The 114,164-nt window shown below is 61.7% G+C and carries 106 protein-coding genes (2 of these 106 only partly in view); 66 read left to right on the top strand and 40 right to left on the bottom strand.

The window, feature by feature from the left end; translation table 11 throughout:
- From AB4Z19_RS07695 to AB4Z19_RS07650, 10 genes are all read right to left on the bottom strand, one after another.
- On the bottom strand, nt 1-96 hold the start of the coding sequence (locus tag AB4Z19_RS07695) for a hypothetical protein (RefSeq protein WP_442030295.1). 168 nt of this gene lie to the left of the window's left edge; 96 of the gene's 264 nt are visible here — the first part of the coding sequence; its start codon is at nt 94-96; its stop codon lies off the left edge, out of view.
- A 1-nt stretch (nt 97) separates the two neighbouring features.
- Nucleotides 98-283, bottom strand: a complete 186-nt coding sequence (locus AB4Z19_RS07690) for a hypothetical protein (protein ID WP_442030297.1) — start codon at nt 281-283, stop codon at nt 98-100.
- Nucleotides 284-321: 38 nt separating this feature from the next.
- On the bottom strand, nt 322-597 hold the full coding sequence (locus AB4Z19_RS07685) for a hypothetical protein (RefSeq protein WP_442030299.1): 276 nt from the start codon (nt 595-597) through the stop codon (nt 322-324).
- A 234-nt stretch (nt 598-831) separates the two neighbouring features.
- Nucleotides 832-1,074, bottom strand: coding sequence for a hypothetical protein (locus AB4Z19_RS07680; protein WP_442034890.1), 243 nt, complete (start codon nt 1,072-1,074; stop codon nt 832-834).
- Nucleotides 1,075-1,134: 60 nt separating this feature from the next.
- Nucleotides 1,135-1,410, bottom strand: a complete 276-nt coding sequence (locus AB4Z19_RS07675) for a hypothetical protein (RefSeq protein ID WP_442034888.1) — start codon at nt 1,408-1,410, stop codon at nt 1,135-1,137.
- 34 nt (nt 1,411-1,444) lie between these two features.
- On the bottom strand, nt 1,445-1,723 hold the full coding sequence (locus tag AB4Z19_RS07670; RefSeq protein WP_442034886.1) for a hypothetical protein: 279 nt from the start codon (nt 1,721-1,723) through the stop codon (nt 1,445-1,447).
- Between the two features lie 176 nt (nt 1,724-1,899).
- A complete protein-coding gene (locus AB4Z19_RS07665) occupies nt 1,900-2,916 on the bottom strand; it encodes a porin (protein WP_442025620.1) in 1,017 nt (338 codons plus the stop codon).
- A 52-nt stretch (nt 2,917-2,968) separates the two neighbouring features.
- Nucleotides 2,969-4,309 carry a C4-dicarboxylate transporter DctA gene (dctA, locus tag AB4Z19_RS07660; RefSeq protein WP_442025621.1) on the bottom strand — a complete coding sequence of 447 codons (1,341 nt, stop codon included), beginning with the start codon at nt 4,307-4,309 and terminating at the stop codon, nt 2,969-2,971.
- Between the two features lie 50 nt (nt 4,310-4,359).
- Entirely contained in the window at nt 4,360-5,256 is an 897-nt protein-coding gene (locus AB4Z19_RS07655) for a hypothetical protein (RefSeq protein ID WP_442025622.1), read from the bottom strand.
- Nucleotides 5,253-6,110, bottom strand: coding sequence for an amidohydrolase family protein (locus AB4Z19_RS07650; protein WP_442025623.1), 858 nt, complete (start codon nt 6,108-6,110; stop codon nt 5,253-5,255). The genes AB4Z19_RS07655 and AB4Z19_RS07650 overlap by 4 nt, the downstream gene beginning before the upstream one ends.
- Nucleotides 6,111-6,238: 128 nt before the next feature.
- On the opposite strand from AB4Z19_RS07650, the gene AB4Z19_RS07645 reads away from it, so the two are divergent.
- Both AB4Z19_RS07645 and AB4Z19_RS07640 read left to right on the top strand, forming a co-directional pair.
- The gene (locus AB4Z19_RS07645) at nt 6,239-7,447 is read left to right on the top strand and encodes a LysR substrate-binding domain-containing protein (RefSeq protein ID WP_442025624.1); all 1,209 of its coding nucleotides are present in this window, start codon (nt 6,239-6,241) and stop codon (nt 7,445-7,447) included.
- Nucleotides 7,448-7,884: 437 nt separating this feature from the next.
- Nucleotides 7,885-9,420 carry a S8 family peptidase gene (locus AB4Z19_RS07640; protein ID WP_442034885.1) on the top strand — a complete coding sequence of 512 codons (1,536 nt, stop codon included), beginning with the start codon at nt 7,885-7,887 and terminating at the stop codon, nt 9,418-9,420.
- 67 nt (nt 9,421-9,487) lie between these two features.
- Here the strand turns inward: AB4Z19_RS07640 and AB4Z19_RS07635 are convergent, their stop codons facing one another.
- Nucleotides 9,488-14,962, bottom strand: a complete 5,475-nt coding sequence (locus AB4Z19_RS07635) for a beta strand repeat-containing protein (protein ID WP_442034883.1) — start codon at nt 14,960-14,962, stop codon at nt 9,488-9,490.
- Between the two features lie 296 nt (nt 14,963-15,258).
- On the opposite strand from AB4Z19_RS07635, the gene AB4Z19_RS07630 reads away from it, so the two are divergent.
- Nucleotides 15,259-15,777, top strand: coding sequence for a hypothetical protein (locus AB4Z19_RS07630; RefSeq protein WP_442034881.1), 519 nt, complete (start codon nt 15,259-15,261; stop codon nt 15,775-15,777).
- Nucleotides 15,777-16,238 (top strand): response regulator transcription factor, encoded by a 462-nt coding sequence (locus AB4Z19_RS07625; RefSeq protein ID WP_442034880.1) that lies wholly within the window; start codon nt 15,777-15,779, stop codon nt 16,236-16,238. Before AB4Z19_RS07630 ends, AB4Z19_RS07625 begins: the two co-directional genes overlap by 1 nt.
- Before the next feature lie 51 nt (nt 16,239-16,289).
- On the opposite strand, the gene AB4Z19_RS07620 is transcribed toward AB4Z19_RS07625, so the two are convergent.
- The 4 genes from AB4Z19_RS07620 to AB4Z19_RS07605 form a co-directional block, all read right to left on the bottom strand.
- Complete coding sequence (locus AB4Z19_RS07620; RefSeq protein WP_442034878.1) at nt 16,290-16,478, bottom strand: hypothetical protein; 189 nt, start codon at nt 16,476-16,478, stop codon at nt 16,290-16,292.
- Between the two features lie 125 nt (nt 16,479-16,603).
- Nucleotides 16,604-16,879, bottom strand: coding sequence for a hypothetical protein (locus AB4Z19_RS07615; RefSeq protein ID WP_442034876.1), 276 nt, complete (start codon nt 16,877-16,879; stop codon nt 16,604-16,606).
- Between the two features lie 42 nt (nt 16,880-16,921).
- Nucleotides 16,922-17,197, bottom strand: a complete 276-nt coding sequence (locus AB4Z19_RS07610; RefSeq protein ID WP_442034874.1) for a hypothetical protein — start codon at nt 17,195-17,197, stop codon at nt 16,922-16,924.
- A 35-nt stretch (nt 17,198-17,232) separates the two neighbouring features.
- Complete coding sequence (locus tag AB4Z19_RS07605; protein ID WP_442034873.1) at nt 17,233-17,511, bottom strand: hypothetical protein; 279 nt, start codon at nt 17,509-17,511, stop codon at nt 17,233-17,235.
- A gap of 317 nt (nt 17,512-17,828) precedes the next feature.
- Here AB4Z19_RS07605 and AB4Z19_RS07600 point away from each other — a divergent pair, with 317 nt between their 5' ends.
- On the top strand, nt 17,829-19,985 hold the full coding sequence (locus AB4Z19_RS07600; protein ID WP_442025726.1) for a protein kinase domain-containing protein: 2,157 nt from the start codon (nt 17,829-17,831) through the stop codon (nt 19,983-19,985).
- A 36-nt stretch (nt 19,986-20,021) separates the two neighbouring features.
- Here AB4Z19_RS07600 and AB4Z19_RS07595 read toward each other — a convergent pair whose 3' ends face one another.
- On the bottom strand, nt 20,022-21,083 hold the full coding sequence (locus tag AB4Z19_RS07595; RefSeq protein ID WP_442034871.1) for a formylglycine-generating enzyme family protein: 1,062 nt from the start codon (nt 21,081-21,083) through the stop codon (nt 20,022-20,024).
- Between the two features lie 258 nt (nt 21,084-21,341).
- On the opposite strand from AB4Z19_RS07595, the gene AB4Z19_RS07590 reads away from it, so the two are divergent.
- From AB4Z19_RS07590 to AB4Z19_RS07505, 18 genes are all read left to right on the top strand, one after another.
- Nucleotides 21,342-21,725: a DUF4399 domain-containing protein gene (locus tag AB4Z19_RS07590; protein ID WP_442025728.1), complete on the top strand. Its 384-nt coding sequence runs from the start codon at nt 21,342-21,344 to the stop codon at nt 21,723-21,725.
- A gap of 11 nt (nt 21,726-21,736) precedes the next feature.
- Complete coding sequence (locus AB4Z19_RS07585; RefSeq protein WP_442025724.1) at nt 21,737-22,156, top strand: DUF4399 domain-containing protein; 420 nt, start codon at nt 21,737-21,739, stop codon at nt 22,154-22,156.
- Nucleotides 22,157-22,177: 21 nt separating this feature from the next.
- On the top strand, nt 22,178-24,115 hold the full coding sequence (locus AB4Z19_RS07580) for an HD domain-containing phosphohydrolase (protein WP_442025723.1): 1,938 nt from the start codon (nt 22,178-22,180) through the stop codon (nt 24,113-24,115).
- Nucleotides 24,112-25,509, top strand: coding sequence for an efflux transporter outer membrane subunit (locus AB4Z19_RS07575; protein ID WP_442025722.1), 1,398 nt, complete (start codon nt 24,112-24,114; stop codon nt 25,507-25,509). Before AB4Z19_RS07580 ends, AB4Z19_RS07575 begins: the two co-directional genes overlap by 4 nt.
- A gap of 15 nt (nt 25,510-25,524) precedes the next feature.
- Nucleotides 25,525-27,096 (top strand): FHA domain-containing protein, encoded by a 1,572-nt coding sequence (locus tag AB4Z19_RS07570; RefSeq protein ID WP_442034869.1) that lies wholly within the window; start codon nt 25,525-25,527, stop codon nt 27,094-27,096.
- Nucleotides 27,077-28,447, top strand: a complete 1,371-nt coding sequence (locus AB4Z19_RS07565) for an HlyD family efflux transporter periplasmic adaptor subunit (RefSeq protein WP_442025727.1) — start codon at nt 27,077-27,079, stop codon at nt 28,445-28,447. Before AB4Z19_RS07570 ends, AB4Z19_RS07565 begins: the two co-directional genes overlap by 20 nt.
- Before the next feature lie 266 nt (nt 28,448-28,713).
- Nucleotides 28,714-29,364, top strand: a complete 651-nt coding sequence (locus AB4Z19_RS07560; RefSeq protein WP_442034867.1) for a cytochrome c3 family protein — start codon at nt 28,714-28,716, stop codon at nt 29,362-29,364.
- Nucleotides 29,352-32,174: a 4Fe-4S dicluster domain-containing protein gene (locus AB4Z19_RS07555; RefSeq protein ID WP_442034865.1), complete on the top strand. Its 2,823-nt coding sequence runs from the start codon at nt 29,352-29,354 to the stop codon at nt 32,172-32,174. Before AB4Z19_RS07560 ends, AB4Z19_RS07555 begins: the two co-directional genes overlap by 13 nt.
- Nucleotides 32,171-33,544 carry an NrfD/PsrC family molybdoenzyme membrane anchor subunit gene (nrfD, locus tag AB4Z19_RS07550; RefSeq protein ID WP_442025719.1) on the top strand — a complete coding sequence of 458 codons (1,374 nt, stop codon included), beginning with the start codon at nt 32,171-32,173 and terminating at the stop codon, nt 33,542-33,544. Before AB4Z19_RS07555 ends, nrfD begins: the two co-directional genes overlap by 4 nt.
- The gene (locus AB4Z19_RS07545; protein WP_442034863.1) at nt 33,541-34,062 is read left to right on the top strand and encodes a DUF3341 domain-containing protein; all 522 of its coding nucleotides are present in this window, start codon (nt 33,541-33,543) and stop codon (nt 34,060-34,062) included. The genes nrfD and AB4Z19_RS07545 overlap by 4 nt, the downstream gene beginning before the upstream one ends.
- Entirely contained in the window at nt 34,059-34,658 is a 600-nt protein-coding gene (locus AB4Z19_RS07540; RefSeq protein ID WP_442034861.1) for a c-type cytochrome, read from the top strand. Before AB4Z19_RS07545 ends, AB4Z19_RS07540 begins: the two co-directional genes overlap by 4 nt.
- A complete protein-coding gene (locus AB4Z19_RS07535; protein WP_442027077.1) occupies nt 34,655-35,683 on the top strand; it encodes a hypothetical protein in 1,029 nt (342 codons plus the stop codon). The genes AB4Z19_RS07540 and AB4Z19_RS07535 overlap by 4 nt, the downstream gene beginning before the upstream one ends.
- A complete protein-coding gene (locus tag AB4Z19_RS07530; RefSeq protein WP_442027076.1) occupies nt 35,676-36,017 on the top strand; it encodes a hypothetical protein in 342 nt (113 codons plus the stop codon). The genes AB4Z19_RS07535 and AB4Z19_RS07530 overlap by 8 nt, the downstream gene beginning before the upstream one ends.
- On the top strand, nt 36,014-36,778 hold the full coding sequence (locus AB4Z19_RS07525; RefSeq protein ID WP_442034859.1) for an SCO family protein: 765 nt from the start codon (nt 36,014-36,016) through the stop codon (nt 36,776-36,778). Before AB4Z19_RS07530 ends, AB4Z19_RS07525 begins: the two co-directional genes overlap by 4 nt.
- Nucleotides 36,775-37,704: a cytochrome c oxidase subunit II gene (gene coxB, locus AB4Z19_RS07520; protein ID WP_442027073.1), complete on the top strand. Its 930-nt coding sequence runs from the start codon at nt 36,775-36,777 to the stop codon at nt 37,702-37,704. The genes AB4Z19_RS07525 and coxB overlap by 4 nt, the downstream gene beginning before the upstream one ends.
- On the top strand, nt 37,701-39,305 hold the full coding sequence (ctaD, locus tag AB4Z19_RS07515; protein WP_442034857.1) for a cytochrome c oxidase subunit I: 1,605 nt from the start codon (nt 37,701-37,703) through the stop codon (nt 39,303-39,305). Before coxB ends, ctaD begins: the two co-directional genes overlap by 4 nt.
- A complete protein-coding gene (locus tag AB4Z19_RS07510; RefSeq protein ID WP_442027070.1) occupies nt 39,280-39,882 on the top strand; it encodes a cytochrome c oxidase subunit 3 in 603 nt (200 codons plus the stop codon). The genes ctaD and AB4Z19_RS07510 overlap by 26 nt, the downstream gene beginning before the upstream one ends.
- The gene (locus tag AB4Z19_RS07505; RefSeq protein ID WP_442027069.1) at nt 39,875-40,444 is read left to right on the top strand and encodes a cytochrome C oxidase subunit IV family protein; all 570 of its coding nucleotides are present in this window, start codon (nt 39,875-39,877) and stop codon (nt 40,442-40,444) included. The genes AB4Z19_RS07510 and AB4Z19_RS07505 overlap by 8 nt, the downstream gene beginning before the upstream one ends.
- On the opposite strand, the gene AB4Z19_RS07500 is transcribed toward AB4Z19_RS07505, so the two are convergent.
- The 4 genes from AB4Z19_RS07500 to AB4Z19_RS07485 form a co-directional block, all read right to left on the bottom strand.
- Nucleotides 40,336-42,132, bottom strand: a complete 1,797-nt coding sequence (locus AB4Z19_RS07500; RefSeq protein WP_442034855.1) for a thiamine pyrophosphate-requiring protein — start codon at nt 42,130-42,132, stop codon at nt 40,336-40,338. The genes AB4Z19_RS07505 and AB4Z19_RS07500 overlap by 109 nt on opposite strands.
- Before the next feature lie 12 nt (nt 42,133-42,144).
- Nucleotides 42,145-44,895 carry a GH39 family glycosyl hydrolase gene (locus AB4Z19_RS07495; protein ID WP_442034853.1) on the bottom strand — a complete coding sequence of 917 codons (2,751 nt, stop codon included), beginning with the start codon at nt 44,893-44,895 and terminating at the stop codon, nt 42,145-42,147.
- 295 nt (nt 44,896-45,190) lie between these two features.
- Nucleotides 45,191-45,445 (bottom strand): hypothetical protein, encoded by a 255-nt coding sequence (locus AB4Z19_RS07490; RefSeq protein WP_442034851.1) that lies wholly within the window; start codon nt 45,443-45,445, stop codon nt 45,191-45,193.
- Nucleotides 45,423-46,205 (bottom strand): DUF899 domain-containing protein, encoded by a 783-nt coding sequence (locus tag AB4Z19_RS07485; RefSeq protein ID WP_442034849.1) that lies wholly within the window; start codon nt 46,203-46,205, stop codon nt 45,423-45,425. The genes AB4Z19_RS07490 and AB4Z19_RS07485 overlap by 23 nt, the downstream gene beginning before the upstream one ends.
- A gap of 82 nt (nt 46,206-46,287) precedes the next feature.
- Here AB4Z19_RS07485 and AB4Z19_RS07480 point away from each other — a divergent pair, with 82 nt between their 5' ends.
- From AB4Z19_RS07480 to AB4Z19_RS07465, 4 genes are all read left to right on the top strand, one after another.
- Nucleotides 46,288-47,508, top strand: a complete 1,221-nt coding sequence (locus AB4Z19_RS07480; RefSeq protein WP_442034848.1) for a helix-turn-helix domain-containing protein — start codon at nt 46,288-46,290, stop codon at nt 47,506-47,508.
- 33 nt (nt 47,509-47,541) lie between these two features.
- A complete protein-coding gene (locus AB4Z19_RS07475; RefSeq protein ID WP_442034846.1) occupies nt 47,542-48,174 on the top strand; it encodes a Vgb family protein in 633 nt (210 codons plus the stop codon).
- Nucleotides 48,175-48,280: 106 nt separating this feature from the next.
- Nucleotides 48,281-49,375 (top strand): GGDEF domain-containing protein, encoded by a 1,095-nt coding sequence (locus tag AB4Z19_RS07470; protein ID WP_442034844.1) that lies wholly within the window; start codon nt 48,281-48,283, stop codon nt 49,373-49,375.
- A complete protein-coding gene (locus AB4Z19_RS07465) occupies nt 49,372-50,076 on the top strand; it encodes a potassium channel family protein (RefSeq protein WP_442028187.1) in 705 nt (234 codons plus the stop codon). Before AB4Z19_RS07470 ends, AB4Z19_RS07465 begins: the two co-directional genes overlap by 4 nt.
- On the opposite strand, the gene AB4Z19_RS07460 is transcribed toward AB4Z19_RS07465, so the two are convergent.
- Together AB4Z19_RS07460 and AB4Z19_RS07455 are read right to left on the bottom strand one after the other, a co-directional pair.
- Nucleotides 50,044-50,886, bottom strand: coding sequence for a universal stress protein (locus AB4Z19_RS07460; RefSeq protein ID WP_442028186.1), 843 nt, complete (start codon nt 50,884-50,886; stop codon nt 50,044-50,046). The genes AB4Z19_RS07465 and AB4Z19_RS07460 overlap by 33 nt on opposite strands.
- A gap of 20 nt (nt 50,887-50,906) precedes the next feature.
- Nucleotides 50,907-51,749, bottom strand: coding sequence for a universal stress protein (locus AB4Z19_RS07455; RefSeq protein WP_442028184.1), 843 nt, complete (start codon nt 51,747-51,749; stop codon nt 50,907-50,909).
- Nucleotides 51,750-51,919: 170 nt separating this feature from the next.
- Between AB4Z19_RS07455 and AB4Z19_RS07450 the strand changes: the two genes are divergently transcribed.
- From AB4Z19_RS07450 to AB4Z19_RS07435, 4 genes are read left to right on the top strand one after another with little or no spacing between them, the layout of a single operon-like run.
- Complete coding sequence (locus AB4Z19_RS07450) at nt 51,920-52,330, top strand: hypothetical protein (RefSeq protein WP_442028183.1); 411 nt, start codon at nt 51,920-51,922, stop codon at nt 52,328-52,330.
- Entirely contained in the window at nt 52,327-53,040 is a 714-nt protein-coding gene (locus tag AB4Z19_RS07445) for a hypothetical protein (protein WP_442034842.1), read from the top strand. The genes AB4Z19_RS07450 and AB4Z19_RS07445 overlap by 4 nt, the downstream gene beginning before the upstream one ends.
- Nucleotides 53,037-54,266 (top strand): DUF2252 domain-containing protein, encoded by a 1,230-nt coding sequence (locus AB4Z19_RS07440; RefSeq protein WP_442034840.1) that lies wholly within the window; start codon nt 53,037-53,039, stop codon nt 54,264-54,266. Before AB4Z19_RS07445 ends, AB4Z19_RS07440 begins: the two co-directional genes overlap by 4 nt.
- Before the next feature lie 6 nt (nt 54,267-54,272).
- Nucleotides 54,273-54,599: a hypothetical protein gene (locus AB4Z19_RS07435; RefSeq protein WP_442029380.1), complete on the top strand. Its 327-nt coding sequence runs from the start codon at nt 54,273-54,275 to the stop codon at nt 54,597-54,599.
- Between the two features lie 77 nt (nt 54,600-54,676).
- Here the strand turns inward: AB4Z19_RS07435 and AB4Z19_RS07430 are convergent, their stop codons facing one another.
- Entirely contained in the window at nt 54,677-55,033 is a 357-nt protein-coding gene (locus AB4Z19_RS07430) for a hypothetical protein (RefSeq protein WP_442029378.1), read from the bottom strand.
- Nucleotides 55,034-55,266: 233 nt separating this feature from the next.
- Here AB4Z19_RS07430 and AB4Z19_RS07425 point away from each other — a divergent pair, with 233 nt between their 5' ends.
- The 5 genes from AB4Z19_RS07425 (at nt 55,267) to AB4Z19_RS07405 (ending at nt 60,813) form a co-directional block, all read left to right on the top strand.
- Nucleotides 55,267-57,816, top strand: coding sequence for a bifunctional diguanylate cyclase/phosphodiesterase (locus AB4Z19_RS07425; protein WP_442034838.1), 2,550 nt, complete (start codon nt 55,267-55,269; stop codon nt 57,814-57,816).
- Between the two features lie 85 nt (nt 57,817-57,901).
- Nucleotides 57,902-59,128, top strand: coding sequence for a SpoIIE family protein phosphatase (locus tag AB4Z19_RS07420; RefSeq protein ID WP_442025240.1), 1,227 nt, complete (start codon nt 57,902-57,904; stop codon nt 59,126-59,128).
- A gap of 11 nt (nt 59,129-59,139) precedes the next feature.
- Nucleotides 59,140-59,697 (top strand): SiaB family protein kinase, encoded by a 558-nt coding sequence (locus tag AB4Z19_RS07415; RefSeq protein WP_442034836.1) that lies wholly within the window; start codon nt 59,140-59,142, stop codon nt 59,695-59,697.
- Between the two features lie 10 nt (nt 59,698-59,707).
- On the top strand, nt 59,708-60,088 hold the full coding sequence (locus AB4Z19_RS07410; RefSeq protein WP_442025242.1) for a DUF1987 domain-containing protein: 381 nt from the start codon (nt 59,708-59,710) through the stop codon (nt 60,086-60,088).
- Nucleotides 60,085-60,813 (top strand): diguanylate cyclase, encoded by a 729-nt coding sequence (locus AB4Z19_RS07405; protein WP_442025243.1) that lies wholly within the window; start codon nt 60,085-60,087, stop codon nt 60,811-60,813. The genes AB4Z19_RS07410 and AB4Z19_RS07405 overlap by 4 nt, the downstream gene beginning before the upstream one ends.
- Before the next feature lie 7 nt (nt 60,814-60,820).
- Here AB4Z19_RS07405 and AB4Z19_RS07400 read toward each other — a convergent pair whose 3' ends face one another.
- The 8 genes from AB4Z19_RS07400 to AB4Z19_RS07365 form a co-directional block, all read right to left on the bottom strand.
- Nucleotides 60,821-61,582 (bottom strand): hypothetical protein, encoded by a 762-nt coding sequence (locus AB4Z19_RS07400; protein ID WP_442025244.1) that lies wholly within the window; start codon nt 61,580-61,582, stop codon nt 60,821-60,823.
- Nucleotides 61,583-61,651: 69 nt separating this feature from the next.
- The gene (locus AB4Z19_RS07395; protein WP_442034834.1) at nt 61,652-63,100 is read right to left on the bottom strand and encodes a nitrilase-related carbon-nitrogen hydrolase; all 1,449 of its coding nucleotides are present in this window, start codon (nt 63,098-63,100) and stop codon (nt 61,652-61,654) included.
- The gene (locus AB4Z19_RS07390) at nt 63,084-63,665 is read right to left on the bottom strand and encodes a TetR/AcrR family transcriptional regulator (protein WP_442025246.1); all 582 of its coding nucleotides are present in this window, start codon (nt 63,663-63,665) and stop codon (nt 63,084-63,086) included. Before AB4Z19_RS07390 ends, AB4Z19_RS07395 begins: the two co-directional genes overlap by 17 nt.
- Nucleotides 63,666-63,722: 57 nt before the next feature.
- Nucleotides 63,723-64,157 (bottom strand): MarR family winged helix-turn-helix transcriptional regulator, encoded by a 435-nt coding sequence (locus tag AB4Z19_RS07385; RefSeq protein ID WP_442025247.1) that lies wholly within the window; start codon nt 64,155-64,157, stop codon nt 63,723-63,725.
- Between the two features lie 75 nt (nt 64,158-64,232).
- Nucleotides 64,233-65,678 carry an efflux transporter outer membrane subunit gene (locus AB4Z19_RS07380; protein WP_442025248.1) on the bottom strand — a complete coding sequence of 482 codons (1,446 nt, stop codon included), beginning with the start codon at nt 65,676-65,678 and terminating at the stop codon, nt 64,233-64,235.
- On the bottom strand, nt 65,678-68,854 hold the full coding sequence (locus AB4Z19_RS07375) for an efflux RND transporter permease subunit (protein WP_442034832.1): 3,177 nt from the start codon (nt 68,852-68,854) through the stop codon (nt 65,678-65,680). Before AB4Z19_RS07375 ends, AB4Z19_RS07380 begins: the two co-directional genes overlap by 1 nt.
- Before the next feature lie 3 nt (nt 68,855-68,857).
- The gene (locus AB4Z19_RS07370) at nt 68,858-70,084 is read right to left on the bottom strand and encodes an efflux RND transporter periplasmic adaptor subunit (RefSeq protein ID WP_442027976.1); all 1,227 of its coding nucleotides are present in this window, start codon (nt 70,082-70,084) and stop codon (nt 68,858-68,860) included.
- Nucleotides 70,085-70,216: 132 nt separating this feature from the next.
- The gene (locus AB4Z19_RS07365) at nt 70,217-71,095 is read right to left on the bottom strand and encodes a LysR family transcriptional regulator (protein ID WP_442027974.1); all 879 of its coding nucleotides are present in this window, start codon (nt 71,093-71,095) and stop codon (nt 70,217-70,219) included.
- 87 nt (nt 71,096-71,182) lie between these two features.
- Here AB4Z19_RS07365 and AB4Z19_RS07360 point away from each other — a divergent pair, with 87 nt between their 5' ends.
- On the top strand, nt 71,183-72,136 hold the full coding sequence (locus AB4Z19_RS07360) for an aldo/keto reductase (protein WP_442027972.1): 954 nt from the start codon (nt 71,183-71,185) through the stop codon (nt 72,134-72,136).
- Nucleotides 72,137-72,281: 145 nt separating this feature from the next.
- Complete coding sequence (locus AB4Z19_RS07355) at nt 72,282-73,205, top strand: GAF domain-containing protein (RefSeq protein WP_442034830.1); 924 nt, start codon at nt 72,282-72,284, stop codon at nt 73,203-73,205.
- Here AB4Z19_RS07355 and AB4Z19_RS07350 read toward each other — a convergent pair.
- From AB4Z19_RS07350 to AB4Z19_RS07335, 4 genes are all read right to left on the bottom strand, one after another.
- The gene (locus tag AB4Z19_RS07350) at nt 73,202-73,555 is read right to left on the bottom strand and encodes a CzcE family metal-binding protein (protein WP_442024893.1); all 354 of its coding nucleotides are present in this window, start codon (nt 73,553-73,555) and stop codon (nt 73,202-73,204) included. The two genes, AB4Z19_RS07355 and AB4Z19_RS07350, sit on opposite strands and share 4 nt — an antisense overlap.
- Nucleotides 73,556-73,644: 89 nt before the next feature.
- On the bottom strand, nt 73,645-75,039 hold the full coding sequence (locus tag AB4Z19_RS07345) for a heavy metal sensor histidine kinase (protein ID WP_442024891.1): 1,395 nt from the start codon (nt 75,037-75,039) through the stop codon (nt 73,645-73,647).
- Complete coding sequence (locus AB4Z19_RS07340) at nt 75,036-75,707, bottom strand: heavy metal response regulator transcription factor (RefSeq protein ID WP_442024889.1); 672 nt, start codon at nt 75,705-75,707, stop codon at nt 75,036-75,038. The genes AB4Z19_RS07345 and AB4Z19_RS07340 overlap by 4 nt, the downstream gene beginning before the upstream one ends.
- Before the next feature lie 44 nt (nt 75,708-75,751).
- Complete coding sequence (locus AB4Z19_RS07335; protein WP_442024887.1) at nt 75,752-76,495, bottom strand: alpha/beta hydrolase; 744 nt, start codon at nt 76,493-76,495, stop codon at nt 75,752-75,754.
- Nucleotides 76,496-76,618: 123 nt separating this feature from the next.
- On the opposite strand from AB4Z19_RS07335, the gene AB4Z19_RS07330 reads away from it, so the two are divergent.
- The 23 genes from AB4Z19_RS07330 (at nt 76,619) to AB4Z19_RS07220 (ending at nt 103,243) form a co-directional block, all read left to right on the top strand.
- Nucleotides 76,619-77,002 carry a hypothetical protein gene (locus AB4Z19_RS07330; RefSeq protein ID WP_442024885.1) on the top strand — a complete coding sequence of 128 codons (384 nt, stop codon included), beginning with the start codon at nt 76,619-76,621 and terminating at the stop codon, nt 77,000-77,002.
- 75 nt (nt 77,003-77,077) lie between these two features.
- Complete coding sequence (locus AB4Z19_RS07325) at nt 77,078-78,316, top strand: TolC family protein (RefSeq protein ID WP_442024883.1); 1,239 nt, start codon at nt 77,078-77,080, stop codon at nt 78,314-78,316.
- Nucleotides 78,313-79,542, top strand: coding sequence for an efflux RND transporter periplasmic adaptor subunit (locus AB4Z19_RS07320; RefSeq protein ID WP_442024881.1), 1,230 nt, complete (start codon nt 78,313-78,315; stop codon nt 79,540-79,542). Before AB4Z19_RS07325 ends, AB4Z19_RS07320 begins: the two co-directional genes overlap by 4 nt.
- Entirely contained in the window at nt 79,539-82,661 is a 3,123-nt protein-coding gene (locus tag AB4Z19_RS07315; protein ID WP_442034828.1) for an efflux RND transporter permease subunit, read from the top strand. The genes AB4Z19_RS07320 and AB4Z19_RS07315 overlap by 4 nt, the downstream gene beginning before the upstream one ends.
- A gap of 77 nt (nt 82,662-82,738) precedes the next feature.
- Entirely contained in the window at nt 82,739-83,482 is a 744-nt protein-coding gene (locus tag AB4Z19_RS07310; RefSeq protein ID WP_442024877.1) for a 3-oxoacyl-ACP reductase family protein, read from the top strand.
- A 12-nt stretch (nt 83,483-83,494) separates the two neighbouring features.
- Complete coding sequence (locus AB4Z19_RS07305) at nt 83,495-84,073, top strand: TetR/AcrR family transcriptional regulator (protein WP_442024875.1); 579 nt, start codon at nt 83,495-83,497, stop codon at nt 84,071-84,073.
- A 71-nt stretch (nt 84,074-84,144) separates the two neighbouring features.
- Nucleotides 84,145-84,711 (top strand): lysozyme, encoded by a 567-nt coding sequence (locus tag AB4Z19_RS07300; RefSeq protein WP_442034827.1) that lies wholly within the window; start codon nt 84,145-84,147, stop codon nt 84,709-84,711.
- A 185-nt stretch (nt 84,712-84,896) separates the two neighbouring features.
- Nucleotides 84,897-85,361 (top strand): hypothetical protein, encoded by a 465-nt coding sequence (locus AB4Z19_RS07295; RefSeq protein ID WP_442034826.1) that lies wholly within the window; start codon nt 84,897-84,899, stop codon nt 85,359-85,361.
- Nucleotides 85,362-85,409: 48 nt separating this feature from the next.
- Nucleotides 85,410-86,837, top strand: a complete 1,428-nt coding sequence (gene tssK, locus AB4Z19_RS07290) for a type VI secretion system baseplate subunit TssK (protein ID WP_442027725.1) — start codon at nt 85,410-85,412, stop codon at nt 86,835-86,837.
- Nucleotides 86,834-87,646: a DotU family type IV/VI secretion system protein gene (locus tag AB4Z19_RS07285; RefSeq protein ID WP_442027726.1), complete on the top strand. Its 813-nt coding sequence runs from the start codon at nt 86,834-86,836 to the stop codon at nt 87,644-87,646. Before tssK ends, AB4Z19_RS07285 begins: the two co-directional genes overlap by 4 nt.
- Complete coding sequence (locus AB4Z19_RS07280; RefSeq protein ID WP_442034824.1) at nt 87,643-91,599, top strand: type VI secretion system protein; 3,957 nt, start codon at nt 87,643-87,645, stop codon at nt 91,597-91,599. The genes AB4Z19_RS07285 and AB4Z19_RS07280 overlap by 4 nt, the downstream gene beginning before the upstream one ends.
- The gene (gene tssA / locus AB4Z19_RS07275; RefSeq protein ID WP_442025061.1) at nt 91,596-92,687 is read left to right on the top strand and encodes a type VI secretion system protein TssA; all 1,092 of its coding nucleotides are present in this window, start codon (nt 91,596-91,598) and stop codon (nt 92,685-92,687) included. The genes AB4Z19_RS07280 and tssA overlap by 4 nt, the downstream gene beginning before the upstream one ends.
- A complete protein-coding gene (locus AB4Z19_RS07270) occupies nt 92,677-93,132 on the top strand; it encodes a hypothetical protein (RefSeq protein ID WP_442025059.1) in 456 nt (151 codons plus the stop codon). Before tssA ends, AB4Z19_RS07270 begins: the two co-directional genes overlap by 11 nt.
- Nucleotides 93,133-93,210: 78 nt before the next feature.
- Nucleotides 93,211-93,735, top strand: coding sequence for a type VI secretion system contractile sheath small subunit (gene tssB, locus AB4Z19_RS07265; protein ID WP_442025057.1), 525 nt, complete (start codon nt 93,211-93,213; stop codon nt 93,733-93,735).
- 18 nt (nt 93,736-93,753) lie between these two features.
- The gene (tssC, locus tag AB4Z19_RS07260) at nt 93,754-95,313 is read left to right on the top strand and encodes a type VI secretion system contractile sheath large subunit (protein WP_442034822.1); all 1,560 of its coding nucleotides are present in this window, start codon (nt 93,754-93,756) and stop codon (nt 95,311-95,313) included.
- A gap of 27 nt (nt 95,314-95,340) precedes the next feature.
- Nucleotides 95,341-95,823, top strand: a complete 483-nt coding sequence (locus tag AB4Z19_RS07255) for an Hcp family type VI secretion system effector (protein WP_442034820.1) — start codon at nt 95,341-95,343, stop codon at nt 95,821-95,823.
- A 3-nt stretch (nt 95,824-95,826) separates the two neighbouring features.
- Complete coding sequence (gene tssE / locus AB4Z19_RS07250; protein WP_442025051.1) at nt 95,827-96,303, top strand: type VI secretion system baseplate subunit TssE; 477 nt, start codon at nt 95,827-95,829, stop codon at nt 96,301-96,303.
- A complete protein-coding gene (tssF, locus tag AB4Z19_RS07245) occupies nt 96,300-98,174 on the top strand; it encodes a type VI secretion system baseplate subunit TssF (protein WP_442025049.1) in 1,875 nt (624 codons plus the stop codon). Before tssE ends, tssF begins: the two co-directional genes overlap by 4 nt.
- The gene (gene tssG / locus AB4Z19_RS07240) at nt 98,147-99,253 is read left to right on the top strand and encodes a type VI secretion system baseplate subunit TssG (RefSeq protein WP_442034819.1); all 1,107 of its coding nucleotides are present in this window, start codon (nt 98,147-98,149) and stop codon (nt 99,251-99,253) included. The genes tssF and tssG overlap by 28 nt, the downstream gene beginning before the upstream one ends.
- Complete coding sequence (gene tssI, locus AB4Z19_RS07235) at nt 99,250-101,082, top strand: type VI secretion system tip protein TssI/VgrG (protein WP_442034818.1); 1,833 nt, start codon at nt 99,250-99,252, stop codon at nt 101,080-101,082. The genes tssG and tssI overlap by 4 nt, the downstream gene beginning before the upstream one ends.
- Before the next feature lies 1 nt (nt 101,083).
- A complete protein-coding gene (locus AB4Z19_RS07230; protein ID WP_442029451.1) occupies nt 101,084-101,593 on the top strand; it encodes a hypothetical protein in 510 nt (169 codons plus the stop codon).
- A 126-nt stretch (nt 101,594-101,719) separates the two neighbouring features.
- Nucleotides 101,720-102,697 carry an eCIS core domain-containing protein gene (locus tag AB4Z19_RS07225; protein WP_442029453.1) on the top strand — a complete coding sequence of 326 codons (978 nt, stop codon included), beginning with the start codon at nt 101,720-101,722 and terminating at the stop codon, nt 102,695-102,697.
- A gap of 84 nt (nt 102,698-102,781) precedes the next feature.
- Nucleotides 102,782-103,243 (top strand): hypothetical protein, encoded by a 462-nt coding sequence (locus AB4Z19_RS07220; protein ID WP_442029455.1) that lies wholly within the window; start codon nt 102,782-102,784, stop codon nt 103,241-103,243.
- Here AB4Z19_RS07220 and AB4Z19_RS07215 read toward each other — a convergent pair whose 3' ends face one another.
- Nucleotides 103,244-103,882 (bottom strand): hypothetical protein, encoded by a 639-nt coding sequence (locus AB4Z19_RS07215; RefSeq protein ID WP_442034816.1) that lies wholly within the window; start codon nt 103,880-103,882, stop codon nt 103,244-103,246.
- 274 nt (nt 103,883-104,156) lie between these two features.
- On the opposite strand from AB4Z19_RS07215, the gene AB4Z19_RS07210 reads away from it, so the two are divergent.
- Nucleotides 104,157-105,323 (top strand): pyridoxal phosphate-dependent aminotransferase, encoded by a 1,167-nt coding sequence (locus tag AB4Z19_RS07210; protein WP_442034814.1) that lies wholly within the window; start codon nt 104,157-104,159, stop codon nt 105,321-105,323.
- Here the strand turns inward: AB4Z19_RS07210 and AB4Z19_RS07205 are convergent, their stop codons facing one another.
- Nucleotides 105,324-106,424 (bottom strand): alkene reductase, encoded by a 1,101-nt coding sequence (locus AB4Z19_RS07205; RefSeq protein WP_442029031.1) that lies wholly within the window; start codon nt 106,422-106,424, stop codon nt 105,324-105,326.
- A 133-nt stretch (nt 106,425-106,557) separates the two neighbouring features.
- Here AB4Z19_RS07205 and AB4Z19_RS07200 point away from each other — a divergent pair, with 133 nt between their 5' ends.
- On the top strand, nt 106,558-107,442 hold the full coding sequence (locus tag AB4Z19_RS07200) for a LysR family transcriptional regulator (protein WP_442029032.1): 885 nt from the start codon (nt 106,558-106,560) through the stop codon (nt 107,440-107,442).
- On the opposite strand, the gene AB4Z19_RS07195 is transcribed toward AB4Z19_RS07200, so the two are convergent.
- From AB4Z19_RS07195 to AB4Z19_RS07185, 3 genes are all read right to left on the bottom strand, one after another.
- Nucleotides 107,443-108,531 (bottom strand): Gfo/Idh/MocA family protein, encoded by a 1,089-nt coding sequence (locus tag AB4Z19_RS07195; RefSeq protein ID WP_442034812.1) that lies wholly within the window; start codon nt 108,529-108,531, stop codon nt 107,443-107,445. It abuts the gene before it with no gap.
- Between the two features lie 2 nt (nt 108,532-108,533).
- On the bottom strand, nt 108,534-109,715 hold the full coding sequence (locus tag AB4Z19_RS07190) for an MFS transporter (RefSeq protein ID WP_442034810.1): 1,182 nt from the start codon (nt 109,713-109,715) through the stop codon (nt 108,534-108,536).
- A gap of 280 nt (nt 109,716-109,995) precedes the next feature.
- Entirely contained in the window at nt 109,996-110,889 is an 894-nt protein-coding gene (locus AB4Z19_RS07185; RefSeq protein WP_442034808.1) for a hypothetical protein, read from the bottom strand.
- A 155-nt stretch (nt 110,890-111,044) separates the two neighbouring features.
- Here AB4Z19_RS07185 and AB4Z19_RS07180 point away from each other — a divergent pair, with 155 nt between their 5' ends.
- The 3 genes in view from AB4Z19_RS07180 to AB4Z19_RS07170 are tightly spaced (at most 30 nt apart) and all read left to right on the top strand, a layout consistent with a single transcriptional unit that may run on beyond the window.
- Nucleotides 111,045-111,539: a winged helix-turn-helix transcriptional regulator gene (locus tag AB4Z19_RS07180; protein ID WP_442030222.1), complete on the top strand. Its 495-nt coding sequence runs from the start codon at nt 111,045-111,047 to the stop codon at nt 111,537-111,539.
- Entirely contained in the window at nt 111,536-113,218 is a 1,683-nt protein-coding gene (locus AB4Z19_RS07175; protein WP_442034806.1) for a long-chain-fatty-acid--CoA ligase, read from the top strand. The genes AB4Z19_RS07180 and AB4Z19_RS07175 overlap by 4 nt, the downstream gene beginning before the upstream one ends.
- A 30-nt stretch (nt 113,219-113,248) precedes the next feature.
- Nucleotides 113,249-114,164: the 5' portion of a diiron oxygenase gene (locus tag AB4Z19_RS07170; RefSeq protein WP_442027187.1), read on the top strand. Its footprint extends 20 nt past the window's final position; only the first 916 of its 936 coding nucleotides appear in the window; its start codon is at nt 113,249-113,251; its stop codon lies beyond the right edge, outside the window.

The following is a 114,164-nucleotide window of genomic DNA, read 5'->3' as shown; positions in this document are numbered from 1 at the left end:
GTCCGGCTTGAAGGCGAAGCCGCCGCGTACTGCATGCATGTCCTGCTGGCTCAGTTCGGCGCTGCGGGACAGATCGTTCACTTTGATGGTAGTCATGTTAGTTCTCCTGATGAATGGAAGGTTGTTGGGCGTCCTGGCCGGCTTCGGTAGGCGCTTCGTAGCGCACGAAAAAGGTGAGGCCGCCGATCTCAAGCACCTGGGTGCTCTGCGCAAGTTCTGCTTTGGTTGCAGCGCGATCGATTTCTGCGGCGCCGCACATCTCTGCAATGGTCTTGGTTTTCATCGAAGTCTCCCGAATGAAGCCGGCCAGGTATCGCGTTCTTAGCCGATGATGGTGTTGGCGCCGTTTTGCGACACGTTGTTGTGTACGCTGACGCCATCCAGGAAGGCGGAACCGTTGGCGGTGACCACCTCATTGCTCTGGCCTTGCACCAGGGTTTGCACCCCTTTGATCGAGGAGTCGTAGTGCGGTGCGTAGGTCACATCGCCAAAGGAGTAGTAAGGCGAGTTCATTTTCCAGCCGCCGCGCACGGTGCTCATTGCAGCGCGATCCAGTTGTTCGGTACGGGCCAGGTCTTTGATGGTCAGGGTTTTCATGGTCATGCTCCTTGGTGGGTTTAGGTTGGTGAGGCATTTCGTTTGCGCTCGCTATACATTGAGCAGAAAGCGTGCCAGCGGTTTTCCCTAGGGAGACGCCTGAATCTGGTGGGTGTTCAGCGACAAATACGGAAAATCTGTTCGGTGGCACGCAACAGGGGGCATTTGCGTACTCGTAGGACGAAAAAAAACCGTCCAGCTTGTGGCTGAACGGTTTCGAGGGGACAGATTTTTTCAGAAGCCGGCGTGGCTGGCATTCCAGAAAGCGGCCGCTTCATTGACGTCCGGGCCGAAGCCGGCGGCGCCGATGATGCCGTTGCCGTTCAGGACGTTGACGCCAATCTGTTGGAACTGGCCGAACTTCTGGTCCAGATTGACATTGACGTTGACGTTGGGACCGAAGCCGCCGCGTACGGTGGTCATGGCGCGTTGGTCGAGGGCGGCGCTGTGCGCCAGGTCGCTGATAGTGATAGACATGATGTTCTCCTTGAGCTGGCGCGTCGCGGGAGCCGGGTGTGGCCCCCGCGAGTCTGCCGTTTAGCCGACGATGGTGTTGAAGCCGTTTTGGGCGGTGTTGTCGTGCACGTGCACGCCATCCAGGAAGGCCGAACCGTTCGCGGTCGCGGTCAGCTTCTCCTGCTGCTGCAGCATGTTCTGGGTGCCCTTGATGGACGAGTCGTAGGTGCCGCCGATGGTCACGTCGCCGACTTTGTAGTAGGGCGAGTTCATGCTCCAGCCGCCTTGAATGAAGGTCATGGTGGCGCGGTCCAGGTCTTCAGCGCGGGCCAGGTCTTTGATGGTCAGGGTTTTCATGATAGGTCTCCTTGGGTGCGATGACGGGATGCGCTTACATGCGGACGATGGTGTTGGCGCCGTTCTGCGCGGTGTTGTCGTGCACGTGGATGCCGTCCAGGAAAGCGGAGCCGTTAGCGGTGGCGGTCAGCTTGTCCTGCTGCTGGAGCATGTTCTGAGTACCCTTGATGGAGGAGTCATAGCTTGGCGCGTAGGTGACATCGCCGAACGAGTAGTAAGGCGAGTTCATTTTCCAGCCGCCGCGCACGCCAGCCATGGCAGTTCGGTCCAGTTGTTCGGTACGGGCCAGGTCTTTGATGATCAGGGTTTTCATGGTGATGCTCCTTAGAGGTTTGGGTTAGTGAGGCAATTCATTTGCGCTCGCTATCCATTCAGCAGAAAGCGTGCCAGCTGCTTTCTCCTCTAAGGGCATACCGCGCGGCGTGGAAAGTGGCGGATGCCGGCCAACAAACGCCGAATTTCTGTTCGGCGCCGCGCAACAGGAGTGGTTCAGAAGCGGTGATTGATGCCGAAAGTGGCGCCGGTCTGGTTCGGCACCCCAACTGTGTTCAGCGTGCCGACCGCCGCCTTGCTGAAGCGTGTGTAGTCGAGTTCGGCGTACAGCACGGTGCGCTTGGACAGCGAATAATCGATCTCGGCAACCGTCATGCCGCGCCGGCGTGCAGGATCATCCGGCGCCGTGGTCACGTAATAGCCGACGGTGAACGAGGCCTGTGGCTTGAAGCGGTAGCTGACGCCGCCAAACATATTGCGTGTTTTGGAATCCACTCCGGTCTGGCTCTTCACCGTCTCCTGCATGTAGCCGCCGGAGATTTTCAGCTTGTCGACGTTATAGGCTGCACCGACCAGGTAGTAGATGTCGCCGTTGTAGAAAGCGCCGACAGGCACGCTGCGGTGGTTGTAGGAGGCGCCGAATGCCAAGGCGCCGTTGTTATAGATCAGGCCGACGCCGCGCGCTGCCTTGCGCGCCGTACTGCCGGCCTGCTCCCCCAGCGAATCCTCGACTTCAAGTTTGACGGGGCCGGCATCGACGACGTATTTGAGGTCATTGTCGAAGCGGGTGCCGCTGGACGCTTTGGTCAGCGGAATCAGCGGTGTGAAGCGGAAGCCGAAGGGATCGAAAACGTAAATGAAGTCGTGCGAGATGGTGTACTGGCGGCCCAGCGATAGTGCGCCGTAGGGCGTCTTCACACGGACGAAGGCCTGGCGCTGGAACAGGGTATTGGTCGTATTGTCGAGCTGGCCGGTGCCGAGGTTGAAGCCGCTTTCGAGCAGGAAATCCGCTTTGAAGCCGCCGCCGAGGTCATCCGATCCGGCGAAGTCCAGCTTGTTCGAATTGTAGTAGCCGTTCGAGCTCATCGATATCTTGCTGCCGCCGTCGGCGCTGGCGTTGGTCTGGTAGCGTACGCCGCCGTCCACATCACCGAAGATTGAGACTGATGGGTCGGCATGGACGAGTCCTGCCAACGGGGCGAGCGTGAGCAACCCCAGAGTAAATCGTTTCACGAGTTGTCTCCTGCTTGTTTTGTTTTAAATGATTGAACTGCTGTGATGCGGATCAGGATGCCGAGTACAGGCGCACCTTGGCGCTATTACGCTCCGGGTCGTCCGGCGGGCGGTAGCCGGCCTTCAGTTCGGCCACGAGTTTGCCGCGGTCGAGCGCGTTTTCCCAGCGTGCGACGAAGATGGTCGCGACGGCGTTGCCGATGATGTTGATAAACACAAAGGCTGAGGAAAGCAGACGGTGCACGCCGAGGATCAGGGCGATGGACGTCACCGGAATCGTATTGGTTGCCGCCAGCGTGGCAGCCAGCACGGCAATCGCTGAGCCGGCGATACCGGCCCCGCCTTTCGACGTCAGCAGCAGGACCACCAGCAGCGCCAGTTGCTGCTCCCAGCCGAGTGCGGTATTGGTCGCCTGGGCCAGGAACACGGCAACGGCGGCGAAGTAAAGACAGGTGCCGTCATGATTGAAGGCATAGCCGGTCGGGACCACGAGGCCTACCACCGACTTTTCGCAACCCAGCTGTTCAAGCTTTTGCAGCAGCTGCGGCAGCACGCTTTCGGATGAGCTGGTGCCGATCACCAGCAGCAATTCCGCCCGCAGATAGCGCATCAGCTTGAGCAGGCTGAAGCCGCTCCACATTGCCACCGGCTCCAGGATCAGCAACAGGAACAGGGCGCATGTCAGGTAGAACTCGCCGACCAGCTTGCCCAGCGAAAGCAGCGAGCCGAAACCGAATTTGCTGACCGTGAAGGCAATCGCACCGAAAGCGGCAATCGGCGACACCCGCATTGCCAGCTTGATGATCCAGAAGACACCCTGCGAGAAGCTGTCGATCACGCTCAGCATTGGCTTGGCGCGTTCGCCTGCCGCCGCCATGCCAAAGGCGAACAGCACGGAGAAGAACAGAATCTGCAGGATGTCGCCATTGGCAAAGCCGGCAACCAAGGTCTTCGGAATCACATTCAGCAGGAACTGGCTGGTGGTGGTGAAATGGCGCGCGGTGGTGATGTAGGCATCGGCGCTGCTGGAGTCCAGCGAGGCGGGGTCGATATTCATGCCGACGCCGGGCTGTAGCAGGTTGATGGTGACCAGTCCGAGCACCAGGGCCAGCGAAGTGATCACCTCAAAGTAGATCAGCGCCTTGATGGCAAGCCGGCCGACTTTGCGCATGCTGCCGACGCCGGTAATGCCGGTGACGACGGTGCAGAAGATGATGGGGCCGACCACCATCTGAATCAGGCGGATGAAGGCTTCGCCCAGCGGCTGCACGGCGGCGCCTCCTGCCGGCCAGAAGTGTCCCAGCGCGACACCAAGCGCGATGCCGAAGAACACCTGGAACGACAGGTCGTGGTAGAAGCGGCGCCGGGTAGGCGGGTGATTTGTTGCGTCCATGCTCAAGGTCTCCAATATATTGCTTATATTCTTTATATTTTTTATATTGTTCAGGCGTCGACAAATTCGAGGCTGTCGTTCAGGATTTCATCGACAGTCAGCGGGCGCGGTAGCAGCTGCTGTTGCAGGCAGAAATCCAGTACCAGTTCGAGCCGATCGCGCAACCTTTCGATCCCGCCAGGCAGGCGGTCTGCCGGTGTCGGCGGCGCCAGTGCCTTGCCGCGTTCCAGCAGGTCATACACGGCCTGTGCGGCGTCGCGGTGACGCTCGGCGACGGCGCGGTGCATCACGACCACGTGGTTGATCGGCACCTGATGATGCATGGCGCGCCAGGCCTGGTCTGCCGCGGCATGGTCCGGGATCACGGGACGGATGTTTTCGTCCTTGGGCAGATCGTTGCCGAATATGGCCGCATCGATTTCGCCGTCCTGCAGCATGCCCAGCATCGTCTTGCCGCCTGGCGCACGCGTGGCGATGGCCGGGTCGGCGTATTCGGCCAGATGCGCGTCTTCGTAGGTGACCCAAGCGATTTTGCTGGTGTCCACGTCGTAGGTATTGGCCAGAATGCCGCGCACCCACATGCCAGTCGTCTGAGAGTAGGCGCGCACGCCGATGCGGGCGCCGGTCAGACTGTCCAGCGAGCGGGTGCCATGCCTGGCATCGTACACCAGGCAACCTTGCTGCATGCGCGCCGCTACCACGGTCGGCAGCAGCACCAGCGGCTTGCCGTATGCCTTGGCTTGGAGATACGTGACGATGGCCATCTCGCTGACGTCGTAGGCCTGCTGGCGCGCCATCGGTGCGAAGGCGCGGTAAATCGGATCGACATCGACGCAATCGAGGCGCACGCGCGGGTCGGTCAGCTCGCCGGACTTGATCGCAGCCGTATGCGGATAGGTCTTGAGTGCGGTGCGCAGCACCGGAATGTCCTTGTCCATGTTCTTCATGCCTTCTGGTTCAGGCCAGGGTAGATCGAGCGGGCAGTATCGCCGAAAATCCAGGCGCGATCGGCTTCGGTAACCCCTGCCAGCGCGCTGAGCGCTTCATCCAGCAGCGTGGCCAGCGCGCCCTCGGCGGCCGGGAAATTGGAACCCCACGCGATGCGGCTGGCGCCAAAGGCTTCGATCACGCGCGGGAAGAAGGCGGCCGGTGTGGAGGCGCCGCGTGCGGATTCGTGAATCGTGCGGTTGGTCAGCTTCAAATTCACGCCGGGGTATTTGGCAAGGCTGAACAAGGGCGCCGCTGATGCGTATGGCGGGCCTTCCGCCAGATCCGGACGGGCCAGATGGTCCAGCAGCACGCGGCTGCGCGGGAACTGCTCCAGCATGCGGATCAGGGCGGGAATGCCCGCAGCTGTCATTTGCAGGCAGATCGACACGCCGTGCTGCTGAGCGTAATCCCAGACCGGGAAGGAGCGTTTGTCGTCCAGCCAGTCCGCCTGGCCGGGCATGGTGCTGCCGGTGGTGAACAGGCGCAGGCCATCCAGGCCAGCATCCAGCCAGCGCTGCAGCTGCGATACGGCATCTGCGGCCAGCACGTCGATCGAGAAAACGCCGCGGAAGCGATCGGGATGGGCGCGCACGGCATCGACCACATAACTGTTGTCATTGCCGTACACCGTGGAGGCTTGCACCACCATGGCACGGGCGATGCCGGCCTTGTCCATCTGCGCCAGCAGGCCGGCGTAATCCACTGGACGCTTGGCCGACCAGTCGGACTGGTGGCCGCCTACCGGCGCCAGCGGGTAGCGCGTTGTGTCGGTCGAAATGGCATGGGTATGCGTATCGACGATTTCAAACATGTGAACCCCATAAGTTGTGATCTGAAAGGATGAACCAAGTATAGGGTTGGGTTTTGCGTCGACGCTAATTAGTAGTGCGTCGCAAGACATAAATTTAGGTTAAGCTGGATTTAGGTTAAGCTGGATATATGAGTGAAGACACGACACGCCTGCGGCGCCTGATGTTGTTCGATGCGGTATGCCGGGCCGGCGGCATCAGCCAGGCCGCCGACATGGTGGGCATGACGCAGCCAGCCGTCAGCCAGGCCATCAAGAAACTGGAAGCTGCTTATGGCGCTCAACTATTCGAACGAGGCTTCAACGGTAGCGAGCTGACCGGGGAGGGCGCTCTGTTGCAGCGCCGCGTCAAGCGCATGCTGGATCAGATCGGGATGGCGGTTGCCGAGCTCATCGGCACGCGGCCAGCGCCGCAGATCCCGGCCATTTGCCGCCGTCTGACCGATGCGCAACTGCGTTGCCATATCGCTATCGCGCAGCATGGCTCAGCGGTCGAGGCCGCGCGCCGCCTGGGCATTTCCGAACCCGCCGTGCATCGGGCCGGACGGCAGCTGGAAGAAACAGTCGGCACTTCGCTGTACCGGCGCCGGGTGCACAGCGTCACCGCCAACGCCGCCGGGCTGGAGTTTGCGCGCCGCCTGAGCGTGGCGCTGCATGAAATCGACCAGGCCGCCATCGATCTGGCAACGGCACGGGGACAAGCAGGTGGCCAGGTCGTCATCGGCGTGCTGCCGCTGCTGCCGCAATTGCTGCTGGCCAGGACCATTGCGCGCTTGCGCGAGGCCTATCCGAATGCCGCCATTGCAATCCACGAAGGCACGCACGCGCAGCTGTTCGGCGCGCTGGCTTTCGGCACCATCGACATCATCGTTGGCGCATTGCGCAGCCCGCGGCTGGAAGGCGCCGCCGTCGAAACGGAGCTGTTCGCCGATCCCTATGTGGTTGTTGTTCGGCGCAGCCACGCGCTGGCGTCGCGCGAGCCGGTCACGCCCGGTGATCTGGCGGATTACGATTGGGTGGTGCCGCAGCCCGGCATGCCGCGCCGGCATGCAGTGGAAGCGCTGTTTGCCACATTGCCCAGGCCGCCGCGCGTAGCCGTCGAAACCAGCTCCCTATCCATGATGATGACCATGCTGGCGGAGAGCGATTGCGTATCCTTGCTGTCGCGCTCACACCTGCTGTTCGGCAGCTACCGCGACGACGTGGTCGCCTTGAATTTGCCTACCCCCGATAAGCACCGCACTGTGGGCTACACAATCCGCAGTGATTGGCTGGCAACCCCGGTTCAGCTGGAATTTATTAATTGCCTGCGTGCCGAATGCCGTGCGGTATATGGTTAATAATGCCCGTCCTTATTTAAATAATTCCTCAGCGTATTTAATAAATCAAACGTGCAGTTTGATTTATGTGTAATATTGCGCGTCAGTCAAACTGTGGCTGCAAGCCATTTTATTAACTCTGCTGATTTAAATTCAATTCGATTGAAGCTGGGGAAATATTTATTTCTTCAAGCCGTTGCGTGCGCGCGATATTGGAATAATTCTTTCAGAAAATAATTGCGTGATGCCGAAAATCATGGGAAACTTCGTTTCAGTAACTATTTTCTTGAAAGTAATAAATTCCTTCCGTAATTTTATTATTTCAAAGAGAAACTGGTTTTAAAGCATGTTTTCAATTTATTTAAGGAGTAGATGTTGACTCGCTTCCGTCCATTGCCCCAGTCCATTTCCGTATTTCCGGCCGCCTGAGCCCCATCTTCTTCTTATTTCGCATCCAAATGATCTCTAAAGCTTTCTGCCGCATCGTCGCGGCTGTCGCGCAAGCGGCTCTGGTTCTGTGCGCCCCTTCCGCTTATGCGCAAGGTAATGGTACCGCTGCCACCCATCCATTCGGGCAGTCCCGTCCGATTCCTGGCCGTTACGTGATCGTGTTCCGCGACAGCGTGGTCAACCCGGCTGCTGAAGCGGAAAACATGATGAAGGGCCGCGGCGGCAAGGTACTGCATACCTACAGCAAAGTGATGAAGGGTTTCTCCGCCAGTCTGCCGGACGCCGCAGTGCAAGGCCTGCGCAATAACCCAAACGTGCGTTTCATCGAGCAGGACCAGACCGTCACGCTGACGGCCACCGCGACGGAAAACAACGCGACCTGGGGACTGGACCGTATCGATCAGGCCGATCGTCCGCTTGACCTGCTGTACCACTATTCCGGTACCGGCGCTGGCGTGACGGCGTTCATTGTCGACACCGGCATTCGCGCCGATCACACCGAATTTACCGGCCGTGTGCAAGCCGGCATCGATTTCGTCGGCGACGGCAATGGCACCAACGATTGCAATGGCCACGGCACGCACGTGGCAGGCACCGTGGGCGGCACCACCTGGGGCGTTGCCAAGGGCGTGAGCCTGGTTCCCGTGCGCGTGCTGGATTGCGCCGGCTCCGCGGCATGGAGTACCGTGATCGCCGGCATCGACTGGGTTGCGAACACCACCCAGCGTCCGGCAGTGGCGAATCTGTCGCTGGGCGGCGGCGCTTCCGCTGCGGTTGACGCCGCAGTTGCGGGTGCTGTGGCGAAAGGCGTGACGGTTGTGGTCGCAGCCGGCAACAGCAATGCCGATGCCTGCACCGTTTCGCCTGCCCGCGAACCGACCGCGATCACGGTGGGTGCCACCACCAGCATCGATGCGCGCGCTTCTTACTCGAACACCGGCACCTGCGTGGACATTTTTGCGCCGGGCAGCAGCATTACCTCGGCCTGGAATACCGACGCCAGCGCAACGAACACGATCAGCGGCACGTCGATGGCGTCGCCTCATGTAGCGGGCGTTGCCGCACTGGTACTCGCAAGTAATCCGACCGCTTCGCCGGCCGCAGTCGCTTCCTGGATTGTGTCGAACGGCACGCCAAACCGCCTGTCGGCCGCCGCCATGGGCGCGGGGTCGCCCAACCTGCTGCTGTTCACGGGCAGCCTGGCGCCGGTGCAGCAGCCAGCAACCAAGGTCGTTGCAGTGCAATCGATGGTCGGCAGCGCTACCAAATCCGGCGGTAACTGGAAGGCGAACGCCGTCGTGAAGGTGCGTGACATTGCCACCGGCGCAGCCGTTGTCAATGCTGTCGTGGATGGCAGCTTCTCCGCAGGCGGCAACTCCAGCTGCACCACGAATACCACCGGCACCTGCACCTTGAGCAGCGCTACGCTGAAGACGAGTAGCACGGCTTCGGTTACTCTCAGCGCTACCCGGATTACGGGCACGCTGATGTCTTACGACAGCACCCAGAATTCGGTGTCGCAAATCGTTATCGCCAAGCCTTAAGGCGGCTCGATACTTGATCCCTGAGCCGGGCGGTGATAGCACACCGTCCGGCTCAGTGCGTTTACGGTCAGGTTATCGTCGCGATGTCCGCTGCGGCGATATGCACGCCGACAACGGTCACGAAGGTATGCTGCCCTCCTGTCTCCGCAATATCGACCTTGGTATCGGCCGTCGTGGTGTCAAGCGTGTAGCTGTTCGCACCAAGCAGCACCAGCTTGTCGGCGCCCAATTCGAAGCCGTTGACCTGGTACTTTGTGAGGTTCGAGGCCAGGTCGACGTCAAAGGCGTCAGCCTTGCCTGAAGTCCCGGTGAGTACGTAGTCGAAGGCCGCTCCGAGTTTGTTTGCCGACAGATTCGCCCCAAACGTGCTGCTGGCTGTATCGCCATCGCCATCGGTGATGGTCGAGGTGAAGTCGAGTTTGATGCCGTTGGCCAGATTGTTGATCTGCGTGATGAACTGGATCTCAGGAATCTTCACCACGCCGGTGGCCATCGTCAGCTGAAGCGCGTCAATCAGCTTGCCTCCACCGTCAACAGTGAAGGGCACTGGCACGTGGCCTGTGGTTGCTACATTCGTGTTGACCAGTACCTGGCCCGAGTCGGTGCCGTCGGCAAAGATGAGGCGATAGTACAGGCGCTCGCCGCCTGTGAAGTTGTATCCGGTGACCGCATTATCGATGAACACCTTCGCGCTAGTGAACTGCGTTCCTGGATTGGCGACGAAGCTTTCATCGCCAGCCGTAATGGCAGCATCACTGTCCCCTTGAAGGTTGTTGTTCTTGTTGCCGATGCCGGAAGAACTGACGTTCAGCGCCTTGGTGCCGTCGATGTAGTCCGGCAGCGGGTTCGTTTGCAGCTGTGCTTCGGTTGGGTCAGGGGCGCCAAGCCCGACACCGGACAGCAACTGCGCAGACGTCGCCAACGGTTTGGCAGCAAAGAACACCACGCTGTCGGTGCCGATGGTCAGGGTGCGTACGGGGTCCGGTCCGCCCGAATCAAGCGTGCCGTTACTGGTACTTTCGGTCGTAGTGGATTGGAAGCCTTCGACCAGGTCGAGGGCGTAGGTGCCGTTGGCAAACGCAGTCAAGGTGAAATGCTCGACGGTGTTTGCGGTGGCCGGGTTGTTGTCAAAGTCCCCCGTCAATGTGCCCGAGAAGAGGTAGTTGCCGCTTGCATCCGGCGAACCGGCCAGCTCGCTGAAGGTCGATCCCGCACCCGCCAGCGTGGAGCCGTCCGGCCGCACCAGCGAGAAGGAATTGAGCGTGATGTCGAGCCCTGTGGCGCCAAGCTTGTCGACGCCAGTGGCGCTGGTCCAGTAACCGTATTGCGGATCGATGACTCCGGTCCCAACCAGATTGCCGAAGGCCAGCGACGGACCATCGTCCTGTATCGATACGCGTGCACCAATGCCCACTGAGGCCGCGCTGGTGTCGCCGTCGCCATCAGTGACTGTTGCAACTGCCAGCAGCGCATTGCTGGCAATGGACACTGACTCGTCAGGGCTGGCAGCGCCGCCAGTCGGATGCTTGATGGCGTTGTACTGCGCCATGCTGAGCACACCTGTGGACGAATTGATCGCAATCGCGAATGCCGCCTTGCCATTGTCGGCACCGGCGGAAGAGATGCGTCCGATAACCAGGCTGCCTTCCTTGTACAGCAAGATGCTGTCGCCAGCCACGGTATCGAGGCCTGAGTCGACACCCGCCGCCGATACGTCGAGCGAATAGGCGGTGCTGGCCAAGCCGTCGACACCACCGCTGCTGCCGCTCGAATCGATCACGGAGGCCGAGCCTTGGGCATAACCTGCCGCCATCTGGGTGCTGGTCGTTGTCACGCCCGAGAATAAGGAGATCACGCCCGCGGCAGTTGTATCGTCGGCGTCAGCCTGGTTACCCACTGTCTCATCATGCCGCACCTGGCCTGCGCCAAGCGCTGCTGCCGCGCTTGGGCCATCGTCCTGGATGGACACGCGCGCGCCGATTGCCACCGATGCGGCACTGGTATCGCCATCGCCATCCGTTACTGTGGCCACGGCCAGCAAGGCGGCGTTAGCGACAGACAGCGACTCGTCCGGGCTGGAAGCACCGCCAGTCGGGTGCTTGATGGCGTTGTACTGCGCCATACTGAGCACACCGGTGGAGGAATTGATCGCAACCGCGAACGCCGCCTTGCCATTGTCGGCACCTGCGGACGAGATCCGTCCGATCACCAGATTGCCTTCCTTGAACAGGAAGATGCTGTCGCCGGCAACGGTATCGAGGCCCGAATCAACGCCGGCAGCCGATACGGCAAGCGAATAGACGGTACCGGCAATGCCGTCGACACCGCCGCTGCTGCCGCTTGAATCGATCACGGAGGCTGTGCCTTGTGCATAACCTGCCGCCATCTGGGTGCTTGTGGTTGTCACGCCGGAGAAGAGGGAGATCACGCCGGCAGCCGTAGTGTCGTCTGCGTCGGCTTGATTGCCTACGGTTTCGTCATGCCGTACCTGGCCTGTGCCAAGCGCTGCTGCAGCGCTCGGACCATCGTCCTGGATGGAGACGCGGGCACCGACTGCCACCGATGCGGTACTGGCATCGCCGTCGCCATCGGTGACGGTCGCGATGGCAAGCAGCGCCGCATTGGCAACCGAGAGTGATTCATCGGGGCTGGCAGCGCCGCCAGTTGGATGTTTGATGGCGTTGTACTGCGCCATGCTGAGCACACCGGTGGACGAATTGATCGCAATCGCAAATGCCGCCTTGCCGTTGTCGGCGCCCGCGGAAGAGATGCGTCCAATAACCAGGCTGCCTTCCTTGTACAGCAAGATGCTGTCACCAGCCACGGTATCGAGGCCCGAATCAACGCCCGCTGCCGATACATCGAGCGAGTACACCGTGCTGGCGATGCCGTCAACGCCACCGCTGCTGCCGCTCGAATCGATCACGGAGGCCGAGCCTTGCGCATAGCCTGCCGCCATCTGGGTGCTGGTCGTTGTCACGCCGGAGAACAAGGAGATCACGCCCGCGGCAGTTGTATCGTCGGCGTCGGCTTGATTCCCCACTGTCTCGTCATGCCGCACCTGGCCTGCACCAAGGGCTGCCGCCGCGCTTGGGCCATCGTCCTGGATCGACACGCGCGCGCCGATTGCCACCGATGCCGCACTGGTATCGCCATCGCCATCGGTCACGGTTGCAACCGCAAGCAGGGCGGCGTTGTTAATGGACAGCGACTCGTCAGGGCTGGAAGTTCCGCCAGTCGGATGCTTGATGGCGTTGTACTGCGCCATGCTGAGCACACCGGTGGAGGAATTGATCGCAATTGCGAACGCCGCCTTGCCATTGTCGGCGCCCGCGGAAGAGATGCGACCTATAACAAGGCTGCCTTCCTTGTACAGCAAGATGCTGTCGCCAGCCACGGTATCGAGGCCGGAGTCGACGCCTGCCGCCGATACGTCGAGCGAGTAGGCCGTGCTGGCCAGTCCATCGACGCCGCCGCTGCTGCCGCTTGAGTCGATCACGGAGGCCGAGCCTTGCGCGTAACCGGCCGCCATCTGAGTGCCGGTTGTTGTCACGCCGGAGAAGAGGGAGATCACACCCGCAGCTGTGCTGTCGTCTGCGTCGCCTTGATTACCAACGGTTTCGTCATGCCGCACCTGGCCCGTGCCAAGAGCCGCTGCGGCGCTCGGGCCATCGTCCTGGATCGAGACGCGCGCACCGATTGCCACCGAAGCGGAGCTAGGGTCCCCATCGCCGTCCGTGACGGTGACGACGGCCAGCAGCGCGGTATTGGCGACCGAGAGTGATTCATCGGGACTGGAAGTGCCGCCAGTGGGATGCTTGATGGCGTTGTACTGCGCCATACTGAGCACACCGGTGGACGAGTTGATCGCTACCGCGAATGCCGCCTTACCGTTGTCGGCGCCCGCAGAAGTGATCCGGCCAACGACCAGGTCGCCTTCCTTGAACAGGAAGATGCTGTCACCGGCCACGGTATCAAGTCCGGAGTCGACGCCAGCAGCCGATACGGCAAGCGAGTAGACGGTGCTGGCCAGTCCATCCGCGCCGCCCACACTGGCGCTTGAATCGATCACCGACGCGGATCCTTGTGCGTAGCCTGCTGCCATCTGGCTGCTGGTGGTAGTGACGCCACTGAACAAGGAAACTACGGCTGCCGCGGTGGTGTCGTTCGCATCGGCCTGGTTGCCGACAGTCTCGTCATGCGCCACGGCGCCGGCCCCCAAGGACGCGGCGGCGGTTGGTGCATCGTCGGCAAACCCCAGGTCGGCCAGCGGCTGCACATTGTCGCTGCCGGTCTGAAGTTTGAAATTGCCGATGTCGAACTTGGCATTGTCTGTGGCGCCTGAGCCCACGTTGTCGATTTCCACCCGATTGTGCGAGGCGGTCGTCGTGTATTCGATGGTGTAGTCGGCTTTTGCGCCGGTGATGGTGGCAATGCCATTGACAATCGAGATACTCAGGTTGGCGGTATTCACCGATCCATCCGACTTCTCGAGAATGGTGCCGCTGGGGTCCCGCACCGTGACCGAGGTCACGTCGATGTGAGAGTCGTTGTGCAGTCCCGGTACATAGGCGGTGCCGGTTTCCAGCGCCGTATTGAAGGCGCTGACTTTAACCGTGGTGGTTTGCTGGTTCGGCTGGGTTTGTGACACGACAAACGATGCCATGGTCGCTGCAGCCAGCCCCTCAAACTGAATATCGGCAGCGGTGGTCGCTTCCGCGTGCGTAAGATTTGGCACCGTAAAGTCGGGATTCGCATTGGTCACGAAAGTGAAGATCAGGCCGTGATTGGCATCGATCATCTGGTTGTTCGTGCCAATCGTTGCATCAGTACCGCCCTGGCTGGAGTTCACTGTGCCGCCGGCCTGGGCGTCGGCCGCCGTCACGACCAGGGCGACATCGTCACCGGCCGTTGCCGGGTCCTTGGCGTGACCGAACATCAGGAATAGATTCTGCCCGGAGGGCGCTTTCTCAAGACTGAAGCTCTGTAGCGTATTGACCTGGTAATTCAGAACGTTGGAAAGGAATACAAGGTCATTGGGGTTGGTAGCGTCGGGCTGGAGCAGCGAGTCATACTGCGCCAGCCAGACCTTGGCGCCGGTGGCGCCGGCGTCGCCGGGTGCCACGGTCCCCGTATCGAGGTAGATGGCGAAGGCCAGCCTTCCGCTCGGGTCTGCAATGCCGCCGGCAGTTCCTTCCCGTGCCAGCACAACGTTATTGTCGCCTGGATAGACATATAAGAATATTTTCGTGCCGTTTGTCGTCATGAGGCCGCTGTAGGTGCCGGCTGCGACCACAAATGCCACGTCATTTACATTGGGTCCGAATGAAAGTGCATTGGCACCCAAGGGATTTGCACTGGTGGCGCCGCTGACTGCGGCCCCGGTCGCACTCTGCCCGGTGCCGGTGCCAGCCGCTGTCACTGCGGCGAGAATGGCATCGAACTCGGGAGGAAAATTGCCAATTGATGTGTCATTGGTGCTGAGGGTGCCCTGAACGTTTTGGACCCCGCTTGTTTCGTCGATCTGAAGAACGCTGCTCATGATTGCTTACCTCGTATTGAACTAGCGGTGGGGAATCGATTCTTTTCTTAAAAAATGATTGGACGCGTTTCTCATCAATTCGCGCCAATACACCCAGTTTTGTTGCAAACGCAACCATAAAAGGGTAACCCTTCCACTAGCAGGCGGTAATACGTCAATTGCGCTATGCAAGGCCAGATACCGGCTGAGCTAATATTTCAAAACTTTCAAATTTTAATCTTCAGCTGAACCGTCTAATATGACTATCAAATAGAAAGTGCTAAGTGACGCATCATTAGGGGAATGCGGAGGTTCACATGCACACATTTTCACGGGCCTTGCTCGGGATTTATCGCGAGTCAACAAAGGGATCGCTGCATGAGTTTCAGGCGGCAGCAGTCCAGGTGTTGCATGATTGTCTTGACTTTGACGCGGTGGTGTTAGGCGGCAGCCAGTTTTATTCAAATCCTGATCTCTATATAATGAGCGCGCATATTGATGGGCTGCCGCGCACATTCATGGATGACTATATTCCGCTGTTGTCGCGTGACCCCATCATGAAGTCTTTGCTGACCGGCCTTGGCCGGCCGCTGAAGCTGGACCTTCAATATTTCTACGAAAATTGCGGTCTCTCTGGGCTGGCTGATTTCGCACGCTTATATAAGCTGCGTCAAATGATGATATTTGGTGATATCCCATGTCCGGGTATCCCAACGAGATGGATCATGCTATTCAAGGACGGCGCCGTGGCATTTCCGGAAGCCGGGGAGCGGCGCCTGGTGCATCTGTGGCCTCATCTCTCCCAGGCAACTTCGATGTGCGATGAACGGGGTTGATGCTGCGCAATCTGGTGCCGCCACGCTTTGCTTCAGCGCTGCTCAATGACTGCGGAGAGATACGGTATGCCGACCTGCGCTTTCTGGAGTTGCTGCGGCTGGAATGGCCGGAGTGCGATGTGTCAGGCGTTGCGAAGCTGGTACAGGAACAGCTGCTTCAGGCGCATGCGTTCAGAGGCAAATTCATCGAGATCAGCATGGTGCCGGAGTCGGAATCCGTCTGCCAGGCGCGGCCCACTGCCGCCTTCACAATCATGACGCCGCGCGAAACCCTGGTGGCCAGGCGCTTTGCGGCGGGATTGAGCCACAAGGAAGTGGCGCGTGAACTTGGCATTTCCCCCAATACCGTGCGCACCCAGCTGACAAATGTCTATGCAAAGCTCAAGCTGCATGACAAGGGTGCGCTTGCCAATTACCTGATGTTGCAAAGCGCGGCCGCTTCCTCCTGCCGGCCAAATTAGCGCGAGACTTCGGGCCCCGCAGGCGCCCGCCTGCGGGAATTTTTTTCCGGTTTATGTCGCGCGAGATGGCTTGGCGAATGGTGTGGCTTTGCGCGAAAGGTCAAACAGCTGGATGCGCCGCACTGGCTGGCGGATCGCAGCGCCCGCAGCGCGGAAGCGCGAGCCGCCCGTGATGGCGCGCATGGCTTCCCGGTCCAGTTCCGAGCTTTCCGGTAGATCCTTGATGACGATGACTGCCATAATGCCTCCTTCGGTTGTTGCAATGTTTACGCGGTCGATCCCAGCCATCTGATCATGGCTGGGATCGACCGGCAACCGGGTCGCTTGACTCGCGGGAACCGTTGACGGCTCCCGCGACACCAGCTTCAGCCGATGATGGTGTTGGCGCCATTCTGAACGGTGTTGCTGTGCACATGCACGCCGTCCAGGAAGGCCGAACCATTGGCGGTTGCCACCACATCGTTCTGCATCTGGGCCAGATTCTGGGTGCCTTTGATGGAGGAATCGTAGGTCGGAGCGTAAGTCACGTCGCCCACTTTGAAGTATGGCGAGTTCATGCTCCAGCCGCCGCGCACTTCTGCCATTGCAGCGCTATCCAGTTGTTCGGTACGGGCCAGGTCTTTGATGATCAGGGTTTTCATGATAATTCTCCTAAAAAGTATAGTCAGTTTCAATGTGGCTGATTAGCCGACGATGGTGTTGGCGCCGTTTTGGGCGGTGTTGCTGTGCACGTGGATGCCGTCCAGGAAGGCAGAGCCGTTGGCGGTTGCCACCAGGTCTTGTTGTTGCTGGCCCAGGTTCTGCACGCCTTTGATGGAAGAATCGTAGGTGCCGCCGATGTTCACGTCGCCGAATTTGTAGTAGGGCGAGTTCATGCTCCAGCCACCGCGCACGTCTGCCATGGCAGCGCTGTTGAGTTCTTCGGTACGGGCCAGGTCTTTGATGATCAGGGTTTTCATGATGTTCTCCTTGAGGGGGAATAGTGAGGATGCAATTACTGGCGGATGATGGTGTTGGCACCGTTTTGCGACACGTTGTTGTGTACGCTGACGCCGTCCACGAAAGCCGAGCCATTGGCGGTGAGTACCTCATTGCTCTGGCTTTGCATCAGGGTCTGGACGCCTTTGATCGAGGAGTCATAGCTTGGGGCGTAGGTCACGTCGCCGAACGAGTAGTAGGGCGAGTTCATTTTCCAGCCGCCGCGCACAGTGCTCATTGCTGCGCTATCCAGTTGTTCGGTACGGGCCAGGTCTTTGATGGTCAGGGTTTTCATGGTGTTGCTCCTTAGTGAGTTGGTTTGGTTTGAGGCATTTGGTTTGCGCTCGATGGACATTGAGCAGAATGCGTGCCAGGTCTTCCCGGCGCGCGATGAAAATGGCTAAGTGATTGAATCTGCGGGCGTTTCGCGATGCGGCGGCAGAGTGTGTGGCGTAATCGTCAACGCGATGCATGCGGGAGGTGTGGGGCGGCGAGCAACAGCTGGCGTTGCGCTGTATGGCCGCTTACAACAACTGGGGCTACCAACACTTGATCCTCGATTTATTCATGCTAGGCTCCAATCAATAGGTTGGGCTTTACCCGAACAAAGCCATGGCTAGCCTCGCGACTGCGATACATCAATTACAAAACGGCGCCTTGCAGCGTCCGGAGTTTTTCGCCCAGCTTGATCAAGTCCTCGAAAGCGCTCCCGAAAGTGGCGGCCGCTTGCTGGAAGTGCTGAGCGAGGAACACGCACGCGCACCGCTTCAAGGCGACGTTTATTCGGAAGTGCAGCGGCGCATTCAGCGCCTGATCGCTGCGCGCCAGCGCATGGGCGGCGACGACACCTTTGTGCAGACCAAGCCGAGCGCGGTACCACCTCCGCCGCCGACTTCTCCATCGTCGCGTCCGCCTCCTTTATCGATGCCGCCGCCCGAGAGCGCCGACATGGAACGCATGAAGGGCGTGGGCGACACGCTCAACGGCCGCTTCGTGCTGGAGGAGTGCATCGGCTTTGGCGGCATGGGCACGGTCTACAAGGCGCTCGACTTGCGCAAGCTGGAGGCGTCCGACCGCAAGCCGTACATTGCGATCAAGGTGCTGAACGTTCAGTTCCGCGGCCATCCCAAATCGCTGATCGCCTTGCAGCGCGAGGCGCGCAAGGCGCAGGCGCTGGCGCATCCGAATATCGTATCGGTCTACGACTTCGACCGCGACGGTGCGATGGTTTACCTGACCATGGAACTGCTGAGCGGCAAACCACTGAGCCAGGTGCTGCGTGCACCCGGCTTTACGGGGCTGCCATGCGCGGATGTGAAGCGCATTGTCAACGGCATGGGCAACGCCTTGTCGTACGCGCACGGACGGGGCTTCGTACACTGCGATTTCAAGCCGGGCAATGTGTTTCTGATGGATTCCGGTGACGTGAAGGTGATCGACTTCGGCATCGCCCGCGTGTTTCAGAAGACGGAAGAGGACGTCGATGTGACGGTGTTCGATCCCGGTAGCCTTGGCGCTCTGACACCGGCCTATGCCAGCCCGGAGATGCTGGAGCAGCGCGAGCCTGATCCGCGCGATGATATTTATGCGCTCGCATGCATCACGTATGAGCTGCTGACGGGGCATCATCCGTTTAATCGGATGTCGGCGCTGCAGGCGCGCGGGGCGGGCATGAAGCCGCAACGCCCAGCGGGCTTGGGACGCGCGGAGTGGCATGCTCTCAAGGCGGGACTGGCATTGGAGCGCAATGACCGGACGCCAACGGCGGCGCGGTTCATGAGCGAGTTTGCAGGAGAGAGTTCGATGGCGCGCCATGCGCCGACAGCGCTGGCGGGCGCTGCGGCCGTTGTGCTGATTGGCGTCGCTGGCGTGTCCGCATGGCGGTTTATGCAGCCATCCGATGGCGCCGCTCCGCCTGTTGCACCCACGCAGCCGTCGTCGGAAAGTGGGTCTGACGTGCCGGCCACGGCGCCGGTGCTGGCAGGTGCATCTTCGCCGGCGGCCGCAGCGAGGGAGGCGTCCGCGCCTGCCGCTGCACCGGCACCAACACCGCCACCGGCACCAGCACCAGCACCAGCACCGGCCGCTCCACCTACCGTTGCGTCGCTGGCTTCAGTGCTGGCCAAAGTTCCCTGTTCCGCCCTGCTGCCTTCGGTGAACGGCCGGGCCGTCGACGTGCAAGGATATGCGCCGAAGACGGCCGGTCTCAAGGAGTTGCTTGGTGCGGTGCCTGGTGTGGCTTCGGTTAGCCTAAACGTGCAGTCCGTCGATCCGGACAAATGCGCCGTCATCAATACTTACGGCCCGTACTGGACTGCCCACCGCCGCGCGGGTGGCGGCGCCGCGATCCGGCTCGCTACAGCCGGAGCGAACGGCCACACCATCCTCACGGAAGGCGACTCGTTGATGGTCGACGTCACCACCGCCGCCACGGAATCCTTTATCAGCGTCGATTACTACTCGCTGGACGGCAATGTCGTGCACTTGCTGCCGAATGCCCGTTCGCGCGACAACCGCGCACCGCCGCACTACAGCGCCACCATCGGCAGCATGGGAGAGTGGGGCATCGGCAAACCGTTCGGCAGCGAACTGGTGGTGTTGCTGACCACGCCAACACCGCTGTTCGATTCGATCCGGACCGTGTCCGAGCCCGGCGGACGCTATCTGGCCGACGTGGCCTCTCGCCTGGAGCAGATCCGCGCCCGCGGCGCCGGGGACAAGATCGCAGTCGACTTCTTGCAGATCAACACGCAAGCACGCAAGCGCTGAAGCCGCCCAAGTTGCAATCAGCGCAATCGCTTGCGGCTACTTGGCCACGCGCACCACGCGGAAGCCATTCTGCGAGTGCCGTACGCTCGCGTCGTACTTGAAGCGGGTGGAAGCAACCATATAGGCCGCACCTTCGCGCCACGAGCCGCCGCGAATCACGCGCACGGTGCACGCCGACTGATCCCAGGCACGGCTATCCGATGGCGCATCCTTGAAGCTGTTGTGCCAGCAATCGGCGACCCATTCCCACACACTGCCGCTGGTGTCGTACAAGCCGTAGCCATTCGCCGCAAAGCTTCCCGCGTTGGCCGGTGCGTCGGCAGACCACGGCTGTCCGCAATCCTTGCAGTTGGCCTTGCCATTGGCCATTTGTTCGCCCCACCAATATCGTGTGGCGCTTCCGCCACGCGCGGCATATTCCCATTCCGCCTCGGTCGGCAGACGATAAGCCTGTCCGGTGGTGCTACTGAGCCACTTGAGGTACTGCTGAGCATCATCCCAGCTCACATCGCGGACCGGAGCGGCGCCATTGGTGCCCGCCGCCGCGCTGGCTTTCGCACATGCGCCCGCATCGGCGCAGGCATTCCACTGTTGTACGGTGACCTCAAATTTGCCGATCGCAAACGGCGTCTTGATCGTGACCGAGTGCGCCGGCTTCTCGCTCGGATCGCTGCTATTGCTGCCCATGGTGAACGTGCCGGCCGACAGCGGAATCATGGCCGGGCAGGCCGGGCAATCCTTGAACTCCGCACCGGCAGCGCGGCTCGCCGGGGTGGACGGCGCGGCAGCAGTTGCTGCTGCCGCTGCCGCCGCTGCTGGCGCGGCGGCAGGTTCTCTTTCCTTGGCCGGGGCAGGGCGCGTGGGTTCGTGGACGACCTTCGGCGGCGCCGCCGGCGCGGGCGACGGTGCGGCGGGCGTGGCGGACTTGGCCGGCGCCTGGCCTGCGCGCAAACGGGCAATGCGCGCCTCTGCCAGGGCGGCGAAGCGGCCCTTTGGATAGGCCTTCAGATAAGCTTCGTAATCGCTGATATGGTCACTGTCCTTGATCGATTCCCAGAAAGCGAGCTCGAACTGCTCAGCGCTGTTCTTGGGAACCACACCAGCAAGCTTTATGTCTGAATTGTTGTTTTGCGCTTGCGCTGTGGGCGCGAGAGCTGGCATCGCCAATACGCAAACGACCAGAAGTTTATGCCACATGCGCGGCCCCTCTTTCTTGCTGCGTTGGATGGGAATTGACCTTGCGATCCGGGTAATAGTGTGCCAGATTTAGATAGTGAAGTCTCCCCCCCATCAGTATAGTCTCGGCTGGAGGATTCGATCATGCGTATTGCTGTGATTCTTTGCCTGCTGCTGAGTATGCAGGCTGCTCCCGTCCTCGCCGATCCCACTGCGGCGCCCGAAAATGCGCAGGTGTATTTCATCTGGCCTCATGACGGCACCGTCATCGATGGCGGCAAATTCTGGGTCCGTATGGGTTTGCGCAACATGGGCGTTGCGCCCAAGGGTACTGCGGTAGCCAATACCGGCCACCACCACCTGCTGATCGACACCGATCTGCCGCCACTGACTGAAGCGATCCCCAACGACCGCAACCATCTGCATTTCGGTGCGGGAGAGACGGAGGCGCGCGTTGAACTACCGCCCGGCAAGCACACACTACAGTTGCTGCTGGGGGACAAGGACCATATCCCGCATAACCCGCCCGTGCAATCGAAGAAGATCACAATCACGGTGCGCTGAAGGAGACGATCATGCGCAATCTGTTCGCTGCGGCGGCCTTTTCCGCTGCCATCTTCGGCGGGGCGGCCAGTGCGGCGGACGCTCCCGCGAATGCCTACTGCTACATCGGCTGGCCGTCCGACGGCGCGGTGATCCAGGGTGGCAAGCCGTTCCGCGTCTGGTTCGGCCTGCGCTATATGGGCGTGGCGCCGAAAGGTGTGGCCTTCAACAACACCGGCCACCACCACCTGCTGATCGACACCGACCTGCCGCCGCCGGGGAAAGAGATTCCATCCGACCGCAACCACCTGCACTTCGGCGCGGGCGAAACGGAAACCATGCTGGAACTTCCGCCCGGCAAGCACACCTTGCAGCTGCTGATGGGCGATGAAAACCATGTGCCGCACACGCCGCCGGTGAAGTCGCCGAAAATCACAATCACCGTCAAGTGATGGGATGGTGCGGATGGGCCTATGGAACCGAATGCCTCATTTCCAGAACCGGGCGGCCCGGTCAGGGCCTATCTTGAATGGCTGGGGACGGCATCGACCAAGCCCGCGGTGTTTCCTCTGCACGATGAAGTAGTCATTGGCCGCGACCGCCAGGATGCGCTGGGCGCGGATCAATACCTGTGCATTCCCGAGCAAACCATCAGCCGCCGCCACGCGCGCATTCAGCGCCGCGGCGCGCGCTATGTGGTTGAAGACCTGCATTCCCGAAATGGCACTTTCGTGCTGGGCGAGCGCCTGGCGCCGGGTGAATGGCACGCCCTGCACGACGGCGACGAACTGTCGCTGGCATCGGCACAGCTGGTCTTTCATTCCTTGCTGCTGCCGGAACGTGGCGAAACACCCACACTGATCACGCGCTCGGTCGATGCCACCCAATTCACGCCGCAACTGGACCCGGTCAGCGCCGACCGCAGCGATCTGGAAAAGAGCGTACAGCGGCTGCACGCCATGGCGCAGGCAAGTATCGCATTGGGTGCGGTGACCGACCAGGCCACGCTGATCGAAAAGATCATGAACTTCATTTTCGATCTGTTCCCGCTGGCCGAGCGCGCCTTCATCATGTTGCGCAACAAGGAAAGCGATCCGCCCGTGCCGGTGGCGGCGCGGCGGCGTGACGGGACGGTGTTAGATCCGGCGCAGGTGCGCATTTCCTACACCATCGTGGACGAAGTCCTGCACCGGAAACGTGCCATTCTATCGGTCGATACGCTGGCGGACGCTCATTTCTCCGCGCATGCCTCGATCGTCGCGCAATCAATCCGCAGCGTCATGTGTGTGCCGCTGATTCTCTGCGAAGATGTTCTTGGCCTGGTGCAGGTGGATACGTCGTCGGACCCGCATGCATTCCAGGAAGCGGACCTCGAAATCCTCACCGGGGTGTGCGCGGAAACAGCCGTCGCGCTGAAAAACTTCCAGCTGTATTCCGAAATACGCGGCCTGCTGGACGGCTTTGTCTGCGCCTCGGTGCAAGCAATCGAGGAACGCGACCCGGTCACGGCAGGCCATTCGTTCCGCGTGGCGCGTTACGCCGAAAACCTGGCCATCGCCTTGCCCAATGCGGACGATCCCGCTTTGCGCCGTGCTGCGCTCGGCCCGGCTCAGGTCCGTGAGCTGCGCTACGCGGCGCTACTGCACGATTTCGGCAAGGTTGGCGTACGCGAACACGTGCTGCGCAAGGAAAAGAAGCTGCACCACGCCGATATGCGCCTGCTGGAACAGCGCTTCCGCTACGCGCGCGCCTGTTTCGAACGGCACGCCTGGCGCGATTTGACAGAGCGCCATTTGCAGGGCGAACTGACGATGGCAGCGTTGCGCGCTGAGCGTGAACGCATCATCGCGCAGCTGGATGACGAGGGCCGGCGGCTGGAAGACTTCATGGACATCATCCGCCGTGCCAACGAGCCGTCCATTTCGCACAGCGAGCCGTTGAGCGAACTGGAGGCAATCCGTTGCCACGCCTGCGTTGGGATGGACGAATCCGGCTTCCGCCTGCTGAGCGATGATGAATTCACCGCACTGTCGATCTCCAAGGGCTGCCTGACGCCCGACGAACGGCGCCAGATCGAGGCGCACGTGGCCGACACCTATGCCTTCCTGATCCTGATTCCCTGGACCCGCGAGTTGTCCGGCGTGCCCGCCATCGCGCACGGCCACCACGAAAAGCTGGATGGCTCCGGCTATCCGATGGGCCTGCATGGTGGCCAAATCAGCCTGCAAACGCGCATACTGACCATCAGCGACATTTACGATGCCCTGACGGCGCGCGACCGCCCGTACAAGCAGGCCATTACGTCCGAGCGCGCCCTGGATCTGATCGCGGAAGAATGTCGCGCCGGTCACCTGGATGCCGGTCTGTTCAAGGTATTTGTCGATTCAAAGGGTTGGGAGACGCGCGTATGAAGCCGATTATTCGATCCCTTGCTGTCGCGGCGCTGCTGTCCGCCTGCGCCGATGTCAGCATGAAGCCGTACCAGACGCCGGATATGCCATCCAAAGACGCGTGGTCCAGCCAGCAAAATCTGCCCGTGAAGCCAGCCGTGATCATCGAGCAGGACTGGTGGAAGCAGTTCCGTGATCCCTATCTGGATGGACTGGTAAGCCGCGCGCTGGCCGGGAACTACGATCTCAAGATCCTGGCAGCACGGACCAAGGTAGCGCAAGCGGGCATTGAGGAAGCCCGCGCCGGCGCTTTGCCGACGCTCGATGCCGGTGCAGGCGCCAGCTTCGAGAAAAGCACGGGCCAGCCGTTCAGCAAACAGTTCAACCTCGCCACGCAGGTGAACTGGGACATTGATATCTGGGGCAAAACGGCGAAAGGAGTGGAAGCCCAGACAGCGGAATTCAAGGCGTCCGAAGCGGATTGGAGGGCCGGCTATCTGACCATGGTGTCGGATGTATCGACCACTTATTTCCAGATCCTGCAATTCGACGAGCAGATCAGGCAGCAAAAGCAGGCGCTGGAGAAAAACAAGCAGATCCTGGCCACGTATGAAGCCATGCTGCAGAATGGACTGGTGCCGCAAACGCGGGTGCTGCAGCAGCGCGCGGAGCTGAATCGCCTGAGCAGGGACCTGATCGAACTGGATCGTCTGCGCGCCGTGTCCGGCAACGCACTGGCGACCTTGCTTGGCACGCCAGCCGGCGAATTCAAGGTGCCGCAGGGTTCGTTGACGCAGCGCGTGGCTTTGCCGGTCGTGCCGGAAGGCCTGCCGTCGCAGCTGCTCAAGCGACGCCCCGATGTGGTGGCGGCCGAATACCGCGTGCTGGAAGCCTACAATCTGGTCGGTCAGGCCAAATTGGCGCAGCTGCCGTCCATCAGCATGACGGGACATGGCGGCACCGCGAGCTTTGCCCTCAGTTCGCTGATGAAGTCTTTCACTTTCGGCCTTATGCCGAGCATTAACTTCCCGATCTTCGATCCCGGGGTGAAGGCGCGCATCAAAACCAGCCAGGCGCAGAGCGAGGTCGCCGAGCAGACGTACCGGCGCACTGTCATCGGAGCCTTCGAGGAGGTGGAAAATGCCCTGGTCAATCTGGATGCCCACCGGCGTCAGCGCATGGAGCTGCAAGAACAGTCCGACCGTCTGACTATTGTCGCCGCACAGGTTGAAGCCCAGCTCAAGGAAGGCCTGGTGACGCAGCTGGAAGTGTTCGAGGCCGAACGCACACTGTTGGCCGCGCAACTGGCCTTGCTGGCCATCCACCAGCAAATCCTGGCCGACACCGTTACGCTGTACAAGGCGCTGGGTGGTGGCTGGCCGCCGGTGGACGTGCGCGCCGAGGCGCGAAGCTAAGGAGGCCGGCTCACCATGGCGCCCGATGCAGCCATCGCCACAGCCCGGCCACCGCCGGGACGGCAGCTGATGATCGTGCTGGAACCGGTTGCGCATCCCGAACTGGAAACCATCCATATCCACGACCCGCTGTTTGCCGTGGGCCGCACGGAAGCGCCATTTGCATCCTACCCGCCGGAACTGGCGGGGAGCCTGTCGCGCCGCCATGCCCGCATATTTTGCGAGGGCGGAGCGGTTTATCTGGCGGACCTGGGCAGCAAGAATGGCACAACCGTCAACGGGGTCCCGGTGCAGCATTCCATCAGCCGGCTGAAGAGCGGCGATGTGCTGGCCTTTGGCAAATCGCTGTCCTATCGCGTGCAGCTGGAGGCCGGTGCGGTACAGCCGCCACGCGCCCGCCTGGCCAGCCTGATGCTGACGCCGGAGCATGAGCCCACCGACCTGCAGTCAATCGTGGTCACGGAATTCCCCTTCATGATCAGCAAGGCCGACGCCACCTTTGCCCGCTACCGCGACACCAATCCGGCCCAGGTGCATTATCTGTCGCGGCGCCATGCGCATATCTTCCTTAAAGGCGGGCAGCCCTTTGTTGAAGACCTGGGCAGCACCAACGGCTCATTCGTCAACGGCACGCGGCTGGAGGAACAAGCCGTGGCGCTGCATGAAGGCGACGTGCTGGCATTCGGCGGCCATCACTTCGTCTATCGGCTGGGCATGGAATGGGAGTCGCCGCCACCCGATCCGACCCTGACCCAGATCGCCGCGCTGACCACGGCCAGCAGCCGGGCCGCTGCCGATGCGGACAAAACCACGTTTGTCGCCGCCGCCGACTCCTTCCTCAACATTTTCTGCGCAGACCCGCTGCCGGCCAAGGCGGAGCCTTCCGATGCCGCCAGCGCGCCCACCGACGAAGCGCCGGCGCCGCAGGGCAAAGTGGCAGTGCTGGTGTCCGGCCTGTACACGGCGCTTGGCGGCAAGGGACAGCCCGACATGACCCACGCCCGCCGCTACGCCTTTATCGCACTGGCGGTCGTGATCGTGCTGGCGTGGGGCCTGTCGCGCATTGGCGGGGCTGAGCGCGAGGTCACGGGCCTGCTGGCGGACAGTCATTACGCCCAGGCCGCCGCCGTCGCCAACGAAGCGCTGGCCAGCGATCAAGGCAACAACAAGCTGCGCGCCCTGGCCCTGGAAGCGCAGCTGAAAGCCGGCCTGCCAGGCTGGATCGCTGCGCTCAAGGCCCGCCAGTTCCAGCAGGCCACTGCCCAGGTCGCGGCCATGCGCCAGTCGGGCCGCAACAACCCGGAGCTGGCGCCGCTGGTGGCGGAACTGGACTGGATCGTCCAGCTGGAGTCCTTCGTTGCGGCGCGCGGCGGAGCTCAGGCGCCCGTGCGCGACGCTGCCGACGCTGCGAAGATCAAACAGTACACCAGCCAGCTGGAAAGCCAGAACGAAGTTTACCAGAGCGCATTCGTCACCATGTCGTCCCACGTGCCTGCATTCCGCGACGCTTACGCCGATGCGCTCAGCGATGCGCGCAAGCTTGCTCTCGTTGGAGGTCAATACGGCCATGAGTCAGCAAACCCTTAAACCGCTCAATGAAGCGCTGGATGAGCACAGCGCAGAAGGCATCGCCATTCTGACGGCCGACCCCTGGCGCTACACGCAGGCGACCGTGTACACGATGGTGGCGCTGGTGTTTGCCGGCCTGGTCTGGTCATTTTTCGGCCATGCCGACGTGCTGGTGACGGCGGGCGGCACGCTGGTGCCGGCCTCCGACGTGCGTCGGTTGTATGCGCCCATCGACGGTGAACTGGCCAATATCTTCATTGCAGAAGGCCAGCCGGTCAACAAAGGCGATGTCGTGGCGCGGCTGTACGCGCGCGGCGCCATTGAAGCCGCCCGGAATGCGCTGGAGGCCCGCCTGAAGCTGGAGGACGCCGAACGCGACTGGAAGGAGTTCCCCGACAAGAAAGCCATGATGGAGCGCCGCGCCGCAGCGCTGCGCGAAGCTACCGAAGTCGAAGAACGCCAGCACGAACGCCGCATGGCGGAGGGCACCAGCAAGCTGTCCCAGGGGCAGGCCGCCCAGCAGCAGGAAGCGCGCACCAATCTGGATGACGCGCGGCGCGCCCGTGACGCCGCCAAGGACGAAGCCGACAAATACACGCGCCTGTTTGCCATGGCGGGTGGCGGTGGCGTGTCGCAACTGCAGGTCGAAGGCAAGAAGAATGCGCTGCTGGCGGCCGAGAATGCGGTGCGCGTGGCACAGTCGCGGCTGTCTGAACTGTCCGCCCGGCAAAGCCTGGAATCCACGCAGGCCAAATCGCAGCTGGAAACCAGCGGACAGGAATTGAGCAAGCTGCGCCTGCAATCGGAAGCAGCCGACCGGGAAGTAGCCAACGCCGAAGACAAGCTGCGCCTGCAAGTCCAGACAGCGCGTCTGGTGGCCGAGGCGGCGGCGCGCATCAAGTTCGAGAACATCGACAAAGACAATTTCCTGCTGATCGTGGCACCCGTGGATGGCGTCATTACCGACGTGACCTCGACCCAGGCCGGCGACAAGATCCAGGCCAACGCGCCGCTGGGCGGCATCGCTCCCAAGGACGCCAAACCTATCCTCAAGATTGAAATCGCCGAACACGACCGCGCTTTCCTGCGCGAAGGCCTGACTGTGCAGCTGAAGTTCAACGCCTTTCCCTATCAGCGCTATGGCCTGATCCGCGGCACGCTGCAATTCATTTCGCCGGCCACCAAGCCGTCCGCGCAGACCAAGCAGCCGGTGTATGAAGGCCGCGTCACGCTGGATCAGGACCGCTACCAGGTGGGCGATATCGCCTATCCGCTGCGCTACGGCATGACTGCCACGGCCGAAATTGTGGTACGTGAACGTCGCCTGATCGACCTGGCGCTCGATCCCTTCCGCAATATTGGCGGCTGAACGAGCGCCGAGGCGGCGACTATCCCGTTGGCAATCGCCTCCATGGGGCTGCTGGGCATGACCTGGCCGATCGGAGAAATGAAGCGCCACATGCTGCGGCTGAGTTCGGCGTGCCGTTTTGCCTGTCGACCATCAACGAAAGCCTGATCTCGGCGTACGCGGACCGGTCTGGCTGTGGCTTAATACTGCCGGGCAAGCTAGCGCCGGGGCAAGGGGATTGCTGCCAGAATCGACTGTGTCGCCGCTATGCCGCCCACAGGTATCCCATGCCGCAAGCGTTTCGTCCCCACACTGTTTTGCTGCTTAAGGCTGGCGCCTTGCTGGCCGTTGGCCTGCTGATTGGCGTGACGATTCTGCTGCGCTGGGCCATTACCCCGGCTTCCGCGCTGAATGAGCCGGTGCCGCAGCCCATTCCCTTCAGCCACAAGCACCACGTCGGCGACGATGGCATTGATTGCCGCTTCTGCCACAACAGTGTGGAGCGTTCTTCCTTTGCCGGACTGCCTTCCAGCCAGACCTGCCTGACTTGCCATTCTCAGCTATTCCGCAATGAACCGGTGTTCGCGCCGCTGCACGCCAGCGCGGCGTCGGGCAAGCCGCTGCGCTGGACGCGCGTGCACGACCTGCCGGACTTCGTGTACTTCGACCATCGCATCCACATTGCGAAGGGCGTGGCGTGCCTGAGCTGCCACGGCCGTGTCGATCAGATGCCGCTCATGAAGCGCGAGGCCACGCTGGATATGCAGTGGTGCTTGGCCTGCCATCGCAGCGATACGCATCATATCGGCCCGCTCAACCGCGTGTTTGCCATGGAGCCCGGCGCGCCGTTGACGGCCGAAGAGCAGCAGCGCCTGCAGCGTCTTCTGCACATCAACAGCCAGCGCCGGCTGACCGATTGTTCGACATGCCATCGCTGATCATGGCCGCCTACCGACGCATTCCCATTCACGCTGAAGCGGACTTCGAGGGCCGCCGGCGGGTGCTCAAGCTGATGGCGGCGTCAGCAGCGCTGGCCGGCGCCGGATGCAGCGGGCCGCCGGCGGAACCGATTCTGCCTTATGTGCGCGCTCCGGAGCAGTCCGTGCCGGGGCAGCCTGTGTATTATGCGACCAGCGTGGTACGCAACGGCTACGGCGCCGGGGTGCTGGTCAAGAACGAAATGGGGCGGCCGATCAAGGTCGAAGGCAATCCCCATCATCCTGCCAGCTTTGGCGCCACGGATGCGCAGACGCAGGCGATGATCCTGCAACTGTGGGACCCGGAACGCTCGCAGCTGGTCATGCGTGCCGGCGAGGTATCCGACTGGACGATGCTGGAGCAGGCGCTGGCGCCACGCCGCGCGGCATGGCAGGAGAATGGTGGCGCTGGGCTGCGCATTCTGACCGGCACAGTCACCTCGCCAACGCTGGCCGCGCAACTGGAGCAGTTGCTGGTCCGGTATCCGGCCGCACGCTGGCACCAGCACGATCCGCTGCACGATGACGCTGGACTGGCCGCCGCGCGGCTGGCGTTTGGCCGTCCGGTCGACTTCGTGCTGAAGCCCGCGCAAGCTGAAGTGATCGTGAGTTTTGATGCCGACTTCCTTGGCCATGGAAGCGCCAGCGTGGCATGTGTGCGCGAGTTTGTGCGGGGCCGCAGCGCCATCGATCCGAAATTTGCGCGCCGCCTGTATGCGGTCGAAGCCTGTCCATCGCTGACGGGCATCGCTGCCGATCATCGACTGGCGCTGGCCCCGTGCCGGATCGAGGCCATGGTAGCCCGTATCGGCGCCCATTTTGAGGTCTGCGGCGCACCGGCCAGCACGGCTGACGGCGCAGTGTCGCGTTGGGAGCATGCCCTGATCGGCGCACTGGAGCGCCATCGCGGCACAAGTCTGGTCGTGGGCGGCGGTGCACTTGGACCGGAAGCGCGGGCCATTATCCTGGCCTTGAACGCAAAGCTTGGGAATATGGGCCGCACCCTACAGCCCATTGCGCCAGTCGAAGCACGTCCGGAATCGCATGCCGCATCGATGGCTTCTCTGGTGGCGGACATCCAGACGGGCGCAGTCGAAACCCTGCTGATGGCGGAAGTGAATCCTGTCTACGACGCTCCGGGTGCGCTTAAATTTGCGCAGGCGCTGCGCCGCGTTCCCTGTTCCGTTCACCTCGGCCTGTACCGCGACGAGACAGCGCGCGTCAGCACATGGCATATTCCCGCCGCGCACAACTTTGAGCACTGGAGCGATGTGCGTGTCCCCGATGGCACGGCGGGCATCGTACAGCCGGTGATCGACCCGCTGTATGGTGGCCGTTCGGTGCATTCGGTGCTGGCATGGTTCAACGGAGAAGCGGGGCTGCCGGGGCAGGCGCTGGTTCAGCGCACATGGCGGCGCTTGCGCGGCGATGGGGGTTTCGATGCGTTCTGGGCTGGCGCGCTGCAGCAAGGCGTGATCGATGGCAGTGCCGCCAGTGCGATGTCGCTGCCGGCGCTGTCGGTCTTGCCGTTGCCGCCTGACCCTCCTCTGGCGCGGCATGCGCTGCCTGCCGTGTTCTGCTCGGGGGCGGCGATTGGTGCCGGTGAATTGGCGAACAATGGCTGGCTGCAGGAACTGCCATCACCGATCACCGGCATCACCTGGGACAACGCCGTTCTGATTGGCCCAGCGACAGCGCGGGGTCTGGGCCTGGCGAGCGGCGACATCGTGCGCCTCGGCGGGGATGAGCGCGCGGTGGAAGGGCCGGTATGGGTCCATCATGGCCACGCCGAAGGATGCCTGACCGTGCCGCTGGGTTATGGCCGACGCGCGGCCGGTGCTGTAGGCAATGGCGTCGGTTTCGATGCTTATCCGCTGCGTCCGCGTTCCGGCGGCCCCGCGTGGCTGACCGTGACGCCGACAGGCCGCCATCACAATTTCGCCGTTCCGCAAAAGGTCACGGAAATGGAAGGCCGCGAACTGGCGCGCAGCGGGACGGTGGCGGAATTCCGGCGCAATCCGCACTTCGCCGCCGACAAGGAGAAGTCCGGAACGCTGTATCCGCAATTCGCCTACGAATCGTACAAATGGGGCATGGCAATCGATCTGAACGCCTGCATCGGTTGCGGCGCTTGTTCGGTGGCATGCCAGGCCGAGAACAATATTCCGGTGGTCGGCAAAGAGGAAGTGCGGCGCGGCCGCATCATGCACTGGATACGCGTGGACCGCTATACCGATGGCGGCGGCATCTTCCAGCCCGTGCCGTGCATGCACTGCGAAGACGCGCCATGCGAAGCCGTATGCCCGGTTGGCGCCACCCAGCACGATTCGGAGGGCATCAATGTACAGGTGTATAACCGCTGCGTCGGCACGCGCTTTTGTTCGAACAACTGCCCGTACAAGGTGCGGCGCTTCAATTTTCTTCAGTACGCAAGCAATGGAGCGGCCGACGCGGCGCGCCAGAATCCCGAGGTGACCGTGCGGCGCCGCGGCGTGATGGAGAAGTGCAATTACTGCCTTCAGCGGATCACCAGTGCGCGACTGGACGCCGAGCAGCTAGGCCGGCCGTTACGCGATGGTGAGGTGGTGACGGCGTGCCAGGCGGTCTGTCCGGCTAACGCGATCGTGTTCGGCGACCTGAATGATCCAGCGAGTGCCGTGAACCGCGCCAAAGCCTCGCCGCTGAATTACGCCTTGCTGGGCGAGCTGAATACACGTCCACGCACTAGCTATGCGGCACGGGTGCGCAATGTCGACGGGGGGCTCGCATGAACACGCCGTCCTCCCCACCGCAATCGCCCGGCTCCGAGTTGCTGGGTCCCGGCTGGAGCTATGCCAGCATTTCGGACAAGATCGCGGACGAGGTCCTGGCGCGGCAGGCGGGCTGGCGTTGGTGGAGCGGTTTTCTGTTCACGTTTGCAGGCATGCTGATGTTCTTCGGAGCGATCTGCTGGCTGTTCTGGAAAGGCATTGGCATCTGGGGCGTGGATATTCCGGTGGCATGGGGATTCGCGATCGGGAATTTCGTATGGTGGATCGGCATTGGTCACGCGGGCACCTTCATTTCGGCCGTGCTGCTCTTGCTGCGCCAGCGCTGGCGCACCTCGATCAACCGGTTTGCCGAGGCGATGACCCTGTTCGCGGCCTCGATAGCGGGGGTGTTTCCGATACTGCATCTGGGACGGCCGTGGTTCTTCTACTGGCTGGTCCCGTACCCGGACATCATGAATCTGTGGCCGCAATGGCGCAGCCCTTTGGTGTGGGATCTGTTCGCCATCAGCACTTATCTGCTGGTATCGCTGCTGTTCTGGTATGTCGGGCTGATTCCGGATCTTGCCACCCTGCGCGACAGGGCCGGCGCCGCTCCCGTGCGGCGCGCCCGGCAGCTGATATACGGCTTCTTCGCCCTGGGCTGGCGCGGCGAAGCGCGGCATTGGGCGCGCTACGAAAGCGCGTATCTGCTGCTGGCCGGACTGGCGACTCCGCTGGTGGTGTCGGTGCATACCGTAGTGTCGCTCGATTTCGCAGTCGGCAACACGCCGGGCTATCACTCGACGGTCTTTCCGCCTTATTTCGTCGCGGGTGCGCTGTATTCGGGTTTCGCCATGACGCTGACACTGGCAATTCCCTTGCGCCGGGCCTTCGCGCTGGAAGATTTCATCACCGAAAAACATCTTGCCAACGCGGCCAAAGTGCTGCTGGCAACCAGCTGGCTGGTTGCTTACGGCTACGCCAGCGAGATCTTTACCGCATTCTACAGCGGCGATAGATTCGAAGCCGCGATGACCATCAATCGCTGGACCGGCCCCTATGCGCCGGTGTACTGGTCGATGATGGCCCTGAACCTGCTCACGCCGCAGCTGTTCTGGTGGCGTAAAGCGCGGCACCATGTTTTGCTGCTGTTCGCGGCCAGCATTCTGGTCAATGTGGGAATGTGGATGGAACGCTTCCTGATCGTGGTGTCCAGCCTGCACCGCGATTTTATGCCGTCGGCCTGGGGCATGTTCTATCCCACGATCTGGGACTGGATTACCTTGTTTGGGTCCATTGCGATGTTCGCCTGGCTGTTCCTGGTGTTCGTGCGCGTGCTGCCCGCGATTTCGATGAGCGAGATGCGTCATCTGATCAAGGAGGAAGCGTGAGCGCGCCGCTGTACGGCCTGCTGGCCGAGTATCCGACGGCCGAGGGCTTGCTGGCGGCCGTGAAGCAGGTGAGGGCGGCCGGGTGGGTAAGTGTTGATGCCTATGCGCCCTTTACGGTCGATGGCCTGGCTGAAGCGCTGGGCGCGCCTCCCGATCATGTGGCGCCGTGGACGCTGGCGGGTGGCGTGATCGGCGGCCTTGGCGCCTACTTCATGCAATGGTACTCGGCGGTGGTGTCGTATCCGCTGAATATCGGCGGGCGCCCTTTGGACAGCTGGCCAGCCTTTCTGCCGATTACCTTCGAGTTGACGATTCTCGGTGCTGCCATTGGCACGGTGCTGGCGATGCTGGTCCAGAATGGGCTGCCGCGTCTGGTGCATCCGCTTTTTTCGGTCCCCGCCTTTGATTTAGCGACGCGCAACCGTTTTTACCTGGTGCTGCGCGGTCCTGAGCTCGCGGATGGCCGCAAGCTGCTGGAAGACACGAACGCCATGCTGGTCTGCGAGGTGCCGCAATGAAGCGCGCCGTCTATTTGCTGCTGCTTCTGGCCGGGTGCGAAAAGGCGCGGCAGGATATGTACGACCAGCCGAAATACAAGCCAATGGCGGCAAGTACGCTGTTCTCTGACGGTGGCTCGGCGCGGGTTCCTCCTGCCGGGATCATGGCTTCGGCGCGTGGTCCGTTCGCGGGCAGTAGCAGCGGGCGGCTGGGTGAGGATTTAACGCGGTCCGAACGTGATGCCGCCATGGCGCGCACGCTGCCGTATGTGGTTGATGCGGCCTTGTTGGCGCGTGGCCAGGAGCGTTATGACATTTACTGCCTGCCGTGTCATGGCGCGGTCGGCAACGGCGATGGGCGCGTGGTGCAGCGTGGCTTCCCGGCGCCGCAGCCGATTTCAGCAGCGACTCTGCGCAGTGCGAGCGACCGGCATTTGTATGAGGTGATCAGCGATGGCTACGGGATCATGTATCCGTTCGCGGACAAGATCGAGCCTTCAGACCGCTGGGCCGTCGTGGCCTTCCTGCGTGCGCTGCAACTGAGCCAGCATGCCGAAGCAGCAGGCTTGCCGGACCGGGTGCGTGCGCAGCTGCCGAGGCAGGAGGCGCCGCAATGAACTTCAATCTGATGCGCCTCGCGCCGCTCATTGCCGTTCCGGCCGCGCTCCTCGGTTGGTGGCTCGATCCGCGCGCCTTCCTGGCCTGCTATCTGGTCGCCTGGTGGTGCTGGATGAGCCTTTGTCTCGGCTTGCTTGCGAATGTCTGGCTGCACACGCTGAGCGGCGGCGCCTGGGGCGGCCCGCTGCGCGCGCCTGCACATGCGCTGGCGGCGTCGGTGCCGCTGGCGGCTTTGCTATTCCTACCGGTGTTGGGTGGGCTGCATTTCCTGTATCCGTGGGCGACGGCAGGCAACTGGGATGCGGGCGTCGCTCTGCCGACATTCAAACGCATCTGGCTTAGCCCTGCCTTCTTCATCGGCCGCGCGGCCGGCTATCTGCTGCTATGGTCTGCGCTGGCCTGGCTGACTCGCCAGCCAGCCGTGTCAAGGCGCCAGGGTTTCGCGGCGGCGGCACTCATTGCATATGGGCTCAGTGTGAGCATGGCCGCCTCGGACTGGATCATGTCGCTCATGCCGCAATGGTATTCGAGCATTTTCGGACTGGTGTGCGGCGTAGTGCAAATGCTGGGCGGGATGGCGCTGGCGATCCTGATTGTGACGCCCGGCGTTCCGCAGCTGCTGGCCGATTGGGGGAATCTGCTGCTGATGTATGTGTTCACCTGGGCCTATCTGGAATACGTTCAGTTTCTGATCATCTGGTCGGCCAATCTGCCGCACGAGATTATCTGGTATCTGTCGCGCTCACAGGAGCCGTGGCTGGCGGTGAACTGGCTGCTGGCCTTGGGCATGTTCGGGTTGCCGCTGATGCTGCTCCTGCTGCGCAAGGTGAAGCGCAATATCGCTGCCATGCGCAGGCTGGCGGTCTGGCTGCTTGTCATGGTCCTCGTCCACACCTGCTGGCTGGTGCTGCCGTCGCTGCATGGGCCGGCCACGCACTGGCTGTTCGCGCTTCCTTTGGCTGTGCTGACGGTATGTGCGCTGGCCTGCATGCCTTATGTCTGGAAGAGGGTGAGGCATGTCTGAAGTCACCGATCCGGGCGTACGGCCAAAGAGCGTGCTACTCATGGCGCTGTGCTTGCTGGGCGCACTGCTGGCCGCAGTTGCATTGGCCTGGCTGGGCTGGAGCCACTGGCGCCCCAACGGGCCGAATGCACCGCCGGCGATTGCCGTGCACGGACCAGTGCTGGAGACTTCACCGCAGCCGAATGAGCTGGCATTCAAAGGACGCCAGAAACACGCGCGCGAGCAGTGGGGCTGGGTTCCGGGTGAGCCGGGTGTCGCACGGATTCCGTTGGAGCAGGCCAAGATGCTACTGATCGCGCGGGACGCCGCAGCCCGAGAGAAGGAGCGAAAATGAGTTTGCCGTCGCAAGCCGTGGCGTCCCTTTGCCTCGCGTTGACCATGTTCGCGCTCCCCGCTGCGGGGCAGGCGGCAGAAGCGCCGGAGTTTGCACAGCGGTTGGGCGCTCAGCTGCCGTTGCAGACCGTTCTGCGCGACGTGCAGGGACGGGCGGTGCGGTTGGGCGACTATTTTGGCGGTGCGCCGGTGCTGCTTGTACTGGGCTACTACCGCTGCCGGAATCTGTGCAGCCTGGTTTATGACGATGCGCTGCAATCTGCATTGCAAAGCGGTGCGAGTAAATATCGGCTGGTTGGCGTGAGCATCGACCCGACAGAGGGGCCGCGCGAAGTGGTGCCGCGCCAGCGTGCGCTTCGCAACGCAATGGGCGTGGACGGTGAGCGCCTGACGCTGCTGACGGGCGATGCAATCGCGGTGGCGGCAGTCGCGCGTGCTGCAGGCTTCGGCTATCGCTACAATGCGGCCCAAGGCCTATACGAACACCCGGCAGGCTTCATTCTGGTAACCCCGGAGGGACGGATTTCGCGTTACTTCCTGGGTTTGCACTATCAAGGCAAGGCATTGCGCGATGCGCTGGCGCGTGCGCAAGGCGGCGCAACGGGTGAATTGGTGGAGCAGGTACGGCTGCTGTGTGCACGACTCGATCCGGTCACGGGGCACGGCGGCGCCGCGCTGCTGGCCATGCGTGGCGTTGCGCTTGCAGCCGCGGTGGCCGTCGCGATGCTGGTCTGGCGTCTCGGACACGGGAGGACGCAGTGAGCGCGGGCATGGCCGCTCCCGGCTGGTTGCCGCCTGCCGCATCCGCCAACGCCGGCCGCGTGGACATCCTGTTCGTATCGCTGCTTGGCTTGTGCGGCGCCATGGCACTGGCGGTCTGCATACTGATCATCGTGTTCTGCGTGCGCTATCGCAGCAGCGCGAAGGTGAATCGGGACCACGTCCCGCGCAAATTTACAGCGCTCGAAGTATTCTGGACAGTCACGCCTCTACTACTGTTCATTGCCCTATGTGCCTGGGCCGCCTACGACTATATGCGCCAGAACCAGGCGCCGGAAGATGCCATGCCTGTTTTCGTCGTCGCCAAACAGTGGATGTGGACGCTGGAGCACAGCAACGGACGGCGCGAAATCAACCAGCTGCATCTGCCGATGGGCCGTCCCGTGCGCCTCTTGATGACATCTCAGGACGTGATTCACAGCTTCTTCGTGCCCGCCTTCCGCGTCAAACAGGATCTGGTACCGGGCCGCTACACGGCGCTCTCGTTCACGCCTGTGCAAGCCGGAACCTATGATCTTTACTGCGCTGAATACTGCGGCACCGAGCACTCGGTAATGCGCGGCGAAGTGGTGGTGATGCCGCCCGCCGCATTCGCCGTCTGGCTTGCTTCAGGAACTTCGCCAGGCGCGCTGGACAAGCAGGGCGAAGCCCTGTTCCGGCGGCATGGATGCAGCGGTTGCCACGGCGCCGGATCGCGTGCGCCATCGCTCGTTGGTTTGCTGGGCGCCGACGTCGCTCTGGCCGACGGGCGCCACGTCTACGCCGACGAAAACTATGTGCGTGACGCGATTCTGCAGCCGCGCAAGGACATCGTTGCCGGCTACGGGCCGATCATGCCGAGCTACGCTGGCCAGTTGTCCGAACAGGATTTGCTGGCAATTCTTGAATACATACGGAACCTGCAATGAACGCGCCCGTGACCAACGAAGCAAATTACCTCGCCGCTGGCGACACCTTGCGCTCGTGGTTGCTGACGCAGGATCACAAGCGCATTGCGGTGCTGTACATGCTGACCATCACAGCCTTCTTCTTCCTTGGCGGCGCCGCCGCAGCTGTAATTCGCGCCACGCTGGCCAATCCCGCCGGAACGCTGGTGTCGCACGACACGTATAACAAGCTGTTCACGGCGCATGGCGTCATCATGGTCTGGCTATTCCTGATTCCTTCCATTCCCTCTGTACTCGGCAATTTTCTTATTCCCCTGATGATCGGCGCGCGCGATCTGGCGTTTCCACGGCTGAACCTCGCCAGCTGGTATGTATTCGTGGCGGGTGGTGTGCTGACCCTGGCCTCGTTGATCGCGGGTGGCGTTGATACGGGATGGACCTTCTACACGCCGTTGTCGACCATGTTCAGCAACGGCCATGTGATCCTGGTGCTTGCAGGCGTGTTTGTGGCTGGTATTTCGTCGGTGATGACGGGGATTAATTTCATCGTCACCGTGCACACCCTGCGCGCGCCAGGCCTGGGCTGGTTCCGGCTGCCGCTGTTCGTATGGGCGATCTATGCCACGAGCCTGATTCTGGTGCTGGCAACGCCGATACTGGCCATGACGCTGCTGCTGGTGGCCGCCGAGCGCCTGCTGCATGTCGGGATATTCGATCCGGCGGTGGGCGGCGATCCGCTGTTGTTCCAGCATCTGTTCTGGTTCTACTCCCATCCGGCGGTGTACATCATGGTGCTGCCTGCGATGGGTGTGGTCAGCGAGATAATTCCGTGCTTCGCACATCGCCCGGTTTTCGGTTACCGCTTTATGGCTTACGCGATCCTGGCCATCGCAGCGATCGGCTTCCTCGTCTGGGGCCACCACATGTTCGTCAGCGGCCAGTCGGTGTATGCGGGGATTGTCTTTTCGCTGCTAAGTTTTCTCGTTGCGATTCCATCGGCGATCAAAGTCTTCAACTGGACGGCGACGCTGTACAAGGGCTCGATCCGGTTCGATGCGCCGATGCTGTACGCGCTCGGTTTTGTCGGCCTGTTCACGATTGGTGGCTTGACCGGCTTGTTCCTGGCGTCTTTGGCATTGGATGTGCATCTGACCGACACGTATTTCGTCGTCGCGCACTTCCATTACATCATGGTAGGCGGCGCGGTAACAGCGTACATGGGTGGGTTGCACTTCTGGTGGCCGAAGATGAGCGGCAGAATGTACCCTGAAATGTGGGGCAGGGTGGCGGCAGTGATGATTTTCGCCGGCTTCAATCTCACCTTCTTCCCGCAATTTCTGCTGGGTGTGCAGGGCATGCCGCGCCGTTATCATACGTATCCCGCGAAGTTTGAGCTGCTGAATGTGTTGTCGTCGGCAGGCGCCGTTGTGCTGGCGATCGGCTATTTGCTGCCACTGGTCTATCTGGCCTGGTCGCTGCTGTATGGGAAGCGGGCCGAGAGCAACCCCTGGAGCGCGACCGGGCTTGAATGGCAGACGGATTCGCCGCCTGTGCCGCATAACTTCGACACGCAGCCAAGCGTGAGTGAGCCGCCCTATGCCTACCGCGTTCAGCAGCCCTGAGCAGCAAGTGCGCGCAGCTCGCTTCGGCTGGTGGGTATTCCTCTCCAGCGAGCTGCTGTTTTTCGCGCCGCTACTGTTCGGGTATTTGTATGGACGCGTGCATATGCCGCAGGAGTTCGTGGCCGCCAGCCGGTTGACCGACTTCGCGCTGGGGACGATCAATACCGCAGTGCTGTTATCCAGCAGCGCAACGATGGCAGCAGCCGTTGGACTGCGCCAGCACGGCCATGCGGCTGCCCGGTGGCTGCTATGGAGCACCGCGGCGCTGGGCGCGATCTTCCTGGCGATCAAAGGCGTGGAGTACCACGCGGAGTGGTCGGAAGGCTTGATGCCGGGTCTGGACCAGGAGCATGCGGCGGGCGTCCGATTGTACTTTTTCCTGTATTTTGGCCTCACTGGCCTGCACGCGGTGCACCTTACCATAGGCTGCGCTGCCTGTGCCATGCTTGCGCTGCGCTCCGAACTGGCGTCTCCCGCGCATGTTGAGTTGGCGGGACTTTACTGGCACTTCGTGGACCTGGTGTGGATTTTCCTGTATCCCTTGCTGTACCTGAACGGGCGAGGCGGCTATGGCTGATGAGCTGCGCAGAATTCTATGGATCTGGCTTGCGCTGATCGTGCTGCTCGCGCTGACGGCAGGCAGCGCATGGCTGGACCTGGGGGGATGGAACAGCGCACTGAATCTGCTGATCGCGGCAGCCAAGGCCTTGCTTGTCGCGTGGTTCTTCATGGAGCTGAAGATGCGCGATGGTCTGGTACGGATTGCCGCGGTCACGGGCCTGGCGATTCTGCTGATCCTGCTTGGTTTGAGCGCTGCGGATTACGGAACGCGGGTACTGTGGCGATCGCCGTGGCAGGAACCGCCGAAGCGTTTATCCGGCACGGCGGCCCATGGCCACTACCTCGGCAAGGCGCAGGGGCATGCGGCCGGTAGCTTGCGGCACTTGTTCGCGGCAACTGTATCCGTCCGCGAAGAGCAAGGTGGCGGGGGCGGCGGCGCGCAGATCAGCTTCCGGCCGGCCGGCGCTGGTCATGACGACTTGCCGCCCGGCGGGAATAGTCCCTCCCAGATTTCCTTGGCGGAGGCGGAGATGACAGCCATCGCATCCTTGTCGCCGCCAAGCATGGCACGCACATAAGCCATGGTCTGCTTGGCCGATACGTGCGGCGGTAGCGGCGGAACGTTTGGGTCGGTGACCATTTCCACCAGCGTGGGCACATCGGAGGACAGGGCCTGGTCCCATGCAGAGGCGATGTCCTCGGGCCGGTCCACGCGCAAGCCGCGCAGTCCCAGCATCTCGGCATATTTCGCATAAGGGAAATCGGGCAGGGCTTGCGATGGGATGAAGCGTGGATCACCGGCCGTCACGCGCTGCTCCCACGTCACCATATTCAGGTCGCCGTTATTCAGCACCAGGACAGTCAGTTTGCCATTGCCCCATTCGCGCCAGATGCGGGCCATGGTAATCAGCCCGTTGATGCCGTTCATCTGCATGGCGCCGTCGCCCGCGATGGCGATCACATGGCGGTCCGGATTGGCGTATTTCGCGGCCAGGGCATACGGCACAGCGCTGCCCATAGTGGCCAGACCGCCCGACAGCGAGGCATGCATGCCGCGCCGGATTTTCAGGTCACGCGCATACCATCCGGCGCCGCTGCCGGAATCGCAGGTGAGAATGCAGTTATCCGGCAGGCGTGGCGACAGTTCCCAGAACACGCGTTGAGGGTTGATGGGCTTTGCCTCGTTCATGGCGCGGCCTTCCAGAACGCGCCACCAGCGCGCCACCTGCTCTTCGATGTGCTGGCGCCAGCCGGTGTCTGTCTTCTGCTGCAACAGCGGCAACAGAGCCTGGAGCGTGGCGGCGCTATCACCAACAAGGCCTACCTCGACCGGATAGCGCAGGTTCAGCATGCGTCCATCAATGTCGATCTGTACCGCCCGCGCCTTGCCTTCCTTGGGCAGGAATTCGGAATAGGGGAAGGCTGTGCCGATCATCAGCAGCGTGTCGCAGTCGTTCATCATGTCCCAGCTGGCCTTGGTGCCCAGCAGGCCAATGCTGCCGGTGACATAGGGCAGGTCGTCCGGCACACACGCTTTACCGAGCAAGGCCTTGGCGATGCCGGCGCCGAGTGTTTCGGCCACGGCGATCACTTCATCGGTGGCCTGCAGGGCGCCGGCGCCGGCCAGTATCGCCACCTTGCTGCCTTCATTGAGGATGGCCGCGGCCCGTTCCAGTTCACTGGTCGGCGGCGCCAGTGCGTGTGCGGTGTAGCCTATGCCAGTGTGCACGGTGCCGTGGATGCGTGGCGGGGTTTCGACCGCATCGGCTTCCTGCAAATCGTTGGGCACGATGATGCAGGTCACGGTGCGCCGTTCGCGGGCGATGCGCATGGCGCGGTCGATCAGGTGGCGCATTTGCGCGGGATGGGTGGCCATGTGGACGAATTCATTGGCCACGTCCTTGAACAGGGACAGCAGATCCACTTCCTGCTGATAGTCACCACCCAGCGACATGCGGCTTTGCTGGCCGACGATGGCCACTACCGGCTGGTGGTCCATCTTGGCGTCATACAGGCCGTTCAACAGATGGATGGCGCCGGGGCCGGAAGTAGCAAGGCAGACGCCTACTTCGCCGCTGAATTTGGCGTGGGCGCAGGCCATGAAGGCCGCCAGTTCCTCATGCCGGGCCTGGACGAAGGCGATGCCGTCCTTGCTGCGTCCCAGTGCGCCGATGATGCCGTTGATGCCATCGCCCGGATAGCCGTAGATTCGCCGCACGCCCCATTCGGCAAGGCGGGAGATCATGAAATCGCTTACTGTCGTCATGTCATACTCCGTTCAGGTTTGTTCCAGCCAGCCGCCGGTGAAGCCTGCACGCCGCAGCCCTTCAACAACGTAGGGACAGCGGCGCATAAGGCGCCAGATCAGGCCAGTGCGGTAGTTTTCCAGCATGAGCACAATCGGTCCCTGATTCAGTCCGTAGTGCCATTCCGAGACCCAGCCCCAGGGATTGGTCTGTGACGCTCCCGGTACGCAGAACTCGGCGTTGAATGAAGTCTTGAAGCCATAGCGGTCGCTGGACTTGAGATCGATCGAATCAATGAAATGGGCCAGCGAAGGCAGCACCAGCTCCGGTGCGAAGGGCAGCGAGGCGGCGACCGCAGCCGGCAGCATGGTGCCGTCGTCCGGGCCAAACGGCGCCCCGCGTGCCACATAGCCGTAAAACTGGCGGTCGATGCCGTTTACCTTTTGCTCTTTCATGCCTGGCCCTTCGCCGGCACTGATGCCCCAGCACAGGGCGCTGTAGGTTTTCATGCGTAAGGGATTACGCAGCGCGTATTCCTGCTGGATCTGGGTGGCGCGGCGGCTGTTCTCGAAGTAGTCGCTGTTGTGAGTGCGCATGGCGTGGTCCCGTATGCCGCGCAGATCGAGCCAGCAATGCGATAGCTGGTGCATGAACAGCGGTCCGCCATACAGCACTTCGCGGCCGTAGATCTCTTTCCACAGATAGCTTTCGCACCAGGCGATATACGACTCCGACGGTAAGGGATGCGTGGGCGAACCCAGGCCCAGAATGTAGAGCAGCAGGGCTTCGCTGTAACCCTGCCATCGATAAGGCAGAAAGCCTGTGCGGTCGGGCATCCAGCCGTGGCTCAGGGCCGGGCAGCCGTTCAGTGCCCAGGGACAGTCGATGCGGTGATACAGCATGTCGGCCAGCAAACGTATTTCGGCTTCAGCTGGATCGTCGCCATCGAAATATTGTGCTGCGGTCAGCATGCCGGCGACGAGCAAGGCGGTGTCGATGGTGGACAGCTCGCAGTCCCAGGTACGGCGGCCGCTGCGCATATCGAGGAAGTGGTAGTAGAAACCGTGATGGCCAGTGGCTTCCGGCGAATCGCTTTGTTCGCTATCCCGGAAGAAACGCAGGACGGTGAGCGTGCGCTTGACGGCTTCCGCGCGTGTGCAGTAGCCACGTTCTACCGCGACGGGATAGCAGGACAGGGCCATGCCCGTCACCGCCACGCTGCACGGTGAACCAGGGCGCGTGGAATCTGCCACCAGGCCGTTATCGGAGCAATATTCGTGCAGGAAGTAGTCCCACGTTTCACGCTCGATTTCCTCCAGCATGCTGTCCTCATCGCGGCTTGCGCCTTTGGTCCACGGCAGCTCAATGAGGGCAACACTTTGCGGCGGCATACTGAGTTCAATGAGCGTGGCGCCGTTTTCAAGGCGTAGCGGCAGTGTCTCGCGTTTCAGCGCTGAGCCGTCTTCCAGCGCGTTGCATTGTTCGCGGCTAAGGCAATCGGGACGGCCCATCGCTTCCCACGCTGGACGCGCGTAGCCGTGCAGGGCGTCGATGCGCGTCACCATGGCAGTCTGGATGTCCGGCGCCGCGCCGAGCGTGAGGTGGACCGTTTCGGTGGTGATTGGATGCTGCGGCATGGCGCAGTTGGTGACAAAGATGCACAGGCAGTCCGGCGCGCGCGTGACCCAGACGTCGACTGTTTCGTGGTGTCCGCCCACCGGCAGCAGTTCGGTGCCGGCCCGATGCAGCAACTGGAAGGCGCGGTAGGATGGCTTGGGAATACCGTACCGGTTCAGCAGCCCGAAACCGCCGTGAAAGGGCCGGTTCGGGAAGTGGTTCTCGGCAGAGATATCGCTGAAAGTACAGTAGCTGCAGGTATCGGCAAGGTTTGCGACTTCCAGCACGGATTTGACGATGAGCGCTGCCGAAAACGGCTCGTCATTCAATGGATCGCGTGCATCGGAAGAGACCTTCCATTCCGTGTAATGCAGCGGCAGCCGGCCGGCCTGCCCGCGCGCTATCGTGGCTTGATCGCGCAACACGCTGCGTGAGGTGTTGACCAGTTGCGAATTAGCGTCGCTGTATGCGTTGCCGACGGCATCGGCCGGGTAGTGGTGAGTGCTGATGAAATCCGGCAGGTGACAGGATTTGCGGCAGTGTTCTATGAACTCGGGAATCCATGCGTTCTTCGATGTTGCCGGGCCGCCGACGATGAGTTGCGGGTCAACTTGCTTGAGCGCTTCGTAGCTGGCGTCGAACAGCTGGAAATAGGCTTCCTGCCCAGCGGGCCAGAACTGAGGCTGGTTCGGTTCATTCCAGACTTCAAACTGCCACCGCCGGACTTCCTCTGCGCCGTAGCGATTGATGAGATGCCGCACCAGGTTTTGGAGCAAGGTTTGCCACGCGCGCATGTCGCGTGGTGCCGTGACATTGCCCTTGCCGGCAAACACCGTGGTGTCGCCGGACGCCAGCATGCGGGGCATGAAGCTCAGCTCCACAAAGGGACGCATCCCGATGTCGAGCAGAAAATCGAAGAAGCTTTCGATGTTGTAGAAATCGTAGCGCGGCTGATCCTGGTAGCAGAACAGTGTGCCCATGTCGTCGTCCAGCATGCTGTGAAAGCGCACCTGGCGCATGCCAAGTTCCTCACGCACGCGCTGCAACTGGTCTTGCCAGTCCGCACGCAGGGCAAGCGTGGCCCGGCCGCTGCCGATACAAGCCTCCCACGAATGAACCAAAGGCACAGGCTGCGCCGACAGATCGCAGCGGAACTGAACGGTCATCAAAATTCCTCCAGGACCTGCCGCACTGTATTGCGCAGGTCTTCGATGACCGCATTATGGCCGTTCGCGCCGAACAGGCGCGCACGCTCCGCGTTTGCTTAGCCTTCCTGGTTGCCGGTAAATTTCGGCAGATTCCCCGGCATCGTTTCGATGCGAAAGCTGTCAGTCGCTCCCGACTGCCTTATGCGGAGCAAGGCGTTGTACGAGGCTTCGGCATGTGTGCGTTCTTCGTCGAGGTGGCCGACTGCAAATTGCGGCGTCTGCGGCCCCGACGCAATTCTCTCCATTTGCCACCTTACAACGCGGATCTGCACTGAAGGAGCTTGATCCAGGGAGACAGATGGAAGATCGCCATCAGGCCGTACATCGCCGTCATGCCGTCCACCGGCAGGAAGCGGCTGGCGGAGCAGATCATGTTCGCCTCGCCGGACAAGACGCTAAGAAGCGCCATGCCGACGAAGGTTGGCGCGGCGGCCAGGCTTAGCCATCTGGCCAGCCTGTCCCCGCCGTTGCCTTGAACGAGGTAGTTATGCCTGATCATAACGATCATGGTGACGCCACCACACGCCTTGCTCGTTGCGGCCTTTCGGCGCGCGGTCGAGCCATTGGTACATGCCCCACAATCCATCCACCCCGCGTGCATAGCCGGAGTAGGTGTGATAGATCTCGCCGTTCTCCATCACGAACGCGCTCACGCCGGGGCGATCACGCGTGAAGGTAGCGATGTCGGTGCCCGTCATGCCAGCCATCAGCCCGACTGGGGTATCGCTGTCGCCGCGCCACTCCAGTGTGTTTTGCTGGGTGTTGTTGGCGGGCGGTTCGCGCCGGTAGTTGTACTCGATGCCGCCTTCGCGCTGCTGCTCTTCGCTGAACCACACGTTGAAGTCGCTGTTGAAATCACTAGTGAACGACGACGCCCAGTCGAAGGACCAGCCCATGCGTTCTCGGAAAGCCATCAGCTTGTCAATCGGCGCGCGGGACACGGCGGAGAACGCGACATCGTGATTCTCCAGGTGCACCACGATGCCGTTGAAGCCGTCGGCAATCGAAGAGCAGGATGGGCAGCCGGCCTTAAAGTCAGGGCCGTACATGAAGTGATAGATCAGCAGCTGCGAGCGGCCCTTGAACAGGTCGGCCAGCGTGACGCTGCCTTGGGGCGTATCGAAGCGGTATTCCTTGTCGATCCGCACCCAGGGTAGTTGCTGTCGTTGCTGTGCCACGGCGTCGCTGCGGTGCGTGAGTTCCTTCTCCGCAGCCAGCAGCTGAAGGCGAGCGTCGAGCCATTGTTGGCGAGTTCCGGTCTTGTGCATCTTGATTCTCCTTTTAAAGTAGTATTTGCATACTAGAACCACACAAGGGAACACTGGGAGTGACAATGTTGACGGGATTTTTGTGGACTCGATGATCGCCGCCGCGGCGCGTGCACTGGCGACCGGCGACCTGCTGGGAGCATTGAAGCGTGTGGCCCTACGTGGCGACGCCCCGGCGCTGGCCCTGCGTGGCATCGCTATGGCGCAGCTGGGCGATCTGCCGCGCGCCAAGGAGCTGCTGAAGCAGGCCGGGCGCGCATTCGGATCAAAGGAAGCGGTGTCCCGCGCGCGCTGCATCGTGGCGGAAGCGGAAATCGCGCTCGTGTCGCGCGACCTGGCCTGGCCGCCGAAGGCACTGGCTGCCGCGCGCGCTGCTCTGGAAGCGCACGGGGACCATATGAACGCTGCCCACGCGCTGCACATCGAAGCGCGCCGCGCGCTCCTGATCGGCCAGCTGGACGAAGCGGAACGCCTGCTTGGTACGGTCGATGCATCGCAGTTGCCACCGCCGTTGCGCACTTCCTTCGAACTGGCCGCTGCGGGCATTGCCATTCGCCGGCTGCATTCCGGTCCGGCCCGCGCGGCGCTGGAACGCGCTCGCGAGGCAGCGCAGCAATCCGGTATAGCGAGCCTGCTGGCGGAGGTCGACAGCGTGGCGCACGTATTGGAGGCACCGGCTGCGCGTCTGATTTCCGTCGGTGAGCAGTGCTTCCTGCGATTGCAGGAGGTGGAAGCATTGCTTGGCTCCGGCAGCGTGGTGGTGGATGCCTGCCGCCATGCGATCCGCGCCGGCTATGTGCTGGTGCCGCTCACCACGCGCCCGGTCCTGTTCACGCTCGCCCGAATGCTGGCTGAAGCCTGGCCCGGCGACGTATCGCGTGCTGCGCTGGTGGCCAAGGCATTTCGCGCCAAGGATGCGGACGAATCGCAGCGCGTGCGCCTGCGCGTGGAGATTGGCCGCCTGCGCAGCGAGATTGCCGGATTTGCAGAAATCACTGCAACCAGAGACGGCTTCGTGCTGGCGCCGTCCGGTGACCGGAAAATCGCCGTGCTGGCGCCTCCGTCCGACGATCATCAAGGCGAATTAATGGGCTTCCTGGCCGATGGCGAGTCCTGGTCGAGTTCTGCGCTGGCGATTGCGACCGGCGCCAGTCCGCGCACCGTGCAGCGGGCGCTGGAAACTCTGGCCGCCGAAGGCAAGGTGCATGCTTACGGACGTGGTCCGGCGCGGCGCTGGACCATTCCTTCGGTACCGGGATTCCCGTCAACCTTGTTACTCCCAGCTTCGCTGCCAGCCGGGTAGGATGGGCACGTCAAACAAACAAAGGGGCGAGACATGAAACATTCCAAAGCTGAGATTCTGCGCGAATATGGTCCATATCCGGACGCGGAAAGCGTTGGTGGCGTGACTTTCGACGGTGAGAACGTCTGGTTTGCGGCTGGCGGTGGGCTGATGGCCTTCGATCCTCAAGGCGGTGAAGTGGTGCAGTCGATCGATGTCGCAGCGCATGCCGGCACGGCTTTCGATGGGCGTTATCTGTTCCAGATCGCCGAAGACAAGATCCTGAAGATCGATCCGAAGAACGGCCAGGTGCTGTCTTCGATTCCCGCGCCGGGCAAGGGCGGCGACTCCGGCCTGGCCTGGGCCGATGGCACATTATGGGTGGGCGAGCACCGCGCCCGCAAGATTCGCCAGGTCGATCCGCAGACGGGCGAAGTGCTGCGGACCATTGAATCCAACCGGTTTGTCACGGGCGTGACCTGGGTGGACGGCGAGCTTTGGCACGGCACCTGGGAAGGCGACAAGAGCGACGTGCGCCGCATCGACCCGGGCACTGGCGAGGTACTGGAATACATCGATATGCCGGCCGGGGTGAATGTTTCCGGCCTGGAATCGGATGGCAAGGACCGATTCTTCTGCGGCGGTGGCGGCACCGGCAAGATCCGCGCGATTCGTCGTCCAGGCTGAGTCAATTTACGGTGCTAACTTGACCTGAGTCAAATATCCCCGGTGACGGTGGCGGCTTTGCCAGTTACATTGAAGCTTGCTGTTCGCCACCACTTGCGGAGATATCATGGCTGCAAACCCATTGGCTCTCGGCCTGCGGGCCGTCAGGTTCGCGGCGTCCGATGAGATAAGCCAGGAGCTGGAGAGCCGCCACGTCCGGCAGCTGCTGTATCTGCTGCCGGTGCTGGGTCCGCTTTTCAGTCTCGCCATTTTGCTGTTCAGCGCCTGGGATTTCTGGCGCGACGCGGGCAACGCCGGCGCCGCATTAGGAATACGCGGCCTGCTGGTGGCGATAGGCGCCTTTGCCTGGCTGCCGTCCAGCGCCTTCATGGCGCCGCTGTACCGCTGCGGCATTCTGTATCTGACCCATGCCAGCGCGCTGATTATCGCGGAATACGTTCTTCAGGACGGTTTTCTCTACGGCCTGTCTGGCATCACCTCGTGCGTCTTCGTGGTTGCAGTCATGACCTTGCGCTTGCGTGACTTCCTGGGCATCATCGCGGTGCCCAGCGCGCTGCTGGCGGTGCTCACCGCGGCGCGCATGCCTTGGCAGGATGCGGTCAACCAGTTGATGCTGTATTTCTTCGCCATCGCCGTTGCGCTGATGCTGATGTACGTCATCCGCTCATTTGCGGCGCAAACGGTAGAACTGGAAGGGCAGCTGTTGAAGTCCGCGCGGCGCGACAGCTTAACCGGCGCGTTCAACCGGGGCTACCTGTTCGAGCTGGCCGAGCGGGCGGTCGCTCTGGCCCGGCGCCATGGACGTCCGCTGGCGGTGGCCATGCTCGATATCGACCACTTCAAATGCATCAACGATTGCCACGGCCATGCGGTTGGCGACAGCGTGATCGTTTCGCTGGCTGAAGTCTGCATGCGGGAGTTGCGGGCGATCGATCACTTCGGACGTATCGGCGGCGAGGAATTCGTCTGCATCATGCCGGAAACCGACCAGGCGGAGGCCTTGCAATGCGCCGAGCGTTTGCGCAGCTGCATCGAGAAGGCAAGGGTAGATGGCGCTGACGGCGCGATTTGCTGGACCGTCAGCATTGGTGTGGCCATGCTGGACAAACAGCGTCCGGACTGGAAGTCGCTCCTGCACGCTGCCGATTGTGCCTTGTACCGCGCCAAGCATGAGGGCCGCAACCGCGTGGAGCTGGCATGAAGCATTTATCGATGCCCGTACTGCTACTCGTTGGGCTGCTGGCGACCATCCCCGCGTTCTATCTCTCGCTGGAGGCAGCCAGCGCCGCGCGCTATGCGGGGCAACTGCTGTATGGCGTGGCTGCGCTGCTGCTAGCTATCCATCTGGCCGCCAAACCCGCGCGGCGTATCGGCAAGCGTGGCCTTTTCGACGGAATGCTGTTCGTGGCCACGATCGCCGGCGCATGGCCGTCCGAGCCGCCCTGGCCGCCGCTTGAGTGGTTTCTGCGTCTGGTCTACTGCGCAGCTGTATTTTCCCGCCTGGTCACGATTGCGGCGCGCTACATGCCGCTGCGGCAGCCAGCCCTGATCTGCACCTGGTCGCTCGGCGTCATCTCGCTTGCGGGCGGGGGATTCTACTGGCTTGAGCCGCAGGTGCATAGCTATGCAGACGGCCTCTGGCTGGCCTTCACAACCGGTGCGACGGTGGGCTATGGAGACATCGTTCCTTCAACGCCCGCCTCGCGCGTGCTGGCGGTATTCATTGTGATTTTGGGATTTGGCCTGCTGTCGCTTGTCACGGCAAGCATCGCCGCGCTGATGGTCGGCGAAGATGAAAAGCGCATGCGGCGCGAGCTGCACGCCGACATGCGCATTTTGTTACGTGAGATTGCCGAGTTGCGTGCAGAATTAATGAGCCATCAGGACAGGCAAGGTCATTGACGACAGCACAGTGCGCGTTGCGCCGCCCAGCATCATTTCGCGGAAGCGGCTGTGGCCATAGGCACCCATCACCAGCAAGTCGGCGTCCATATTGGCGGCCAGCGACAGGATGGCGTTACCCGTATCGATCGGCGCAGGGCTTGATTCGACTTCCACGTTAATGCCATGCCGCGCCAGGTACAGCGCGATGTCAGCGCCCGGTTCCTGTCCGTGCTCCTCCTCGCTGCCTTTTGCGTCGAACACGGCAACCGTCACTGTTGAAGCGCGCCGCAGCAGGGGAATCGCCGTGGTGACTGCGCGCGCAGCTTGCGTGCTGCCATTCCACGCGACCAGGCAGCGCTTGCCGATGTCGGTGAATTCGCCGGCGTAGGGCACCATCAGTACCGGCCGGCCCGAATTGAGGATGACGTATTCGGGTAGATCGAGCAGCAGACCCGCTTCGCCGTGATCGTCGGGATTAGTCTGGCCGAGTACCAGAAGATCGGCGTAGCGCGCTTGCAGGCATAGGCCGGAATATTCATCCTCCTCGGTGCGGCGGCTTTCACGCGAACGGATATCCGCGCTGGCCGCCACTTCCTCGAACTTGGCCAGCGCTTCTTCAGAGCGCTTGGATGCGTAGCGCAGATAGTCGGCGACCAGCGCGCCGCTGACATCGAACGGGCTTCCCGCGTACATATAGCGCGGCATGCCGGTCATTGCGGCGCCAACCAGGTGGGCCTCCTCCATCTGCGCCAAACGTGCGGCGAGCTTGATGCGTGCTGGTGCGTTTGCGGATTTGTCGACATGGACCAGAATCGTACGGTAAGACATGGCTACCTCCTTTGGTGAATTCAATGCGAGAGCAGAACCGGCAAGGTCATGGTGTTGAGCACCGTGCGCGTGACGCCGCCGAGCGCGATTTCACGAAAGCGTGAATGGCCGTAGGCGCCCATGACCAGCAGGCCGGCGTGGAAGCGGTCCGCCATGGTGAGCAAGGCTTCGCCGGTGTCGCCACAGGCGCGCTGGCGCATGACGTCCACATTGATGCGGTGGCGAGCCAGATACAGCGCGATGTCGGCGCCGGGGCTTTCGCCATGCTCATCCGGACCGACCACCGGGTCAAACAGGGCAACGATGATGCGCTGGGCGCGCCGCAGCAGTGGAATGGCCTGGGTAATGGCGCGCACGGACTGCAAGCTGCCATCCCAGGCCACGATCGCGGTGCCGTTGATTGGCGCAAGCTGTCCCGCGAATGGCACCACCAGCACCGGCCGGCAGCCGTTCAGCATGATGTATTCGGGAAGATCCTGAAGCAGGGCGCCCGTGGCCGGATCATCGCGGTCAGCCTGGCCGAGGATGACCAGATCGGCATAGCGGGATTGCAGCAGCAGGCCGCCGTAGGCATCGTCGTCGACCAGCCGTGTTTCAAAAGACTCGACGCCGAGGCGGCTTAGTTTACTGGCCGCGTTATCCAGCGTCTCTCGTGCATTGCGCCGGACCAGGTCAATCAGATCCGGCCGCACAATGCCATTCGCCAGCGCATCCGGCGAGCCGCAGACGTAGCGCGAAATGCCGGTCATTGCGGCGCAAACCAGATGCGCCTCTTCCTGCTCCGCCAGCGCCGCCGCCAGCTCGATGCGTTGCGCCTGGCCACGCGAACCGTCCGCATGCACCAGGATAGTTTTATAAGACATCTCAGCCCCCTTCGGATAGATATCACCTGCCCAGTGTCGGCTTACGGAAGGGGGAATTCCATGACCTGAGTCAAGTTATCCATTCTCGGCATGACAACAAATTCCAGATGAGCTAGAGTGAGCAGACCGTCCTGCCACTGCCGGTGGGTCTTTATCAAAGAACGGAAAATATGACGCCAGAAAATGCATCTGTCAGTTCAACGCCAATTGTCCGTTTGCCGTGGATTTTGCTCGCAAGATGGACGCTCGGGCTATATCTGCTGGCTGGTAGCGTGATGGCAGCATTGATTTTGAAATCGAGTTGGCAGCACCTTAGCGACATGAGCACGGTGTACCCGAACCTCAATCTGTACCCGATGCTCATTGCATGCGGGTGTAAGTTCCTGGCTGGCGTGCTGCTGTTATGCAGGTCGAAGTGGTTACTTGTCGCGGTCCCGGTGTGGATCTCAGTATTCCTGTATGACCTGCTGTCTCGCAATACATTCAGGGAGCTGCCGGCGGAGTTCTTTCTCGCCGTGGCGCTTCAAGGCTGTATTCTGTCTTTCGTTATCTGGCTGCATAGCCGGGGAGGCTTGAAGTGAAGGTCCGGATGATGATGTTGGCGTCGGCAGTCGTCGCATCCTGTGCAAATGCAGCGGATGCGCCACGGAGCCCGACGGCTGTACTAGCGGCGCTGGCGGATCGTATTTACGTCCTGGGTGAGACGACGGGCAGTGCAACCGACATGATCGCGTCAGAAGCCGCGGCGGCCGAAGAGATTCGGCAGTACGTGGGGAGCGGTGCGGTGGATGGATTGCTGGCGAAGACCAGGGGCGAACAGTCGCCGCTGGTGTCCGCGGCTTACCTGGGCTATCCAAATGTTGTGGCGGCGTTGCTCACGTCAAGCATTGTGAAAGACCACATCAACGATGCCGACGAGATGGGCCTAACGCCATGGATTGCGGCGAATTTCTCAATGAGGCAGAGCCTCTGGACCTGCAATCCTGCGATATTTTCCGATCCGTTCAGGTTTGTGCCGATGATGGTAACGCAACCGTACTACCTCGCCAATCCAACGCCGCCGTATCAAAGAACACGTGAGCTGTTGGAGCGGGCCGGTGCCGCCGCGGATATTAAGGCAGCAAAGGCATTGTGGATCAAGGTATGCAAGAATCAGACGTCCGAGACGAAAGCCATCGTATCAGCCGCCACCGATTTTCAGAGCACCGTCCAGGAGCTCGGTGCTGCCGATTTGACCGGCATGATGGCGAAGCTTCACGAGCAAGCGCAAGCAGCGCAGAAGAAACCATGAACCAGGCTAAGGAACGCGACGTAGCAGGCCTTGTGGCTGCATTCAATGCGGACCGCGAGGCCGAGCGCGTGACGATGAAGTACCGTCTGCTGGCGGACAATCCTTTTTCCTTCCTGCGCGGTACGTGCCATCTGTTTTATCAGGACTTCCCGAACGACGCGCGCCTGAACCAGGCGCCACCAGCCTGGATTTGCGGCGACCTGCATCTGGAGAATTTCGGAACGTACAAAGGCAACAACCGCCTGGCTTACTTTGATCTTAACGATTTTGATGAAGCCGTTCTGGCCCCGGCCAGTTGGGAGTTGAGCCGTTTTCTGGTCAGTGTGCTGGTGGCTGCCGACACTTTGAAAGTGCACCCACCCGAGGCCATCGCCCTGTGCCACTGCTTCCTCGATGCATACGTAGAGAATCTGGTTGAGGGCAAGCCGCGCTGGGTTGAACGCGCGACAGCGGAGGGGATGGTGCGCGACTTGCTGCGCGACCTCCGGTTGCGCGAGCGCCCAGCCTTCCTGGACCGCCGCACGGACATCAAGAAGGGTAGACGCAGGCTGCGTCTGGACGGGGTCAAAGCGCTGCCGGTCAACGATGCCGAGCGCGCGAAAGTGACGGATTTCATGGCCTCCTATTCAGGGAGCCAGGCGTCGCCTGAGTTCTTCCGCGTGCTGGACGTCGCTCGCCGCATCGCCGGCACCGGCAGCCTGGGGCTGGAGCGCTACGCGATCCTGGTGAGCGGACGTGGCGGCCTGGATGGCAATTTCCTGCTCGATCTGAAGCTCGCGCCGGGATCGGCCCTGGCGCCTTATGTGCCAACGAAGCAGCCTGCGTGGCCGACCGAGGCCGAGCGCGTGGTCGCGGTTCAAAAGCGCATGCAGGCGATTTCGCCCGCCTTTCTGTCGGCGGTGCCCATCGATGAGCGCTCCTATGTACTGAAGGAACTGCTGCCCCARCAGGATCGCCTTTCGTTGAGCCAGTGGGGCGGAAAACTGCGGCGGCTCGAAAGCGTGATGCGGACCATGGGCGGGATCGTCGCCTGGGCGCATCTGCGTTCCGGCGGCCGGCAAGGCTCCGCCTGCGCGGACGAATGGATAGACTATGGCCGCCGCGCCTCGCAATGGCGCTCGACATTAATGGACTATGCTCAGTCCTATCATGAGCAGGTGGTAGCCGACTGGACGCAATACGCCGCCGCCTATCGCGCGGCGCTTCAGGCCCGCTCTGATCGATAAGCCGATATGAAAACAGTCAAGGGCACACTGTCAAACGTTATCGCGGCCGGGATGATTCTTGGCGGACTGCCCTTGCTTGCATTCGAGCTCCTGTTTTTGCAGCTCATGGCCGCAATGGAAGCGGGGCATCCTCGAGATGGTGATGCACTTGGCATGGCGATGATGTCTGCGCTGTCCTTCGCCATCGCAGCGTTAAGCCTGGCCATAGGCTTTGCATACTTTGGCTACAAGTTATTGCGTCGCCAGCAAGCGCCCAGGCTTTGGCACAAGATCGTCATCGGATGCCTGACGTTGGAAGTCATCGCACCATTTGCATATTTTGCCGTGTCGTAGAACTGTCGTCTTGTATGCATTACAGATGCGAAAGGCCCCGGGCGTGGACGCAGGATGTTCAGGTGCGGCCCCAGTAGCTAGGATAAGCGTCCGAAATTCAGGAAAGCCCAGGCGGCGGCAATGACGGCCATACCGGCCACGGTCACGCAGGACCAGGTGAAGAAGTAGGCCGACAGCACGGTCGCCTGCATGACGCGCTCGAACAGGAAGCCGAGGCCGAAGTCGAAGGTCGCCATGACGGTCCAGCGGCGGAAGTAGATGGGCAGGTAGCGGCTCATGTACTTGTTGTGCTGAAGCGCGGCGTGACGCTCGAACAAGTTACGCGCGGCGCTAACGTCGCGGAATAACCAGTCGAAAAACATGAAGCGATAGAGCAGGGTGCGGAACGGCATTTCCGGCGCGCGCTCGTCGCGTGGCGTCACTTCCTGTGTCATAAGACCTCCGGTTTGACAATGATGACTGAATGCGTCCGGCTGCGCCAGTCCATTACGGTGCAGCATGTCATGTTCCTGACATACAGAAGGATTATCATGCGCCACATTTGCGTGCTGGTTGTTTCCGAATGTCAAGATTAGTGTCAGATCGTTATTGGCCTTTGGCCCTGCCAGTGTTGGCTTTGCTGGCAGCGGTGGCGTATTGGCTGGTCGCATTCAATCAATCGGAACACGTGGCTCAGCAAACCGAACTGGCGGCCCGGCGCGAGCTGCGTCTGCACGCCGAGGCCTACGAACAATACGTCACCCGCACCATCGCGCAGATGGACCAGGTGACCATGCAGCTCAAGCACAGCTGGGAAGAGTCGGGCGGCAAGCTACAGCTGGATTCGCTGTACCGGGATGGCATGTTCACCGATCCGGCTTTCGTGGAAGTCAGCGTGTACGACCGCAACGGCCGCCTGCTGACGATTGCCGGACATGGCCAGCGCGGCGCAGGACTCGGTCCCCCGCGCTCCTTCGCCTACCATCAGTCGAATAATTCAAGCGCGCTGCGCATCGACATTCCAGCAGGCGACTACCGTGCCAATCAGAATCTGGTGCAATTCAGCCGCCGCCTGGACGATGCACAGGACGGCTTCGCAGGCGTCGTCGCGCTGGCGGTGGACGCTCGATATCTCACATCCTTTTACAGCCGCGCCGTGCTTGGCGCAGCCGGCGTGGTAGCGGTAACCGGTGATAACTCGGATCTGCGCCTGGAACAACACGGCGACCGCGTTCAACTGGCGCCCGGCGAATCAGTGTTCAGTGTGGCGCCAAACCTGAATAACAGCGGCGGCAATTCGCTGGTGCCCGGCACCGCCTTCCGCGACGGCGCCGACAGGTTGCTGAGCTGGCGTCACTCGACCGCCTATCCCGTGCTGGCCACCGCTGGCATGGCCGTCACTGAGGCGCTGGCGCCGGCCCGCGCCGACTGGACCGCCCGCCGGGAAGGCGCCTGGTGGTTCACCGCATTGGCCTTCGGTGTTGGCATTCTGGGTTGGCGCCAGACCGTGCGCCTGTTGCGCATGCGCCGTCAGGAAGCGGAGGCACGCCTTGCTTACCGCACGGCGACCGAACAGGCGAATGATGGCTTCTACCTCGCCATGGCTTTACGCGATGGCCGCAACGAAGTGATTGACTTCGAAGTCGTGGACTGCAATGAGCGCGGCGCCTATTTCTACAATATGAATCGCAGCCAGCTGATCGGCCGCCGGGTTTCGGAGCTGGACGCATCGGTGTTCGGCGGAAGCCTGCTGCCGGTGTATCAGGCCGCCATGAAGTCCGGTTTTCACGAAGACGAGCGCCAGATGGTCGGCGGCGCGCACATGAATATCAGCTGGGGACGCCGCCGCATCATCCGCGTCGGCGACAGTCTCGCGATCACGCTGCAGGACATGAGTGCCCGCAAGCTGTACGAAAGCGATATGGAGCGCCTGGCGAATCACGATATGCTGACCGGGCTGGCCAATCGCCATTGGCTGCAGCGCTATCTGCCGGGCGCAATCGCCAATGCGTCCGATCGGCAGGCCATGATGGGCCTGTTGTTCATCGGCCTGGACGATTTCAAGCAAGTCAACGATTCGCTTGGCCATGCGGCAGGCGATCAGGTGCTGCAAACCGCCGCCCGCCGCCTGCAAGGGCTGCTGCGCGCAGGCGACCGTCTCGCACGTGTAGGCGGCGATGAATTCATCGTGCTGCTGGACCCCGTCGCCAACGAGGGCGAGGCAGCCACGGTGGCCGAGCGCGTGCTGGCAGCCTTTGGCCGTCCATTCGGCCTTGGCGGCGCGACCGTGAATGTCGGCGCTTCGGTCGGCATCAGCCTGTATCCGCGTGACGGCGGCGATCACGATACGCTGCTGCGCCATGGTGATATCGCCCTTTATTCGGGCAAGAGCGAGAGCAAAGGCGGCTACTGTTTCTTCGACCCGTCGCAATACGTGACCGTTACCGCGCGCGCCCAATTGCAGCATAGCCTGCGCAGTGCGATTGAACTGGACCAGCTGCAGCTGCACTATCAGGCGCGCGTTGAACTGCCATCGGGACGCCTGGCCAGCATGGAGGCGCTGCTGCGCTGGCAGCACCCGGAGCTGGGCCTGGTGCCGCCGGCGAAATTCATCCCGCTGGCCGAAAGCAGTGGTCTGATCGTGCGCATCGGTGAACTCGTGGTGGAACAGGCTTGCGCGCAATTGTCCGCATGGCGGGAGCAGGGATTGCCGCTGGTGCCGGTTTCGGTGAACGTGTCGCCGCGCCAGCTCAGCCAGGGCGGCGTACATAGCCAGCTCGCGCTGCAACTGGCGCGCTACCGCATCCCCGCCCATCTGATTGAAGTGGAAATTACGGAATCGGCCATGGTGGCGGATCAGACCGAAGTGCAGGCCGAACTGGCGGCAATCCGCGGGCTGGGCGTCAAGGTTTATGTGGACGATTTCGGCACCGGTTATTCATCGCTGTCGCAATTGCAGCGATTGCGGCTGGATGGCCTGAAGGTGGACAAGGCCTTCACCAATGAACTGGACCGGTCGACCGAGGGCAGGGTGTTTTTCCAGGCGATCGTGTCGATGGCGCAGGCGCTCGGCATGGTGGTGGTGGCCGAGGGCGTGGAGAACGCCCGGCAGCTGGAACTCCTTGAGGAACTGGGCTGTCACGAAGCGCAGGGCTACCACGTTGGCCGCCCCGTGCCACCGGGTGAAATGGCGGTGCGCCTGGCGGCGGAAGCTACCGCCTTGGCCGAGCATGTCTGAAATGCATTCTTATTTCCAATACGTCATCACCCCGTCACATACGGCAGTTAGGATGATGCCGGTCAGCTAACTCATACTACGTCCCGTGGAATTCAACGCCTCCCGCCACCATTTGCCGCGCTTCCGCCAGTCGACCGCCGCTGATCTGTGCGTGGCGACGGTTGCCGTGCCTTCCGATACGAGCAACACGGCAGTGCAGCAGCTGTTCACCGAACGCCGCGACCTGATGAGCCTTCCGGTGCTGGAAGATGGCCGCCCGATTGGCCTGATCAGCCGCAATATCTTCATGTCGCAGATGTCCAAGCCCTATTACCACGAGCTGTACGGGAAGAAGAGCTGCATCGCCTTCATGGACAAGGACCCGCTGATCGTCGATGCGGACCTGAGTATCGAATCGCTGACCTTCCGCGCCGTTGAATCGGGCGAGAAGGCGCTGGCCGACGGTTTCATCATCACCCGCGATGGTGGCCTGGCCGGTGTCGGCTTCGGCCTGCAGCTGATGAACGTGGTCGCCAATATGCAGGCGGAAAAGAACCGCCAGATCATGCACTCCATCGAATACGCCAGCGTAATCCAGCGTTCCTTGCTGCGCAGCTCGCGCGAGGCGCTGGCTGAAGTGCTGGACGACGCCCACCTGGAATGGCAGCCGCGCGACGTGGTCGGCGGCGATTTCTTCCTGGTGCAGCGCCACAAGGATGGCTGGTTCGGCGCCATCGCCGATTGCACCGGCCATGGCGTGCCGGGCGCCTTCATGACCCTGATCGCATCCTCCGTGCTGACGCAGGCCTTGCAGCGTCTGGGGCCGCGCGATCCAGGCGCGCTGATGGCGGAAGTGAACCGCGGCGTCAAAGCGATGCTGGGGCAGACCGAAGAACTGCGCGGCATGGCGGAATCGGACGATGGTCTGGACGCCGCCCTGATGTGGTACGAACATTCCGAACGCCGCCTGCGTTTCGCCGGTGCGCGCCTGTCGCTGCAGGTACTGGCGCCGAAGCAGGAAGAGCCAACCGTCTGCGAAGGCGAACGCTCCGGCGTGGGCTATGTGGACACTGCCGGCGAGCAGTCATGGCCTAACCATACCCTGCATCTTGAACCAGACACCTTGCTGTTCGTGACCACGGACGGCCTGATCGACCAGATTGGCGGTCAAAAATCCATCGCGTACGGCAAGCGCCGCATGCGCGAGCAATTGCTGGCCCGCCGCGACGAGCCCTCGGCCACGGTGGCTGAAGGCTTGCTGAACGATCTGCGCGAGTGGCAAGGCGAACAGCCGCGCCGCGACGACCTGACATTTTTCTGTTTCCGCCCATGAGGAGCATTCCGTTGTTGTACGAAGAGTTTGAGGATTTCTGGCAGGTCGCTCAGAAGCGCCATGTCATTTTCTTTTATACGGGTTACTTCTCCCAGCACGTGGTGGCTGCCATTTCCGAAACCATCCGTGCGCGTCTCGACACGGCCGGCGCTGCCGGTCCTACGCGCCGCCGCATTTTCTCGGCCTTCGTCGAAATGTCGCAGAACATCATGCATTATTCGTCCGAGTCGCTGACGCCGGACGCGGAGCGCGACCAGCAGATGCGCCGCGGCTCCTTCTGCATCGGCAGCCGTGATGACAACTTCTTCCTGCTCAGCGCCAATCCGGTCCATACCGACCGCGTTGAGTCGATTCGGACCCGCCTGGAACCGCTGCGTACCATGACGGTGGAAGAGATCAAGCTGGCGTACAAGAAGGCCCTGCGCGAAGCGGCGCCGGAGGACAGCAAAGGCGCGGGCCTGGGCTTCCTCACCATGGCGCGCGAAGCCAGCGAGCCGCTGGAATTTGAATTCGTCCCGGCGCCGAACAAGCCGGACACCACTATTTTCTGCATCAAAGCGATCATCTGAGCGCATACCTATGGAATCTCTGTTTATTGCCGCCTCGCCCACCTCGCCGGAAGTCGACTTCCGTTTCAATGAGCACACCCTGTCGCTGAAGGGCGAGTCCTACCCTGAAAATGCCGCCGCGTTTTACGGCCCGGTCATCGAGCGCCTGCGCGTGTACCTGGCAGAGTGCAGCGAGGCGGCCATTACCGTGAACGTGTCGCTGGCGTACTTCAACAGCTCCAGCACCAAGATGCTGTTCGCATTATTCGAGTCCCTCAACGACGCCGCGCAGGCCGGCAACACCGTGGTGTTGAACTGGTATCGCGATGAGGAAGACGATACGATTGAAGAATTTGGAGAAGAATTGCGCGACGACTTCCCCGCACTACAATTTAACGACCGACCCATATGAATTCATTGCAGAACGCCGCTGTAGCCGAAGCACCCGACCTGTTCGCCAGTGAGCAGGCCGCGCTGGAGGCTGCACGCGCCGTGTATGCAGGGGAAGGCGGAGATAGCCACCGGGCGCTGGGCCAGCTGTTGGTCCACTACGAGCGTCTGCTGCGCGAAACCCGCCGCCTCGTTCAGCGCAGCGACCGCGCCGAACGCCAGATGAACCAGATGAATTTCCGCCTGCAGGAACTGGCCAGCCAACTGGAATTCCGCGCCAGTCATGATCCGCTCACCGGAGCACTGAACCGCGCCGCCGTCATCGAACACGCCAGCCTCGGCATGATGGAAGAGGACATGGTGCTGATCGTGCTGGACATCGACCACTTCAAGCAAGTCAACGACAGCTTCGGCCACCCGGCAGGCGATGCAGTGATTCGCACCGTGGTGCAGTGTCTGCGCGAACTGCTGGGCGAAGATGCGGCTGTCGGACGTGTCGGCGGCGAAGAATTTTCCGTGGTATGGCCAGGTCTGACCCTGGCCGAAGGCCGCGAACTGGGTGAGCGCATCCGTGCTGCGATCGAAGCCCAATCCTGGCCCGAACCAATCGACCGCCCGGTCACGGCCAGCGTCGGCGTCAGCTGGAATGAACGCGGCAGCAGCTTCGAACAAGCCTACAGCCGCGCCGACCAGGCGCTCTACCGCGCCAAACGCGGCGGCCGCAATTGTGTTTGCGTCGCCGATTGATTAAGCGCTAGCCGTCCTGTTTGCCTTGAAAGGACTTTAGTCTCGGCATGTTCTGGATATGGAAGCTCTCAATTGCTCCCGCCGCCACCATGCGCTGCAGAGCTGCATACGAGGCATTGGCGCCGGCATAAGAACTGCCCTTGTAGAGGTGGTGCACGGTGAGCTTCCTGATCTTGACTTTTGGCGTCGGGCTCCAGGGACTGCTATCCAGCTTCATGCCGTTTTTCCACCAGCTGATGATGTTTTCAGTACATCCCACCGTCTTGGCCGACAAATTCCCTTCGGACGTGCAGGGACTTGATGAAACATAGTAATCACCGATGTTAATAATGTCCGGGATTGGCTGGCGTGTCGCTTGCAACAGCGCGACATGCTGGTGAACCATAATGGGGATGCGGTCTTCAGCGTGCGTGTGTTCCGCATCCTCAAGATGATTGATTTCAGCAAATTCCACTAAATGATCTAGCGCTTGCACGGAGTAAGTCAGACTGGCATGTGAAGTCACTGTGCCGCCAGGGCCTTGAGGCGAGGCCTGAGACCAGACTGTATTGAACGTGCCGCCCTGCTGATCGTTAGTCAGCCCACCTGTGTAGTAGCCAGGTATGCCTGTCGGCATTTGCTGCGCTCTCTGAATGATGGATTTAGCTTGCATCGCGCGAGGCGGTGTCGCCAGTCGGCCTGCAGTTGGTTTATATACGGCTGGCGTGGCGGGAATGGCGCGTTTGGCCTGAATAGCCTTCGGAACTGTCGGCGGTTTCTTATTCATCATGCCTCCGGAGCATCGTCGTCACTTGCAGCGTAGCCGATGACGATGTCCGGAATTCTCACTATTTGTCACTTAGCGCGTCGGCTTGACGGCGATTGGCGGATAGGCCGGCGCGCGGACTGGCCGAAGTTGCGTCAATGCGGCAATCAATAACGTCAGATTCAGCCAGGCGAACCAGTCGCCCCAGCGCGTGTAGAGCGTGTGGCTCTGGTGGAGTGGGAGATCGCCTACTAGTGTTGCGTCCCCATTTTCGTCCGTGGCTTCGACGATGACGCGGCCGCGGTCGTCGGACAGCGTCAGGCTGCCGCGGCGGGCCACGCGGGCGATGGCGAAGCCGTTCTCGACGCCGCGCATGATGGCCATGCGGCCATGCAGCCAGCCATCGGCGCCGAAGTCCCAGGCGGGGACCAGCAGCAGATTGGCGTTACGCGCGCCGTAGGCGTGGCCGATGTCATGGAAGTCCATGTCTTTGCAGATGGCCAGGCCGGTTTGCGCGCCAGGCAGCATGGCGTAGGCGGTTCCGGGAGTGTATTTGCTTTCGAATCCAGGGATCAGGTGCTGCTTGGCATAGGTCACCGCCTGTGGTGCGCCTGGCATGAACGCCTGCACCGCATTGCGTTCATCGTGCTGGTCTTGCAATGCAACCCCGGCGTCGATGATCATTTGGCGGCGGGCCGCCAGCTCGGCCAGCGCCGGGATTCCGCTTGCGTCAGTGGCAAAAGCCGTTTCAGGCAGCACGACGGTTTGGGCGCCTTGTGCGGCCAGCGCGTCGATTCCGGCAACGTAGCGCGCCAGCAGGGCCTGGCCTTCCGGCGATGAGACTGCGGGACGGATCGGACCTTGCAGTGTAATCAGGCCGATGCGCGCTGCGCTACTTGCGGGGGCGTGCAACCGCATGACGCCGAACGCAAAAGTCGCGATCACGACAAGGGCAGCGCCGCCGGCAATCGCCGCGCGCACACGTGCGCCCGCCGGAGCGGCCATAACGGTGGCCAAGGCGGACGGCGCCAGCAGCATCACGAAGACCACGCCCCAGATGCCGGTCACGCTGGCGAGCTGGATTACCGGCAGCGCGTCCATCTGGCTGTAAGCGAGGCTGCCGAAAGTGCCATGGGGCGAAGTCAGAGAGCCGAGATAATCCAGCGAGACATACAGCGCGGGGAAAGCCACGGCCGCCGCGGTGTAGCGGCCGGACTGCATCAGGCGGCGATGCAGCAGCACCGCCAGTGCGAAGGTGATCGCGGGGACGGCCACGACAGCCACGCCGACCGGCAGCGTCAGGCGAATGATGTCATGTATGTAGTGCCAGAGATTCAGGCCAGCGCAGGCACCCGCAAGCAGGGCGGCAAGTGCGGCCCAGTACCAGCGCAGGCGCGGCGCCGCCAGCAGCAAAGGCAGCGGGGCGAGCCAGGCCAGGTAGGCGACCGGTGCCAGTCCGGTGCCAAACCACCATGCGGCGCCGGACAGCACGGCTGCCACGGCGCCAGCCAACATCACTCCACGATTATCGCTTGATGCCATTGAACAGGACTCCAAAGGATTGAAGGTAAAAGGCGCGGAACTGCGCTTCGTTGTAGCTGAAGCGCCCCGCGCGGTAAAGGGAAATCAGGCCGTGCGCCTGACCCCACATGATCATGGCCAGGTCCCAGGGATCGCCTTCGCGCAGCAGTCCTTGCCGCATGCCTTCGACCAGCATGTCGGCAATGACGTTGAGCGTTGGCGAGCGGCGTGCGCGAAAGTCTTCGGGAAAGCGGCGCGCGTCGTCGCGTGAAACGGAAAAGCTGTAATCGAACAGGTGAGGGTGCTGTAGCGCGTAATCGAGGTAGTTTTCCATCGAGTGCAGCAGCGCGTGCATCAGGTCGGGATGCTGGGCGCGCTGTAGCCAGTTCTGCGCGACTTCGGTGAAGGCATCGTCGGAAATGCGCTTGAGCAGCGCTTCCCGGTTGGCGAAGTGGCGGTAAATGGCCATCGGCGTGATACCGACAGCTTCGGCCACGCGGCGCATGGAGACGGCTGCGGCGCCTTCCTTTTCGAGGAGCTTGCGCGCGGCGCGAAGAATTTTGTCCTGTGTTGTCAATTCAGTCATGTATACAGCGTATACTTGACCGGCGAAGATGTCAACACGCGGCTTGCGCGGAAGTTTTCAGCTATTCAGCATGCGGGTCAGCTTGAAGAGGGCGTCGCGCAGGGCCTTGGCTTCTTCGCCACCGACTTTGCTTTCAAACTCGGCCTGCGCTTGCTGCCACAGTTGATAAGCCTCGACGTATTTCGCCTGCCCGGTGGAACTCAGCGCGAGCACTTGTTTACGCGGACTGTCCGGTGACGGTGCGTGCAGCACATAACCATCGCGCGTGAGCGGCTGCAGCGCGCGCAGCAGGCTGGTACGGTCGAGCACCAGTTTGTCGGCCAGCGCCTGAATGGTGATGTGCGGGTTACGGCTGATGTGACTCAGGATGGAGTATTGCGGACCCGTCAGCCCGCAGCGGCCGACATACTGGTCGTATAAATTTGAAACGCTGCGCGTCGCCTGGCGCAGTGCGAAGGCGTTGCAGCTTGGGTCACTAGTGAAATCGTCCATGATTGAAGTTTAACCGATTAGAACCCACGGCAAGGACAGGTGCCTGCCACGCCGTGGCAGGCACCAGGTTCAGGCTCAGGTTTTATCCCAGCCGCCGCCGAGCGCGCGGATGAGCGCCACGGTGGTCACAGCCCGGTTGCCGCGCAACTGCACAGCGGTGCGTTCCACTGTCGTCAGATTGCGCTGCGCATCGAGCAGTTCCAGATAGCTGGAACGGCCTGCGTCGTACAGCTTCTGCGCCAGGTCGGCCGAGCGGCGCGCCGACACCAGCGCGTCCTCAATCTCGGAAGTCTGGCCGCTCAGGATGCGCAAGCCGGCCAGGTTGTCCTCGACTTCAGCGAAGGCGGTCAGCACGGTCTGGCGGTAAGAGCCCACGGATTCCTCAAGCGAAGCTTCCGCGCGGTTCACGCCGTTGCGATAGCGGCCGCCGTCGATGACCGGCGCGGACAGCACAGCACCCAGCAGCCAGGACTGGCCGGTAGTCTTGAAGATGTCCGAGAAGGTGCCGGCCACGCCGCCTGCCGAGGCGCCAATGTTTAGCGAAGGGAACAGTGCCGCGCGCGCCACGCCGATGCGGGCATTGGCAGCTTCCATCGCACGCTGGGCGGAGGCGATGTCGGGACGGCGTTCCAGCAACGAAGAAGGCATGCCTGCCGGGATATTCGGCATCAGCGTGCCATCCAGCAGCGGGCTGGCGCCTGCCGTGAAGTTCGCGGCCGGTTTGCCCAGCAGGACAGCCAGTGCGTGTTCCAGGCTTGTGCGCTGACGCTGCAGTCCGATCGCGTCGGCACGGGTGGTGGACAGTTCCGTCCTGGCGCGCGACAGATCGAATTCGCCGATGTCACCCAGGTCAAAACGGCGCTGATTGACGCGCACGTTTTCTTCACGCAGACGCACGGTTTCAGCCAGCGTATCCAGCTCGGCATCGGTGGAGCGCAGACGGAAATAGGTCTGCGCCACGTCCGCCTGAAGCGAGAGCAGCACTGAGCGGTAGGTCGCTTGCGAAGCATCGGCGTCGCCACGCGCTGCCGCCACGTTGGAGGCAACACGCCCGAACAGATCGACTTCGTAGCTCGCCGTCAGTTTGGCGCTGTAGGTGTTGCTGACGGGCGGATTGGCGCCGGCCGGCAGACGGGCTTCCAGCGCAGACGGGCCGCCACGCTGGGCGCCAACGCCTGCATTCACTTGCGGAATGCGGTCCGCTTCAGCGATGCCTGCAATGGCGCGCGCTTGTTTCACACGCGCCGCGGCGACGGCGAGATTGGCATTGTTGCCGGTAGCTTCCTTGATCAGCGCCGTGAGTGCAGAGTCATTGAAGACCAGCCACCACTCGCCGCGCGCCTGCTGTTCGGCAGGCTGGGCACGGGTCCAGCGTGTGCCGTCCGCGGCGACATGGATGGCCTGGTTGTCGAGCTCCTTGAATGCGTTCGGCACGGAGACGTTGGGCTGCTTGAATTCCGGCGCGGCGCAACCGGCCAGCAGAAATACCGCAGCCGCGATAGGTGTAATCAGCGATTTCATTAGTGAGAGCCCTCCAGCTGTGGCGCGGTCGCCGGCGCAGGCGTTTTCTCGAAACGCTTGGCCAGATTACGAATCAGCACATAGAACACCGGCGTCAGGAACAGGCCAAACAAGGTCACGCCCAGCATCCCCGAAAATACCGCGATACCCATGGCGCGGCGCATTTCCCAGCCGGCGCCATGCGAATACACCAGCGGCACCACGCCCATGATGAAGGCGATCGACGTCATCAGGATCGGACGCAGACGCATACGGCATGCTTCCAGCGCTGCCTGCAGAATGGTGCGGCCATGATGTTCCAGCTCGCGCGCAAACTCCACAATCAGAATCGCATTCTTCGACGCCAGACCAACCAGCACGAACAGCGCGATCTGGGTGAAAATATTGTTGTCGCCGCCCGTGATCTTCACACCAATCATGGCGCACAGGATGGACATCGGCACGATCAGGATCACGGCCAGCGGCAGAGTCCAGCTTTCGTATTGGGCCGCCAGCACCAGGAACACCAGCAGCACGCAGATCGGGAACACGAAGATCAGGGTATTGCCTGCGATGATGTCCAGATAGGTCAGCTCGGTCCACTCATAGCTGATGCCTTTCGGCAGGGTCTCGGCGGCGATCCGTTCCATGGCGGCGCGTGCCTGCGTGGTCGAGTAGCCCGGCGCCGGATTGACGTTTAGGTCCGCGGCAACATAGGTGTTATAACGCTGCACGCGATCCGGACCATAGCTGTCTTCAATCTTCATCAGCGAAGACAGCGGAATCATCTCGCCCTTGTCGCTACGGACTTTCAATTGCTTGATGTCTTCCACGCGGGAGCGGAATTGTGCGTCTGCCTGTACGCGCACCTGATAGGTACGGCCGAACTGGTTGAAGTCATTGACGTACAGCGAACCGAGGTTGATCTGCAAAGTCTGGTTGATGACCTGCAGCGGCACGCCCAACTGCTTGGCCTTGGTGCGGTCGATATCCGCATACAGCTGCGGCACGTTGACCTGGTAGCCGGAGAAGGCGCCGACCAGTTCAGGCGTCTTGCGCGTGCGCTCGATCAGCTGCTGGGTGGCTTTATACAGCTCGTCGTAACCCAGGTTGCCGCGGTCTTCGACCATCATTTTCAGGCCGCCGATGGTGCCCAGGCCATAGACTGGCGGTGGCGAGAACACCTTCACGAAGGCGTCCTGGATGGAGCCGGCGCGCTTGTTGATTTCAGCGGCAATGCCAGGACCACCGGTTTCCTTGGTGGTGCGGGTCTGCGGTGGCTGTTCGCCGACGAACACGATACCCTGGTTTGGGGCATTGGTCAGATCGTTCACGGACAGGCCGGGGAAGCCGACGGCATTGCGGGCGCCCGGTACGCCAAGGGCGACGTCGCCGGTGCGGCGGATGACGTCCTGGGTGCGTTCCAGCGAGGCGGCGTCGGGCAGTTTGACGAAGCCAACCAGATAGCCCTTGTCCTGCGCGGGCACGAAGCCTCCCGGCACCAGCTTGAACATCAGCGCGGCAGCAGCCACCAGCACCAGGTACAGGCCGATCGATGCAGCTTTGCGGCCCAGCACACCTTTCACGCCACCTTCATATTTGGTCGAAGCACGGCCGAAGAAGCGGTTGAAGCGCGAGAAGAAGCCACCGAGCACCTTTTCCATCATGATGGTCATCTTGTCTTTGGCCGCGTGGTGCGGCTTCAGCAAAGTGGCCGTCAGGGCGGGCGCCAGCGTCAGCGAGCAGAATGCCGAAATCACGGTGGAAATGGCAATCGTCAGCGCGAACTGCTTGTAGAACTGGCCGGTCAGGCCGGAGACGAAAGAGATCGGCACGAACACGGCGCACAGCACCAGCGCGATGGCGATAATCGGACCGCTCACTTCCTTCATCGCCTGCACGGTGGCATCGCGCGGCGACAGTCCGCCCGCGATATTCCGCTCAACGTTTTCCACGACCACGATCGCGTCGTCGACCACGATACCAATGGCCAGCACCAAGCCGAACAGGGTCAGCGTGTTGATGGAGAAGCCAAAGCCCAGCATCACGGCGAAAGTTCCGACCACCGACACCGGAACGGCCAGCAGCGGAATGATGGAAGCGCGCCAGGTTTGCAGGAACACGATCACCACGATCACCACCAGAATCACAGCTTCCAGCAGGGTATGGATCACGGCTTCAATGGATTCGCGCACGAACTGCGTCGGGTCATAGGCGATGCGGTATTCCAGGCCTTTCGGGAAGTCTTTCTTCAGTTCTTCCATCTTGGCGCGAACGTCGGTGGAAATCTGCAAATCGTTTGCACCGGGAGCGGCGTAGATGATCAGCGCCGTGGCAGGCTTGTTGTCCAGCAGGGAATTCACGACGTAGCTGCCCGCACCCAGTTCGATACGCGCCAGATCCTTCAGCAGGGTGACGCCGCCGTCTTCATTGGTCTTGACGATGATGTTGCCGAAGTCTTCCACCGTTTTCAGGCGGCCTTTGGTGTTCAGGGTGAACTGGAAATCGGCGTCTTTGCTGGGCGAAGCGCCGACAACGCCTGCTGCCACTTGCAGATTCTGCTCGCGGATGGCATTGGTCACGTCTGTGGCGGTCAGATTGCGCGCTGCGACTTTTTGCGGGTCCAGCCAGACGCGCATGGCGTAGTCGCCGGAGCCGTTCAGGATCACGTCGCCCATGCCGGACAGGCGGGCCAACTGGTCCTTGACGTTGATCACTGCGTAGTTGCGCAGATACAGATCATCGTAAGTATTGTCAGGCGAAACCAGGTGCACCACCATGGTCAGGCTGGGCGAGGAACGCACCGTGGTCACACCCAGCTGGCGTACTTCTTCGGGCAAGCGGGGCAGGGCGCGCTGTACGCGGTTCTGCACTTCGGTTTCAGCCTGCTTGATGTTCGTGCCGATCTTGAAGGTCACCGTCAGCTTCAGCGCACCATCCGAGGTGTTCTGGGACGACATGTAAATCATGTCTTCCACGCCGTTGATCTGTTCCTCCAGCGGCGCGGCAACGGTTTCTGCGATCACTTTCGGATCGGCGCCCGGATACTGGGCGCGCACCACCACGGATGGCGGCACCACGTTGGGATATTCCGAAATCGGCAGTTTGAAGATGGAGATCAAACCGCCCACGAAGACGATGATCGATAGGACAGCCGCAAAAATCGGCTTGTCGACAAAAAATTGTGAGAACTTCATGGCTTAGCGCACCTTGGTTTCGTTGGCGGCGACCTTGGCGTCATCCTTCTTCGCGCCGGGATCGCCCTTGGCATCCATCGCCACCAGTTCCGGCGCCAGCTGGGCGCCCGGTTTGACGCGCTGCAGGCCGTTCACCACGATTTTTTCGCCGGTCTTCAGGCCGCTACGCACGATGCGCAGGCCGTCGATGGTCTGGCCCAGCGTCACTTCGCGGTATTCGGCCTTGCCTTCGCCATTGACCACGAAGACGAACTTGCGGCTCTGGTCCGTGCCGATGGCGCGCTCGTTGATCAGGAAGGCATTGTGGCGCGCGCTGTCGCCGCTGCCGGCCTCGATCTGCACTTTGGCGAACAGGCCCGGCACCAGGATATTGTCGGTGTTGGCGAACACGGCGCGCATGCGCACTGCGCCGGTCTTGGTATCGAGTTTGTTGTCCACGAATTCCAGCTTGCCTTCATGCGGGAAGCCGTCTTCAGACGCCAGGCCGATGCGCACCTTGACCGGCTTGCCGGCGTGCGCCTCGGCGCCCACGTGCAGGTAGGTCGATTCGTCGCCATCCCAGGTGGCGTAGATTTTGTCGTCCGACACGACGGAAGTCAGCACGGCGCTCGGATCGATCAGGTTACCGAGCGTGATTTCCTGCTTGGCGACGCGGCCATCGATCGGCGAAGTGACGTGGGTGTATTCGAGATTGAGGCGGGCGTTTTCATACTGGGCCAGGGCGGCGCGTGCGTTGGCATCCAGTTCCTTCAGACCGGCGGCGCGTTCGTCGTATTCGCGCTGGGCGATGGCTTTGTCGGCCAGCAGCTTCTCGGCTCGGGCCAGCTCAATTTTGGCCAGGTCGGCCCGGGCGCGGGCGGCATCGGCGGCAGCACGCGCGCGGTCGGCTTCAGCCTGGAAGGGGCGCGGATCGATCACATACAACAGCTGGCCTTTCTTGACCTTGGCGCCTGGCTCAAAGTGAATCTCGGTGATATATCCGGCCACGCGGGAACGGATCTGTACGGATTCGATCGATTCCATCCGGCCGCTGAACTCCTGAGTCTCCGTGATCTGTTTTTCCAGCACCACGGCGGCGGTAATCGGCGTGCCTTGCGATGCTGCGGGAGCCGCGTCCTTGCTGTTCGCCTCGCTGCAACCGCTCAGGGCCGCAACCAGCACACCAGCGACAGCCAGGCCGGCCGCCAGTGGGGCCAGTCGAAGCCTTGTCTTTTGGATCTTGTCGGTCATGATCGAATCCTTCAAAATTATGTGTGCATATGCACAGTTCTGGATATTAAAAATGGACCGCAGAGGCCCTCTAATGGTTGCGAGTATAATTAATAACTGCAAGAAGTCAATCAATTTCTTTCAGCAGTGCAATTAAGGCAAGAGCGGCGGTGAGCCGGGGCGCTGCGCCAGGCCGAGTGTCAGCGCCAGTTCGCCGCCTTCGCGCAGCTTGCGATAGACCACGCCGTGCAGCTTCAGCGCCGCGAAGGATTCCGGCAGCAAAGCGATGCCTTTGCCGGCGGCGATGTCGGCCAGCAGCACGTGATGGTCGTCCGGCTCGCGCAGGAAGGCGGGATGGAAGTTGTGGCGCTCGAAAACTGTCATGCAATGATCGAAGAAGGCGGGCTGGCGCGGCCGGTCGAACCAGTACACAGCTTCGCTTGCGAGATCGGCCAGCGAGACGGTGCGCTTTTTCGCCAGAGGATGGCGCGCGGGCAGGGCCGCCATGAGTTCTTGCTGTCCAAGCGGCCGTACGCTGAGTTCAAATGTGCGTAGCGGCAGTGCGACCACCGCTGCGTCCAGGCGGCCGGCGCGCAGACTGGCAACGAGGCGGGGCGATGGCGCAAACGTGAGGTTGGGCGGGCCGCCGCGCTCAAGGCCAGCGAGCGTTGCACGGAAGGAGCCGGCTTCGACGGAGGTGGTCAATCCGATCCGCAGCGGGGGCCTGGTGCCGCCACGCGCAGCGTTTGCGCGTCCGCCAGCACCGTGCTGCGCGGCCACCGCACCTTCGGCGCTATCAAGCCGCTGAAGAATCTCGCGAGCATGCGGTAGCAGCTTGCGTCCCGCCGGCGCCAGCGCCACACCTTGCGTGTCGCGCTCGAATAGCTGTACGCCCAGCTGCGACTCCAGCTTCTGAATGGCGCGCGTCAGCGGCGGCTGCGTCATGTGCAGGCGCTCGGCGGCCTGGCGAAAGTTCAGGCAGTCGGCGACTGCGAGAAAGAGTTCAAGCGAACGGGTATCGAGTTTTCTCATACCGAAAAGGTATCACGTTTTTGGCAATTCCTCCGCGGAGGGCGGCTGGCTAGACTGCGCTTCATTGAAAACCGAAAGGAGATTGTCATGAAACGTGAACTGGGACTGGGCTGCATGGGCATGTCGGAATTCTATGGGGCCACCGACGACGCCCAATCGCTGGCGACGCTGGAAGCCGCTTTCGATGCCGGTGTTACGCATTACGACACCGCCGATTCTTATGGCGCCGGCCATAACGAAGAACTGCTGGCCCGCTTCATCAAAGGCAAGCACGGTCAGCTGCGGATTGCCACCAAATTCGGCATTGTGCGCGAGCCCGGGCGCTACGAGCGGCGCATCGACAACTCGCCAGCCTACATTCGCGGCGCCTGCGAAGCATCCTTGCGGCGTCTGGACGTCGATCATATCGACCTGTATTACGTGCACCGCCTGAGTGCAGCCACGCCGCTGGAGGACACGATCGGCACGCTGGCTGAGCTCAAGCGCGAAGGAAAAATCGGCGCAATCGGCTTGTGCGAGGTGTCGGCGCAAACGCTGCGCCGTGCGGCGGAGCTGCATCCGATCGCGTCGCTGCAAAGCGAGTATTCCTTGTGGACGCGCGATCCCGAGATCGGCGTGCTGCAAGCGGTGCGCGAGATCGGAGCGCAGTTCCATGCCTACAGTCCGCTGGGACGCGGCTTTCTGACGGGCGCCATCAAGCGCAATACCGAGCTGACCGACGGCGACTTCCGCAAACTGAGCCCGCGCTTCGCTGCCGAAAATCTGGATGCGAACATGCGCATCGCTGATACGGTGCTGGCACTGGCGGCGGCAAAGGGCTGCACGCCCGCCCAGTTGGCGCTGGCCTGGCTGCTGGCGCAAGGCCCTGAGATTGTGCCGATCCCCGGCACCAAGCGCACCCGTTATTTGCTGGAGAATCTTGGCGCGCTTGCCATTTCGCTCAGCGCGGACGAGCTCAAGCGCATCGACGAGGCTTTGCCACCAGGCGTAGCGGCGGGCGATCGATATCCAGCGGCCGGCATGCAGGGCTTGAACTCTTAGTGTCATCACAGTGTAACAAGTAGTGCCTACAATCATGCATGTCTCCTCCGAATGACAACTCTTTGAGCCGGCATCAGAATGCTGGCTCTTTTTTTCTATGCGCTGCTATCATCGTCCCTGAGACCTTGAACGGAGTGCATTGTCAATGCGACAAATATCGCCTGATACGCTGCTGGAGATCATCGACGCACAAGTGCGCCTGGTCAGCCTTGGTACCAATCTCAGCGCAGTGATTGACGAAGCTTCGGCTGTCGCAACACGGCTCACCGGCGCCGATGGCGCGGTGGTCGAACTGTTGGAGCGCGACGAAATTGTGTATCGCTCCGCGTCCGGCAGCGCCGAAGCCCAACTCGGCCTGCGTATGCCGGTGGCCAACAGCTTGTCCGGCTACTGTTTGTTGAACCGCGTGGCGGCCACCTGCACCGATAGTGAAATCGACGAACGCGTGAACCGCGAAGCCTGCCGAAAGGTTGGCCTGCGCTCCATGGTCATTGTGCCGCTGATCGCGGATCGACAGGCGATCGCGGTGATGAAGCTGGTTTGGCGCGAACCGCGTGCACTGGAAAATAACGAAGTGGAAATCGCACAGCTGCTGGCGAATATGTGTGCGGTGCTGATGCATCAGGCTTCGCTGGAAGGCAACGATGTACTGCAGCGCCGCCTGACCGTCGATGAAGCCACTGGCGTTGCGAACCGTGCCTACTTTTTCGAACAGCTGCGCAGCCGCGTGCAGGCAGCGGAAAAGGACAGCGGCCGCGTTGTCGTCGGCCTGGTTCGGATGGATGAAGTGGAGCCGGGCACCGAGGCTGCGATTTTGACGTGTATCGAAACCGAATGCCGCGAGGGGGACTTCGTGGCACGGGTGGCGGCCAATGAATTTGCCGTCATCCTGAGCATGGCGGTGAGGCAGTCCGTGGTTGCCAGCCAGGTACTGAGAGTTTCTCATGCGCTGGCGCGCAATGGCTTTGGCCCGGTCTGCAGTGGCAGTGCGCTTTTACCGGACCATGGGCGCACTGCCGCGGACTTGTTCTATGCAGCGACTGGAGCGCTGGCCAGGAACGCCGCTTAATTGCGATACAGCTCGCGGTACAGCGGGTTTTCCGCAACGACGACCTTCACGCCACCCGCCTTGAAGTCCTGCGGCGCCAGCGTGGCCAGGTCCACTACGCCGTCGTCGTGGTACAGGTCGAAGTGCCAGGTGAAGGACTTGCCATCCACATTGAACTGTACGGTTTCGCCGTTGGTCACGCTGATTTGCTTCGTATCGGACGTCACGTCAACGGTGCGCTGTGCGGCGCTGGCGGCAGCTGGTGCACCGAAGACTTTAGGCTGAACGTCGAAGATGCCTGCATGGGCGCTGACGTTGATGAGGGCGGATGCTGCGATGGCAAAGGCGATCAGGGATTTGGTGGCTTTCATTTATGGGCTCCAGGTTAGTATTCAATTCGACACGTCGTCGATGGATACAAGCTTAGAGCCCAGCCCCCAACCATCCGATTACGGGATCATTACAAAGTGCTGACATCCGGGAAGGCGATTACAAAACGGGTCACCCCATTATCGCTGGCGGCGCGCCAGCTGCCCTGATGCAGGGACATGATGCTGCGCACGATGGACAATCCCAGTCCGCTGGATTCGGAGCTGCCGGCGCGCGACGGGTCGGCGCGGTAGAAGCGGTCGAAGATGCGGCCCAGGTGCTCCGTGGTGATTGTCGGCCCCTTGTTTTCAACGGTGAAGGCCGTTCCGGCGCCATCCTGTGCGGCCGTGAGCACAATTTCCGAGTCCTCGTTGGCGTAGCGGACGGCGTTGGACAGCAGGTTGGCCAGCGCCCGCCGCAGCAGGTCGGGATCGGCCCACACCGTGCCTTTTCCCTCGAATACCAGCTTCACATTGCGGTCGCAGGCCGGACCTTCGAAATATTCGCAGACTCTTTCCATCTCTTCGCGCACATCCAGCGTTTTGCGCTCGATGGCGTGGTCGGCGTGTTCGGCGCGGGCCAGGAAAAGCATGCTGTCCGACATGCGCGAAAGACGCTGCAACTCCTCGAACGTTGATCCGAGCAGTTTTTCGTAATACTCATTGCTGCGTTTCTGGCCGAATGCGACCTCGATCTGGCCCAGCATATTGTTGACGGGCGTGCGCAGGTCGTGCGCCATATCGGCCGACACCTGGCTTAGTTGCGAGAAGCCGGTGTCCAGACGCGCCAGCATGCCGTTAAAGGACTCGATCAGCGGCAGCAGCTCGCGCGGCGCCAATTCGGTGTCGATACGCTGGGACAGGTTGCGCACACCGATCGATGCCGTCTGCTGCGCGAGATGGGCGACCGGCGCCAGCGCACGCCGCGCCAGCACATAGGCCAGCAATGCTGTCAGCAAGCCGCCGACCGCAGCCATGAAGACGATGCGGTTGCGGTAATCCCGGAGCAGGCGAGTGCGCTCGATCATCAGTTTTCCGGAGATGACCTGGATCTCTTTGCCTTGCGTCGTCCTAGCGAAGGCGGAGGTGTAGATGAACGGTACGTCGTTCCTGCCCAGCGTATGCCGTACCGCGTCCAGCATCAGATGCTGGCCGGCAGGGACCGGTTCGATCTCCGGCACAGTGGACTGGCCGGGATTGATCTCGATCAGCGGCGCATGGCCGGGAAACTTCAGCACCAGCAAGGCTTCCGAATTGCCCAGCATATTGGCAAACAGCTGCGGCTTGGTGTTGATGAGGTCCATCACGTCCTCGTCGCGCAACAGGGTGCGTACCTGGTCAACGCGGGTGATCAAAGCGATATCGTCGCGCTGGCCGAGTTGATCGGCGAGACGCTCATACAGCACATAGCCAATCGCGGCCGCTGCCAGAAAGGACAGCGCGGCAAGTGCCAGCGAAAGGCGGTTGACAAGGGAAGGGCGGCTCATTCCTCTTCCTCGCAACGGTAGCCGACGCCATACACCGTGTGGATCAGGCGCTGTGGAAAGGGATCGTCCACCTTTTGCCGCAGGCGGCGCACGGCGACGTCGACCACGTTGGTGTCGCTGTCGAAGTTCATATCCCACACGCGCGAGGCGATCAGAGAGCGCGACAGCACCTGGCCCTGGTTCTGCATGAAGAATTGCAGCAGGTTGAATTCCTTGTTGGTCAGGGCGATCTTGGTGCCCGCGCGGGAGACACGGCGCTTCGGAACGTCCACTTCGAGATCGGCGATGCGCAGGGTGTCGTCCTGCTTCACCTGGCGGCCACGGCGCAGGGCAATGCGGATGCGGGCCAGCAGCTCAGCGAAGGAAAAGGGCTTGACGAGGTAATCGTCGGCGCCCAGATCCAGGCCTTTCAGGCGGTCTTCCAGCGTGCCGCGCGCGGTCAGGAAGAGCACCGGCGTTTCCTTGCTGCTCAGGTGGCGCATCACTTCCCAGCCATCCATCTCCGGCATCATCACATCCAGCAGAATCAGGTCGTACCTGAATTCCTGCGCCATGTGCAGGCCATCGCGGCCATTGCGTGCCACGTCGACCACATAGCCCGATTCCGTCAGACCGTTCTGGATATATTCCGCCGCCTTGGCTTCATCTTCTACGACAAGGATTCTCATGCTTTCGTGTCCTTTGACTGTTATACCGCCGAGGATATCACCGTTCACTTACTCAGTCTGGTGGCGGCCTGTTCGATCAGCGCCGCCACCTCTTTCGGATGGGAGATGTAAATCGCGTGGCTGCCGCTCACTTCCACCGTCGTGCTGTGGGCGCGCGCCGCGTACATGCGCTCCAGATCCGGATTGATCGCGTGATCGTCCTTCGCCACCATGTACCAGCTAGGCTTGTTGCGCCAGGCCGGATTGGTGATGAGCGTCGTGTTCACCTTGGCGTTCGGCGGCATCTGCGAGCGCGCCATGAATTCGGCCTGTTCTTTCGACAAGTCGGCGGCAAAGTCTTCGTGGAAGTGGGCCGGGTCGATGAAGACATACCCGTCCGGCGTGAGCTGGGTGCGGATCTGGGCCGGCATCTTGTTCTTGTTGATGGCCGTGGATTCGCCGGCATCCGGCGCGTGAGCCGCAATGTAGACCAAGCCTGCCACATGGGGATCATTGCCGGCTTGCGTGATCACGGCGCCGCCGTAGCTGTGCCCAACCAGAATGCTCGGACCCGGCTGGCGTTGCAGCACGCGTACCGTGGCCGCCACGTCGTCTTCCAGAGAGGTCATCGGTTCCTGGACCATGTTCACGTTAAAGCCGTCCCTGGTGAGAATGTCGTAAACGCCGCGCCAGCCGGAAGCATCGGCGAACTGGCCGTGCACCAGCACGATGTTCTTGATCGGATCGGCCATGGCGGGGCCGGTGATGGTGAGGGCAAGGGTGGCAGCAGCTGCGGCGATGAGCTTCACGATGAACTCCTTTTTGATGGGATGGAGTTCAGTATGCGCAGCCAGGTGCCACCAAATCGTGACGCAATCATTACAAACCTATGACAGAGTGAAAATTCTGCAAAGTGATGATAGGATGCGGCCATGAGATTTTCCCGCCGCACCCGCTGGTTCGCCGTTGTACTCGCTCTGCTTGGCATGTTTTGCATGCAATTGGCAGTGGCGGCGTACGTCTGCCCACAGGCGGTGTCCGCAGAAAAAGCCGAGATGGTAAATATGCCGGGTTGCACGGGCATGGATGCCGGGCAGCCTTCCTTGTGCAAGGCGCATTGCCAGCCCAAGCAGCAGCTATCCGATAAAGTGGAAATTCCACAGATCGCGCCATTTTCCCTCTCCGGTCCGGGTTACCTGGCCGGATTTGCGCTGCTGCTGGCGCCGCAGGAAGCATCGTCCAGTCTCGCCCCGCCTGTGATGGAACGCGCCACGGCGCCGCCGATATCCATCGCCAACTGCTGCTTCCGTATTTGACACCTCCGAACGTATGACAGTGCGCCATCGCCAGAGCGATGCGCGCGTGATTAACGTTTTCGGAGTTGTTTTACCATGCAAACTTCCTTACGCGCGCTTGCCTGCGCGTGTTCCCTGTTCGTCCAGGTCCATCACGCCATGGCCGATGCAGCGCCATTGACGCTTGAAATGGCTCAGCACCAGGCGCTGGCCCATTCCCGCGCCATTCCGGCGCAAGACTTCGCTGCGATGGCGGCGCGCGAGATGGCCGTTGCCGCCGGCCGCCTGCCCGATCCGGTACTCAAAGCCGGCGTCGAAAACGTGCCGGTGTCGGGCGCCGACCGTTATTCGCTGGGCGCCGATTTCATGACCATGCGCCGCATCAGCGTATCCCAGGAATTCACCAATGCCGAGAAACGTCGCCGCCGTGCGGAGCGCTTTGAGGCGGAGGCGGAAAAAGAGGAGGCAATAAAGCGCAACGTTGCCGCTCAAATTCGGCGCGATGCCGGCCTGGCCTGGGTTGAGCTGTATTTTGCCGCGCAAGGCGATGAATTGCTTGCAGCCCTTGAAGCGCAGGCTAAGATGGAGATCGAGGCAGCCCAAGCCGCCCAGCGCGGCGCCCACGCCACTCTGCCCGATGTGGTCGCAGCGCAGCAAGCGCTGCTTCAGGTCAGCGCCCGCCGCATCGAATCCGGACGCAGGTTGCGCGCTGCCAGGCTGAATCTGGCGCGCTGGATTGGCAAAGACCCGTCCGCAGATCTGGTGCCGATGCCGCCCATCGAGAACGCCGAAGCGGCAACGGTGGGACATCACCCGCATCTGGAGGCTCTGAAGCGCGAAGAGGATGTCGCACGCGCCGACACGGCCATTGCACGCGCTGAAGAGAAGCCTGATTGGACGGTGGACGTGTCCTTTCAACAGCGTGGTCCCAGCTATCCAAACATGATCTCATTCGGCATTTCCGTGCCCTTGCAGTGGGACCGGTCCCATCGCCAGCACCGCGAGATTGCTGCGCGCCAGGCATTACAGGAGCAGGCTGCCGCGGCGCATGAGGAAGCCGAGCGGGAATGGCGTGCGGCAGCGCTAATCCAGCGCGAAGAATGGTTAGCGAATCTGGCCAGTGCAAAACAATTTCGGGAGGCCATCCTGCCGCTGGCGAAACTGCGGCAGGAAGCGGTACTGGCTGAATACCGCGGCGGCAAAGCCGCTTTGGCTGATCTGCTGGCAGCGCGCCGGGCGGAGCTGGATGTTCGCCTGCAAGCGTTGGACGCAGATGCGGCTGTCGCGAAAGCTTGGGTCAGTCTGAGTTATTACAGTGCAGGAGAGCAGCCATGAAACGCGTTTCTCTTATCGGTGGCGCTTTGGCTTTAGCAGCTGCTGTCGGCGCCGGTTACTGGGCTGGTTCCCGCCATGATAGCGGCAGGGAGCCTGCCCCGGCCGCCCCGGCTGACAAGAAGGTGCTGTACTGGCACGATCCGATGGTGCCGGGCCAGCATTTCGACAAACCCGGCAAGTCACCCTTCATGGAAATGCAGCTGGTGCCTGTCTATGCCGAAGACAGCGCGGCCAGCGGTGTAGCGATCGATTCCCGTACACGCCAGAACCTGGGCCTGCGCACTTCCGAGGTGAAGAAAGGCCAACTGGCTGGCATGCTGGAGGCGCCGGGTGCGGTGGCATGGGATGAGAGCCAGGCCGTTGTCGTTCAGGCGCGCAGTGCCGGCATTGTCGAACGACTCAAGGTGCGAACGCCATTGGCCCAAGTGCGCAAAGGACAGGTCCTGGCCGAGCTCTATGTGCCTGAATTTGTCGCCGCGCAGGAGGAATACCTGGCGGCGCGAAAACTCCAGGCGGAAGGCATGCAGGGCGTGGCCGAAGCGGCGCTTCAGCGCATGCGGCTGGCCGGAATGAGCGAAGGACAGATTCAGTCGGTTGTACGAAGCGGCACGGTTCAGCCGCGCGTGGCGGTCATTGCCCCCGCGTCCGGCGTGGTCGCGGAGCTTGGCGTGCGCGAAGGGGCAAGCGTTGGACCAGGCGCCACGCTGTTCCGTCTGAACGGCACGGCGTCGGTCTGGGTTGTGGCGGATGTTCCGCAAAGCGCCGGCGGGCAAATTGCGCCGGGATCGGCTGCAACTGTCTATTCGAATGCACTGCCCGGAGAGACCCTGACGGGCAAGGTAAACGCAGTGTTGCCCGATATTGATGCCGCGACGCGTACGCGAAAAGTGCGCGTCGATGTCATCAATCCCGGTGGACGACTGGCGCCGGGCACGTTCGCCAGCGTGCGCTTTGCGTCCCCGACCGCAGCTGAAGTGCTGTTGATTCCGTCCGAAGCGGTTATCCGGACCGGCAAACGTAATGTCGTCTTCGTTGTTTCCGGCGAGGGCCGCTTCGAAGCGGTGGAAGTCGATCTTGGCTCGGAAACCGGAGGAGAAACCGAAGTACGCAAGGGATTACGTGCCGGGCAGCGCGTGGTCGTGTCGGGGCAATTCCTGGTCGATTCGGAGGCCAGCTTGCGCGGCGCGGAATCGCGACTGGGAGCAGGCAGGGAGGCGGATAAATGATCGCACGCATCATCCGCTGGTCCATTGCCTGCCGCTGGTGGGTGGTGGTGGCCTGCATCGCTTTGGCGGCATGGGGGATATGGGCATTGCTGCGTACGCCCCTGGACGCCATTCCCGATCTCTCCGATACGCAGGTAATCATTCGCACAACCTATCCGGGCCAGGCGCCGCAGATAGTTGAAAATCAGGTGACGTATCCGCTGACGACCACCATGCTGTCGGTGCCCGGAGCGAAAGCTGTGCGCGGCTATTCGTTCTTCGGCGATTCCTTCGTGTATGTGCTGTTCGACGATCATACCGATCCTTATTGGGCACGCTCGCGTGTACTGGAGTATCTCAATCAGGTGCAATCGCGTCTTCCAGCGCAAGCACGTCCGGCGCTTGGTCCGGATGCCACGGGTGTTGGCTGGATCTACGAATACGCCCTGGTTGACCGCAGCGGCAGAATGGATCTGGGCCAGCTGCGCGCTTTGCAGGACTGGTTCCTGAAGTACGAGCTGAAGACCGTTGCCAATGTCGCCGAGGTTGCGAGTATTGGCGGCATGGTGCGCCAATATCAGATCGAGCTTGACCCACAGCGTATGCGTTCTCTGAACATCACGCACGGCCAGGTGGTCGAGGCAGTGCAGCGTGCCAATCAGGAAAGCGGCGGCTCTGTACTGGAAATGGGGGAAGCGGAATACGCGGTGCGGGCCGGAGGTTATCTGAAATCGCTGGAGGAATTCCGCGGGATTCCACTGAACGCAACCGGCGCGGGCGTTCCTGTGACGCTGGGCGATGTGGCGACCGTTCATGTCGGTCCTGAGGCGAGACGTGGCGTGGCGGAGCTGAACGGCGAGGGTGAAGTGGCGGGCGGTGTGATTGTCATGCGGTCCGGGAAGAATGCACTGGAAACCATCGACGCGGTGAAAGCCAAACTGGCGCAGCTGCGGGCCAGCTTGCCTCCCGGCGTGGAAATCGTTACGACCTATGACCGCTCCCATCTGATCCGCAATGCCGTGTCGAATCTGCGGCATAAACTGATCGAGGAATTCGTGTTGGTCGCCGTCGTGTGTGGACTTTTCCTGTTCCATGCGCGCTCGGCGCTCGTGGCGATTGTCACATTGCCGCTTGGCGTGCTGGCGGCCTATCTGGTCATGCATTACCAGGGCGTGAACGCCAACATCATGTCGCTCGGCGGCATTGCCATCGCCATTGGCGCCATGGTCGACGCGGCAGTGGTGATGATCGAGAATGCGCACAAACACATCGAGGCCTGGCATGACATCCATCCAGAGATGCCGTTGCAAGGTACGGAACACTGGCGTGTGATTGGCGACGCTGCAGTGGAAGTGGGGCCGGCACTGTTCCTGTCGATGCTGATCATTGTGCTGTCATTTACCCCAGTGTTCACATTGGAGGCGCAGGAGGGACGACTGTTCGCGCCGCTCGCGTTCACGAAAACGTACGCGATGGCCGCCGGTGCAGCACTGTCGGTGACGCTGGTACCCGTGCTGATGGGGCTTCTGATACGTGGACGAGTACCTGAAGAAACCAGCAATCCCCTGAACCGCTGGCTGGCCGCGGCGTACGCTCCCGTGCTGAATGCGGTCTTGCGCGCTCCCCGTGTGACGCTGGTTGCGGCCGCATTGTTTGCTCTTGTATCGGCCTGGCCCCTGTCCCGGCTGGGCGGCGAATTCATTCCGCCGCTGGATGAGGGGGATCTGCTGTATATGCCGAGCGCACTGCCGGGCATCAGCATTGCCAAGGTTGCTGAATTGCTGCAGCAGACGGACCGGCTGATCAAAACGGTTCCCGAAGTGGACAGCGTTTTCGGTAAGGCAGGGCGGGCAGAGACGGCGACCGATCCAGCGCCGCTTGAGATGTTCGAAACCACTATCCGCTTCAAACCACGCGAACAGTGGCGTGTCGGTATGACACCGGAAAAGCTCGTCGAGGAACTTGACCGTGTCGTCAAAGTACCTGGGCTATCAAATATCTGGGTGCCTCCAGTGCGCAACCGCATCGATATGCTGGCCACGGGGATCAAGAGCCCGGTCGGCGTCAAGGTGTCCGGCGCAAGCCTGACGGAAATCGACCGTATTTCCGCACAAATTGAACAGGCAGTGAAAGGTGTGCCGGGTGTGCGTTCGGCATTGGCTGAAAGGCTGACCGGCGGGCGATACGTGAACATCGATATCGACCGCCACGCGGCAGGCCGTTACGGTCTGAATGTCGCTGACGTCCAGAGCGTTGTCGCTGGAGCCATCGGCGGAGAGAACATTGGTGAAACCGTCGAGGGCTTGCAGCGCTTTCCGATCAACCTGCGCTACCCTCGCGAGTGGCGCGATTCGCTTCAGTCATTGCGCGATCTGCCGGTGGTTACACCGCGCGGGGCTCAGATTCGTCTTGGCGATGTGGCGGCCATTCGCGTTGACGATGGGCCGCCAATGCTAAAGAGTGAAAACTCCCGCTTGTCCGGCTGGGTGTACGTTGACATTCACGATCGTGACTTGGGCAGCGTCGTGAACGACATGCAGCGCATCGTCGCCGGGCAAGTACGGCTGCCGGCGGGCTACTCGATCGCATGGTCGGGGCAATTTGAATATCTTGAACGCGCAACGGCGAGGCTTAAGGTAGTGGTCCCCGCGACCTTGCTCATTATCTTCCTGCTGCTGTACGCGACTTTTGGCCGTTTCGATGAAGCCTTGCTGATCATGGGAACACTGCCGTTCTCGCTGGCAGGGGCGGTATGGCTGCTTTGGATGCTGGGTCATCATCTCTCCGTTGCCAGTGGCGTGGGCATGATTGCGCTGGCGGGTGTTGCGGCAGAATTCGGCGTGATCATGCTGCTTTATCTGAAGCAGGCCTGGCACGGACGGGCGCAGGCCGGACAGACTGCGGACAGTGAGTTGCGCGCGGCGATCGAAGAGGGCGCACTTCAGCGTGTGCGGCCGAAAGCCATGACAGTCGCCGTGATTGTGGCCGGCCTGCTGCCGATCATGTTCGGCCATGGCAGCGGCTCCGAAGTGATGCAACGTATCGCCGCGCCCATGGTAGGGGGCATGGTGACCGCACCGCTGCTGTCGATGCTGGTCGTTCCCGCTGCTTACTATTTGCTTCGGAAGTGGCGTCCATAGTCATCTCATTGTTAACTTGACTGATTGATCCAGAATGCGTATATTGTTCTGGATCAATCAGTCAATTAAGGATGAAAATGAACATGACCCTCAATAGCAAGGTCGCTCTGGTGATGGGCGGCACCCGCGGCATCGGCGCGGCCATCGTACGGCGCCTGGCGCGCGAAGGCGCGGCGGTGGCCTTTACTTATGCCGCGTCGGCGGAGTCCGCGAACGCGCTTGCCGCCGAAATCGAGCGGGATGGCGGCCAGGCCCTGCCCATACAGGCCGACAGCGGCGATCCTGCCGCTGTGCGTAGCGCCGTGAATCGCGCAGGCGAACACTTTGGCCGGCTGGATATCCTCGTCAATAACGCCGGCATTTTGCGTCTGGCGCAGTTCGAAGACTATCCGCTGGAAGACTTCAACCGTATGGTGGACGTCAACGTGCGCGGCCTGTTCGTGGCGGGGCAAGCCGCCGTGTCCCATATGAAAGATGGCGGTCGCATTATCTCGATCGGCAGTATCGCTTCGGTGCGCGTGGGCTTCCCGACGTCCAGTGTGTATTCGATGACTAAGGGCGCAGTGGCGGCCATGGTGCGCGGCATGGCAATCGATCTGGCGCCGCGCGGCATCACGGTCAATAATGTGCAGCCCGGCCCGACCGAAACGGATATGAATCCATCCGACGGTCCGCATGCGGCAGCGCTTCAGAGTATGATTCCGGTTCGCCGCGTCGGGCAGCCCGAAGAAATCGCCGCCATGGTCGCCTATCTGGCGGGACCGGAAGCAGGCTATGTCACGGGCGCCAGCCTGACCATCGACGGCGGCTACACTGCATAAACGAGGAGCATCATGGCAAGACCCAGAGAGTTCGACCGCGCAGACGCGCTAAGCAAGGCCATGGCCGTCTTCTGGCTGAAGGGCTATGCCGCCACGTCCACGGCCGACCTCCTGGAAGCCATGCAGATCGGCCGCCAGAGCATGTACGACACCTTCGGCGACAAGCATGCTCTCTATCTCGAAGCGCTCCAGCATCACAACGAAAGCAGCATCGCGGAACTGCTGCGCAGTCTTCAATCCGGCACGGCGATCGATGGCATCGCGAAGATGCTCTACACCTTCGCCGCGCGTCCGGAAAAGGACAACGCCAAAGGCTGCATGGGCGTGAATGCCGTGTGCGAATTCGGTGACACTGATTTGCAAGTCACTGCGCTGCGCGATGCCAGCAGTGCGGTCCTGAACAGCGCAGTTGAGCGGGTTTTGCGCGATGCGGTTGCTTCAGGCGAGATGCCGGCAAAAACGAATATTCCCCATGCGGTGGCCTTCATCGCATCAACGCTGGCAGGTATGAAGATTAGCGCCAAGGCGGGCGCCGGCCAGGATACCCTGCACGCCATCGCCAATTTTGCAATCGCCGCGTTACGGCGCTGATCGGCTGAACTATTGTTGCGTTGGCTGATCCATGGTGGTAGAAGTCTTTCCAACCACACATGGAGGATGCGATGGCTACTATCGAACAGTCTCAATGGGAAGGTGACGTACCGCTGTCCGCAACGGCGGTCGTAAAACGCATCGAAGGCTTCTACGCCAAGCCCTACGACGACAACGGCGATCTTCCAGGTGGCACATGGACTATCGGCTACGGCACCATTGTCGATGTCAACGGTCATCCGGTCACGCCGATGACTCCATCCATCACCGAAGACGAGGCGACAGGACTTCTGCGGCGCGACATGCTGGGCGCCGCGAAGGATGTGCGGCAACGTGTGCAGGTGAAGCTGCAGGTGTGCCAGGCTGCGGCATTGATCTCCTGGACCTACAACCTCGGCGCAGGCAATCTGTCCAAGTCCACCATGCTCACGCGGCTGAACTCGGGCGATTACAAAGGCGTGTCGGCGGAGATGCGTAAATGGATCAATCAGGAAGGCCGCCCGCTGGTCGGACTATTGCGCAGGCGCTGGGCTGAGGCCGCCATTTTCCAGGGCATGGATTCCACGCGCGCTTGCGTTCTCGCATGGAAGAACATCGAGGAACTGGGGGATTGGCCTTCGTTTGATCTGAATCAATAGCCCCTGCTTATAACTCGCATTCTGCAAGGACCAATAAATTTTGTAGCAGTGACATTGCGATAGATTTCTCGAAATCTTTTGTGCGCACAATATGATTTCCAATCGAAAACGCAATGTTGACCAGGCGCTTATTTATCCGGTTCATGCGATCTCTGAAACTCATATCAAGCTGCCTGGGATGCGTCGTGTTAGGCGGCTGCTCGCTATTCGGCGGCCCACCGAAGCTCAAGCTCGGCGACGTGCGCGTGCTCGCGGCGCCAGACGCAAACCGAAATAGTCCTGTGGTCATGGATGTTGTGCTGGTATCGGACGCGGCGCTCGAACAGCGCCTGATGGCGCCGGAAGGAAAGTGGTTCCCTTCCGGCCCTGCGCTTGCGGCGAGCTATCCCGATGCCATGCGTGTGTACCGCTGCGAACTTCCTCCCTCAAGCGAATTCTCCCTGCCGCCGGCGCTGTTCGATGGGCAGCGCGCGCTGGCCGTTTTCGTCTTCGCCGGACTGGCGGATGGCGAACGGCGTGCGCGCATCGATGGCTGGCGCGATGGCGGTGTGATTTCCCTGGCGCGCGAGGACTGGCGCGCGATTCCGCAGGAGAAGGGCAAGCCTTCCCAGCGGCCACCACCCGAGATGCATTGCAGCAGCCAGTCCTGATAAAACGATAGCCGCCACAGGCGGCGCCAGACAGGGAGACGCAGCAGCATGAGAGCGACAAGCACCGACCGGGTGGCCATTCCTGCGGATGCCATCCTGTGGCATGACGGACTGTTATTGGCCCCCCTCCATTTCGAGCAGCTGACCCAGCGCCAGGAAGAGCTGGTGGCTTACCACGTGCGCAGCGGTTTCCAGTACGCCTGGGGCGTGCGGCGCCTGGAGCTGCAGCCGGGGCGTCTGGCGCAGAACATCGTTGCGGTATCCCAGCTGGAGGCGGTGATGCCGGACGGTCTGCTCGTGACACACGGCGACCAGCATGCGCCGCTGCAGTTGGTGATCAGCGATGTGATGATCGAAGCACTGCGCGCGCCGGGTGCGCGCTGCCCGATTTATCTGGCAGTGCCGGTCGATGCACAGGTTGCGGGCCGGGCGCGTCTGCGCAGCGTGGAGCGTGATGACTCCGATCTGTGCCGCGTGCGCCCCAATGCACGCCTGGTGGCGGAAGCGGATCTGACGCCTGCCGCCGAAGTGCACCTGCCTTTGCTGAATCTGAAATTCGAAAAGCAGCAGCTGCAAATTGAGCCTTTCCTGCCGCCGCTGCTGGACATCGATTTCATGCCGCTGGACGGCCAGTCGTCACTGCGCTCGCGCGGCATCGCGCTGTATCGCCGGCTGGGCGAAACCGAGCGTCAGCTGGCGGCGGTCGCGGCCGAATGCGGTGACCGGCTGCGCCGCCTTGAACTGCGCGAACAACTGCATTGCGTCAGTAGCGGCATGCCGCAACTGGGCGGTACGCTCACGCTGGATGGCGTCACACCGCTACAGCTGTATATGGCCTTGTGCCATGTGCTGGGCAGCGTCGCGATCCTGCGCAATCTGGCCGAAGCGACGCCGGATGTGCCGCCTTATCTGCATCGTAATCCCGGACGGACCTTCGACACGCTGTTCGGTCTGATCGACGCCCGGCTGGACACCATCGAGCGCCGCTGCACCGAGCTGGCCTTTGACCGTAACACCCACGGCTTCAGCCTGTTGATGGATACGGATATGCTGGAGGGCTGGCCTGCACCAAGCCTGAACGCCAGTGAGGGCGCGGAAACACGGCAGGTCCTGCTGGTCGGTGTACGCGGACTTTCGCCGGAACAGGCGGAACGCTGGATGGCCTCCGCCACCATCGTTTCGTCGGGCCAGCTGGAGGACGTGCGTGAACGGCGCGTGCGTGGCGCGGCGCGCTACGGCATCGATCCCAGCGGCGGCCTGGTGCTGCTGGCTGCGGAGCCGGACCCGATGTCCGCCGTGAACGGGCCGGCCAATGCGATCGACGTGCAGGGCCTGCGTACGGCGGGAACGGCATTGTTTGCCGTCGAGCCTGAAGCGGGTCTGGTGCGCGCAGGGCAAAAGCTGGTGATCGAAGTGCAGGGCGGCGCGGTGCCGGATGAAGTGGTGCTGCTGGTTGCAACGGAGCGCAAACCATGATGTCTGCGGCTCGGGACGACAGCTACCTCATCGAGCAGCTGCTGGACTTCCACGAAGAGCTGGTGCGCATCAAGCGCACCCTGGCCGCTTCTGCCCAGCCTTTACTCGCGGGACCTGAGGGTGAAGCCGACTTGCCGAACGCACTGCAGCTTGGCCAGACCGTGCGCAATGTGATCGATCTCCAAAGCGCACAGGCTCTGGAACTGGGCGGGCGTCATGGCCGCGATCAGGCCGAAGCGGCGCGCTACCTGAAAGTTGCGCTGGCCGACGAGGCGCTGATCGCCATGCCGGATTGGCCGCAGCGCAAGGAGTGGGTGGCCTGTCCGCTGGAGTTCCAGATTTACGGCACGCGCTGCGCCGGTGAGCGCATCTTCGACCGCATCTCGCTGCTGCTACAGGAACAGCCGCCAGTGCAGCGCGAGATGGCGCTGCTGTATCTGATGGCGCTGTCCATGGGTTTCCAGGGGCGCTACCGCAAACAGGAAGGTGGCACGTCAGCCCTGCAGGGATGGCGCCGCGAACTATACCGCCATGCTTACGGACGCTGGCCGGACACCGTGTTCGCCGGACTGCAGGATGATGCCATGGCCGATCTCGGACCGCGCCTGATGCCGCAACCGTATCGTCACACGCTGGCCGGCGTCACCGCGCGGTTGCTGCCGAACCCGCGGCGCTGGGCAGCTTACTTTGTGCTGACTGTGCTGGGTATGCTGCTGGCGTCGCAAATCGTCTGGCAAACCGATACCAGTGCGCTGTCCGCAAAATTGACTCCGCCTGCCAGACAGCAGGCACAAGGAACGGTGCAATGAAAATCGCCGGCATTGTCGGACTGGTATTGGCGCTGCTGCTGGCTGTCTTTCTCGGCTGGTATGTGCTGCGGCTGGCGCGGCGTCGCGCGCTCGGCACGCCAAGCGGTACGGCGCCGAAGAGCGATGATGGGCCGTTGGCGGCGGCTGCGGGGCTGGCCCCGGCAGTACGGGCCGCCTTTGCCGGCCGCGAGGAAGAGGGCGCACCTGCTTACAACGCGCCGCTGGTGCTGCTGGCCGGGGAGCCCGGCTCCGGCAAGTCCTCTTTGCTGCAAGACGCCGATGCACACGATCAGAATGCAAGCAGCCCGCTGCGCTGGCACGAGCTGCCCCAGGGTTGGGTGCTGGCGGCCGACACGGCGTATCTGGGGCTGGACGATCAGGATGGCGCCGAGGCATGGCAGGCCCTGGCCGACGAGTTGCAGCGCCGCCGTCCGCGCCGCCCATTGGATGGCATCCTGCTGACGATAGGCGCCGATTCCCTGGTCGGTCCCAATGCCTGGCCGCCAATTGAACTGGAACGCCGGGCTGCGCTGGCCCAGCGCCGTCTTGGCGAGATGCAGGCGCTGTTCGGATTGCGGCTGCCGGTCTATCTGTTGATTACACGCTGCGACCAGCTGGAAGGCTTCTCCAGTTTTGCATCCGCGCTGCCGGACGGACTGCGGCAAGCGATGCTGGGCTGGTCCAATCCAAACGATCTGGAAGCCGTGTTTGGTCCGGAATGGATCGTTCAAGGCTTCCAGGAGTTGAGTCGTACCATCTCCAGCCTGCAGGCGGAAATGTGCGCGGCAGGAGCGCACATTGAAGACAGCGACGCCTTCTTCATGCTACCGGGCGCCATCGACCGCATTGGCGCTCCTGCGAGGGCATACGCTGCGCGCCTGTTTGCCGACAACGCGCACAGCACCGCGCCGATGTTCCGTGGACTGTATTTGTGTGGTGATCCTTCGGCAGCCACCGATCCGCTGCCGGCGCGGCCATGGTTTGCTGGAGATCTGCTGGCGCGCAAGGTCTTTCCAGAACGTGGTGTGGCGCGTCCGCTGGGAGGACAGATCCTGTCGCGCAACAAGCTGGTACGGCGCTGGGCCATTGCCTGCGCCGTGGTGCTGCTGCTTTGGGGCGGAGCACTCACCTGGGCACATTACGATCTGAAGCCGAAAGCCAAATCGCTGGCGGACACGGTTGACAAGATCAATATGGAGCAGGAAGAGCGTGCCGCCAAGCGCGCAAAGATCGGTCACCTCGATTACGGCTGGTACAAAGAAAGCGCGCAAGGCCTGATGGACGCCATGGTCAATAACGGCGGCGATTTATCGTATATCGCTATTCCTGCATCCTGGCGCTGGACCAAGTTGCAGCATGTGGAGGAGGACGTCGAAGCGCGCTTTGGCCAGGGGCTTGCCAATATCGTCTACCGGACGCTGGACAAAGGCTTGAATCTGCAAGCTGTGGCGCTGACGGGCGCCGTCAACGATTCGATGACGACGGACCTCAGTGAAACACATCCCTGCCTGGTGCTGCCGGCACCCGAAACAGACGCGCTGACGCCCAACACATCGCTGGCAGACAGCGCGCCGTTCAAGCGGCTGGCTGGATTCGTGGCCGACGCGGGAGAATTCGAACAGGCGCGCAAACGCCTCGACCGGCTGCAATCCCTGCACCAGGGCGTATATGATGATCTCATTAAGGTGGCAGCCTACACGGACGCTTTCGATCTGCCGCAGCAGCCCAAAGACGGCGTGAGCGCCGTGCTGAAGGCCGCGCTGCACAATGCGAACAAACCCGAGGACGCAGAGGTCCATCGCAAAACCCAGGCTGCGAGCGTGGAATGCGCCTTCCGCCAGCAGAGTATGCAGTTCTATGCACGTGCGCTGGACAATAATCCTGCATTGGCATCGGCCCGTTCGATTGCCGAGCAGCTGCGCGGCGGCCAGGCGCTGGGCCAGCACCGTCAGCTGATTCCCTCCTTGCAGAATATGGGATTGTGGCTGAAGTCACCCAGTTTGCGCTGGCTGGACGAAGCCGTGACCGGAGAAGGCAAGCCCTATGGCGAGGTGCTGCAAAAAGCCAGCGCCAATTCCCTGATTGGCCAGGAGCTGGTGCAGTGGGCGAAGAAGGAGCGCGATGACCGCGCTGACTCCCTGGAACTGGCCATGCTGAGCGCGGAAGGCGGCCAGGGAAATGCCATCCTGCAGAAAGGCGCCGAGGGCAATCTTGAGTTTACGCCGGAGCTGGCGAATCTGAAGTCCGGTTTGGACCGGCTGGCACGCCAGCCTTTCATGGCGCCCGTTTCGCCTGTGGCGCCCATTCCGCCGTCGATCGCCGGTCCGCTGTGGGACGTTAAAACGCTGAATGGCGATCTGGTGCTGGCCGATGAAGCGCGCGCTTATCTGGACAAGGAGCTGCGCACCTTCCCCGTCCAATTCCAGGCCGAGCTCAAGCGCTACACCAGCCAGCGTGTCGCCGACAATCTGGCCGTGGCGGTGACGAAGGCGCAAATGCAATCGCCCAATGAGGCCGAAGTCTATGAGCGGCTTGGCCAGGTTCAGAAACAGCTGACTTCATTGCTGGACACTTTGCATAATCTGGATATCGAGCAGCAGTATGCGTCCGTGAATGAAATGGTGGCTGCTCAGGCCAGCAACGGTTTGCGCTGGCTGGAGCGCGACCTGACGCAAAACGGGCTGTATCGCCCGCGCGATGGCAACTTCGGATGGTGGCAGGGAACGCCGAATCCTGCCGCGCAAGGCTTTGCGGGCGGCGATCCCGCTGGGCTGGAGGAATATCTCGCTGCGCAACAAGCCCGCATCGAAGCGGCGGTGCGCCACGCGCAGCCGCTCCTGAAGCTGGTGGAAGCAGGCGAAGGCGGCTTGCGTAGTCCTTCAGCCAAGCGTTGGACCGATATCACGGCCGAACTGGCGCGTTATCAGGAAAAGCAGCCCAATGCCCGCATGGCCCAGCTGCACGCCTACATCCGTGGCGATCTGGCGGCCACCGACGGGAAAAAATGCGCAGTGAACGCAATCCCGGCTGCGGTGCCGGTGACGGTGGCATTCGGCGCCAGCGACTTTTTCACGGAACGCCGCCGCGCGCTGGCCACTGCGCTGGCCGTGCGTTGCCGCGAACTGGCGGGCGAGGAAACCGGTAAAGGCTATATGGACTTGCGCGCGCAGTTCCGCCGCTCGCTGGCGGGGAGGTTCCCGTTTGCCGACGCAGCGGGTGCAGCGGATTCCGCGGAACTGGACGATGTTCTGTCTTATCTGCGGCTGTACGACCAGGCAGGTTTCGACCTGCCACGCCTACGTCCGGGCAGTGAACGTGACTTCATCGCCGCCAGCGGTGCGGCCCGCGCCTTCCTTGCGCCGCTGCTGCCCACAGCGGACGGCAGCGACGGCACGGGCTACGATCTGGCCGTGCGCTTCCGTGTCGGCAGTAATGGCGAATCGGATGGCAACAACGCGCTGGGGGGCGAGATCGGCGGCAACCATATCGTCGCCTGGACGCTGCAAAGCGGCGATGAACGCATCAGCTGGACCAGCAGCAGCAAGTCCGCCGTGCAGATGCTGCCGTGGCGGCCGGGTATGCAGGTGGTGCTGACCTTGCGCTGGGCCGATAATGTGACGTCCTTGCCCTTCAGCGATGGCAGCGACCGCTACATGAGCGTGACAGGGCGCGACGTAATCTACCGCTACAGCGAACCGTGGTCGCTGCTGCGCATGCTGGCGCGCCAGCGCGTACCGCGCATGGGCCCCGCCAAATTCGAGACGCTGCGCTTCGACATTCCGACTGCGCCCACCAGCGCCGCCGCCAAAGCCGCCATGCCAAACGACGAACGGGCGCGTGTCTTCCTGAGTATGACCGTCATGCCGTCGCAGAAAAAAGAAGCACTGGTCTTCCCGCGTTTCCCGATTGCGGCGCCAGGCGATGAGCAGAACATCCTGATGGCGAGGCCATGATGCAGACACCTACCCAGGCCCCGCGCGAGCAGCACGCCAATCTTCTGAAGCCGATTTCGGCAGCCAGTCCGTGCGGCGACTGGCTGCGCCACGACAGCATCTATCAACGCATCTCAGAAGCGCGGCGTGAAGACGACAGCAGCCTGCCGCAAGGGATCTGGGAACAGCCTTTGAAACGCGCCGACTGGGCTTTGGTCGAACAGCTTTGCACGGACGCGCTAAGCCATCGTAGCAAAGATTTGCAAATTGCTGCCTGGCTCACCGAAGCATGGCTGCGGCGTAATGGTTTGCCGGGCCTGATCGAAGGGCTTCAGCTGATTACCAGCCTGCTGGAAGAATTCTGGGACGGCCTGTATCCACGCATGGAACACGGCGATCCCGAATACCGGCTGGCGCCATTTATCTGGCTGAACAAGCATGCCGCGCTTGCGTTGGGATCGGTCCAGATCGCCGCCGGGGCGTCGCCGGCGGGACGCTTGTTCACCTTGGCCGAATGGGGACAGGTATTGCGCAACGAGCTGTCCGCAGCGCCGCCGGCGCAGCAGAAAGGCCGCAATGGTCAGGCCGGAACAGACGACGTCACACTCACGCGCCAGCATTTCAGTACGGCGGTGGCGATGACGCCCGCACATTTCTACAAGGATCTGCAAATCCAGTTGCATGGCGCGGCCGTGGCACTGGATCGGCTGGGGATCGTACTCGACAGCTGCCTGGGCGACCAGGCGGTGGCCCTCAACGGGATCGAACTGCGGCTGGATGAATGCTTCCAGGCTTTGCAGGAGCTGGCCGGTGTGCCCTGGCCGGAAGAGGTGGAACAGGAGGATGACATGGGAAGCGTACAGGAATTGCCGGCGCCGCGGGTGATGGAACCCGGCCCGCAGCCGCACAGCCGAGAAGAAGCTTACCGGCGACTGGATGAAATCGCGGACTATCTCTTGCGTACCGAGCCGCACAGCCCAGTGCCCTATCTGGTCAAGCGCGCCGTGGCCTGGGGCAGCATGCCGCTGGCCGAGCTATTGCAGGAGCTGCTGGATAGCGAGAGCGATCTGAAACAGATTTACCGCTTGCTGGGGACGCGTGGCCATTAAGTTGCCGCCATCGGCCCGCCCGCAGCCGAATCATCCGCTGCAGCAGCGGCTTTATCCGAATCTGCGTCCGCTGGCGATGCCGGACTTGCGGAAGGAGGACATTTACACGCTGCAGTCCTGGAACGGGAACTACAGCATGCGCGGCGCTGGTGGCCGCGGCCTGTATGTGCCGAATGCGCGCTACATCTTTGTGCGCACGCAGGAAGGCGAAACCCGGATGCATCAGCGACTGCGGCACGCCGTGCTGTCGCGCGGGGAGCCGGTGATGTATGCCGGCGAAGCGTATTTCGAAAGCGGTGCGCTGCGCTGGTGGAGTAATAGTTCGGGCCACTACCGGCCCGATCCCGAACATGCGCCGCAGGCGGGCCTGCCGTTGGCGCTGTTCCGCACCTGGGACGATGTGGTGCGGCGCGGCGCCCGGCCTCCGCCCGGCGCCAAGCGTTAAGCAGCTAGTAGTGAAAGTGCCGGCGCCGGCGCCTGAACCGGTGCTCCTGTCAACCGTTGCACAAGAGGGGAGTTAGCAATGTCTACCGAAAGCAGTCAGAAGTGGTTGGAACGTAACCGCCCGCCGCGGGTTCAGATCAGCTATGAAGTGGAAACCGGTGGCGCCAGCGTCAAGCGTGAATTGCCGATGGTTGTGGGCATCCTGGCCGATCTGGGCGTGACCGAGGAACCATTGGCCAAGCGCCGCTTTATCGAAATCGACCGCGATAATTTCGACAAGGTGATGGAAACCATCTCGCCGAATATGGACATCAAGGGCATCGACGGCCTGTCCGGCAATATCGCGTTCAAGAAACTGGATCACTTCGAGCCGGATTATCTGGTCGAGCATGTGACCGGCCTGGATGACCTGTTCAAGCAGCGCAAGGAATTGCGCGACCTGATGGCCAAGATCGATGGCAACGACCGGCTGTACAAGGCGCTGTCCGACCAGGTGAAATCCGATCCGACCTTTGCCACCTGGGGTGTGAAGATGGGCGATGCGCCGGCACCGGCGCCTGCTCCGGCACCGAAACCCGATACCGGCGACCAGCCGCAAGCCTAAGCGCGCAAGGAGATGAACATGAGTGTAGCGACAATCGACCAGGGCGCCAAAGCACAGTGGCAAAAGGTGCTCGATAAAATTATCACGGACAACGCCATGGTTCTGGCCGAACCTGAAACCGCCGGCGGCGACGACAAGCTGTACGACCAGGCGCGCGGCATGCTCCAGCAATTTGCCATGCGCACTGCCGAAGGCAAGATCCGCGCCGATGAAAAGAAAGGCCTGTTGAAAGCAATGGGTGACGCCATCGCCGAAATCGACCGTCAGATTGGCCAGCGTCTGGGCCAGTTGATGCACAGCGAAGACTTCCAGAAGCTGGAACGTTCCTGGCGCGGGCTGCATGGCCTGGTGAAAGGCACCGAAACGGGGCCGCGCCTGAAACTGCGCCTGCTGAATGCCACCAAGACCGAAATTGGCGACGATCTGACGCGCGCGGTGGACGTGGATCAGAGCCATCTCTTCAAGAAAATCTATGAAGAGGAATACGGCACGTTTGGCGGTAACCCGTACAGCATGATGGTGGCGGATTACGAGATCGGCCGCAGCCCGGCCGATATGACCCTGGTGCGTGAGCTGGCGCGTGTAGCGTCCATGGCCCATGCGCCGATTCTGCTGGCGGCTTCGCCTAGCCTGTTCGACCTGCGTTCCTTCACGGACCTGGGCGCGCCGCGTGACCTGTCCAAGACCTTCGAAGCGGCTGATGCAGCCGAATGGCGCGCCTTCCGTTCCAGCGAAGATGCCCGCTATGTGGCGCTGACGCTGCCGCACTATCTGGTGCGCCTGCCATATGGCGAGAAAACCATTCCGGCGCGCACTTTCAACTTCGAAGAGTTTGCCGACTTCGACTACAAGGTGGACGAGGACGGCAATCCCGTGCCGCCGCCGAATGAAGATCCGGATGCGCGCCACAAGGCTTATCTGTGGGGCAGCTCGGCTTATCTGCTGGCCCAGCGCTGCACGGCGGCCTTCGCCAGATACGGCTGGTCCGCTGCGATTCGCGGCGTGGAAGGCGGCGGCATGGTGGAAAGTCTGCCGGTGCATACCTTCAATACCGGCGAAGGCGACCAGGTCATGAAGTGCCCGACCGAAGTCACCATCACCGACCGGCGCGAGAAAGAACTGAATGACCTGGGCTTCATCGCGGTGGTGCACAAGAAGAACGAGAATTATGCGGCCTTCTTTGGCGGCCAGACGGCCAACAAGCCGAACCAGTACAGCAAGGCGCTGGCGAATGCCAATGCCCGCCTGTCGGCACAGCTGCCGTGCATCCTGGCGGCCTCGCGCTTTGCCCACTACATCAAGGTCATCATGCGCGACAAGGTCGGCAGCTTTACTTCGCGTGCCAATGTCGAAACCTTCCTCAACAACTGGATCGCCGATTACGTACTGGTGAACGACAACGCCTCGCAAGCGCTGAAGGCCCAGTATCCGCTGCGTGAAGCGCGGATCGACGTGACCGAAGATCCGGCCAAGCCAGGCGTGTACAAGGCCACCGTTTTCCTGCGTCCGCACTTCCAGCTGGAAGAATTGACCGCATCGATCCGCATGGTGGCCGAGCTTCCGGCAGCCGAGGCTTAAGACAGATAACCGATTAAGGAGAACTAAGTGGACGTCATTATTCTCGACATGCCAGGGATTCAGGGCGAATGCCAGCTGAAGGACTTCGTCGACAAGATTGAGTGCCTGTCGTATAGCCATGCGGTGGCCATGCAGATGACCAGCGACGTGAGTAACAAGGAACGTACCTCAGGCAAACCGAGCGTGCAGGACTTCACCGTGTCCAAGTACATGGACAAGGCATCGCCGGTGCTGAATCAGGCTTGCTGCGAAGGCCGCAAGATTGGCGATTGCATCGTCACCATCGGCCGCAACGAGGCGGGTCTGGTAATGCCGCTGATGGTGTATAAGCTGAAGGACGTGCTGGTGTCCAGCATCAGTGTGGCGTCATCGGGCGGCGACAAGCCTGCCGAAACGCTGACGCTGAACTTCACTGCCGTCCAGTGGGACTACACGGCCCAGAAACCGGACTCCAGCAAGGAGGGTACGTCCGGCGGCAAGTGGGACATGAAGACCAACACGGCGGCATAAGCCTTGGCAGACCTCAAGCTGCTGCGGGGCGTTCGTGCGCCCCTGTTCGACCGCTTCGGCGACGAGGACGGGGAGGGCGCTGCGTCCTTCCTCGCCTGGCATCCGGCCCGGCGCGATGGCCTCGAGCTGTCGCTGTCGGCGCTGGAGCATTCCATCGGTGCTGAACTGGAGCGCTTGTTGAACACGCGCTGCGCCGCTTCGCTGGCCCAACTGGCCACACGCAGACGCAGCGTGCTCGATTATGGCTTGCCAGACTATTCGGCGCTGCATACGGCTGATGTCGAGCATCGCCGCCAGTTGTCGGCGCTGGTGCTGGACACCGTGACGGCATTCGAGCCACGCCTGCGCGATGTGCAGGTCGATGTGGAGCCGGCACCCAACACCCGGCATGCGCTGGAAGTGTCGATTACCGGTCGTATTGCCGCGCCGGGACGGCTGGAACCCGTTAATTTCCGCGTATCGGTGAAGGAGACTGCATGAGCAGTGGCAGCGACGAGCTGTATGGATATTACCAGCGAGAGCTGGATTACCTGCGCAATGCGGGCCGCGAGTTCGCGCGCCAGCATCCGGAAACGGCCCGCCGTCTGGAACTGGGTGAGTTGGAGTCGCCCGATCCGCACGTCGAGCGCCTGATCGAGTCCTTTGCTTTCCTGAGCGGGCGCATACGGCGCGAGCTCGATAATGAATCGCCTGAAATGGCCACCGCGCTGCTGGAAGTCATGCTGCCGAACAGCATGGCGCCATTGCCCGCAATGACCATCGTGCGCATGACCGCCGATGCGAGCAAAGGCAAGGACAGCGCCGGCCGCACCGTTCCATTGCATACGCCCCTGTATGCCGCTGCCCATCCATCCCAGCGCGCGCCGGACGCACCGGAAGTGGTGTGCCAGTTCCGTACCTGTTATCCGCTGACGCTTTGGCCGCTGACGGTCGAACGGGTTGGCTATGAAGAAGCGGGCGCACATCCCGGCCTTGAAATGGAGCCTGAGGTCGCGGGCGTGCTGCGTATCAGCCTGGCCTGCGGGGATAAGGTGTCCTTTGGATCGGGCGAAGACGGCATCGCGCCTGACCAGTTGCGCTTCCACCTGCACGACAGCTGGCACAATGCGGGCGCCCTGTACGATCTGCTGCTCTGCAATGTGAGGCGCATCATGCTGGTGCCGGCGGAACGCAGCACCAATGAACATCTCGGTGGCAACCCGGCCTGGCGCGAAGTGGGTTTTGGCTCGGACGATGCGGTGCTGCCGGTAGCGGGCCATGCCCATCCGGCCTACCGGCAGCTTCAGGAATACTTCGCCTACCCGCGCAAATATCTGTTCTTTGATGCCTGTGGGCTATCGCAGGGCTTGCGTGGCCTGAGCGCAGGCACGCAGCGCGTCGACCTGCTTCTGCTGTTGACTAAACGGCCGCCGAGCGGACTGCCTCTGCATCGGGACCAGTTTCTGCTTGGCTGCACGCCTGCCATCAATCTATTCCCGCGCACGACGGAAACACTGCGGCTTGATCAGCGCCAGATGGAATACCGCCTGGTGCCCGATGCCCGCAACGAAGCCAGTACGGAAATCCACACGGTGCTGAAGGTGGAGGCCAGCTATGCGGACGGCGTGGCGGGCATGCGGCTGGAGCCCTACTTCGATTTCGGCCAGGTGCTGGAAGGCAAGTCCGGCGCGCAATGGCTTGCGCGCCGGGTTCCCGGCACTGGCACGCGGGCAGGCGGCACAGATGTGGTGTTGTCCTTCATGGAGCTGGAAGGAAATGTGGCGCCGCATCGTGTGCCACTTATTTCCGCCAGCACGCTCTGCACAAATCGGCGTCTGGCAGAGGAAATACGGCCCGACCCGCCGGACCAGGCCACCTTCAAGGCCGCCGCCGCGGCAGGCGTGCTGCCGGCGCGCTGCCTGTATCAGCCAACGCGTCAAGTGATGCCGCCGCTGGACGGCAGCCAGCTTTGGCGCCTCTTGTCGCTGCTTAATCTGAATCACGTCACGCTGGACCAGCTCTCGGACAGCAAAGACGGCGCGGGCATCGCCATGATGCGCCGCCTGCTGGAACTGGCCAATAGCGCTGGCAGCGTTGGCGGCGCACGCCAGGCCCGCGCCTTGAAGCGGTTCGCTTGTCGCCGCGTGGTGCGCCCGGTGCGCGGCGGACCGGTTCCGGGCTTCCGGCGCGGCTATGAACTTGTGCTGGAATTCTCCTCGGGCTCTTACAGCGATGGCACCCCGCTGATGCTGGCGGCCGTGCTGCAGCGTTTCTTCCAGCTGTATTGCAATGTGAACTCGTTTGCCAGCGTCACGGTGATGTCGGGCGAAGAAAGGATCAAAGAATGGCTCCCCGAGACGCCCGCGCCGTAGCGGCACTGGCCCGGCAAGTTCTCGATCGGCCGGACGCATTCGATTTCTTCCAGGCGGTGCGGCTGCTGGAACAGGCGCGCCCGGATGCCGCCGGAGTGGGCACCGGCAGCGAAGCCCTGAACGAAGCCGTCTCCTTCCGGGGACGCATCGGCTACACCTTCCCGGTAGCAGACATCGTCTGCGCCTCCGGCCCGGATCAGCACGAGCGGGTCATGCTGGAAGTCGCCTTCATGTGCCTGGCGGGTAGCGATGGGCCGTTACCGGCGCCTTACACAGCAGTCGTGCAACGCCGCGCACGCCGCGATGGCGGAATGGCGGGAAAGCCGGCTTACGGCCCGGATGACGATGCGCGCAACTTCCTCGACATCTTCAATCATCGGCTGGTTTCCTATTTCTACCGGGCGCGCAAGAAACGCCGCCTGGCACTGTACCGCACAGGCTCTGCGCCACTGGAGCGCATGCTGTACCAGCTGATTGGCTTTAATGAAGGCGCGGTGCTGGGCCGTATGCGCCGCACGGGCTCGCGACAGGGCGCTTCGGTCTACAGCGGCGCCTTGTTGCGCTACGCCGGTATTCTGGCGAATCAGACGCGCTCTATGGCGGGGCTGGAGGCGATGCTGTCCAATGCGCTGGGTGTGCCGGTGCGCGGCAGCCAGCATCATGGCCGATGGCTGGAGATTGAACCCCGCTTTCAGACTGCGATTGGCGGGCATGGGCGTAACCGCGCATTGGGCCAGGAAACCGTGCTGGGTAAGCGCGCCTGGGAGCCTGATGGCGCGATCTCGCTGCAACTGGGGCCAATGGGCATCGTATCGTACCGCTGCCTCCTGCCAGGCGGTCCCGCACACGAAGCCCTGACGTTCCTGACGCGCTTCTACCTGCGGGAGGATCTGGACGTGCACGTCACCCTGCTGCTGGCACCGGAAGAGGGCGAGATCGAACAGATTTCACGGCTTGGCTTCGGCGCCCTGAATCGCACGGCATGGATTGGCCGTCAAAAGCCGGAAGCGCACTATCGTGCCAGTTTCGCCTTACCTGAATGGGGCCAGCCCACAGCCAAGCCCGGAGGTTGGTCATGACTCGCGCCGGACTTGCGCTGAAGCTGAGCGCCTCGCCGTCGCTCGATAAGCTGCAGCTGGTGCAGTTGCACGGTGAAGAGACCTTGGGCGAATTGTTCATTTACCATCTGGAGATGCAGTCAAGCGACGTGGCGATCGACTTCACGTCCATGGTTGGTCAGCCAGTTACGGCGAGCGTGGCGCTGCCGACCGGCGAGTGGCGCCATTTCAGCGGCCGTGTTGCGCGCTTCGTCCAGACCGGCGGCGGCCCAAGCAATGCCACTTATCGCGCCGAACTGCGGCCGTGGTTCTGGTGGCTGTCACTGGAGGTGGATGCGCGCATCTTCCAGCACAAAAGCGTCCCGGATATCATCACTGGCCTGTTCGGCGAGTTTGGCTACACGGACTTCCGCAACAGCCTGACTGCAAGCTATTCGCCGCGCGAATACTGTGTGCAATACAACGAAAGCACCTTTGCCTTCATATCGCGGCTGATGGAAGAAGAAGGCATCTTCTATTATTTCGAACACACAGCCACCGGCCATACCCTGGTGCTGGTGGATGGCGGGCAGGAATATGCCGCTTGTCCCGGCCTGACCCAGGCGGCCTACATGGGGACAGGCTACAGCCGCGATCAGATGGATCTCATTTTCCGCTGCGACGCCGAACAGAACGCAGTCCCTGCACGCTACGCCAGCGGGGACTTCAATTTCACCACGCCCGCCGCTCCGTTGGCGGCGACAGCAGGCGGCTCATCCGGTGGCCGCGTCTACGAATACCCCGGTGGCTACGAGGACAATGGCGCGGGGCAGGCCCTGGCGACCTTGCGCATGCAGGCACTGAACCATAATGCCAAGGCGATCCGCGGCGACAGCACTTGCCGCGCCTTCACCGCCGGCTATCGTTTCATGCTGATCGGCCATACACGCGCCGACCTGAATGCCGATCATGTGCTGCGTCACGTGGCGTACAGCGTGAGCCACGACAGCTACAGCAACAGCTTTTTTGCCTTCCCGCTGACCGTGCCATTCCGTCCGGTGCGGCAGACGCCGAAGTCCCGCATCCTCGGCACGCAGACCGCCACAGTTGTCGGCAAGTCCGGCGAGGAGATCTGGACCGATAGCTATGGTCGCATCAAGGTTCAGTTCCATTGGGACCGGCTAGGAAAGAGCGATGAGAATTCCTCATGCTGGGTGCGCGTGGCGCAAGGCTGGGCAGGACAGGGCTGGGGCACGTTCTTCCTGCCGCGTGTTGGCCAGGAGGTGATTGTCAGCTTCCTCGAAGGCGATCCTGACCGCCCGCTGGTTACCGGTAGCGTGTACAACGCAACGCAGACCGTGCCCGAATCACTGCCTGGAAATCAGACGCGCAGTGTGATCCGCAGCCAGTCATCCAAGGGCGGCGGAGGCAGCAACGAGCTGCGTTTCGAGGACAAGAAAGGCAGCGAAGAGGTCTATGTGCACGCCCAGAAAGATATGAATACGGTCGTGAAAAACAACGACAGCCTGCTGGTCGAGGAAGGTACGCGCAAGGTGGACGTGAAAGGCGACGAAACCCATATCAATCAGGCCAACTTCACGCACAACGTAACGGGCAATTACAAGTTGAAAGTCGATGGCAATCTGACGATCGAGGTCACCGGCTCGATCAGCATCAAGGCCGGCACTTCGATGAACAGTGAAGCCGGCACTACGCTGATGAATAAGGCCGGCACTTCGCTCACTAATAAGGCAGGCACCACGCTGACCAATGACGCTGGGGTGAGCATGACCAACAAGGCCGCCGCATCGCAGACGGTGGACGGCGGAGGCATGCTGGAACTGAAGGGAGGGATCGTCAAGATCAACTGATATGAACGATTCCCAATTGTGCGGCATGGTGCGCAACGTGAACGAGCAGGGCTTGCTCGTGAGCCGCGTCCACTTCGTCAAAGGCCAATTGCACGGCCCCGCAGAACTCTACGACGCAGCAGGCCGCGTGCGCCAGCGCTCGTCCTTCGCCCATGGGAAGCTGCATGGCCTGACTTCGCTATTCGAGAAGGATCGCCTGCTCGCCGAAATTCATTATGCGGACGGCTTGCAGCACGGAGAAATGCGCAGCTACGGGCTGGATGGCAAGCTGCTGGCAACTACTATGTTCGTGCATGGAGAGCCGGCGGCATTGCCAGCTTCCGAGCCGGCCACCGCCCCCGCGCTCGCCGGCACGCCAACCGCACCCGCGACCGCCGGCACGCCCACCAGCGCCGCGCCAGGCAGCGCCCCCACCGAAACAGTCAGGCCAACGGAGCCGACCAGCCCAACGTTCACGGCCCCCGCGACAGCCCCGCGTCGCTCCTGGTTGGCTCGCCTGGTTGAAGGCTAACGACAATGGACTACCAGCTCTCATTCAACAAACGCATGCTGATCGTACTGATCATCGCGCAATTGCTATTACTTGCAGCCTTCTTCGCCCTCGGTATGCTGGCCGCAAAATGGAACGGAGGATGACATGAGCACACGCCGCTCTATCCTGATCCAGGCCCACTTCGTCCATGGACGCGGAGGCCCAACGCAGCCCGTGCAAGCGCACGGCGGCCAAAACATGTCCGTCGACGCGGGCAAGCTCAATCTGAGCGGCGCGGTCGGGCGTCCCATGCCGGATGCTGTCAGGCAGAAAATGGAGGCATTCTTCAAAGCCGATTTCTCCGGCGTGCGCATCTACCAGGGCAATCAAGCGCAATCCATTGGTGCCCACGCCTTCACCATGGGCACTGACATCTACTTCGCGCCAGGCCAATACGATCCGCACAGCGCGCGGGGCCAGCAACTGCTAGGCCATGAACTGGCCCACGTACTTCAGCAAAAGCAGGGCAGGGTCCGCGCGCCGCAAGGCGCGGGCACCGTGATCGTCAACGACCATGCACTGGAAGCAGAGGCCGACCGCATGGGCGCCCGCGCCGCCGCCTTCCGCGTTCCCGTGCAGGCCAAGCTCGCAACGGGCGGCATGCCGTCGGCGGTTGGCAAGGCGCTCGCCTTGCAGGCGAAACAGGCCTCATACAGGCTGGTGATCGGCGCCTACTTGCATCAGGGGGCTGCGGGGCTGCCTCCGGATCTTGCAGGACACGCTTTCGTTTCACTGCAAGGGCCGGCGGGAAATCGTCAGACCTGGGGCTTTTCACCTGCCAACTATGGGCGCTATGACCCGCAAAAAGACATTGGCAAGTTGCGCGCCGGTGTTCCTGGACAAGTGCATCGCGACGACAGTGCTTTTTCCAAGCCCGGCGTGAAAGTGCGCAGCTATGAGCTGAACAGCGCGCAGGCCCAGGCCGCGATGGCGAAAGTGAACGAGTACCGCAGCCGCCACTACAGCTTCAGCGCCCAATCGCGCCAATGCACCACCTTCGCAACCGACGTTCTGCGCGCCGCCAGCGTGAACAGCGGCCTTTCCGGGCAAATGCGCCCTGGCGATCTTTATCGAAAGGTATAGGCAATGGTGAATTCGATACTGCCGCGCGTGCCACCCGTATTTCGGCCACCACCCGGGACAATTATTCGTCCGCTAATCCAGCGCATGGAAGCACCGTCCGGCACCGGCAGTTCGGGCCGTACGGCGGGTGTGTTGTGGGACCACTTCGTCAAATACAGCAATCAGCGCGCAAAAGATGTGATGCAGGCGTTTCAGAACGCTGGCTATACAATTCACGAAATGAGAGGCCAGGTTATTCGTGCGATCACTGAATTGAAGCTGGATCTCGCTGCTCACGGAATGGGCGGTTCGGATTCAGGCACGCAGGGTGACTACGAAATGTCGGCAATCGCCTTTGAAAGTAAATTGATTGCCTGGGCGGGTCAGCATCCAAAGGGAACGCCAAGCGTCAGTTCTGGCTCAAGGCATAGCGAGGCCGAGGAAAAGGCATGTGCCGCTAAAAAGGCAGCAGGCAAGCAACTGAGCAAGAACGACAAGCATGCAAAATATCACGCGGATCCCGCGAACAGGGGAAAGCGATGTGCCACCTGTAACAACATTATCTGACTAGCGCAGGTTGCGTGATTGTTCAGACACTCGCTTGAGCTGTTGGGCCATCGGAGCAATATCGGTACTCATACGCGAGGTTATGGAGTTCAACTGCTTTTGCAGATTCGCCATCGCCTTGATCAGCGTTTCATTCAATTCCTTGTTCAAGGCGCTGCCGTTTTGCGCGACGCGCTGGCCCATGGTGTCGAAGGCGCGGCGGGATTGAGCAATGAGCTGTTCGGAGGCCTCGTCGAAACCGGCGCGCAGGTCGGAGATGGCGTCGGCCATTGATTGCATTGATAGAGCTTGCTGCGCCATGCCGCTATCGATGGCTTGCTGGCGCGGGCCGAGCAAGTCGAGCGACTGGCGAATATCGGCGGCCAGCCCGGTCAGCGCACTGGCGTCTGCAAGCAGCCTGGCGAATTCGCCAGTCGTCTCGTCAACCTGGGAGGCGATGCGGCGGGCGTGGTGCATGGCTTCCATTTGTTCGTTGCGCTGCTTGCGGTAGAGATCCTGGCTGCTTTCGGCCAGCCCGGCCAACATGCGCAACTGGGTGTCGAACTGGCGATGAAAATCGGCGATGACACTGGACAATGCAGCGCTGAGCTGTTCCATATTGCGCTGGATTTGGCGCTCTTCACTTTGTGCGACGGCCATTCGCAGCTCCGAGAGCAGTTGCAGCAGCGCTGCATGTCTTTCGCCGTCCCGATCATTCGCGCGTTTGTGTTCTTCGACTACGCGGTCGAGAGCCTGGGTGGCGCGCCACAATCCCGCACCGAGGGCAATCAGCGCTGACAGCAAGCCTGCGATCAGGAGGTAGAGGAGGGACATCCCCCAATCTTGCCATTAAAGGACGAGTCCAAAAGTCACGGAAAATCACGGTATCTGCTAGAGTAACCGTCCAGCCGTCGATTTTGTACAAGGGTATTGCATGAAACTGGCAGATAGAACTGACGCCGTCGCTCCATTTTTCGCAATGGAGTTCGGCAAGCACGCAGCGGCATTGGAGGCACAAGGCCACCATATCATCAAACTGAATATCGGTGAGCCGGACTTCGATGCGCCGCCGATGGTCGTGCAAGCGATGCACGAAGCGATCGACGGCGGTCACACTTCCTACACCGCCGCGCTGGGCATTCCTCCGCTGCGCAAGGCCATCGCGGACTTTTATCAGTTCAGCTACGGTGTGACGATTGATCCATCGCGCGTAATCGTCACTGCGGGCGCTTCGGCGGCATTACTGCTGGCCTCGGCCGCGCTGGTGAATGCCGGGGACGAAGTGCTGGTGGGCGATCCGTCTTATCCATGCAACCGCCATTTCATGTCCAGTTTCGGCGCAAAGGTGAAGCTGGTCCCGACCACGGCGGCGACCCGTTTCCAGTTGAATGAAGAACTGGTGCGCGAGCATTGGAGCGCACGGACGCGTGGACTGATGATCGCCACGCCGTCCAATCCTACGGGTACGTCGGTGCCGGAAGCGGAACTGGCTGCATTGTGCCAATTCGCCCGCGAAAAAGGGGCCTGGCGCATCGTGGACGAGATTTATCTTGGCCTGACGTACGGCCAGGAACGTGCGCCAACGATCCTGAAACACGACCCGGACGCCATCGTCATCAACAGTTTCTCCAAATATTTCGGCATGACCGGCTGGCGCCTGGGCTGGGCGATTGTGCCGCAAGAGATGGTGCCGGTGATGGAACGCCTGGCGCAGAACTATTACATCTGCCCATCGGCACCGACGCAGTACGCAGCGCTGGCCTGCTTCAAGCCGGAATCGCTGGCGATCTGCGAAGAACGCCGCCTGGATCTGGCAAAACGCCGCGACCTGATTGTCGCCGGCCTGAAACGCATCGGACTCGATGTGCCAGTGATACCTGATGGCGCCTTCTACGTCTACATCGACGTCAGCAAGACCGGGCTCGATTCCATGGAATTCTGCGAACGCGCGTTGCAAGAGGCGCACGTCGCGCTCACGCCGGGCAACGATTTTGGCGTTTGCTCGGCGAACGACCACGTACGCTTGTCGTACGCGGCGTCCAGCGGGGAACTGAACGCCGCGGTCGAACGGCTGGCGCCATTCATCCAGAAGCTGCTGTAATCAGGCGGCTTTTGCGTAGAACGGATAGTCGGTGTAGCCGGCTTCCGTGCCGCCGAAGAACGTCGGGCGGTCGTAGGCGTTCAGTGGCCAGCCATTGCGCAGGCGCTCCGGCAGGTCGGGATTGGCGATGAAGTGGCGGCCGAAGGCTACCAGGTCCGCCGCGCCTTCTTCCAGAATTGCCTTTGCCGATTCGCCATCGAAACCGCCCGCCGCAATGATCAGGCCTTTGAAGTGCTGGCGAATCAGGCGGGCTGCGATCGGTGCCTGGTCCCGGTTTTCGTCTTCGATATTGCCGGCAATGCGCGGTTCGATCAGATGAAGATAGGCCAGATTCAGCTTATTCAGTTCGCCGGCGACGTAGCTGAACAGGGCGACCGGATCGCTGTCGGACATATCGCCCCAGCTGCCGCTCGGCCCCATCCGCACGGCCACGCGGTCGCTACCCCATACCGAGGTGACGGCATTCACCACTTCCAGCAGGAAGCGGGCGCGGTTTTCGATCGAGCCGCCATAGCTATCTGTGCGCTTGTTGCTGCCGTCCTGCAGGAACTGGTCCAGCAGATAGCCGTTAGCGGCGTGCAGTTCAACGCCATCAAAGCCTGCTGCGATGCCGCGCTTGGCGGCTTCGCGGAAGCTCTCCACCAGACCTTTGATTTCTTCCATGGACAGTGCACGCGGAGGCGTGTTCGGCACCCAGCCCGATTCAGTATAAGCGACGCCGCCATGCTCGACGGCCGATGGTGCAACGGGCTGGCCGCCATCCGGCTGCAGCTGGCTGTTGGACTGGCGGCCCGCGTGATAAAGCTGCAGGAAGATCTTGCCGCCCTTGGCGTGCACGGCGTCAGTGATAAGCTTCCAGCCCGCGATCTGGCTGTCGTCGTACAGGCCTGGTGCGCCCAGATAGCCGTTGCCGTTTGCCGCCGCGATGGTGGCTTCGCCAATCAGCAGGCCGCCTTCGGAGGTGCGCTGGGCATAGTATTCGGCCATCAACGGGCCAGGGATGGCGCCTGGTTCGGCGCGCATGCGGGTCAGCGGAGCCAGGACCACGCGGTGGGAAATGTTGTAAGGACCTACTTGAACGCTGGTATGCAGTTTGGACATGATGTCGATTCCTGTATGTGGTTGAACGATGTAGGGAATATAGGTTCCCAGCGCTTGAAGAAAAATACCCCGCGATGCCGAACATTTCGGACGAAAATTCCTGAATCCGTCCGAAGCGCAGTACACTGGCAAAATGGACAGCCTGAGTGGAATTGCAATGTTTGTGCAGGTCGCCGAGACGCGCAGCTTTACGGAAGCCGGGCGGCAGCTCGGCGTCTCGTCGTCGGCGGTGGGGAAAGCGATTGCGCGAATGGAGGAGCGCCTGCGCGTGCGGCTATTCCATCGCAGCACCCGTAGCATTACGTTAACGGCGGAGGGCACGCTGTTTCTGGAGCGCTGCCGCCGCATCCTGAGCGAAGTGGATGCCGCAGAGTCCGAATTATCGGGCCTGGCGGGTAACCCGCGCGGACGCCTGCGCGTAGGCACGCCGCAATTGGGCAATCTGATGATGCCTGCATTTGACGGTTTCATGGCCCAATATCCGGAAATTGAGCTGGATATCGATATGTCCGACCGCATGGTGGACGTGATCGAAGAGGGCTTCGACGCGGTCATCCGCACCGGCGAGCAGACGGATTCACGTCTGGCCGCACGCCGGCTAGGCGCGTGCCCCCATGTGCTGGTGGCATCTCCGGCTTATCTGAAGCGCCACGGCACCCCAGTGCAGCCGCGCGATCTGGAAGGGCACTTCTGCCTGCAGCACAAATTTCCTGCGACGGGAAAGCTGGAGCGCTGGCCGCTGCGGCTGCAGGAGTCCGAGCCGGAGCTGGTGCTGCGTGAGACGATGATGTCGAATACGATCGAACCGCTTGGCTATGCGGCCATTCAGGGCAGGGGCATTGCCTTCCTGCCCCAATTTCTTGTGCGGGACGCACTGGAAAGCGGCAAGCTGGTCACGGTGCTGGACGAGTTTCTCGATCGCCAGGTCGTCTTCTGGATACTATGGCCAGCCAGCCGCTATGCTTCGCCGAAGCTGCGCGTTTTCATCGACTACATGAGCGCGCAACTGCGCATCTGATTACTTCAGCTGCACACGCGCGCCGTCGCGATTGGACACTTCGATCGCGTCGATCAGTTCGTGCATGCGCAGCGCGTCGGTGAAGGTGGGCGCGAGTTGCGTGCCTTCGCTCACGTCCTTTGCGTAAGCGGCGTACAAGTAGGCCAGCTCGAGCTGACTGCCGCCCAGATCGTTCTCCGGCAACCAGTTATAGCGCGGCGGGACTTTCAGCATGCGCATGGGCTGTGAATCGCCTTGTGCCGCTTCAATCATATTGAAGGCATTGCCGAAACTGGTCGTGTTCCAGATCTTGATGTCGCCCTTGGTGCCGGTGATGTCGAGCTGCATGCCGTAGTTATTGCGCTTGCCCGCCTCGATATGGGCGGTCAGCACAGCGCCGTTGGCGTAGCTTCCGCTGACAATCACCTGGTCCGCGGTTGTATGTTTCAGCACTTCGCCCGTTTCGATCAGCGTCACTTCCGGGAACTGATTGACGGCGAGGGCGCTGATGCTCTCCGGATGGCCCAGCATGGTAAACAGCGCATCGAAGTAATGCCCGCCGTAGATGGACAGCAGGCTGGAGAAATTCTCCGGCGGGATGGTGAAATGCAGCGCCGCCTTGCGTTCGCGCTGGAAGTATTCGACGCTGATATGCAACCGCACCGACCGCAGCTCACCGATATAGCCATCCTTCAGCAGGTCGCGCACGTAGCGGTAATCGGGATTGAGGCGACGCTGCAAACCGACGATGTGGCGCACACTGGCTTGCTTGGCAAGCGCCGCCAGTTCCTGGGAGACGGCTTTGCTTGGCGTCAGTGGCCATTCGCAATACACGTCTTTGCCCGCCGCAATGGCAGCGCGCACGGTCGCTTCATGCTGTGGCGCCGTGTTCAGCACCACGACTAAATCGACTTCCGGATGCCGCACCAGCGCTTCGACGGAATCGAGCGCATGGGGAATGCCATGGCGCTGCGCCAGCGCATTGGCTTTGGTGATGTCGCGGCTATGGACGGCGGTCAGTACATATTCGGGTAGCAGGTTGAGGGCAGGCAGGTGGCCATATTCGGCCCAGTTGCCAACACCAATAAGCCCTACGCGGATTTTCGTCATGATTAACTCCTTTGAACGTTAGAAAAATAGGCAAGCGTGAGTGCCGCGCCTGCGCACAGCGCACTGACAAAGCCAAGATTGGCAATTGCGCTGTAGTGCAGGGTGAGCGAACTGAGTCCCGCACCAAGCGAGAAACCGAGATACATGAAGGATGCGTTCAGCGACAGCGCCACGGGCGCGGACGCGACGCCGGCCACGCCAACCAGTTTTGTTTGCTGCGCCGGATAAAACGCCCAGTGCGCAACGCCCCAGGCGGCGATGGCTAGCGCAATCGGCAGGATGGCAAATTGCGCGCCGAGTATATGCGCGGCCAGCGAAATGAGCACGAATGCGGTGGTTGATGTGGCCAGCGCCGGCAGGATGACGGCGCGCGGGCCTTTGCGGTCCACCGCCGGGCCGCTGATCGCCAGGCCGATGGCCGCCGCAATGCCCCAGCCGAACAGCACGAAACCAATGGCGGGGCCATGAATAGTGGTGGCCGCGTCCAGTAACGGCGCCAGATAGGTGTAGGTCGTGTAGCTGGCCATGGCCCATAAGGTCGTCACCAGCAGCGTCAGCAGAACCGCCGGCCGTGCGGCAGTGGCGATACGTTGCCGCAGGCTGACCTGTGCAAGGCCGCTACCAATGCCGCGCGGTAGACCTGCCAGTAAGCCGGCGACCGCGAGCACCGAAAGAACTGCGACGCTGCCGAAGGTCGCGCGCCAGCCGAGCGCACCGCCCAGCATCGCGCCTGCGGGGACGCCCAATGCAATGGCCATGGAGAGGCCGCCATTGACGATGGCGATGGCGCGTCCGCGCCGTTCCGGTGGCACGACCACGCTGGCAAGTGCATTTGCACCGGGCACGTACACGGCGGCTGTCAGCGCGAGCAGCACGCGCGCCGCCATCAGCGTCCAGTAGTCGGTCGCGCAGAATGCCAGCACATTCGCGAATGCGAAGACGGACATCGCTGCGATCAGCAGCTTGCGCCGGTTGACGTTGCCGAACAGGGTGGCCAGCAACGGCGAACTCAGTGCATAAGCCAGCGCAAAGACCGTTACCAGCTGGCCTGCCACGCCGATGCTGACGCCAAGATCCTGCGCCATGCCGGGCAGCAGGCCAGCAATCATGAAGTTCTCAGTGCCAACGGCGAAGGTGCCGGCAGCCAGCCAGTACAGGGGCCGATTGTTCTTGATGTATTCCATGCATTCCACCTGAGTTTTGTTGATGAACTCAGTGTAGGGACGGAAGAGCTCAGGAAAAATACGTCGAGAATCCGAACACTTCGGACCCGTGTGTCCGCAATGGAGTGAAAATCAGCGAGGTGCCACTCAAACTACGGAGGCGCGCCGCTAACCACCTCGAATCGATTCGAGGCACTGAAATGGCAGGGAGGGACCGTGAACTACGACTCGGCGATATGGCTTGCGCGGTCTATCGGCCGGAAGTGAGAGGCATTGCATACGCTGGACGGACCGCCATCCGTCACGCTGGGCCGTTCGCGCTGTTCGCAGTCCCTTTCGCGTTCAGCGACGCCATCATCGAAGGCGTGGCAGGTACATTCACGATGCGGTATTTGGCCAGCTCGGGTACCCAGCACTGATCGAAAATCCTGGCAAATCCTTTGCTTGTGGGGTGCAGCTCATTGGTCCAATTCTTCTGATATGCAGCGGGATACGCGCGCAGCGTGCCGCGGCTGTCGATGTGCACCACCTCGTTGCCGGGCGTATCGAAAGGCTTGAACACGTCTTGGTTCAGGTGATCGATCAGGATGCGCATGATGGCGCAGCGCAGTGCCATATCGGTCTTCACGTGGCAGTTATCCATTGCGGGTGCCAGCCACGGCCCGGCGGTGACCGGCCCCAGTTCGAAGCCGCGTCCGTCGGGTGTGGGGTAATCGTAGCCGTGGATGAAGATGGGGCGCGTAAGATGGTCGTTGCGATAGGCCCAACGGATATCGTGAATCAGCGAACCAAGCGCCGATGAAATCCTCCTCAAAAGTGTTTCCAGGCCCGCCGGATCGAAGCAATCCGCCGCTGCCGTGTACTGAGCGCAGTTGGGGCGCAAGGCCAGCGAGTAATCTACCGCGTCGTTGCCGGCACCGCTGATGTAAAACTCGGAGAAGCCGTTGTTGAAATTTGGCGACAGCCAGTGCTCGACCATCTTCGCGTACTTGCCCGCACCGACGTATTGCTGCAATTCGGCTCCGTTATAGCCTATCAATCTGACATTCGCGTGATCGTCGGAAGTGCGGTGATCGCGCACCAGCGTCTCCATCATGTTCTGGTTCGGATACCAGAACCACGAGTCTCCGATGGCGAGCGCCGAGCAGAATTCCGCAGGATCTTCCTGATCATTGTTGTAGTACAGACGCCCCATATTCTTCTCCGTTTGTTATCAATTCAACATCTTTCAATATAGATACATGTCGCGGCATCGCAACAAAATAGAGCGACCGTTCTATAAATCTGCTTGTGTTACGCAAGCGATTTCAATAGAGTAAATGTTAACTATTTACTACTTAAACACTAGCCATGAGCAAAGGTTCCTTCGCAGAGATGAACTGCCCCATCGCACAAACACTGGAGCAGGTGGGCGAATGGTGGTCGTTCGTCATTCTGAGAAATGCCTTTTGCGGCATGAGCCGCTTCCAGGATTTCCAGCGCCATCTTGGCATTAGCACGAACATTCTGGCGCGGCGCCTGGGCAAGCTGGTGGAGAACGGCATCCTGGCACGCGAGCCATCGGAAGAGGACGCGCGCATCGTTCACTACCGCCTGACGAAGAAGGGGCAGTCGCTCTATCCAATCCTGGCCGCGATGACGGTGTGGGGCGAGCAGTGGGCGCCGCATCCGCTGGGCGCGCGGCTGACGATGGTGGAGCGCGAAACCGGCCAGCCTGTCGCGGGCGTCGGTATCCGCGCCGCTGATGGCCGTGACCTGACCCCGGCACAGATCGACACGGTGGCAGGTCCGGCCGCCGATGACAAGACGCACGCATTGATGCGCATGAGAGAGGAGACTGCATGAACCCCGATAAAATCTGGCTCGCTTCCTACCCCGAAGGCATTCCGGCGACCATTGACCCTGAGCGCTACCGATCGCTCGTGCACTTGCTGGAAGAGTCCTTCACCAGGTTCGCCAGCCGTAAGGCCTACGTCTGCATGGACAGCGTCATGACTTATCGCGAATGGGAACAGTATTCGCGCCAGATCGCGGCCTGGCTGCAACAGCGTGGCCTGGGGCAGGGCGCTCGCGTCGCTGTCATGATGCCAAACGTGCTGCAATATCCGATTGCGGTTGCCGCCATCCTGCGCGCCGGTTGCACCGTGGTGAATGTGAACCCGCTGTACACGCCGCGCGAACTGGAACATCAACTGGAAGACTCCGGCGCCGAGGTCATCATCGTGCTGGAGAATTTCGCCACTACCGTGCAGCAGGTGCTGCCGCGCACCGGTGTAAAGCATGTGATCGTGGCCAGCATGGGCGATATGCTCGGCGTGGCCAAAGGCGCGCTGGTGAATTTCGTGGTGCGCCGTGTGAAGAAGCTGGTGCCGGCGTTCTCGCTGCCGGACGCGGTATCCTTCCGCACCGCGCTGAGCGAAGGCGCGGGCATGACGCTGCGCGTACCCGCGCTGGGACATGAGGACATCGCCTTCCTGCAGTACACGGGCGGTACTACGGGCCTCTCCAAAGGCGCAGTGCTGAATCACCGCAACGTGATCGCCAATATGCTGCAGAACGATGCCTGGGCCGGGCCGGCACTGCTCAACGCCAGCGAACAGGTGGTGACAGTGTGCGCGCTGCCGCTGTACCACATCCTTGCGCTGAACGCCTGCATGCTGATGGGCGCGCGCTGGGGCGCCATGAATCTGCTGGTGCCGAATCCGCGTGACATGAAGGGTTTCGCGCTGGAGCTGGCCAAGTACAAGGTCAACTTCTTCCCCGGCGTGAATACCCTGTTCAATGCGTTGCTGAATCAGCCGGAACTAAGCAAAGTCGATTTCTCCGGCCTGAAAATCACGCTGGGCGGCGGCATGGCCGTGCAGGAAGTGGTGAGCGCGCGCTGGCTCAAACTCACGGGCAGCCCGATCCTGGAAGGCTATGGCCTTTCCGAGACATCGCCGACAGCAACGCTGTGCCGCCCCGACCAGCAAACCTTCACCGGCACCATTGGCTTGCCGGTGCCGTCGACCGAAGTGGCCATTCTGGACGACGACGGCAACGCGCTGCCTTATGGCCAGCCAGGGGAAATCGCCATCCGTGGCCCGCAAGTGATGTCGGGCTACTGGAACCGGCCGGACGAAACCGCGCGGGTTATGACCCCGGCCGGTTTCTTCAAGTCCGGCGACGTCGGCATCATGGACGAGCGAGGCTACGTCAGGATTGTCGACCGCAAGAAGGACATGATCCTCGTGTCCGGTTTCAACGTTTATCCAAACGAAGTCGAAGGCGTGGTGGCTGCCCACCCGCTGGTGCTCGAATGCGCCTGCATTGGCGTACCGGACGCCAGCTCGGGCGAAGCCGTGAAGCTGTTCGTGGTGCGCAAACATCCCTCGCTCACCAGCGACCAGCTGATGGACTACTGCAAACAGCAGTTGACCGCCTATAAAAAGCCCAAGTACATCGAATTCCGCGACGCACTACCTAAGACCAATGTGGGCAAGATCCTGCGCCGTGAACTGCGAGACACTCAACTCGCGGCCTGATCTCCCCAATTCCCCCAAAGGAGTTTGTGAATGGAAGCCAGTATCGCCGCAGTACCGCAAGCTAAAACCAATCCGATCGTGCTCGATGAGCGCCGCCAGAAAACGGTGCGCACGCTGATCAACGCATCGCACCGTAAGTTGCTGTTCCTCGACCAGGTAGTGGACTGGGAAACGGGCATTGATTTCAGCAAGCCGCCCAAAGTTGCCGAATCCAGCTGGATCTACGGCACGCCTTATTGGGACGCGCTGACGCCGGAGCAGCAGAACGAAGTGCTGTGGCTGGAGACTGGCCGCGACGTATCCTACTTCATCTGGCTCGAACAGACTTTGCCAGAGCTGTACATGGGGTATGTCAACAAATATCACGGTGAGCTGACGGACGACGTGCGCGAATACCTGATGGTGTTCTCGCGAGAGGAAATCGTGCACACCCTGATGTTCCGCCGCTATCTGGAGAAGGCTAACCTGCGCCTGTGGAGCCATCCGGAGAACATCCCGAACTACTCGCTGTTCGAGCAGCAGCTGGCCGGTAAGCATCCGGTGTACGGCATCTGCTGGAACCTGCTGATTGAGTGGTTCGCCGAACTGAACTCCATCTTCCAGACCCAGACCGATGGCATCGATCCGCTGACCCGCACCATGTTCAAGGAACACCACCTGGAAGAAGTGCGCCACATCGCGTTCGCCAAAACTATCTGCGAAAACTACTTCGAGTCTGCTCCCAAAGAAGAACTGGCGCAGATGTGCGATTTCTTCCAGAAGGGCTACGGCTTCCTGCTGGACGAATATACCTATATGCCGGAAATTGCGCTGCATGCTTCTTTCGACTTCCCGATCAAGCCTGGCGATGCCGACAAGATCCGTGAAGTGCGCAATTCGCCGAACAACCAGCGCCTGAATGCTGAACGCTTCCGCGATGTGCGCGAGTGGTGCCTGAAGCACAACA

The sequence above is a fragment of the Pseudoduganella sp. RAF19 genome (genome assembly GCF_052114165.1).
Lineage (GTDB): Bacteria > Pseudomonadota > Gammaproteobacteria > Burkholderiales > Burkholderiaceae_D > Rugamonas.
This window is presented reverse-complemented; position numbering and strand designations above follow the sequence as displayed.

Coding starts and splice junctions, on each gene's coding strand:
- AB4Z19_RS07175 (WP_442034806.1), top strand. CDS start 111,536: ATGAACCCCGATAAAATCTGGCTCGCTTCCTACCCCGAAGGCATTCCG.
- AB4Z19_RS07280 (WP_442034824.1), top strand. CDS start 87,643: ATGAAAATCGCCGGCATTGTCGGACTGGTATTGGCGCTGCTGCTGGCT.
- AB4Z19_RS07585 (WP_442025724.1), top strand. CDS start 21,737: ATGCGCAATCTGTTCGCTGCGGCGGCCTTTTCCGCTGCCATCTTCGGC.
- AB4Z19_RS07365 (WP_442027974.1), bottom strand. CDS start 71,095: ATGAGAAAACTCGATACCCGTTCGCTTGAACTCTTTCTCGCAGTCGCC.
- AB4Z19_RS07590 (WP_442025728.1), top strand. CDS start 21,342: ATGCAGGCTGCTCCCGTCCTCGCCGATCCCACTGCGGCGCCCGAAAAT.
- tssC (WP_442034822.1), top strand. CDS start 93,754: ATGAGTGTAGCGACAATCGACCAGGGCGCCAAAGCACAGTGGCAAAAG.
- AB4Z19_RS07390 (WP_442025246.1), bottom strand. CDS start 63,665: ATGACTGAATTGACAACACAGGACAAAATTCTTCGCGCCGCGCGCAAG.
- AB4Z19_RS07465 (WP_442028187.1), top strand. CDS start 49,372: ATGAAGCATTTATCGATGCCCGTACTGCTACTCGTTGGGCTGCTGGCG.
- AB4Z19_RS07525 (WP_442034859.1), top strand. CDS start 36,014: ATGAGTTTGCCGTCGCAAGCCGTGGCGTCCCTTTGCCTCGCGTTGACC.
- AB4Z19_RS07685 (WP_442030299.1), bottom strand. CDS start 597: ATGAAAACCCTGACCATCAAAGACCTGGCCCGTACCGAACAACTGGAT.
- AB4Z19_RS07220 (WP_442029455.1), top strand. CDS start 102,782: ATGGAAGCACCGTCCGGCACCGGCAGTTCGGGCCGTACGGCGGGTGTG.
- AB4Z19_RS07535 (WP_442027077.1), top strand. CDS start 34,655: ATGAACTTCAATCTGATGCGCCTCGCGCCGCTCATTGCCGTTCCGGCC.
- nrfD (WP_442025719.1), top strand. CDS start 32,171: ATGAACACGCCGTCCTCCCCACCGCAATCGCCCGGCTCCGAGTTGCTG.
- AB4Z19_RS07435 (WP_442029380.1), top strand. CDS start 54,273: ATGAAAACAGTCAAGGGCACACTGTCAAACGTTATCGCGGCCGGGATG.
- AB4Z19_RS07305 (WP_442024875.1), top strand. CDS start 83,495: ATGGCAAGACCCAGAGAGTTCGACCGCGCAGACGCGCTAAGCAAGGCC.
- tssF (WP_442025049.1), top strand. CDS start 96,300: ATGAGCAGTGGCAGCGACGAGCTGTATGGATATTACCAGCGAGAGCTG.
- AB4Z19_RS07565 (WP_442025727.1), top strand. CDS start 27,077: ATGAGTCAGCAAACCCTTAAACCGCTCAATGAAGCGCTGGATGAGCAC.
- AB4Z19_RS07395 (WP_442034834.1), bottom strand. CDS start 63,100: ATGGCATCAAGCGATAATCGTGGAGTGATGTTGGCTGGCGCCGTGGCA.
- AB4Z19_RS07320 (WP_442024881.1), top strand. CDS start 78,313: ATGAAACGCGTTTCTCTTATCGGTGGCGCTTTGGCTTTAGCAGCTGCT.
- AB4Z19_RS07555 (WP_442034865.1), top strand. CDS start 29,352: ATGCCATCGCTGATCATGGCCGCCTACCGACGCATTCCCATTCACGCT.
- AB4Z19_RS07540 (WP_442034861.1), top strand. CDS start 34,059: ATGAAGCGCGCCGTCTATTTGCTGCTGCTTCTGGCCGGGTGCGAAAAG.
- tssK (WP_442027725.1), top strand. CDS start 85,410: ATGAGAGCGACAAGCACCGACCGGGTGGCCATTCCTGCGGATGCCATC.
- tssI (WP_442034818.1), top strand. CDS start 99,250: ATGACTCGCGCCGGACTTGCGCTGAAGCTGAGCGCCTCGCCGTCGCTC.
- AB4Z19_RS07210 (WP_442034814.1), top strand. CDS start 104,157: ATGAAACTGGCAGATAGAACTGACGCCGTCGCTCCATTTTTCGCAATG.
- AB4Z19_RS07490 (WP_442034851.1), bottom strand. CDS start 45,445: ATGATCGTTATGATCAGGCATAACTACCTCGTTCAAGGCAACGGCGGG.
- AB4Z19_RS07340 (WP_442024889.1), bottom strand. CDS start 75,707: ATGAGAATCCTTGTCGTAGAAGATGAAGCCAAGGCGGCGGAATATATC.
- AB4Z19_RS07190 (WP_442034810.1), bottom strand. CDS start 109,715: ATGGAATACATCAAGAACAATCGGCCCCTGTACTGGCTGGCTGCCGGC.
- AB4Z19_RS07205 (WP_442029031.1), bottom strand. CDS start 106,424: ATGTCCAAACTGCATACCAGCGTTCAAGTAGGTCCTTACAACATTTCC.
- AB4Z19_RS07375 (WP_442034832.1), bottom strand. CDS start 68,854: ATGAAGTTCTCACAATTTTTTGTCGACAAGCCGATTTTTGCGGCTGTC.
- AB4Z19_RS07185 (WP_442034808.1), bottom strand. CDS start 110,889: ATGGGGCGTCTGTACTACAACAATGATCAGGAAGATCCTGCGGAATTC.
- AB4Z19_RS07450 (WP_442028183.1), top strand. CDS start 51,920: ATGACGCCAGAAAATGCATCTGTCAGTTCAACGCCAATTGTCCGTTTG.
- AB4Z19_RS07630 (WP_442034881.1), top strand. CDS start 15,259: ATGCACACATTTTCACGGGCCTTGCTCGGGATTTATCGCGAGTCAACA.
- AB4Z19_RS07180 (WP_442030222.1), top strand. CDS start 111,045: ATGAGCAAAGGTTCCTTCGCAGAGATGAACTGCCCCATCGCACAAACA.
- AB4Z19_RS07455 (WP_442028184.1), bottom strand. CDS start 51,749: ATGTCTTATAAAACTATCCTGGTGCATGCGGACGGTTCGCGTGGCCAG.
- AB4Z19_RS07430 (WP_442029378.1), bottom strand. CDS start 55,033: ATGACACAGGAAGTGACGCCACGCGACGAGCGCGCGCCGGAAATGCCG.
- AB4Z19_RS07355 (WP_442034830.1), top strand. CDS start 72,282: ATGCGACAAATATCGCCTGATACGCTGCTGGAGATCATCGACGCACAA.
- AB4Z19_RS07505 (WP_442027069.1), top strand. CDS start 39,875: ATGGCTGATGAGCTGCGCAGAATTCTATGGATCTGGCTTGCGCTGATC.
- AB4Z19_RS07655 (WP_442025622.1), bottom strand. CDS start 5,256: ATGAAGAACATGGACAAGGACATTCCGGTGCTGCGCACCGCACTCAAG.
- AB4Z19_RS07495 (WP_442034853.1), bottom strand. CDS start 44,895: ATGACCGTTCAGTTCCGCTGCGATCTGTCGGCGCAGCCTGTGCCTTTG.
- AB4Z19_RS07315 (WP_442034828.1), top strand. CDS start 79,539: ATGATCGCACGCATCATCCGCTGGTCCATTGCCTGCCGCTGGTGGGTG.
- AB4Z19_RS07470 (WP_442034844.1), top strand. CDS start 48,281: ATGGCTGCAAACCCATTGGCTCTCGGCCTGCGGGCCGTCAGGTTCGCG.
- tssG (WP_442034819.1), top strand. CDS start 98,147: ATGGCTCCCCGAGACGCCCGCGCCGTAGCGGCACTGGCCCGGCAAGTT.
- AB4Z19_RS07635 (WP_442034883.1), bottom strand. CDS start 14,962: ATGAGCAGCGTTCTTCAGATCGACGAAACAAGCGGGGTCCAAAACGTT.
- AB4Z19_RS07615 (WP_442034876.1), bottom strand. CDS start 16,879: ATGAAAACCCTGATCATCAAAGACCTGGCCCGTACCGAACAACTGGAT.
- AB4Z19_RS07670 (WP_442034886.1), bottom strand. CDS start 1,723: ATGAAAACCCTGATCATCAAAGACCTGGCCCGTACCGAACAACTGGAC.
- AB4Z19_RS07640 (WP_442034885.1), top strand. CDS start 7,885: ATGATCTCTAAAGCTTTCTGCCGCATCGTCGCGGCTGTCGCGCAAGCG.
- AB4Z19_RS07680 (WP_442034890.1), bottom strand. CDS start 1,074: ATGTCTATCACTATCAGCGACCTGGCGCACAGCGCCGCCCTCGACCAA.
- AB4Z19_RS07200 (WP_442029032.1), top strand. CDS start 106,558: ATGGACAGCCTGAGTGGAATTGCAATGTTTGTGCAGGTCGCCGAGACG.
- AB4Z19_RS07350 (WP_442024893.1), bottom strand. CDS start 73,555: ATGAAAGCCACCAAATCCCTGATCGCCTTTGCCATCGCAGCATCCGCC.
- AB4Z19_RS07620 (WP_442034878.1), bottom strand. CDS start 16,478: ATGGCAGTCATCGTCATCAAGGATCTACCGGAAAGCTCGGAACTGGAC.
- AB4Z19_RS07325 (WP_442024883.1), top strand. CDS start 77,078: ATGCAAACTTCCTTACGCGCGCTTGCCTGCGCGTGTTCCCTGTTCGTC.
- ctaD (WP_442034857.1), top strand. CDS start 37,701: ATGAACGCGCCCGTGACCAACGAAGCAAATTACCTCGCCGCTGGCGAC.
- AB4Z19_RS07650 (WP_442025623.1), bottom strand. CDS start 6,110: ATGTTTGAAATCGTCGATACGCATACCCATGCCATTTCGACCGACACA.
- AB4Z19_RS07215 (WP_442034816.1), bottom strand. CDS start 103,882: ATGGCCGTCGCACAAAGTGAAGAGCGCCAAATCCAGCGCAATATGGAA.
- AB4Z19_RS07605 (WP_442034873.1), bottom strand. CDS start 17,511: ATGAAAACCCTGACCATCAAAGACCTGGCCCGTACCGAACAACTGGAT.
- AB4Z19_RS07475 (WP_442034846.1), top strand. CDS start 47,542: ATGAAACATTCCAAAGCTGAGATTCTGCGCGAATATGGTCCATATCCG.
- AB4Z19_RS07580 (WP_442025723.1), top strand. CDS start 22,178: ATGGAACCGAATGCCTCATTTCCAGAACCGGGCGGCCCGGTCAGGGCC.
- AB4Z19_RS07675 (WP_442034888.1), bottom strand. CDS start 1,410: ATGAAAACCCTGACCATCAAAGACCTGGCCCGCGCTGAAGACCTGGAC.
- tssB (WP_442025057.1), top strand. CDS start 93,211: ATGTCTACCGAAAGCAGTCAGAAGTGGTTGGAACGTAACCGCCCGCCG.
- AB4Z19_RS07195 (WP_442034812.1), bottom strand. CDS start 108,531: ATGACGAAAATCCGCGTAGGGCTTATTGGTGTTGGCAACTGGGCCGAA.
- AB4Z19_RS07510 (WP_442027070.1), top strand. CDS start 39,280: ATGCCTACCGCGTTCAGCAGCCCTGAGCAGCAAGTGCGCGCAGCTCGC.
- AB4Z19_RS07370 (WP_442027976.1), bottom strand. CDS start 70,084: ATGACCGACAAGATCCAAAAGACAAGGCTTCGACTGGCCCCACTGGCG.
- AB4Z19_RS07285 (WP_442027726.1), top strand. CDS start 86,834: ATGATGTCTGCGGCTCGGGACGACAGCTACCTCATCGAGCAGCTGCTG.
- AB4Z19_RS07690 (WP_442030297.1), bottom strand. CDS start 283: ATGAAAACCAAGACCATTGCAGAGATGTGCGGCGCCGCAGAAATCGAT.
- tssA (WP_442025061.1), top strand. CDS start 91,596: ATGATGCAGACACCTACCCAGGCCCCGCGCGAGCAGCACGCCAATCTT.
- AB4Z19_RS07560 (WP_442034867.1), top strand. CDS start 28,714: ATGCCGCAAGCGTTTCGTCCCCACACTGTTTTGCTGCTTAAGGCTGGC.
- dctA (WP_442025621.1), bottom strand. CDS start 4,309: ATGGACGCAACAAATCACCCGCCTACCCGGCGCCGCTTCTACCACGAC.
- AB4Z19_RS07310 (WP_442024877.1), top strand. CDS start 82,739: ATGAACATGACCCTCAATAGCAAGGTCGCTCTGGTGATGGGCGGCACC.
- AB4Z19_RS07530 (WP_442027076.1), top strand. CDS start 35,676: ATGTCTGAAGTCACCGATCCGGGCGTACGGCCAAAGAGCGTGCTACTC.
- AB4Z19_RS07225 (WP_442029453.1), top strand. CDS start 101,720: ATGAGCACACGCCGCTCTATCCTGATCCAGGCCCACTTCGTCCATGGA.
- AB4Z19_RS07645 (WP_442025624.1), top strand. CDS start 6,239: ATGAGTGAAGACACGACACGCCTGCGGCGCCTGATGTTGTTCGATGCG.
- AB4Z19_RS07400 (WP_442025244.1), bottom strand. CDS start 61,582: ATGATGAATAAGAAACCGCCGACAGTTCCGAAGGCTATTCAGGCCAAA.
- AB4Z19_RS07380 (WP_442025248.1), bottom strand. CDS start 65,678: ATGAAATCGCTGATTACACCTATCGCGGCTGCGGTATTTCTGCTGGCC.
- AB4Z19_RS07345 (WP_442024891.1), bottom strand. CDS start 75,039: ATGAGCCGCCCTTCCCTTGTCAACCGCCTTTCGCTGGCACTTGCCGCG.
- AB4Z19_RS07410 (WP_442025242.1), top strand. CDS start 59,708: ATGGAATCTCTGTTTATTGCCGCCTCGCCCACCTCGCCGGAAGTCGAC.
- AB4Z19_RS07405 (WP_442025243.1), top strand. CDS start 60,085: ATGAATTCATTGCAGAACGCCGCTGTAGCCGAAGCACCCGACCTGTTC.
- AB4Z19_RS07300 (WP_442034827.1), top strand. CDS start 84,145: ATGGCTACTATCGAACAGTCTCAATGGGAAGGTGACGTACCGCTGTCC.
- AB4Z19_RS07610 (WP_442034874.1), bottom strand. CDS start 17,197: ATGAAAACCCTGATCATCAAAGACCTGGCCCGTACCGAAGAACTCAAC.
- AB4Z19_RS07575 (WP_442025722.1), top strand. CDS start 24,112: ATGAAGCCGATTATTCGATCCCTTGCTGTCGCGGCGCTGCTGTCCGCC.
- AB4Z19_RS07385 (WP_442025247.1), bottom strand. CDS start 64,157: ATGGACGATTTCACTAGTGACCCAAGCTGCAACGCCTTCGCACTGCGC.
- AB4Z19_RS07600 (WP_442025726.1), top strand. CDS start 17,829: ATGGCTAGCCTCGCGACTGCGATACATCAATTACAAAACGGCGCCTTG.
- AB4Z19_RS07230 (WP_442029451.1), top strand. CDS start 101,084: ATGAACGATTCCCAATTGTGCGGCATGGTGCGCAACGTGAACGAGCAG.
- AB4Z19_RS07625 (WP_442034880.1), top strand. CDS start 15,777: ATGCTGCGCAATCTGGTGCCGCCACGCTTTGCTTCAGCGCTGCTCAAT.
- AB4Z19_RS07330 (WP_442024885.1), top strand. CDS start 76,619: ATGAGATTTTCCCGCCGCACCCGCTGGTTCGCCGTTGTACTCGCTCTG.
- AB4Z19_RS07570 (WP_442034869.1), top strand. CDS start 25,525: ATGGCGCCCGATGCAGCCATCGCCACAGCCCGGCCACCGCCGGGACGG.
- AB4Z19_RS07360 (WP_442027972.1), top strand. CDS start 71,183: ATGAAACGTGAACTGGGACTGGGCTGCATGGGCATGTCGGAATTCTAT.
- AB4Z19_RS07500 (WP_442034855.1), bottom strand. CDS start 42,132: ATGACGACAGTAAGCGATTTCATGATCTCCCGCCTTGCCGAATGGGGC.
- AB4Z19_RS07460 (WP_442028186.1), bottom strand. CDS start 50,886: ATGTCTTACCGTACGATTCTGGTCCATGTCGACAAATCCGCAAACGCA.
- AB4Z19_RS07485 (WP_442034849.1), bottom strand. CDS start 46,205: ATGCACAAGACCGGAACTCGCCAACAATGGCTCGACGCTCGCCTTCAG.